Origin of the sequence: Shewanella algicola, from assembly GCF_014648035.1 — a bacterium.
GTDB lineage: Bacteria > Pseudomonadota > Gammaproteobacteria > Enterobacterales > Shewanellaceae > Shewanella > Shewanella algicola.
In genome coordinates, this window is record NZ_BMQI01000020.1 from 1 (window position 1) to 81,252 (window position 81,252).

Genomic DNA, 81,252 nt, shown 5'->3' on the forward strand with positions numbered 1-81,252 from the left:
GATACGTTATACTCTGTATCGAGTGAATACTCACTAATGTCTGTAGGCTAAACATTGGTGCTAATTGCTACAAATAAACAAGGATTCGACCCCCTGTTACCGCCGACTCTTTATAAACCAAAGTGGGCGATGTCCTAAGCTCTATTTCTAGACGAATGGGACACTGTTGATACGTTATACTCTGTATCGAGTGAATACTCATCAATGTCTGTAGGCTAAACATCAATGCTTTTATCTACTTAAAGATTGTTAAGTAAGTGGTGGAGCTACACGGGATCGAACCGTGGACCTCTTCACTGCCAGCGAAGCGCTCTCCCAGCTGAGCTATAACCCCTTTCTTACTTAATGCTTTTGGATATGCAACCAGAATTAACTGACGTCATGTCTCAACTGCGAGGCGCATTCTATGCAGCATACCCAAAAGTGTCAACTCGTTTTTTATGAATTTATTCTATCTGCTACAAATTCAATCGCTTTGGATATTCTTTGTGCAGATCTTTCTTTTCCGATTAAGAACAAGGTTAAATCTAATGCTGGAGACTGACCTGCGCCTGTAACCGCGACGCGTAAAGGCATACCCACTTTACCCATTCCCACATCAAGTTCGGTTGCCGTAGCTTCGATTACTTGGTGAATAGCTTCAACGCTCCAGTCATTCAGCTCAGCTAATTTTTGATTGAATAATGTTAATGGCTCTAATGCAACACCACGGAGATGTTTTTTAGCTTGGGCAGCATCGAACTCAGTAAAGTCTTCATAGAAATAACGACTCGAAGCAGCTAACTCTTTTAAGGTCTTAGCGCGCTCAGATAATGCGGTTACGATATCAGCAAGGGCAGGGCCATTACTGATATCAATGTTTTGATCATCCATATGCCATTGAAGATGAGATGCAACATAAGCTGGATCAAGTGATTTAATATAGTGTTGGTTCAACCAAACTAGCTTATCGGTATTAAATGCAGAAGCCGCTTTGTTAATATCATCTAATTTGAATAGTGTTTTTAACTCTTCCAGTGAAAACACTTCTTGATCGCCATGCGACCAACCTAAACGAACAAGATAGTTTAACAATGCTTCTGGTAAATAACCGTCATCACGGTATTGCATTACGCCAACAGCACCATGGCGTTTAGATAATTTGGCACCATCATCACCTAAAATCATCGATACATGTGCGTATTCAGGAATTGGTGCACCTAGTGCTTTAAGAATATTAATTTGGCGTGGTGTGTTGTTGATATGATCTTCACCACGAACAACACAAGTAATCCCCATATCCCAATCGTCAACGACAACGCAGAAGTTATAGGTTGGCACACCATCGGTACGTTTAATGATTAAATCGTCAAGCATATCATTTGAAATTTCGATACGGCCGCGAACATGGTCGTCAAATACCACGCTACCTTCGATAGGATTTTTGAAACGAATAACAAAGGGCTCGTCAGTATCGCGTGGCGCAAGGTTGCGACAGCAGCCATCATACTTTTGCTGTAAGCCCTGTGCAGCTTGTTCTTCACGCATGCTTTCAATTCGCTCACGTGAGCAATAACATTTATAAGCGGTACCGTTATTCAACATTTGATCAATGATTTCATTGTAACGATCGAAACGTTTAGTTTGGTAATACGGGCCTTCATCCCAGGTTAGTCCTAACCAGTTCATACCATCAAGAATGGCATCGCAGGCTTCTTGAGTTGAACGTTCAATGTCGGTGTCTTCAATGCGAAGCACAAACTCACCATTGTTAGCACGAGCGTGTAACCATGAATAAAGTGCAGTACGGGCACCACCTACATGAAGAAAACCAGTTGGACTTGGAGCAAAACGCGTCTTAGTAGTCATAATCGGACACTAACCTATTTATAAACGTCTAAATAAAGACAAACAAAAAAATGTGGCGCTATTCTAACAGCCAAACTCAGTAGTTGAAATGGTGTGCATTCAAACCTGAGACAGATTTTATTTTTTCTTTGCGGATAAACGTCAAAAATGACTTGTTGTAAGTATCATTGCTATTAAAACATTGTGATGCACAGTAAGGCGTAATAATGACAGTAAATATTGTGTAAACGATGAAAGCGAACTGGTATTTATTTTTGATTATGATTAGGTCAATCTGTTGATTAACAAAGCGTCAAAGCGAACAATTTTAGGCCGACTAGCATTTTTTTAATTAAAAAGCGTTGACAGGTTTTACTTGCCCCCTATAATACGGCCCCACACAGCATGAGGTCGCTTAGCTCAGCTGGGAGAGCACCTCCCTTACAAGGAGGGGGTCACTGGTTCGAGCCCAGTAGCGACCACCATATCTTCATTGATGAAGATATTCTTATGTTGATTACATCCCAGGTCGCTTAGCTCAGCTGGGAGAGCACCTCCCTTACAAGGAGGGGGTCACTGGTTCGAGCCCAGTAGCGACCACCATGTAATCTGATAAAATGATGTGTAGAGTCCCAGGTCGCTTAGCTCAGCTGGGAGAGCACCTCCCTTACAAGGAGGGGGTCACTGGTTCGAGCCCAGTAGCGACCACCATTTCTCTAAAAGAATGTGTTGGACTCATAGTAAAATATCCCAGGTCGCTTAGCTCAGCTGGGAGAGCACCTCCCTTACAAGGAGGGGGTCACTGGTTCGAGCCCAGTAGCGACCACCATATTTTACATGCTTTATAGATTGATATTCCCAGGTCGCTTAGCTCAGCTGGGAGAGCACCTCCCTTACAAGGAGGGGGTCACTGGTTCGAGCCCAGTAGCGACCACCATATCAATTTAATCTATCTGCGTTATATCCCAGGTCGCTTAGCTCAGCTGGGAGAGCACCTCCCTTACAAGGAGGGGGTCACTGGTTCGAGCCCAGTAGCGACCACCATATTACTCGTTTAACTTCTAATTTAATCTCCCTTAAACAGCTGCAATCTTATTTTGATCACTTAATCTTGTTTAGTTTGTTCTAATATTGCTTCTTGCAATCCCATTTTTTTAACTTTCTTGATGTTCGGCCATAAAAAAGCCACTCAAATTGAATGGCTTCTATTAAACTCTGTAAGTTACGACATTAATCCAGTCCTAAAAATCCACCAGTTTGATGTGACCATAGTTGTGAGTAAATGCCATTGGCTTTAATCAATTCTTGATGAGTGCCTTGTTCTACAACTTTGCCTTGATCTAATACAATTAAGCGGTCCATTGCCGCAATCGTCGAGAGTCGATGCGCAATGGCAATAACGGTTTTACCTTCCATTAGCTCGTACAACGACTCTTGAATTGCCGCTTCAACCTCAGAATCGAGCGCCGATGTGGCTTCATCGAGTAACAATATTGGCGCGTTTTTAAGTAACACTCTGGCAATTGCGATACGTTGACGCTGACCACCAGACAACTTAACACCGCGCTCACCTACTTGTGCATCTAAGCCTTTATTTCCAAAGGGATCGGTTAGCGTATCGATAAAATCAAATGCCTGCGCTTGAGTGATAGCAGCCATTAAGCGTTCTTCGCTAGCGTGAGGGTCGCCATACAAAATGTTTTCACGAATAGAGCGATGCAATAATGACGTGTCTTGAGTGACCATACCGATATTGGCGCGCAATGAGTCTTGGGTGACATCGGTTAGGGGTTGATCATCAATAAGAATTTGCCCTTGTTCAACATCATGAAAACGCATTAATAAATTAACTAATGTCGATTTTCCTGCGCCCGAACGGCCGACTAAACCGACTTTCTCTCCAGGCTTAATGTGCAAATCTAATTCATTAATAACGCCTTTTTTCTCACCGTAATGAAAACTCACTTGGTTAAAGTCTATTTTACCTTGATCAACCACAATGTCTTTGGCGTTTGGTTTATCTTCAATCGCAATCGGTTTTGATAAGGTATTCATTCCGTCGGTAACCGTACCAATGTTTTCAAACAGTGAGCTAATTTCCCACATTATCCATTGAGACATACCGTTTAAACGCAGTGCTAAACTCACGGCAATGGCAATGGCACCAACAGTAATCGCGTTATCCGCCCAAAGCCAAATTGATACAGCAGCAATAGTGAATGCCAATAGATAATTAATTATTTGCACTGCAACGTTAATGATTGTCACTAAACGCATTTGGCCGTAAACCGTGTTTAAAAATAAACTCATACTGTCGCGGGCATAATCTGCTTCTTGCTTAGTGTGAGAGAATAATTTCACGGTAGAAATATTGGTATAACTGTCAACAATTCGCCCTGTCATGCTCGAGCGGGCGTCAGCTTGTTGTGCTGAAATCGCTTTTAGTTTTGGCACTAATTTCCACTGGATTGCAATGTAGGCGATTAGCCACACCAGCATAGGTAACATTAAGCGTAAGTCGGCGCTGGCAATCATCACGAGCATTGAGGTGAAGTAAATTAAGATGTACATCAATACATCTAGTAGCTTCATGACCGTTTCACGCACTGCTAATGAGGTTTGCATTACTTTAGTGGCGACACGGCCGGCAAAGTCATCTTGATAAAAGCCAATACTTTGCTTAAGTAAGTAACGATGTGCTTGCCAGCGAATGGCCATGGGATAATTACCCAATAATGTTTGATGCACGATCGAGGCATGCAACCAAACAATAAACGGGATCACAACTAACACAATCACCGACATGCCAATAAGGGTAACGTGTTCGTCTTGCCATAAGGTTTGTGGATTTTTAGTGACTAACCAGTCGACTAGCTTACCCATAAAACCAAATAGTGACACCTCTAATATGGCCAGAATGGCCGTTAAAATTGACATTACAATTAAAGGTTTACCAAAGCCGCGAGTATAATGACGACAAAATGCATATAGGGTTTTAGGCGGCTGCGTCGGCTCTTCTGGCGGTAACGGTTGAGTTAAGGATTCAAAAAATTTAAACATCTAATGCTCTAACATCCATAGTGAGGTTTCTGCTGCTAGGATAACGTATATGCGTCAAATGTAATGCGTTAAATTGTTACCATTAATCTGCTGATGAGCTTATAACGATTCAGTTCCGTTATCCGCTAGTCGCAGCGCAGTCATTTCGGTAAAGTCAGTCGATACGTAAAAAAGCATTTTTTAGCGCAATATTGATCTTATGTTAAGTGTTAACCTGTAATGATACAGGCTCGAGGAGAGAAAATGGTTAACGAGCAATCATTAACAGATTGTCACCTTGCACCACAAGTGTGTCAGCAAGCTCGATTGAGCCGCGATGCTCGCTTTGATGGCCAATTTTTTACCGGCGTGATCACCACCGGTATTTATTGCCGTTCAATTTGCCCCGCGCCAGCGCCGCATGAAAAAAACGTCCGCTATTTTGACTCCGCGATTAAAGCCGCTAATGCAGGGTTGAGACCGTGTTTACGGTGTCGACCCGATAGTGCACCAAGCTCCAATGCTTGGCGCGGCACACAGACCACTCTTAACCGAGCATTAACGTTAATTGAGCAAGGGTACCTTTATGGTGATAACGCCATGCCAGTGACTGAACTTGCTGAAAAATTAGGTATAACGAGTCGTTATTTGAGTCAATTGTTTAATCAACAATTAGGAACGTCGCCAAAACGTTTTGCTCAGTATCAGCAATTGATGTTTGCCAAACAGTTACTGCATCAAACCTCTTTGTCGATGACCGACATTGCCATGGCTGCGGGGTTTAACAGTATTCGGCGTTTTAATGAAGTGTTTCAGCAACACTTACAGCTAACCCCCTCGGCTATCCGTAAGCTGAGTCGCTCCACCATTGCGACGCAAGTGACATGTGATAATCCATTAATGACCGTTAACCCTATTACGTTAACCTTGGCGTATCGGCCACCATTAAATTGGCCCAAAATGTTGCAGTTTTATGCTTTTCGTCAAGTGAAGCATATGGAGGTGATTAATGATAACGGCTATATGCGCAGTTTTTCATTTAATGGTATTAATGGTGTTTTTGCTGCTAAGCACCATCACAATAAACCTCAATTAGATGTGAGCATTTATTTTGTTAATGCTTTAGACATTAAGTACTTACACAAAGTTGTGTTGAAGGTTCGTGCTCTTTTCGATCTTGATGCGGATATGCAGGTCATCGAACAAGCTCTCACCCCAATAACGTCACTCGGTGCTAATATCGATGTCGGCCTTAGGATCCCCGGTACAGCTAATGTGTTTGAAGCAGTATGCCGAGCAGTATTAGGTCAACAAGTAAGCGTGCTACAAGCCACTAAATTACTCAACACCTTAGTACAACACTATGGTGAACCGCTTAGTTTGAATGGTAAAATCTGGCGACTTTTTCCGACACCTAAGGTGATTGCCCAAGCATCACTGGATGAATTAAAAATGCCTGGTGCACGTAAATTGGCCTTAAACGCGCTTGGCACGTATGTTTCTCAATACCCTGAGTCAACTCCGCAAGATTGGTTGTCGGTTAAAGGGATTGGCCCATGGACCGTTGCTTATGCACAAATGCGAGGGTTCAGCGAACCAGACGTGTTTTTAACCACAGATTTAGTGATAAAAAATAGGTTACATGCATTGCATCAATTGGCACAACGTCCGATTGAGTCAACCAAGTCGTATAGCCAAATTGCCAAACACATTAGCGAACAAGTTAGCCCTTGGGGCAGTTATTTAACGTTTCAGTTGTGGGATGAAAATCCCCTTACTTCAATACAAGAATAAAACTATGTCTATACCTCAAGTACAATCGTTTGTGTCTAGCCCTGTGGGTTTACTGTCACTTAAAGCTTCTGAATATGGCCTGACGCATTTGCAAGTTTCTGATTTGGATGAACTTAACCCTGTTGTTGTGATTGAGTCTTCAATTAAGCTCATGCCTGCTACAAATGATGCGTGTTTACAGGCCCAACAACACATCAATGACACCGTGGTGCAATTAACAGAGTATTTTGCCGGCATTAGGCAAACCTTTGATATACCGTTAGCGCCTAAAGGAACCGTGTTTCAGCAACAGGTGTGGCAAGCCTTGCGTGATCTACCGTTTGGCCAGCATTGTAGCTATAGCGATATCGCCAATACGATTGGTAGACCAAAAGCTGTGCGCGCGGTTGGGGCTGCAAATGGTGCCAATCCTATTGCGATTATCGTTCCATGTCATCGGGTGATTGGTAAAGGCGGTAAGCTTACGGGTTATGCTTATGGGTTAGGCATGAAACAATGGTTACTTAACTTAGAGACTGCACAATAAAGTTAGGTAATTTATCTGACTGATGCGCTAAAGTGCGGTAAAATGTCCGATTGTTACCCATTGTTGAGCGCATCTGATCCATGACACAAGCTTCATTAGCTACCACCTTTGCTGAATTTGGTCTGCACACTCCGTTGTTGGCTAGATTGGCCGAGCTTCAATATATACAGCCTACACCAGTACAAGCCCATACCATCCCAAGTATTTTATCTGGCCAAGATTTGTTGGCGGGTGCCAATACGGGCTCGGGTAAAACCGCGGCGTTTGCTTTACCAATATTGCAGCAACTAATGGATCGTAATCGAACCTCATCACCCAAAGGCAACCTTGTGAGCGCTTTAGTATTGGTGCCGACGCGTGAATTGGCCAAACAAGTTGCTGATAGCTTCAAATCTTATGCAGTTCATTTAAATGGTGATATCAAGGTTGTAGCAGCTTTTGGTGGCGTGTCTGTTAATACGCAAATGCTGGCTTTACGTGGCGGTGCTGATGTTGTTGTTGCAACGCCAGGGCGTTTACTCGATTTAATATCATCCAATGCCGTTAAATTGTCTGCTGTTTCAACACTGGTTCTCGATGAAGCAGACAGAATGCTTAGCTTAGGCTTTACTGAAGAACTCGCGCAGTTGATAGCCTTGTTACCGAAGAAAAAACAAACCTTATTGTTTTCTGCCACCTTCCCTGAAGAAGTGCGCCAACTCACTCAGACCTTACTCAATAACCCACTAGAAGTGCAGTTACAAAGCGCCGAGGCCAGCACGTTAGTACAACGAGTCATGACGGTTAATCGCGAGAAAAAAACTGCGTTATTAGCTCACTTACTACAACAGCACCAATGGCGTCAGGTCTTGATTTTTGTGAGTGCAAAAAATGGGTGTAATCATTTAGCGCAAAAATTAGCTAAACGCGGTATTAGTGCTGAGGTGTTTCATGGTGATAAAGCACAAGGTGCGCGAAGCCGGGTACTTGAAAGCTTTAAAGCGGGTGAAATACAGGTGCTGATTGCCACCGACATTGCCGCCCGTGGTTTAGACATTGAAAAACTGCCTGTAGTAATTAATTTTGACTTACCACGCAGTCCAGCAGATTATATGCACCGCATTGGCCGAAGTGGCCGTGCAGGTGAGGTAGGTTTAGCATTGACCTTGTTATCACATGATGAGTATCATCATTTCTCTGTTATTGAAAAAAAGAATAAAATTCGTCTTGAACGTGAACAAGTTAACGGATTTGAAGCCGATGACATTATGCCAGATAATGTCCTAGAACAGCCAAAGCCAGTCGCGAAACCTGAAGGCATGGGAAAAAAAAAGCGTAAGAAATTACCCCCTGTTAATGTAGATATTTGGGCTAAAAAACCAGAGTAGTAGGTATTATGAAACATATTTTTTGGTTAGTAGATGGACAAATCGCAGGGCGAAGTGGTCCAAATAAAGATGCATGGAATTTAGCGGAGTTAAAGCAAGCCGGTTTTGGTGCGATAGCCTCATTAAATAATGCAGAAGGTTGTGACACGGCAGCAATGACACAACTCGGTATTAAACATAAGGTGTTTAATTTACCCGATAACATCCCCCCTAAGCCGCAAGACCTCACCGTATGCGCCGAAGTTTTACCGCAAGTATTAGCCTTTATTCGTGAGTGTGAAAGCGCCAATGTTCCTGTCTTATTACACTGTCGTTCAGGCATAAACCGAACAGAAATGGTCATGGCTTACTATATGATGGAAAACGGTGCAGCTCCGGTTCATGCGGTTAGCCAGGTACGAAATGCCAGTGGTTTAGCATTTGATGCAGATGGCTGGGACCAATTTGTTTATGATGTACTTTACGAGTTACAGTCTGCTTCAAACTAAGCCTGTATCGAGACAAGTCGATCTATAAAGGGAAACATCAAGATAGATAAATCAATTTTATCTATCTTGATGTTTCCCTTTATTTTTGTGTGTTTTTATACTGAGTTGATACCCTCAATAGGCAATTGCTTATATTGTGATCTGCACAGGCTAAAGGCACGTTAAAGTTTGACGATAAATGCTATAGTGCAACAGACAAACGTGTGAACAAGGGGGTACGATGAGTCCAAAAATGAGCAAAGCGAATCAATCGCAAGGTTTATTGCTTTTTAAGTTGAATCACACTCAACAGTTTGCGCTTGGAACCCTAAAGATCCGTGAGTTAGTTCCGTTTACACCACTCACTAAAATTCCTCATTCTCATCCCGCTATTATGGGCGCGGCGACCATTCGCGGCATGACCATTCCTGTTATTGATATGGCAGCAGCTATCGGCTTTAAGCCAATAACTGAACAAGAACGTCAAGACTGTTACATTATCATTACTGACTGCCAACGTAGGGTGATTGGTTTTTTGGTGCGTGCAATCGATAAAATCATTGAGTGTAATTGGCGTAATATTGAGGCGCCTTCAGATAATTTGGGCAAAAATGCCTTTTTAACTGGTGTGACTCGATTTGATGATAATTTAGTGCAATTACTGGATGTGGAATTGTTGTTATCGAAAATATTTCCTGATGACCCAGTGACCAATCGTGCCATTTTGACTGATGTTCAACGTGAAAAACTCAAACCACTGCGAATATTATTGGTTGATGACTCGAAAGTGGCGCGCAAGCAATTGTCTGATGCATTAGACTCGATCAATATCGGTTATCAAGTCACTTCAGATGGCCGAGATGCCCTACAAATGATGCAAGATGCAGCAGAGCGAGGTGAGCCAATAGAACTACTCGTGAGCGACATTGAAATGCCTGGCTTAGATGGTTATGAGTTAGCATTTGAAGTGAAAAATAACCCTCAACTCGCCAATGCTTATATTATTTTGCACACCTCATTATCGAGCGAGATCAGCGTTAGCCAGGCTAAGCAAGTTGGAGCAAATGAAGCATTAACTAAGTTTGATGCCAAGGAGTTGATTGAAGCCATGTTACGCGGCGCTCAAACTAAGCCTCCTGTTTAATAAGCAGTAAAAACATCAATATTTTCTAAAGCATTGAGCTTGCAACATGTTTAACAACTTGATTGCATTTTATATAGAATTGATAAGTCTCTGTTCATTTAAACAACTGTGATTGATTTTTTTTACTCATTTGTTCACAGCACTAGACTTCTTATGTTCCATCCTGATATATAGCTACAAGGCTTTTTTGTACATCGCACTAAGTGATTGCCTTGGCGTTATGCAGTAACGTTACTCTGAAAACAGATTATTTACCTTATGTTGAGTTACATTGTTAACAAGGATGCCAACAACATAAGCGTTTCGAGTAATATTGGTTAATTTGTATCTCTTTTATATTATGACGATAGTTGTTTTATAACGTTTTACAGTTTTAACTACGGCATGACGTTAGAACATCACTAACGAATAAAAAGCCACTAATATAATAATCATAGGTTAAAAAATGAATCAAAAAACATCACTGCTAGCTCGAATCGCTAGTGGAAGCTTAGTGCTACAAATTATTGGCGGGATCATCTTGGGTGTGATTTTAGCCAGCGTTTCAACAACCGGTGCGCACAGTGTGGCATTTTTAGGCTCATTGTTTGTCGGCGCGCTAAAAGCCATTGCGCCTGTGTTGGTATTTGTATTGGTCGCATCATCGATTGCTAACCAAAAGAAAGACAGCCACACCAATATGCGTCCTATTATTGCTTTGTATCTTTTTGGTACATTTGCAGCGGCATTGACGGCAGTTATTTTCAGCTTTGCATTTCCAACAACCCTATTGTTGGCAACCGGCATTGAAGGTTCTAATCCGCCTCAAGGTATTACAGAAGTCCTTAATACATTACTGTTTAAAATTGTTGATAACCCAGTTAATGCATTACTCACAGGAAATTACATTGGTATTTTAGTATGGGGTGCAGGTTTAGGTATTACCATGCATCATGCTAGTGACAGCACTAAACAAATGTTGTCCGATTTAAGTGAGGCCGTTTCTAACATTGTACGTTTTGTGATCCGCTTAGCACCAATCGGTATTTTTGGTTTAGTTGCCGCAACCTTTGCAGAAACCGGTTTTGAAGCGCTTGCAGGTTATGCTCAACTACTTGCCGTCTTAGTGGGCGCAATGTTGTTTATTGCCTTAGTAGTGAACCCGGTTATTGTTTATGTGAAAATTAAACGTAACCCATATCCGCTAGTACTTAAATGCCTACGAGAAAGCGGCGTAACGGCATTTTTTACTCGCTCAAGTGCGGCTAATATTCCGGTAAACATGGCGTTGTGTGAAGAGCTTAAATTACACAAAGACACTTACTCTGTGTCTATCCCATTAGGCGCGACCATCAACATGGGCGGTGCAGCAATTACCATTACCATATTGACACTTGCAGCGGCTCATACTCTTAATATCCCCATCGATTTTATGACAGCACTGTTACTGAGTGTGGTTGCTTCTGTATCGGCTTGTGGTGCTTCGGGTGTCGCGGGTGGATCATTATTATTAATCCCGTTAGCCTGTAGTCTGTTTGGTATTTCTAACGATGTTGCAATGCAAGTTGTGGCTGTTGGCTTCATTATAGGTGTGATTCAAGACTCAGCTGAAACAGCATTAAACAGTTCAACTGACGTTATCTTTACCGCTGCAGCATGTGAAGCGGCTGAGGCAAAAGAGGCGGCTCAAGCAAGTTAAATTGTGCGTCGCACAAAAATGCCGGCCCATAGGCAATCTATGGTGTCGGCATTTTTGTTGTTGGCTTATATCCGCCAAGGTTAGAAAGGATGCTGACTAAAAAAAGTCATTTCTACTTGGGTATATGGGTGTGTAATGGTTAATGATTGCGCGTGTAAATTGAGTCGTTTGCTGGCATTAATTGTTGCTTTATCAGCATAAAACTCATCGCCTAAAATAGGGTGGCCAAGTGCAAGCATGTGCACTCTGAGTTGATGGGTGCGGCCTGTATGCGGTTTGAGCTCCATCAGCGTTGTGTTGGTACGTTGTTCAAGCACACGGAAATAAGTCAGTGCCGCTTTACCTGTCTCGCTGAGCATTTGAAAAGGCGGTGTGTCAGGGTTTGGCCCTAACGCAAAGTTCACTTTACCTTCTAATGCTTGCATATGCCCTTGCACCTCAGCGATATAGACTTTTTTAGCTTGGCGATTTTGAAACTGAGTTTTTAGATGCGACTCCGCTTTTTTGGTGCGAGCAAAAATCATGATGCCTGACGTATCACAATCTAAGCGATGAATTAAAATGGCTTCAGGATAACGTTGCTGTAAGCGAGTGATGGCGGTATCATGGGTGTCTGGTGAGCGTCCTGGATTTGATAACAATCCAGAAGGTTTATTAATCACAATAATATCACGGTCTTTATAGCGGATGTCCAACCAAGGAATTGACGGTGGTCGATAAGTAAAGATGTGCATGGTGAGATTGTCTCTTCAATAAACGCAGGTTTTGCTTGATGGGTTACGCGCGCATACTAACAAAATTTTTTCAGTAACGAAAATAAGATAACTGTAACTTGGTCAATCCGCTGGGATAGCAAGCGGAAACGACAATATACTGTTTGCTTGGTCGGCGATGATTACCTCTGCTTAACTTAAAGGCTGGCTAGCCACAGGCGCAATGACATGCCCCAACGGCTGGTGACTCCTGATGTCACAAAGCGGATTTGATTGTGGCTATCAATGATGTATATCGAAGGTAATGCGGTTGCCCCCCATTGTTGGCTTAAATTGTTGTCATCTGTGGATTGATTGATAACAGCAAATTGGTAATCATTATGCTGCATAAATGCGTTTATGTCGGTATTTGAACCAGAGGCTACGGCCACAGAAATAACGCGATAATCTTGAGTGTTAGCTACGCTATTGACCATAGGCGAGGTGACTTTGCATACCGGGCACCAAGTACCCCAAAAATACACCAAGGTGGCTTTGTTTGTGTCTGTTTGTTGCCGAACATTAAATAAAGACACTTCGCTCCCATCGACTAACTGGCTATTGATAGGAAACGCCAATCCCGTGTGCATGTCTCGCTGTAGATAGCTGGCAACGGCAAACAGTACTGCCGTGAATAGTAATACATCACGCAAAGTTATTAACCAAAAGCGAACAGACGTCAATTTTGTTGTAGCGGTTTTTATAACCCCAATGACCCTGATTGGCATACTAAGCGCTTACTTACTTTTGTTCATGTGGCAAGTATTGGTTGGGTGTTTTGCGGCTGTATATTTTACTGTAAGCCATTAGCTGTGGGTAAAATGTTCTAAAGGCAATTTCGATTTCAACATAAAGCTTATCGACATCGCGGATCGCATGGTCAAATAGTTCTGGTTTAGATAATCGGCGACTGACCCCTTGAATAGCTTGTTCTAAACCTTGTCGCGTTTGGTAACTGCTTAACCAATCTTGTTGAATGATTTTTGGGGCGATAGCCTGCAAGGTGGCAGGTAATTCTTCGGTAGTGTTAAGTTCTTGATAGGCTTTTTGGCAAAAAACATTGAGATCTTGATGATGATACTCTTCCCAATAAAACGCTAAATAATGGTCAAATACTAAATCAATGAGTACAGGCGCGACTCGGCGAGATGATTTGGGGAATTGTTTAAGCAAATCAATAATAATTTCATGACTATCAGTAATCTGATCGATTTGTCGATGCAACCAAATGCCTTGCTGAAGATGTTGAGGGTGATCTTCTATTTTGCCTTTGGCAAAATCACCACACAAATTAGCCACTAAATGAGTATCACTAATATCTGCTAAATGTAAGTGTGCTAAAAAGTTCATATTTTGTGCTTCTAATTTTATTATTTTACAGTATGATACTAGCCGTTTGTAACAAAGCGTTACAAGTTGACAAGCTGTTAGGTTCAATCATAACGCTTTATACACAAATGTCATGGAGTAATGTGTGTAGTGTCGATTGTATATGCTTATCTGTATGAAATTCTGAATAATAAATGCTTAACTTAGGGATCAAGGATGATGAAAAATTGGCTAAAAAAGATATTGGGTAGGCCAACCGCAACCAAAAGAAACAAAGTGCAAATAGACATGCGCTATGAAGTCCATTCGTTTAAATCTGACGACGCGTCAGCGCAAAATACGGTGAACGACGTCAATCACACCGACAGTTATAATCAAACTCCCATAGAAAAGCCGACAAAGTAATCAGTAAACTTGATCTTAACCTGCGCTCGCCATAGACTAGCGGCCGTTTTTATTGTTGAGATTTTACTATGCGCGTTGCAGACTTTTCGTTCGACCTTCCAGATGAGCTTATTGCTCGCTATCCGACTGCACAACGTAATGCGTCGCGTCTACTGACCCTTAATGGTGTAGATGGACAATTAGCCGATAAGCAGTTTACTGACTTACTCGAACTCATTAACCCAGGTGACTTGATGGTGTTTAATAACACTCGAGTGATCCCTGCGCGTTTATTTGGCCAAAAAGCCACCGGCGGTAAGCTTGAGATTTTGGTTGAGCGTATGCTTGATGATAAGCGTATTTTAGCCCACGTTCGCAGTTCAAAGTCACCTAAAGTGGATGCGTTAATCAATTTAGACGCCGGATTTCAAATGAAGATGCTAGCGCGTCATGATGCCTTATTCGAGCTTGAACTGTTGAGTGATAACACGATTTTAGAAGTGCTTGAGCAAGTCGGCCATATGCCACTGCCACCATACATTGACCGTCCGGACGAGGACACTGATAAAGAACGTTATCAAACTGTTTATAACCAGACACCAGGTGCTGTCGCTGCCCCAACGGCAGGATTGCACTTTGACGATGAAATGTTAACGGCCTTAAAAGATAAAGGCGTCAATGTTGCTTTTGTGACTTTACATGTAGGAGCGGGGACATTTCAGCCAGTACGTGTTGATAATGTACTTGAGCATAAAATGCACTCTGAATGGGCTGATGTTCCTCAAGATGTCGTTGACCTTATTGCGCAAACTAAAGCCAATGGAAACCGTGTTGTTGCTGTAGGTACAACGTCAGTTCGCTCACTAGAAAGTGCAGCTCGCGCCTGTGGCGATGCACCGTTAAGTGGTTTTAGCGGCGATACCGATATTTTCATCTACCCTGGTTACCAGTTTAAGATTGTTGATGCGATGGTCACTAATTTTCATTTACCGGAATCAACGTTAATCATGCTATTAAGTGCGTTTGCTGGCTATGATGAGGTCATGGCGGCATATCAACACGCGATTGCACAAAAATACCGCTTTTTTAGCTACGGCGATGCCATGTTTGTGACGAAAAAAGCCCCCTAATAGCTGAAATTGATTTACAATACCCGACAACAAACGCCCGCTAACAGTGGGCGTTTTGATGTTTTAATGTGTTCTTAACCTTGAAGCATTAAAATTCGCCCTCATTACTATATAAACTAAACAAGTCAGACTGTTTATCTGGCAAGGTGATTTATGAAATTTGAATTAGATACAACAGATGGTCGTGCACGTCGCGGACGTTTGATATTTGACCGTGGTACGGTAGAAACACCAGCATTTATGCCCGTGGGAACTTACGGTACCGTTAAAGGGATGACGCCTGAAGAAGTGCGTGCTACTGGTGCAGACATTTTATTGGGTAATACTTTCCATTTATGGTTACGCCCAGGTGAAGAAATCATGCGTAAGCATGGTGACTTACATGACTTTATGAACTGGCAACGTCCTATTTTGACTGATTCAGGTGGATTTCAGGTGTTTAGCTTAGGCGACATTCGTAAAATCACCGAAGAAGGCGTGCATTTTCGTTCACCCATCAATGGTGAGAAAATCTTTTTAGATCCAGAAAAGTCAATGCAGATCCAGGATTCACTGGGTTCTGATGTTGTGATGATTTTTGACGAATGTACACCATACCCAGCAACACATGACGAAGCACGTAAATCAATGCAGATGTCATTACGTTGGGCAAAACGTTCGCGTGATGAGTTTGATCGTTTAGAAAATCCAAACTCACTGTTTGGCATTATCCAGGGCGGTGTTTACGAAGACTTGCGCGATGAAAGTGTTAAAGGGTTAGTAGACATTGGCTTTGATGGTTATGCCGTTGGTGGTTTAGCTGTTGGCGAGCCTAAAGAAGATATGCACCGCATTTTAGAGCACGTTTGTCCGCAAATTCCTGCTGATAAACCGCGTTATTTAATGGGTGTGGGTAAACCAGAAGATTTAGTTGAAGGTGTGCGTCGTGGCGTTGATATGTTCGACTGTGTTATGCCAACCCGTAACGCTCGTAACGGCCATTTATTTACCAGCGAAGGGGTAATTAAAATCCGTAATGCGCGTCATCGTGATGACACTTCACCATTAGACGCTAAGTGTGATTGTTATACCTGTAAAAACTATTCACGCGCTTATTTATACCATTTAGATCGTTGTAATGAGATTCTAGGTGCGCGTTTAAACACCATTCACAACTTACGTTACTACCAAATGTTAATGGAAGGTTTGCGCGGCGCAATTCAGACAGGTACATTAGACGCCTTTGTGAAGGAGTTCTATACCAGTCTTGGTCGTGAAGTACCTGAGTTAGTCGATTAATTTTAGCAAATAAGAAGAGAGAACTATGTTAATTTCAAATGCTTATGCAAGCCCAATGGGTGGCGCTGCCGGTGGCGAAACCATGCAGTTAATTTTTATGCTTGTCATGTTCGGGTTAATTTTTTACTTCATGATTTTCCGTCCTCAATCAAAGCGTGTTAAAGAACACAAAAACTTGATGGCATCGATTTCAAAAGGTGATGAAGTATTAACCAGTGGTGGTATTTTAGGTAAAGTGACCAAAATCAGTGAAGAAAGTGATTACGTGTTACTTGCTATCAACGATAACAACCAAATTACTATTAAAAAGGACTACATCGCCGCGGTATTACCTAAAGGTTCTATCCAGTCGTTATAAGCCAAGAGGGCTATGGTGTGTTAAATAAATACCCAATGTGGAAAAACATCATGGTGGTGCTTATCATCGCCATTGGTGGTTTTTATGCCATACCGAACCTGTTTGGTGAAGACCATGCAGTGCAGATTGTGGCGACTCGTGGTGCTGAAGTAAATGCGTCAACTCAAGCCAATGTAGTGCAAATGTTAGAAGGCAAAGGTATTGCGATTAAGCGTGCTGAGCTTGAAAACGGACAATTGTTAGTTCGGGTACAAGATGCCGAACAACAATTATTGGCTAAAGAAGCCATTGCAGAACAACTTGGGCAAAAATTTACGGTAGCACTTAACCTTGCACCAGCAACCCCTGAATGGCTTGAAGCTGTTGGTGGGTCGCCAATGAAGTTAGGTCTAGATTTACGTGGTGGTGTTCACTTCTTGATGGAAGTGGACATGGGCGAAGCGATCCGCAAAATGGAAGAAGCCAAAGTGGCTGACTTTCGTAGCCAACTGCGTGAAGAAAAAATTCGTTACGCTGGTGTTCGCAAAACCCCTAAAGGTATAGCGATTAAGTTTCGTGATGCTGACACAGTTAGCCAAGCTGAAAACTACTTAAAAACGCGCAGTAATGACATGGTCTATACCGATGCAAGCACTGATAAAGAGTTTGTATTGCTAGCGACAATGAGTGATGTATACCTTAAGCAAATTAAGGAAGAAGCTTTACAGCAGAACATCACGACCATTCGTAACCGTGTTAACGAGTTAGGTGTTGCTGAGCCTGTAGTACAACGACAAGGCGCTGAGCGCATTATTGTTGAACTGCCAGGTGTGCAAGACACTGCACGAGCAAAAGAGATTCTAGGTGCAACAGCATCGATTGAGTTTCGTATGGTTGACGACAAAGCAGACGTCAGCGCCGCGGCCAGTGGCCGTGTACCCGCTGGTGCTGAAGTTTATCAACGCCGTGAAGGTGGTATTGCGGTATTGAAAAAAGAAGTGATGTTAACCGGTGACCATATCACTGGCGCGCAGCCTACTTTTGATGAATACAGCCGACCACAAGTAGCGATTAATCTTGACGCGAAAGGCGGCACGATTTTCTCGAACGTAACCAAAGACAATATTGGTAAACCAATGGCAACATTGTTTATCGAATATAAAGACAGCGGCCAACGTAATCCTGATGGCACCGTTAAAATGACCAAGATTGAAGAGGTTATTTCGGTTGCGACTATTCAAGCCCGTTTAGGCCGTAATTTTGTGATTACCGGTCTTGAACATAGCGAAGCACAAAGCCTAGCGTTATTACTCCGTGCTGGTGCGCTTATTGCGCCGGTAACGATTGTAGAAGAACGCACTATTGGTCCTAGCCTAGGTAAAGAGAACATTGAAAACGGTGTTCAAGCAATGGTATGGGGCATGGTTGTTGTGCTTGTTTTCATGATGATTTACTACCGTGCATTTGGCTTTATTGCCAACCTAGCATTGTTAGCAAACTTAATCATGGTTGTAGGCGTAATGTCGATGATCCCTGGCGCGGTGTTAACACTACCTGGTATTGCTGGCATGGTGTTAACTGTTGGTATGGCTGTTGACGGGAACGTACTTATTTTTGAACGTATTCGTGAAGAAATTTTAGGTGGTCGTAGCGTACAACAAGCGATTCATGAAGGTTATGGTAATGCGTTCTCAACCATTGCCGATGCTAACATCACTACCTTTATGACTGCGTTAATCCTGTTTGCTGTGGGTACCGGTGCGGTGAAAGGTTTTGCTGTTACCTTAATGATAGGTATCGCGACTTCGATGTTTACAGCCATTGTTGGCACACGCTCTATCGTGAATGCGATTTGGGGTGGTAAGCGCGTTAAGTCATTGTCTATCTAAGGGAGAAGTTGGATATGTTTCAGATATTTTCAGTAAAGAAGACCGTCAACTTCCTTCGTCATGCAATGCCTATCAGTATTATGTCGATGGTCTTGGTGATTGCCTCTTTTGTGTCGCTTGGCGTGCAAGGCATTAACTGGGGTCTAGACTTTACCGGTGGTACAGTAGTTGAAATGGAGTTTTCAGCTCCTGTCGACTTAAACGTACTTCGTGCAACTATGACATCGGACGAAGCTGAAGGTGCTGTTGTACAGAACTTTGGTTCTAGCCGCGATGTTTTAGTGCGTTTACCTGTAAGAAGCGAGCTGAAAAGTGACGCTCAAGTAGAGGCGGTATTAACCGCGGCTCAATCAATTGATGCTGGCGTAGTACAAAAACGTGTTGAGTTTGTTGGCCCACAAGTGGGTAAAGAATTAGCAGAGCAGGGCGGCCTAGCGGTTATTGTTGCCTTAATTTGTATTCTTATCTACGTTTCATTTCGTTTCGAATGGCGCTTGGCTGCAGGTTCTGTAGCGGCACTTGCTCACGATGTGATTGTGACTTTAGGGGTGTTCTCGGTATTACAGTTGGAGTTTGACTTAACTGTTTTAGCGGGTTTGTTAACGGTTGTCGGTTACTCACTTAACGATACCATCGTTGTGTATGACCGTATTCGTGAAAACTTCCTTAAAATGCGTAAAGGTACGCCTGAAGAAATTGTGAATACCTCAATTACTCAAACCATGAGCCGTACGGTGATTACTACCGGTACGACCTTGATTACCGTGATTGCGTTGTTCCTGAAAGGTGGCACCATGATCCATGGCTTTGCAACAGCATTGCTACTGGGTATTTTTGTGGGTACGTACTCATCTATTTATGTGGCGAGTTATTTAGCCATTAAATTGGGTATTAACCGTGAGCATATGCTACCTGTAGAGATTGAAAAAGAAGGCGCTGATCAACCTTCTATGATGCCTTAAAACCCATTGTAGATAGCCTTAATAATAAACCCCAGCATTGCTGGGGTTTATTATTTGGGTCATAGGCGTTTATTGAAATTATTGTTGCTGTTGGATGTGTCGCTCACACGCTTTAAGCACGGTTGAGTACCATGGCACATCGACATCAATAATTAATGCTTCCCAGCCATCTGTGCTGAGTATGTCAATTGATGTTATTGACAATATCTTGGTCGTCTTCGCTTTAGCGTTAACTCTAAACGTACCAATATCGGTATCAATACGACTGATACTAATACTTGATGCTGCTTGTTGCTTGCTCATCATTTAAAGAACCTGTTTTTTTATTAACCCGCTTTTATTTGTACGACAGGAGCAGGGGCTTTGTCTGCTTGAGGGGCATATACCCCAGTGCCCGTCATCGCGATATAGTTAATATTTTGGCTTATCATCTTACTGCCAACATCCTTTGATGTTTCTGGGCGGCTAATTAAATAACCTTGAATGCAATCAATACCCAGTTTTTTAACTAATTCAAATTGCGGTGCGGTTTCAACACCTTCAGCAACGATTTTAAGGTCGAGGGTTTTACCTAAGCCACTGATAGAGTTTAAAATCTTTTCATACTTGGGATTAATATTAGCTTGGTCGATAAACAGTTTATCAATTTTAATGACATCAACAGGCAAATTGGCTAAGGTTGATAAAGAACTAAAACCTGTCCCAAAATCGTCAATGGCAATCAGCACGCCTGATTCGCGCAGTTTTTCTAAGTCAGCAATCACTTTTTCTGAGGCTTCAATGAAACACGTTTCGGTGATTTCGAGTAACAATGCTTTAGGAGGTAATCCCACTTTGATGATAGTGTCCATCACCCAGTCATACAGTGGTATATGCGATAACTGTACTCCTGATATATTGACTGAGATCCGCACTTTGTTCATACCCGCGTTGTACCAAGCCGCCATTTGACGACAAGCTTCTAATAAAATCCAATTACCTAACTCTAAAATTAAGTTTGAATCTTCAGCAATAGGAATAAATTCGGCAGGAGGGATAGAACCTTCAATCGGATGATGCCAGCGAACGAGGCACTCAAAATAATCGATACTAAAATCGTTCACATTAACGATGGGTTGAAACGACAAACTAAAACTATTGCTTGTCATTGCCAAGCGCATTTCTTCGAGTAAGTAATGATAGCGGCGCATTTTATTGCCCATTTCAGGCGAATAAACACGATAAATACCGCGTCCGTCGGTTTTTGCACGGTACATCGCCACATCAGCCATTTGTAATAGTGTGTTAGGGTTTGCGGCGCTGTCGGGATAAACCGCAATACCGATACTGGCACCAATTTTAATTAATTTGTTGCCGAGAACAAAATCGCCTTCAATTTCTTGCAATACATTTTGTGCGACTTCGATGGCTAAATTATCATCATTGAGATTTTCAATAAAAATGGAAAATTCATCACCCCCAAGTCGCGACAAGTTTAACTCTAACCCTAACGAAGCGGCCAAGTGACTGAGTTTACGGTTGCGGACTACCGTTGTAAGGCGCTGGGCTACTTGAATCAATACTTCATCGCCAAAACTGTGGCCAAATGAATCATTCACTTGTTTAAAACCATCAAGGTCAATAAATAACAGAGCTTGTCTTTTCTTTAATGCTTGTGCTTGCTCTAACTGCGATTGTAAATGATGTAAATAGGCATGGCGGTCAATCAACCCAGTGAGTTTGTCTTGATGTTGGCTAATAAAGTTTTTATGTTGTTGGTCATTTATTTGTTTATTGAGCTCTATCAGAGCCAAGCTCAGTTTCGAAATGGTATTTTGCTGCTCAATATTAGGCGGTGTGGTATTAAAGGCTGCTAATAGCTTATTGGTTTCGTTGTTGACCACCTCAAGTGAAGCATCGAGGTTTTTCTTTTGTCTACGGGTAATATAAAAAGGCATGCCTATGGCAAAGCCGCCTAATAACAATAATGGCAAATTACTAAATAACATCACGTTGCTAAGGATGTGATTTAAGCTAACCGCATTTAATTGAAATCCAGCTTTTGATAACACGGCATAGGTGTTTTGCTCATCTTCAACGATATCGTAATGTAATAACCAATTAGCCCAGTGGTTGTCTAATTGCACCACATCTCGTTGATCGAGTTGTTGTAAATTAACGTTGCTGTTGTCGCGATTAAACGCATGTAGGCTCTGACTCAGTGTTAATATCACTAAAAGGTATAATCCGACTAATAAACCGCAAGCAACTAAGATGACTTTGGATATTCGCATTATGTAAGCTCTTCATTGTCAGTAGATTAGACGGAGGAGGAGAACTGTATCGCATGAACCTAGCAATAATAGGCCTCTGTTTTATTGTACAGTGTAGTGTAAATGTTGTTGTTAAACAATTCGCTATACATTTGTTTAACAGAAATTATTGTTTCTTAAATAACCATACTTGATTGATTTTAGAGTGAGTTTTGGATAGCCGTCCTGCGGCATCACCTTGCTCTTTTGCTGGTTAGTCGGGCAGATTCTAGCAATGTGTATCAACACTGAGTAAACTGGGTAAACAGTGGTGATACACCTTAATATCTGGCCAGTGTGTTTATGCTAAGTGTAATGTAATCAAATAATCTGCCTGGCCATTTTCTGATGAAGTAAATTCTCCGTGGCCAATATAGTCTAGCAAATTGTCTGTTCCTGAACCTTGTACAACCGTAAATTGACTTTGTGCGACACCTTGAGAAAATGTGCCATTATGCAATAACACAATGGTGCCCGCGATTTCAGGAGTGGTTATCGTTAAGTGTTCAATACCCGTAAATGCAGCTTTAGTGTCTTGTTGGTGCGACATAACATATCTAATGTCTGCTACACCAGAAACATCCCCCGAGTAGCTTTGGCTAATCTCTGCAATAGTTTGTTTGCTGCCATCATGATGTTCAGCATAGGCTGACTCATTCCACGCTGTAATTTGAAATACACCCTTTAAGACAATTTTACTCATTTAGGATCCTGTTATTTATCAATAATAGTTAACTAAGGTAATCATTATTTATGAATAATGTCCAATTTATAAACAGTGCTCGACAGATTTTGGTTGAGGCAGTAGGATGAAACAAATTTGCCAGCAAGAGCAATGCAGTAGGATAACCCATGCAACAACGAAAAGTATTACTAGCCGGTGGTAATTTGTTACAGGCTCACACATGGAAAGGGCTGCTGGAAACCAGCGGAATAGATGTTGATCTTAAAGGCGAAGCGCTGATTGGTGGCGTGGGTGGCCTGCCAATAGAAATGCAGACCGTTGAGCTGTGGGTTATGGACAGTCAGCTCGCTGCCGCTCAAGCCTTACTCGACTCTCTCGATATAGAACAACCTCAATGGCAATGCATGCAATGCCATGAAATGAATGAAGGCAGCTTTGAATTATGCTGGCATTGCAGCGCACAAAAAAGTGAAATGCATAACGCGTAATGTGTCGTAAAACTGAATAATATCTCGAGAATAATGCCTTTAAACACTTGTATAAGTTTATTATTTTCTTAAACTATTTGATAAACCTTTTTATCGGTTATGGCATATTTAGTTGCCACAACACCGTGGCGTTATCTTATTTAAGGACTCGTTATGCAAGCATCTCCAGCCTTTGCCAGTCTAGTTGAATCTGTCATCCCCCATATTAGGTTATTGACCATCGAAGAATATCAACAACAAGACCAATGGCAACTTATCGATGTACGTGAAGACAATGAGTGGCTCCAAGGCCATTTACCCAAAGCCAAGCATTTGAGCAGAGGCATTATTGAACGTGATATTGAGCAACGTTTCCCAGACAAAACTGTACCTATTTTACTTTATTGTGGCGCAGGCCAGCGTGCAGCATTAGCCGCGTATAATTTACAAGTTATGGGGTACACCCAGGTTGCATCTATGATCGGCGGTTATCGCGCTTGGATCCAACATCAATTTCCTATCGTGCAAGACTGAGAACTCAATGCAATATTTTCCGCTGTTTGTTGATACCCAGGGATTACGAGTTTTACTCGTAGGCGCTGGTGAGGTTGCTTCACGTAAGCTCGACTTATTAGCACGTACTGACGCTGTTATCCATGTCATTGCCCCAGACATTGCCGCCGATATTGATACTTATCACCAACAAGGGCGCATTCGCTTATCTCGTCGTCCGGTCACCCAAGATGATATTGCCGATATTGACATTGTCTATTTAGCCACCGCGAATGAGCAGCTGAATATGGACTTTGCTGATATCGCCAATGAGCGTGGTATTTGGGTTAATGTTGTTGATAATCCAGGGTATTGCCGATTTATCACCCCATCAATTGTGGACCGAGGCCGTTTAGTTGTGGCGATTAGCACTGCTGGTGCAGCGCCAGTGTTTGCCAGAACAATTCGCTCTCGATTAGAAACCATGTTACCGGCATCGTTAGCACCATTGTTTGACTTTGTGGCCAGTAAACGTGAAGAAGTTCAGCAAAGCTTAGCCGGCGTTAAAGATCGTCGACTATTTTGGGAACGTTTTTTTAACAGCAACCAAGATAGGTTCGATAACCTTACCGAGCAGCGCTATGCAGATGCTTTTAAAGATATGACACGCCAAGGTGAAATACTGTTACTGACTGAGCATACACCCGCAAATTTATTACCGATAGCAGCGATGCCATTACTGCAAAAGCTTGATGTCATTTTCAGTGATGAGCCACTTAATAGTGAGATTAACGAGCTTTTACGCCGAGATGCTAATCGAACTCAGATCCCTAAACTCAGTGATATCGCCAATCAATATGAACAAGGCGATCGCGTGTTAATAGTGGCTGCGCCAGATAAAATATCTCAACTCATTGCCTATTTTCCAATGGCAAAGCATTTACGTCCGGGCGCGTTATAGCTCATACCAATTCCACTAATTATCTGGTCATTCAGCGGGAGTTCTGTGTCTTCTAGGCAAGTAATAGGATTGTAGGCATAGTTGTTCTCGGCAACTGCTCCTGCGTTGCTCTACATTCTGCATCCATGCAGTCGTACGTCAAAAATTCTATTAAGCAGTATAGAAGGCACAGAAACCCGCCTTGCAGGAGGCGCTCAGACTGTCCATTTCTTTGTTGCATTGTCTTATAAGGGAATAACCATTATTTCAACAATGCGCCTAAAACTGGACAGTCTGAGTGACTCTGATTGGTCACATAATTAATGGAAGTGGTATCATATCCGCTCTAGCAACTAACACGCCGAGTGTACTTTGTAGTAGACTCGGTTTTTTATGTCTATCGAGATCCCCAATGGCCGCTAAAGCTACTGTATTTAAAGTTGCACTCCAAATTGCCGACATGGACCGCCACTATTACGCCGATCATGCGTTGACTCTGGCGCAACACCCTTCTGAAACAGATACCCGTATGATGGTACGTTTATTGGCTTTTGCATTGAATGCATCGGATACCTTGGCTTTTAGTAAAGGTTTGTGTGTTGATGATGAAGCTGAGCTGTGGGACAAAAGTTTAAGTGATGAAATTAACGTGTGGGTTGAGTTTGGCCAGGCGGATGAAAAATGGTTACGCAAAGCCAGTGGTCGCGCTAAGCAAGTTATTTTATATACTTATGGTGGGCGTAGTGTGCCAATTTGGTGGCAGCAAAATCAACAAGCATTAAGTCGGTATGATAACTTGTCGGTGGTTAACTTTCCTGAAGACGCCGTAAAGCAGCTTGCGGTATTTGTGACTCGTAATATGGCGCTTCAAGTCAGTATCAGTGAAGGACAGGTATGGTTATCTGACAATGAGAATAGTGTGTTAATAGAGCCAGAAAACTTAAAGTCAGTGTAGCTAATATCAAGTAGCTAATATCAATTTGAGAGTTTGCTGAATATAAAAGGTATACCCGCTAGCACATTGGCTACCATGTAAAAGTTAATTTAACCTTAATTTAGCAATTGTGAATAAACTTTAATCTTAAGGGTATTGTACTCATAAAATCACAGGCAGATAATCAAAGCATGTTTTAAACAAGATAATTAAAATAACACATTGATAATTATCTTATTTTTTTTCAATGCTTGTGTATTAAGGATGTTGTTGTGAAAAAACTTGCCCTTTATCCAGTAGAAAAAATCGATGAATTAACCTCTCCAGAAGCTCATGAAGATATCTCTTTGCTCTCTTCCGCCGTCAATATTTTTACCGATTTTAAAAAAGTCACCCCGTTGGTTATTGAATCAAACTCGTCCGCAGTAGAAGTGGAAAGTTTGATGCAAAAATCTCACGTGCGTCTCAAATTAGTGATTAATAATAAGCATGAGTTTATAGGGTTAATCAGCTTTGAGTCGTTACATAATCAAGAGATTCTAAAACGCGTTGCCGAAGGCCATCAACGTGAACAGCTTAAAGTCACAGACTTTATGATTGCAAAAGATCAGTTAAAAGCCATTGATTATGAAGATTTAACTTATGCCAGAATTGGTGATGTGATTGAAACGTTACAGTCAGCAGGCCAACAGCATTGCTTAGTGCTCGACAGAAAAAATCATGCGATTCGTGGGGTATTATCTGCCAACGATATTGCTCGTAGATTGAAGCTAGCGGTCGATGTGAGCACACCAAACTCATTTGCATCAATTTTTGAGGTGATCAGTAAAATTCAACAACCTGCGGTATTAAATACTGTTCAGCCACATTTTTAATATTCTCACTGAATGCTAAATATAAAAATAGCCACATTATGTGGCTATTTTTCATTCATCAATCATTGTTAACGGACGATTACTGGAAGCTTAAGCTCCAGGTATCAATATAACCAGTATCTCGGTTCGCATTATCAACCGCTTTGAGTGTCCACACGCCACTAGACTCTATACCCGTCATGTTTGCGCTGTAAGTTTGGCTAATATTGTCGGTTGAGCCTCCGGTATTGTTATGCAGCACCACTGTTTGACCACTTGGGCTGCTCAATTGGACTTTCAAATCACCGATATAGGTGTGAATGACCCCGAGTGACACCGACACTGTGCCTGAATCACCTGTACGAGAGACCGTGATTGGACTGGTGATCCCTGTGGTATTGTTATCTGGAATCGAGTAGTTATTAGTGTTGGTGTAGGTTGCTACGCCGCCAGTGCCTGTGCCACTTCCTGAGCCCGAAGCGGTATAGTTGGCCACTAAACTTACGCCACTAAATGCACTGTAACCTTGTACCATCACGTAATATGTACCAGATTGTGCAGTAGCGATTGGGCAAGATTCAGCGTTACCACTTTTCCATGGACGGCAATCGTAGCTGCTGGTCGTCGGAGATGCGCCATATTGAACATATAAGTCAGCATCACCCGTGCCGCCACTCATGGTAAAGCTTAAGTTTGTGGCGCCTGCTGGTACGTCTAATGAATAGTAAAGTTCATCATTTTTAGCACCGACGAGACCAGTCTTAGCAACTCCATTTTCAAGGGCGCTATCACCGCTGCCGCTTCCTGGATCGGTTGGGCCTGAACAAGACTCATCTAAGTAGGCTTTAGCCGCAGTTGCGTTCACCATACCAAAGCCTGTTTGATTATCACGTCCAGCCACATTTAAATCATCGGCTGTTGCATTAAGCGCAGCACGTACTTCTGCGGCACTACATTCTGGGTGATAACTCCACACCAATGTTGCTACACCCGACACGTGCGGTGTCGCCATTGACGTGCCGTTATAGTATTCATAATCTTGGTTGCCCAAGTTACTCACAGTGGCAGATTGGCCTATTCTAGCCTGGAGGGCTAAACCGGTTGCACGGTCTACCGACATTGATGGAATTGTGATTTCACTATTGGCATCGACTAAAAATGGGTTTTGTAACCCAGGTAAGGCGCTATTACTGTACACAATGACCCCGCTTGCACCAGCAGTATTACAGGCTTTAACGGCGTTAATTTCAGGGTAGCTTGAACCTTGGTTTCCGACACGTTCTACTAAACAGATTTTATTGCTCATGTTGCCACAATTAAAGCTTGTACCATTAACCGTACATTCAGCTAACGCTGCTGTAGCCGATGCATTGATAGGGTCGGCGGTATAACTGCTGCCAGACGGTGTTAAGCGGTTATGGGGTACAACGCCGCTGTTAAAATACGATTGCCCTGTAATGGTAATATCTGCAGTGCGGCCTTCGCCCACGGTCACTGTCGATAAAATGGCTTCACCAGGGCCTGAAATTTCAACTTGATCGGTATATTGCGAAAATGCGGCATGGTCACGGTTGCTGTCTACAGCCGCCACAGACATCACGCTGTCGTATGATGCCGGGTAACTATAACTGTTGTCGCCTGCATTACCGGCCGCAGCAATTAATAATACGCCGTTGTTATAATGGCTATTTAAGGCATTACGCTCGGTGGTCGTTGAGCCACTGCCGCCTAAGCTCATGGTGACGACATTCGCGTTGCCAGAGTTGACACAGGTATCGATAGCCGCAACCAGTGATGAAGAGTAACCCCAACCGGCTTCGTTAAACACTTTAACAACATGAATATTGGCATTTTGGTTTGGCATTACACCCACAACGCCTTCATTGTTAGCAATTGCTGCAATGGTGCCTGCTACGTGAGTACCATGGGCATTATTATTGCCCGGCTGATACCAATTACCTGTGCCAGAGTTGTTGGTTCCGGTGACATTGTTACCGCTTAAGTCGTTGTGACTGCGATCGTAGCCTGAATCAATGATACAAATGCTGCGATTACCTGTTTGACTGTCGCTAAGCACGGTTGCACCAACATAGGTTTGACCCCAAGGCGTCGTTTCAGCCATGAGTCGACGGGGTAAGTCTTCTTCAACGTATTCCACATCTTGACGAAGGCGCAGTGCTCTAATTGAGCGGTTATCTAGCTTAGTTGAATAACTATTGCTGCGGCCAATGCGCTTCATTTCGCGTGCTTGAACACTATTAAGTGCTCTAAAGTGGCTATACACTTCATTAGTGCGTGGTTGGTAATCCATGCTACTTGCATCGTTTACCTGGTTAACACTTTGGCTTGTCGCCAGATCATTGATGACCTGAGCGGCATTATCGTTTCTAAACTTAACGATATAACGTTTTGGTAGTGGAGACTGTTGCTCAACTTGTTGATTATTTGATGAAAGTGCAACAGAAGCCGGTGCGGCATTCACGTGGGTTGAAATCGCTAACGCGAGGGCTGTCATGCTAAGCATGGCAGTCGTTTTCTGATTGTTTTTCATTTTATCTTCCATGTTATCAGGGTTAATTTTTGTCTTTCTAATTATGTTTTAGCGCTAAACGCGATTTGTTTAGCAAAATAAAATGTAATCAAAAAATAACCACATGTAAATAAATTGTTAACATTTGTTGTTTTTGAACAAATGATACGACCTGCTGGTTTTGAATTTATATTATTAATTAATGAATTAGTATTCTTGTTTGGTTGGGCGTTTATTGTTCAAAAGTAGGGGGGTTTAAAGTGTTTTTTGATGAAAGCGCTTTATGATTGTAGAGAGGTTAAGCAGGGTTTATGCGGTTAAAAAATAATCGCTCTAGCTTTGGGTTTTGACGGATATAAATAAGGATTTTGATTAAATGGATGCTCAAGAAAAAGCGCTCTGAGCATCCATTTTAAATAAGTTGGTGTTTGTCGCAAAATTTAACGCGCTGACATAAGTGTGTTCAAACCACCTGCATCGTATGTATTGTTGTAACCTTGTTCAATTAGTGAAGCTTGAGCAAGGCTGCTACGACGACCGCTTCGACAATACAGCACCACTTCAGTATCTTTGTTGAGATTGAGCTTGGCTAATTGTGGAACGATAGTATCAAACGGAATATTAATTGCACCTTTAATATGACCCGCAGCGAACTCTTCAGGGGTACGTACATCAATTAGCGTCGCGTTAGCATTAATTTTTTGCCACGCAATATCAGGTTGCTGTTCTGTTGCCATTGATGGCATAGCGCACAACGATGACAATAATATTAAGCACGTTAATATGGGCTTTATTATGTTAATGGATTTATTTAACACCTTGAGTTCCTTTTTAATTGGGGCCCTGGCTTACTCTTATTTGCCTAAGGCTATTTCTGCTGCTGTTTTAAGGCCTAGTTTTTTCATCACTATAGCTGCAGGGCAGAAACCTGTAAATGCACTTTGGAATAGATTCGCGCCAACAAATACGGTTAGCCAGATAAAATGTTGACTCACGGTTGCCGTAAGCACTAAAGACAACAAAATCATAAAGCCAGCAAAGGCCATAACGCTTCTTTCTAATGACATATCGAGCTCCTTTGGGCTTGTGCCCAGTAAAATATCAATCATTGATTAATGTGTTTTAGCTGTCATCTTGGTCTTCATGACCGTGTAGTACAGCACTGGAATAACGATTAACGTTAAAATTGTTGAGATAAAAATCCCGAAAATTAAGCTGATGGCTAAGCCATTAAAAATGGGGTCATCAATAATAAACATTGCACCTATCATGGCTGCTAAAGCCGTTAACATGATGGGTTTAGCGCGAACAGCCCCTGAGTGAATGACGGCTTGTTCAAACGGCACGCCAGCAGCAGTTTGATGGTTTATAAAATCGACCAGTAATATCGAGTTTCGAACAATAATCCCGGCAAGTGCAATCATCCCAATCATCGAGGGCGCGGTAAATTGTGCTCCTAACAACGCATGCCCTGGCATAACACCAATGATTGTTAATGGAATAGGCGCCATAATGATTAAGGGCACGATGTAGGATTTAAATTGACCAACAACAAGAAGGTAAATGGCTATCATGCCAACGGCATAAGCGATGCCCATGTCTCTAAAGGTTTCGTAGGTGATCTTCCATTCGCCATCCCATAAAATGGCCACATCGGTTAACCCGTCTGGCTGATCGACAAAACGTTGAACGATAGGGTAGGCTAATTCACCTTGCTCGGTTTCATGGTTAATTTGGCTGACCATGTCGAACATGCCATATAATGGACTCCCGGTTGGGCCCGCCATATCCGCAACAACCATGATCATAGGTACCATGTTTTTATGCACTATTGGCGCATTGATGGTTTGTTGCTTCACTTGTACTAAGTCAGCCAGGGCAATTTGTGCCCCGGTTTGGTTTGGTAAACGTAATTGCAATACCTGTTGTAAATCGACCTTTGCCGCCTCTGCAACTTGTAAACGGATTGGTGTTGGGTATTTACGTTCTTCAAGGTGCAAATAACTGGCATCGTTGCCATTTACGGCACTATTGATGGCATTAATGATGCTGCGATAAGACACACCAAGTAAGCGGGCTTTATTGCGGTCAATATTGACTTGCCATTGCTGTTGTTGCGCAGGTAAAAAGATATCTACATCAACAACGTAATCAGTATTGTTAAAACGCTGTTGTAAATCGTTTGCGGCTTGTTCGCGCAGCGCTGTTGTTGGAGCATAGACTTCGGCAACAATCGGTGACCACACAGGTGGCCCAGGTGGTACCTCAACAATTTTAACGTTGGCTTGGTATTGTAAGGCAATACGTTGCAAAGGTTCACGCACCGATGATGCTATCGAGTGGCTGTCGCGATCACGGTGTTTTTTATCGACTAAGTTAACTTGAATGTCACCTAATTCTTGGCTGCTTCTTAAAAAGTAATGTCTTACCAGGCCATTAAAGTTCATTGGAGCATGGGTGCCCGCATAGAGCTGAATATGCTCAATTTCTTCAACGGTTGTAAGGTATTGACTTAAATCTTGCAGTACACGCTGTGTTTGCTCAACAGGTGTGCCTTCAGGCATGTCTACCATCACCTGAAACTCAGATTTATTATCAAATGGCAGCATTTTTAGCACTACCGCTTGAAAGACCGGTAAGGCTACGGCAAATGCAATGAGCAACATAATGCCAAGCGCTAAGCCTTTACGTGCTTTTGATGCATGTTCACCGATTAAAAATGGGCTCATTAATGTTGTAAAAAAGCGAGTTAGCGCTGTTTCTGGTTCGGTATGAGGTTCGCTATTACTGTGATGTTTATGCTCTTTGAGTAAATGGCCGCTTAACCATGGCGTCATAATAAAGGCAATTAACAGCGAAATTAGCATCCCCATGCTGGCATTAATGGGAATAGGGCTCATGTAAGGCCCCATTAGTCCGGATACAAATGCCATTGGCAACAACGCTGCAATAACCGTAAAGGTTGCTAAAATGGTGGGGCCGCCCACTTCATCAACTGCACCAGGGATAAGCTCAATCATGGGTTTATTGCTTAACGCCATATGTCGGTGGATATTTTCAACCACCACAATGGCATCGTCGACCAAAATACCTATCGAAAAGATCAGCGCAAACAATGAAATTCGGTTTAAGGTAAAGCCCCACGCCCATGAGGCAAATAAAGTAATTGCCAGTGTAATGATAATGGCGATACCCACTACCGCCGATTCACGTACTCCCATTGTAAACAGCACTAACAGCACCACGGCAGAGGTCGCAAAGATCAATTTGAAAATAAGGGTATTGGATTTGTCGCCGGCAGTTTGGCCATAGTTGCGTGAAATCGCGACGTTCACATTGTCTGGGATCAGCACATTGTTGGCCGCTGCAACTTTAGCTAACACGGCATCGGCGATATCAACTGCATTTTCGCCCGCTTGTTTGCCTATCGCAATGGTCACTGCAGGGTAACTACCTTGTTGATTAACATGCCAAACGCTTTGTTTAGGAATATCGCTTTGTAATTGAATATCGGCAATGTCAGATAAATACACCACACCAGCAGCGCCTGTGGTGGTGTCTGAGTTAACTTTGATTAATAGGTTTTTGACATCATCAAGATTACGTAAAAATTGCCCAGTTTGTAGTTTGATTTCTTGGTTGTATTGAGTCATTGACCCTAAGGCCGAGGTTTGATTGTTGTCTTGCAGTGCATCACTGATATCCGTAAATGTTACCGAATAACTGTTCATTTTGATTGGATCTAAACGCACGTTGAGCACTAACTCATGCCCACCTTGGCTATAAATCTCTCGAGTACCAGGAATACGCTTTAATTCAGTTTCGAGTACTGATGACACAGAGGTTAACTGTTCTGCAGTTATACTCGGGTCGCTTGACCACAAAGTCAGTCCGACAATCGGTACATCATCAATACCACGAGGTTTGATAAGTGGTTCGCCTATTCCGGCGGCGTAGTTAAATTTATCGCTATTTGAATACAGCTGGTTATAGAGATTAACCACCGCTTCATCACGTGGTACGCCTACGTCAAAGATAGCAATAATCAAGGCGCCGTCGGGTTGAGAAAAAGAATACAGGGTGTCGATGCCTTTAATTTCAGAAATAATTTGTTCTGCAGGTAAAGTGACTTGGTTTTCGACTTCTGTTGGTGTTGCGCCAGGGTAAGGAATAAACACGTCGGCAAAAGTCACATCAATTTGTGGCTCTTCTTCTTTTGGGGTAATGATCACCGCAAATATACCGAGTAGTATGCCTAATATGGCTAATAACGGTGTGATCGCACTATTTTGAAAGGCACTGGCTATACGGCCCGAAATCCCTAAACGAGTTGAGCGTTCTGCAGGAGACATAAGTTACTCCTTCGCTTTAGCGGCACGGCTACGTATTAAATACTGCGCGGCGTCTAGAATAACTTCATCACCTGGCATTAAGCCTGATAATACTTCTATTTGTTGTTTTTGTTTGTCGATAAAACCAAGGCGAACTTGATTAAGCACTATTTTGTCAGCACTTTTTCGGTATACAGAATTGAGGTCGCCTACTTGATGAAGCGCAGATAATGGGACAAATAAACTCGGCTTACTGGTTTGTTCAGCAATGACTTTTACCCATTGGCCAACCTGTAAATCAGTATTGTTGTGATAAGTAAAATTAACCCGAACAGTATGACTGTGGGTTTGTGGGTCGGCAAAATTAAACGGATTAATGTCTGTCGCTGAAATCATCTGGCCATTAGCTAGCAAAATGTTGACTTTATCTAGCTGTTGTAAGGTGACTAAATCTTGCTGGGGTATTTGAAATACTGCTCGAAGATGTTCATTATCGTAGCCAGAAAACAACGCCTGGCCATAAGAAATGGTTTCACCTTGCTCAACAAAGCGTTGGGTCATGCGGCCACTAAAGGGGGCGCTTACAATGGTATAGTTGAGGTTTTCTTTAGCTTTTATGAGTTGCGCTTTAGCAGCGCTAACCGCTTGCGTCGATGTTTTGGCTTCGGCTGTTGCTTCATCCATTGCCCCTTTTGAAATAGCCCCTTTGGGAAACAATTCTTTATAACGAATAAATTGCGCCTGAGCTTCATTATTAACCGCTTCTGCTCTGGCGAGTTCAGCCTCCGCCCCTGCAAGTTCAGCGCCTTGTTCTTTATTGGTGATTTCCAATAGCGCACTACCGTGAGGCACTAGGTCATTCACGTCGTGATTGATATTGATAATACGCCCAGAGGTTTGTGCTGACACGGTCGCGGCTTTTGTAGCCTCTACTTTTGCGTCAAATACCCGCGGTTGAGCATAGGTTGTATATGCCAGTGTGACAGTGTCAAATTGAGGTTCGGCAGCAAATAGCGGTACTGAGGTTACAGTACAAAATGCACAAAATAATGATAGAGAAGCGAATAAGCGAGACATAATAACAGCACCTATATAAAGTCTATAAGAAAATTCTAATGGACTTTGGTTTTTTACGCAATAGCGCTGTAGAAAAAATTTTATAAATTATAACTTTTAGGTATAAAAAAACCGCCCAGAGCAAGGCGGTTTTGTTAAAACAGGATAACGTTATAAGCAGACGTATTGTGTACGGCTTTTAACGCTATGAAGTTAAAGTTTAAAAGCTGTAGTTATACTGTAGTGAGTAATAAACGGCATTAGAGCGAGTTTGCGCTGAAATCTCACTGTCTAACCCGGTGACCATAGGTAAGATTGCGCTGTCTTCTAATACGGTTACATCTTCACCGCGGACAAATGCAATACCAAAATCTACGCTAGATTTGTTGGTTAAATCGTAAGTTGCACCCGCGGTATACCAAGTACGGTCTGAATCTGGAATGGATAACGAAGAGTGCTCATCTACAACGCCTTCATCACTGGCAATACCTGCTCGCAAAGTCCAATCTTCTGATAAGTTATAAGTCGCCCCTAAACTTAAGAACCAAGAGTCTTTCCAGTGGTATTCTTTTAAGTCAGCTTTTGCCACACCATTATCACCGTCAATGACTTCGATTCGGTCAAACTTACTCCAGTTGGTCCACTGCGCAGTGTAGTGCAGGGCAAAGGTATCGGTTAGCTGGTGGAAACCGGCAAACTGAGCAATATCAGCAATAGGGATATCAATTTCGTTGTATTCAGAATAAGCATAATTTACATCACCTTTAGCGGTTAATGTTGGACTTAAACGGTAGCTTAAGCCAAAACGATTATCTTGATCCATTTCATATACAACACCCGCAATACCACCTAGTGCCCAACCATCGGCTTCAACATCAACAATACTGCCTATTTGTGGGTTTTCGGTGGTACGGGTTAAGGTGCCGCTGCCATAAACAGCATCAATACCTAGACCTAAGCTCCATTGCTCGTTAATACGATACGACACACTGGTGTTTAAGTTCACGGTAATGACTTCGGTGTTACCCAATAAGTCTACCGGCGTTGGTAATGGAACGTCGTTGCCACCCACGGTTGGGGTCCTGTCGGCTAATGCCGTTAAATCTGTGCCTGTGCCATAATTGCTGAATGCGGCAACACCAAAGGCCCATTTATCATCGATTGGGTTAATATAATAAAAGTTGGGGATCACTTTTGATTCTGCGGCATCGTGCTCACTGCCATAATCAACATTCTGGCCACCATATGAGCCTGTGACTTCAGAAACTGACACATCGATGTCGGCATAAACCACACCTAAAGATAATGATGTTTCATCAAATAAAGCCATTGCTGCTGGGTTACGTGATAATACCGATGCATTGTCTGCAATCACAGCTTCGCCAGCCATTGCACGGCCAATACCAGTAGCTGATTGACTATTTAATTGAAAACCCGCTGCTGATGCTTGTGCACTGGCGAGTAATACCGCAGATGCTAATAAAGTCTTGTTGAACTTGTTCATTATATTTTCCCATTTATTATTTCCATGACGTACAAGTGTTAACTCGTATGACCACTCATGGCTTATAGTCTGGGGCATCTTAGGTAAGTGACCACCATGTAACAACTCCGACCAGATGTTAGTTGTTGTTAATATTACGTTAATTTAGCTTTGCGTGAATGATGTAGGTGTTTGAAAGCATTGTGGTATATGTGATTTGTTGTTAGTAATAGCTTAATGAACTCAATGAGTTAATGTTTATTAATATGTTGTTTTTAAACCATAGAGCACGAAAAAATCATCTAATGTGATATTAGGCCAAGCGCAGAGAATATAATGATAAAGCCGCACATAACCTTAAATAATTTAAGGTTATGTGACAGTTGTAAGCTGAAAGTTATGTTATCAGCTTAACAAGGCTTAAGGTTTTATGACTTTAATGATTGACTAAAATCATCAAAATCAGCCACTGTTTTAGGCGCTGGTGGTGATAGCTTACTCACAACCACACCCACAACCGTGGCAAGAATAAAGCCGGGTACGATTTCGTATAAATCAAAAATACCGCCACTTAATTGCTTCCACACCACGACCGTAATGGCACCGACAATGATGGTTAACACTGCACCATTTCGGCTAAATCCACGCCAAAACAATGACATTAATACCACCGGTCCAAATGCAGCTCCAAAGCCTGCCCATGCATAGCTTACTAAGCCAAGTACGCTACTATCTGGGTTGAGTGCCACGATGCCCGCGACTAAAGCGATAGCGATAACACCAAAACGTCCAACAAGCATTAATTCTTTATCAGTGGCTTTTGGACGCAACCATTTAAGGTAAAAATCTTCAGTGATGACACTAGAACAGACCAATAATTGTGAGTCAATAGTACTCATAATGGCGGAGAGAATTGCCGCAATCAATATTCCACCAATCCATGGGTTGAATGCCACGTGAGCTAAGTTGATAAATACGGTTTCTGAGTTTTCGAGCGGATTGGCGGCAAAATATAAGCTGCCGGCGATGCCAGTTGCTAATGCACCAATTAACGCTAACACCATCCAGCTCATGGCTATACGGCGTGACAAGACAAGATCTTTAGGGTTACCAATGGCCATAAAACGCGACAGAATATGCGGCTGACCAAAATAACCTAAGCCCCAAGCGAGCAGAGATATTAAACCTAAGGTTGTGGTGTTTTCATTAATAAATGACAGCATTGCAGGGTCTATTTGCTTAAAACCTGTTTGCGTGTCGGGTTGGCTGAAAATGGCCACGGGGACAATTAACAAGGCAACTAGCATTAAACAACCTTGAAAAAAGTCAGTCCAACTCACGGCAAAAAAGCCACCCACAAAGGTATAGGATACAATAATAAATGAACCAATAACTAAGGCTAGGGTGTAATCAAGGCCAAAGACTTTTTCAAATAATATGGCGCCACCGACCATGCCTGAAGATGCATAAAATGTGAAAAAGATTAAAATCGTGACGGCTGACACGAGTCTTAATAACCCATGGCTGTCGTTAAAACGGTTTTCAAAGAAGTCAGGTAGAGTTAGAGCGTTATCTGCCATTTGGGTATAAATACGTAAACGTTTAGCGACAAATAACCAGTTAAGCCACGCGCCAAAAATGAGACCAAAACCAATCCAAGCTTCACCTAACCCACTGAGGTAAACCGCACCTGGCAGACCTAATAATAGCCATCCCGACATATCAGATGCCCCCACGCTGAGTGCGGTAACGGCAGGGCCCATTTTTCTGCCACCAAGAATATAATCATCGACGGTATCTGTTTTGCGGTAAGCCCAGTAACCTATCCCCATCATTAAAACGAGATAGCCAACAAAGGTGATGATGATCGGTGTTTGAATTTCCATGTTGTGTCCTGTGAATTATTTTTATGTCACAATCCTAGCAGAACTTTGCGCTGGCTCACACTTTGATTTTTTCATGATCAAAAAAAATCCGCTATTCAACGAAATAGCGGATTTAAGTAGGTGACTGGTTTGACTAAATAAAAGTGTTTTCTACTTCTTTTTTAACAAAATCTAGATCAGAAGCGGGTTCGCCAACAAGGACCATGTAAGCATCAGCTGTTTGAAAACTCTTGCCTTTGTATTGGTTGTCAGCAAACGCTTCTTCCAATACAACGCGGCTTTCTGCAGGTACAATAAACAATGTCACTTTATTCCCTAACTCATCAGCCATCACCAAATGCAGTGACTTAACCCCTTGAAAGTCACAATAAGAAGTATAAAACACTCTTCCTGGTTGCTTGATGAATTTTGAATCACTTAAGCCTTTTATGCTCGCAAGCTTAAAATTGACATCATTAAAGCCAATATCTTGCTCCATCACCAATGCTTTGGTTTCATGGTGTACATGGGCTAATGAGTTTTCAGACAAATTAACCGGGGTAAAGCGCAGCAAGCTGAAACTAACCCCAACAACAAAGGCAACCGAGGCCGCCATGGCCATCATATAGCGCCCACGTTTTTTGGTCTGCTGGTGCAGATTTAATTGCTGTCGTAATAATAATTTATCTGCTAAATCTTCTGGCACATCAATATTTAATGCTTGAGTTAGCTTTTGGTCAAATGCTTTTAGGTCTTTGACAAATTTAGCATCGTCTTCATTTTCAGCAATGTGCGCTAAAAACTCGTCGAATTGATTATTGGGGTCGCCATATGCTTGACGACGAAATTGTAGATCATCCATTTGATTGACCTCTTACCTCTGGTGCTTCTAATGCTTCTTTTAATTGGTTTCTAGCTCTGAATAGGCGCGTCATGACAGTATTGCGGTTCAATTCGAGCATATCGGCAATTTCATCGCCACTAAATCCACCAATCAGTTGCAATAACAACGGTTCTCGGTATTCGATATCGAGCTTACCTATTTGGCGACGAAGCCAATATTGTTCTGTTTGATCTTCATTACTTGACGAAAAAACATCTTCAAGTAACTCTTGTTCAACATCACTGTAGTCAAATTGTTTGCGCTCAAAACGTCTGGCATTTTCCCGGCGTAAAATGGTAATCAGCCACGCTTTTGCGGCTTTATCATCTTTTAAAGAATCTAAAGAACGCCACGCTCGTAAGAACGTTTCTTGAGTGATGTCTTCAGCAACATGTTTATCTCCGCAAAGCCAAAAGGCATAACGGAATATGTCGGTGTGAAGTGCCCTGACAAGGCTATCGTATCGTCGTTGTTTTGTTACCATGTCAGATAAGACCGCGACATCAGACTTTTTCTTTCGTAGGGATCCGAACATTTATTAACTTTTTTTAGTTAAACATGCTCAATAGCTTAAAAAGCCCGAGTGGTAATAGCAAGATAAATCACCCCAGCGGTCAATCTGATCTGGGGCGATTGGGGTAAACCCTTTAAAGGTGAAGGGTTAAGGGTTTAATTCTGCGATGAGTGATTTTTTATGGGATTGCGGTTGCTCTTTGTAAGCCAGAATAGCATCCATGAGTGATTTTTTATCCATAGCCTGCGGTTTACGACTGTATTTATCGGCTTGCAGTTTATGAATAGCGCTAGCGAGCGGGACCGATAAACCGCTAATTTGACTGAGCGTCATAGGTTGGCCTAAACGTTCACTAAAGTAGGCTTGTACTGCGTTCATTGCCGCGCTGCTGTCATTTCTATCACATGCATGAATAATGGCATTTAAGCCCGTGGTGGCGGTTTTACGCGGTGCATTAGGCTTTGGTTGTGGATTGTATGAGTAACTTGCCGCTACTGAACGGCGCCATAGTACTAATGTGATTAGCCATAGTGTGGCAAATACTGCAGCGATAATAGGCCAATATTGCGGATTGCTAGTAGCGCTATAACTGTCGGCTGCTGGGATATCCGTTGTTGTTGCACTACTACCCACCACGTTAATGGTACGCTCCGGTAATGTGGCAAATTGTTGTTTTTTAATATAGGGGTTCCACCAGGGGACGCGGATTTCAGGTAAGGTGTAAGTGCCTGGTTTTGTAGGTACTATTGCCGTCGTTAAACTGTATTGCGACACCACTTGATTGTCACGCACAAAGGTTTGTCTCACCGGTTTTTCAGGATAAGCTTTTAACCCTTCTGCTAACGGCATTTCAATATCAGGCAGGCTTGTATCATCTGTATTTGAAGCAATAAGGCTGATGGTGCGGGTAATTGGGCTGCCAACTTCAAATTCGCTGACATCTTCTGGCCATGTCTCTTTTAACATTGCAATGTCACTGACTAGCCATTTACCTTGATAGCTCGGCGGTATTGAGTTGATTTGAATCACCTCACGCTCAGCTTCTGTTTGCATTGGGCGGCTTTCATTAAAACCAAACATGCCACCACGTCTTTGCGTTTCAATTAGAACGTCACCGGAGAAACTTGCCCCGTTGATGACTAACTCACCAGGTAAGTCGGCAATAATCCCGTAAGTACGTTCAATCACCCGAAAGCGGCGACCATCGAGTATTTCACTGCTGTCTTTGTCTTCACCAATTTGTTTGATTTGCGCGCCTTCAACGGCTGGCGAGCTTAATACGCCACGTTGGAGTTCTACTGCCAGATATAACTTAACTTTATAGGTAATAAGTTGGCCGACGTAAGCTTCAGATGCGTTGGTTTGCACTTTAATAAACACATTTTGTCGCTCATCTGCCTTAGTGCCTTGTGCAATAACATTTAAGTTAATAGGATTTGAGCTAACGCCTTTTATGTTAAAGGCTGGAATGGTCACCCTGCCCATACTTTTAGGCGACAGTAATACCTGCCAACGGGTTTCGCGTGTGGTGTCAAAGTTAACCATTTTGGTACTACGACCAACACTGGTTCGGCCAACGATAAAATCTTGTAATAACACAGAAGTATCAAGGGCGCCGGCATTAAGGTCGTCATCGGCAACAATATCGAGTACAAAGTATTCGCCTGCAACCACGGGGTTACGATCGACCGTTGCTTGTACTTGGCTAAGTGCAAAAGCCGGTGAGGCAATAATAAATAGCAATAGGCTACATAAAGTTCTGATTACCACTGTTCATTATCCTTAGTCGGTTGACTATTTTGACGACGTTTTTGATATTCAAGTTGCATTTTATTGCGGATGAGCACTTGCGGGTCTTCACTGACGGCACGTAATGCCCGCTGCATGTCTGCAGGTAAATCATCTTGATTGACTTGTGTTGCTGAAACCACCTCTGTAGGCTCGCCTTGAGGTTGCTCTTCTGGCGTTACTGGAGATTTACCCGCACTTATTTGTTGTTGCTGTTGATTAGCTTGCTCTTCTGCAGCTTCTGCCGCCGCTTGCATGCTTGCTTCATTACTTAATGGTTCATCGTTGTCATTGGGGGATTGCCCTGATTGAGATGATTGCTGTTCGGTATCAGCGTTCTCGTCAGTGTTTGATGCCGACTGCTGTTGATCTTGCTGTTCATCGTCTTGTTGAGAGCCTGATTGTTCTTGCTGTGCCTGCTCAGATCCGTTGTTGGGCGAACTATTTTGCTCACTGGTTTGATCTTGCCCCGATGATTGTTGTTTTTGCTGATCACTTTGGGGATTGTCTTGTGATTGTTGTCCGTTTTGCTGGTTATCTTGTGGCTCATTGCCTTGTTCTGATTGCGATTGATCAGAAGGTGATGAGTTATTGTCCTGATTAGACTGGTCAGCATTAGCGTTTGAATCGTTTGATTGCTCACTGTCGCCAGACTGATCTTGATTTTGCGAGGGTGACTGCTGCTGTTGCTCAAGAAGCTCTTTGGCTAGTTCAAGGTTTTGCTCGGCACCGGCAAAGGGGGATTGCAATTCAATGGCTTGCTGATAACGCTTAATCGCTTCTTGATAATCATTGAGCTGCATTAATGCATTACCTTGGTTGTACAAGCCGTTGGCGCTGTTATCTTGCTCAAAACCTTCAAGTGCTTGCTGATAGTTACCCGCTTTATAGTGTGCAGAGGCTTGCCATTGTGGGTCATTAAAGGTGTCAGCCGCATGAGTAAAGTCACCTTGTTCAAACGCAGATTGCGCTTGTTGGTCTTGAGTCTGCCATAAATCTTGCCAAAGAGAGGCGTGTGCAGGTTGGCTATTTACTGCGTTTAGGCTCATCAACGCGCCAAGGAGAAAGAGTGGATTTAGCACTAATGTCATTAAGCCCTGGCGAAAACTAATCAACATAGGTAACACCAACAATATGGCTAAGTAAGGGCCTAAATCTTGCCATGATTCACCCGCAAGTTCTGTTTCGGTGGCTTCGCCGTCGATGGCTAACCATTCGGTGAGCGTGTTTACATCACTGCCGTCAGTTTGAGCCGGAACCAATATGCCCTGATGTTGTTGAGCTAACTTTTGTAATAACGCGTAATCTGTCTTAGCGACCACGACTTCGTTGCTGTTGTCACGTAGCAATTGGCCATCACCTAAGCGAATAGGGGCACCTTGTTGGCTACCAAATGCCATAATCGATAAGCGATAGCGACTGTTTTTTAAGGTTTTAGTGGCCAGGTTAAATTGGCTGTCTGACACGCCGTCGGTCATTAAAATAATATCACCACCAACGTGTCCACCTTGAGCCAATAACTCTTCAGCCAGAGCGAGAGCAGAAGCCAGGTTAGACCCTTTGGTCGGCATAATTTCTGGTGACAGTGTAGGCAGCAAATTTAAAATTGTTGCGCTGTCACGTGTCAGTGGGCTAATGGTATAGGCATCACCTGCGTAGGCAATGAGGCCGGTTTCACCTTCTTTTAGCTCTGACAATAAGTCTGTGGCTCTAAACCGGGCGTATGACAAACGGTTAGGGCTTAAATCGGTGGCGTACATCGACAATGACATGTCCATGATAAGCACTCGGCCTTGTTCGGTGGCAAACACGGGTAAATTTTGCTTATTAACGGCAGGACCGGCTAAGGCTATCACCGCGATAATCCAACACACAATTAACAACCATTTAGGTTGGCTTTTGTTGTCTGAGCTTTGGTTGATCAATAACTGACTTAAATGCGGTGCAATGTATTGTTTCCATGCTGATTGCTGGCTGTGTCTACGCCAAAACAATAAGCTGACTAACGCGACAGGCAACAGGGCGAAAAGCCACTCTGGTCGAATAAAATGTAACATGATTAGTTAGCTCCTTTGGTGATGCTTTTAGGAGCAAACAGCGTCGGCCATTGTTGCTGTAATACAATAAGTAAACTGATAAGCAAAGACATTAACAAAGGCCAGTAAAATAATTCACTTTTAGGGCGATAACTTAGCTGGTCCCGACTGACGGGTTCAAGCTTATCGATTTGTTGATAAATGCTGTCTAATTCTTCAGTGTTGCGCGCTCTAAAGTAATAGCCATTAGTCATCTCTGCCAGTTTTTTCAATTGAGCTTCGTCTAAATCCATTGACGGATTAACGCGTTCTTTACCAAATATTGTGCGGCGTTCAAATACTTCAGCCCCAACACCTATGGTGTAAATGGTGATGTTACGTTTAGCAGCGATTTGCGCAGCCACTTCTGGTTCAATACTGCCGGCATTGTTTGAACCGTCAGTTAATAAAATTAATACACGGTTACTCTCGTCCACTTGATCGAAGCGTTTTACCGCCAGTGCAATTGCCTCGCCAATGGCGGTTTGTTTGCCCACGAGACCAATTTGTGCGTCCGCTAAAAACGTGGCTACAGAACGGCGGTCTTGGGTTAAAGGGGCCTGCAGATAGGCGTGGTCGGCAAACAAAATCAGCCCAAGCCTGTCGCCATTTCGGCGTTCAATAAAGTTGCTAAGTACATGTTGAATGAGAGTGAAACGATTGACTGTTTGCCCATTTATCACCATGTCTTCAATTTGCATACTGCCGGATAAGTCAACGGCCATCATTAAGTCGCGACCTTTAGAGGGCAGCTCAATAGGCTCACCTAACCATTGGGGTCTGGCTATGGCGATTAATAAAAAGGTCCACATTAACCAATAACGTTTTCGGCTTTGTTTGTTTTTACGGGTATGCATTACCGTCGTCGCTGTAGCTATACCCGGAATTTGTAAGTGTCCACCTACATCGCTGGTTTTGGTTTGTTTAATTAACAGCGGTAAAGGCAGTAATAACAATAACCATGGCCAATATAAAGCTAACATTAGGCCTCCTGCGCTTTGGTGGTGATTAATGTGTGGTCGCTAAAGGCTTGTGTGTTGGTTAACCAAGCCTTAGCTAGCAATAATAATTGCTGTTTATCTTGAATGCTTAATCCGCTGGCCTGGTGGCGCTTAACCAACAACTCACCCATTTGTTGTTGATATTTTTTGGGCAAGCGCGTATCTAACCAATCAAACCAAGGCTGACCATTTAATTTAGCCAGGTGTTGCCGCGGCAGGTAAGTCATTGCGGTGCGCTTAAGTAAACTATTTACGTTTGCAGCAAAATCATCATCATTGATGTCGTATTGATTTAGCATCGCAAGCGCCATTCTTCTTGGTGCATGCAGTTGATATTTTTTATACAGTTTAAAACTAAACCAAGCCAGTAAGGTGATTATTAGCGCAGCGATAATCCAATAACCCGGTGCAATGGGCATCGCACTGATGGGGTCGGGCAATTTGATGTCTTGTAGTTGTGCTAATGGTCCAGCATTAACATCGTTTGTGATTGGCGGCATTGGCGAATTTGAGGTTGTCATTTAACGTAAAATATCCAATTGGGCACTAAGTGGTTTTGCGGCATCAATTAATCTTGGCTGCACTTTAATTAAATTCATTAAGTTAATAAATTGCTGTTGTTGTGATTGCTGATTGGCTAACCATGCATCATAACTTTGGCGCGTTAACGTCAGTTGTTGTTGGCCATCTCGTACCGGTAGTGTGAATTGCTTCGGTAAGGTTAAGGTGCCTTGCTTAAGAGGGTCGGTGATCACAAAGGCGCCGATATCACAATGGCGTGACAACTCTGTAAGCGGGGCTAAACACTGTTGATTAATGTGTTGACCGTCACTAATAATCCAAATCAATGAACCTGGTTTAGCAATGCGTTGTAATCGCTGACAAGCTTTAAACATATGGTCAGGGGCTGACACAAGCTGATTAATTTTGCTTAACTGTTGTTGATGAACGTCAATTAACCCGGAGGTTAACTGTAAAATCCCTTGACGGCGGCTGCGAGGTTTAAGCTCTAAATGAGTAGACTCACTGGCGATGAGCGCGCCTAGGCGGTCGCCATGATTGATTGCATTCCAGCCTAGCGTGGTAGCTAAGTGGGCAATTTGTACTGATTGCAATAACAATTGCGAGCCAAAATAAGCGCTGTGGCTCAAGTCAATAAGTAGCAGAATAGGGCGTTCGCGCTCTTCGACAAACAATTTTGTGTGTGCCACTCCGGTACGCGCCGTTACTCGCCAGTCAATGGTACGTACGTCATCACCATTTTGGTAGTGACGCACCTCAGCAAACTCCATGCCGCGACCTTTAATTAGGCTACTACGATGACCCGATAAAGCCGCTTTTGCGCGAGATTGCCGGTCAGGTATCGCCCTCGACAAGCTTTGACACGCAATAAGTTCTTGTTCGGTTAAATTCACACCATCGCTGTAGAGTGGCAGTGACTGAGTATCGTGCATCATAGCGTTATCATACTTACTAATATCAACATGCAACTGCGCCTTTAAGGTACGGCAACTTGGCTAAGAATATGGTCTATAACCTGATCGGCGGTGACACCTTCTGCTTGTGCTTGATAGCTCAATAACAGTCGATGACGAAGCACATTAGGCGCAACAGCTTGGATATCTTCAGGTGACACAAAATCGCGTTCATATAACCATGCACGGGCACGCGCACAACGTTCTAATGAAATGGTTGCACGTGGGCTAACGCCATACTCTAACCATTTTGCAAGTTCGCTACTATAACGAACAGGCTGGCGAGTGGCCATAACGATTTCGACGATGTATTTTTCAAGTGGGTCGGCTAGGTAAATTTCTAACGCTTGATCACGAGCGGCAAATACATCTGCTTGGGCTACGGGGTCAATAGTTGGCAGTTGATGTGTTTGGGCTTCTTTTCGTGATTGGCGTAAAATTTCGCATTCAGTTTCTGCACTGGGGTAATCCAGATTTAAGTGCATTAAAAAACGGTCTAACTGCGCTTCGGGTAGCGGGTAAGTCCCTTCGTTTTCTAATGGGTTTTGTGTCGCCATCACTAAAAAAAGTTCAGGTAGTTGATAGCTGTTTTTACCCACAGTGACCTGGCCTTCTGCCATTGCTTCTAATAATGCAGATTGTACTTTAGCTGGGGCTCGGTTGATTTCGTCAGCCAAAATAAGGTTGTGGAAAATTGGCCCTGCTTCAAATTCAAATGTCCCGGTTTGCTGACGGTATATATCAGTTCCGGTTAAATCGGCAGGCAACAAATCTGGCGTAAATTGGATGCGATGAAACTCGCCTTCGACACCATCACAAAGTGCTTTTACAGCACGGGTTTTGGCTAAGCCTGGTGGGCCTTCAACTAATAAGTGTCCATTGGCGATAAGTGCAATTAATAGGTTTTCGGTTAATACGGGTTGACCTAATACAACAGTATCTAAATAGGCGCGCAGTGAGTGGAAACGACTTAACGGCATAGCTGTACTCAATTTATTTAGTTGGCATTGGGGTTATTGAAGCCTATGTTATGAATTCTATGGGTTTTTGGCTAGTAGGATTAACATATTTTAACTATTAATGAATCAGATAGTTGTAAACGCCTGTTTAAAACTATTCAATAAAAAGTTAGAATCAGATCACACTTTGATGGTCTGACCAGATAATCTGGCCAAAATAGAATACTTATCGGCTCTGCCTTGATGAGCTAACAATAATAGAAGGGTGACATATGAGTGATAGACAACAGGTAACGAATGCCCGGGGCGATCGTATTGCGATTGTGGCTGGTTTACGAACCCCATTTGCGAAACAAGCAACGGCTTTTCATGGCGTGAATGCGTTGGATATGGGCAAAATGGTGGTCAATGAGTTGCTGTCTCGCTCTGAAATCGATCCTAAATTAATTGAACAACTTGTATTTGGTAAAGTGGTACAAATGACAGCCGCACCTAATATCGCGCGTGAAATTGTGTTAGGAACTGGAATGGACGTCAATACAGATGCTTATTCTGTCACTCGAGCTTGTGCTACTAGCTTCCAGTCTACTGTTAATGTCGCTGAGTCAATTATGACCGGTAATATTGAAATCGGTTTAGCGGGTGGTTCAGATTCGTCTTCAGTATTACCCATTGGAGTCTCGAGAAAACTAGCTCATGCTTTAGTCGATTTAAATAAAGCCCGTACCTTTAAAGATAAATTTGCGATTGCACGACGTTTAGGTTTAAAAGATTTATTGCCTGTACCGCCAGCCGTTGCAGAATACTCGACGGGTTTGTCTATGGGACAAACTGCTGAGCAGATGGCGAAGACTTATCATATTAGCCGTGCAGATCAAGATGCATTGGCCCATCGCTCACATTCTTTGGCAACAGAAGCTTGGAATGCTGGTTTCTTTCACGATGAAGTAATGACAGCCCATATTCCACCTTACAAACAGTTTATCGAACGTGATAATAATATTCGTGAAAACTCGGTGCTTGAGTCTTATGCCAAATTACGTCCTGCCTTTGACCGTAAACACGGTACGGTAACCGCAGCCAACAGTACGCCGTTAACTGATGGTGCATCGGCGATTATTTTAATGAGCGAAAGCCGTGCTAAGGCATTAGGTTATCAACCTATTGGTTACATTAAGAGTTATGCCTTTACCGCCATTGATGTGTGGCAAGACATGTTGATGGGGCCTTCTTATGCGACTCCGTTAGCTCTTAAGCGCGCCGGTATGGAGTTAGAAGATTTAACTCTAATTGAAATGCATGAAGCATTTGCAGCGCAAACATTAGCGAACATGCAAATGTTTGGTTCGAAAAAGTTTGCTGAAGAAAAGCTGGGCCGTAGCCGCGCGATTGGTGAAATTGATATGAGCAAGTTTAACGTGCTAGGTGGTTCGTTAGCTTATGGTCACCCATTTGCGGCAACGGGGACGCGTTTAATTACCCAGGTATGTCGTGAACTTAAGCGTCGTGGCGGTGGTACAGGTTTGGCAACAGCATGCGCTGCTGGTGGTTTAGGCGCAGCAATGATTTTAGAGGTGGAGTAATGAGCATGGAAAAGACATTTAATTTAGCTCGTCGTGATGATGGTATTGCCATTTTAACTATGGACGTTCCTGGTGAAGCCATGAACACCTTAAAAGAACAATTTGGACCTGAAATCACTGAGATCCTTGCTGAAATCAAAGCTGACAGCAGCATTAAAGGTTTGGTGGTGACTTCTGGTAAGGCGGACTCGTTTGTTGCTGGCGCCGATATTACCATGTTGGCAGCATGCAAGAGCGAAGCAGATGCAAAAACGCTGTCTCAACAAGGACATGTGGTATTTTCTGAACTTGAAGACTTGTCTATCCCTGTTGTCGCGGCGATTAATGGTGCGTGCTTAGGTGGCGGGTTAGAGTTAGCATTGGCATGTCATTTACGAGTATGTAGTGACGATAAAAAAACCATGCTTGGTGTGCCAGAAGTACAACTAGGTTTATTGCCTGGTAGTGGTGGTACACAACGCCTGCCTCGCTTGGTTGGGATTGCTGCTGCACTGGATATGATGCTGACAGGTAAGCAAATTCGCCCTAAGCAAGCCTTAAAAATGGGCTTGGTAAATGATGTTGTACCCAATTCAATTTTAGTTGAAACCGCAGTAGAGTTAGCTAAAAAAGGCAAACAAGCGGCTAAGCCAGTAAAACAATCTAAAATTAATCAATTTTTAGAGTCTAGCTCATTTACCCGCGATATTATGTTTGACCAGGCTCGTAAGCAGGTCATGAAGAAAACCCAAGGTAATTACCCTGCACCAGCTAAGATTATTGACTGTGTTCGTCAAGGTATGAACAAAGGGATGATTAAAGGGCTTGAAGTTGAAGCTACTCACTTTGCTAACCTAGTGATGTCCAAAGAATCTGCTGCACTACGTAGCTTGTTTTTTGCTACCACAGAAATGAAAAAAGAAACTGGCGCTGAAGGGGCTTCACCACGCAAGGTGAAAAAAGTGATGGTATTAGGCGGCGGTTTAATGGGCGGCGGTATTGCCTCTGTTACAACAACCAAAGCGAAAATTCCTGCCCGCGTTAAAGATATTTCAGAGCAAGGCTTAAGCAACGCATTATCGTACGCTTATAAGTTGTTAGATAAAGGTGTTAAGCGTCGTCATATGACGCCAGCGGCACGTGACAATATTATGTCGCTAATGACGACAACCACTGAATACACCGGCATTAAAGATGCTGATATTGTCGTTGAAGCGGTATTTGAAGATTTAGCGCTTAAGCATCAAATGGTGAAAGATGTAGAGCGTGAATGCGGCGAAAACACCATTTTTGCTTCAAATACTTCATCGCTGCCTATTAGTCAAATTGCTGCAGCGGCCAGTCGTCCTGAAAATGTGATTGGTTTGCATTACTTCTCTCCGGTAGAAAAAATGCCGTTAGTGGAAGTCATTGCCCATAAAACCACGTCACCAGAAACCATTGCAACGACAGTAGCCTTTGCCCGCAAGCAAGGTAAAACACCGATTGTTGTTCAAGACGGTGCAGGTTTTTATGTAAACCGTATTTTAGCTTTGTACATGAACGAAGCTGCTCAGTTGTTATTAGAAGGTCAACGTATTGAGCATTTAGATCGTGCATTGGTTAAATTTGGTTTCCCTGTCGGTCCGATGACCTTGCTTGACGAAGTGGGCATAGACGTTGGCGCTAAGATTTCGCCTATTTTAGAGAAAGAGCTTGGTGAGCGATTTAGCGCTCCAGCCGCATTTGATAAGTTATTGGCTGATAATCGTAAAGGACGTAAAAATGGTAAAGGGTTCTATCAATATGGACCTAAAGCCAAAAAAGATAAATTAGTCGATGAGTCAGTTTACAAAGTGCTCGACATTTTAATTGCCTCAGATAAAGAAGCAAAAGATGTCGCAGAGCGCTGTACTGTCCAAATGTTAAACGAAGCGGTTCGTTGTCTTGAAGAGGACATTATTGCTTCTGCAAGAGATGGCGACATAGGGGCGATATTTGGTATTGGTTTCCCACCATTCTTAGGCGGGCCTTTCCGTTATATTGACACCCTGGGGGCTAAGAACTTAGTTGATACATTACATGGATATCAATCTTTATACGGTGAGCGTTTTGCGCCGTGTGATACCTTGGTGAAAATGGCCAGCGATGGTAGCCAGTTTTATAATAGCTAATTGGTGATTGTTGTTCATCAAAACCGCTCACTTTGAGCGGTTTTTTATTGTCTATGATTTTGACTATTTACCACACGACAATACTGTGCATAAAAAAGCGGCAAGTTGTTGCCGCTTTGTGGTTATCGTACGGCATTTATTTGCCTGAATTTTAATCGAACTAAACCTGCGTTTAAGGTATAGTACGCACTCTTTAGTTGTGTAGATCATATTTGCAGGCTAAATCAGAATTGAATGACACAGGGACTTTAGTGCTAAATAACTGAGCACATTATAGCTTTAGTATTACGACACAGTATGGATGAGCTTTCGGTACAGTTGGGGTAAGTAGTATGCAGTTAAGTTGGTTGGTGATTCTTGTGTTATCGAGTGCAAGTAGTTGTGTGGCATTTGCCTTTGCTGCTTATAAGCAAGGGTTAGCGGTTAAAAGGTGGGGGTGCCTAGCACTGATACTGGGGCCGCTTACTTATCCGTTGTTCAGTGCCCATAAGCACCTTGCTGACGTGAAGTTGGCTCGATATGGTGGTTACCGGATAAAGTGTTAGCAAGTTTAGTGACAATGAGTTTAGTGGTAATGAGTTTAGTAGAACAGACACAACAAAAAAGGAGCCTAGGCTCCTTTTTTGGTATTGAGAAGTTTATTTCCACCAAGCTTTAGCTTGAATAACTTCTAAATGGTTCAACCCTTCAGGCAGTTTCACCTTTTTTCGAGCGGGTTTAGCTAAACCTAGGGCGATTTTTAGAGAAGTAAACATCATATTCTCCTTAAGCAGTTTGAGTGTCTAGGACTTTAAGGCCAGGGATTTTAGCCGTTTGTGACTCAAGAACTCGTACACCAGGGATTCGTGCGGTTTGGGTGTCTAGGACTTTAACCCCAGGGACTCTAGCCGTTTGTGACTCCAGAACTCGTACACCAGGGATTCGTGCGGTTTGGGCGTCTAGGACTTTAACCCCAGGGACTCTGGCCGTTTGTGACTCGAGAACTCGTACACCAGGGACTTTAGCTGTTTGTGACTCCAGAACTCGTACACCAGGGATTCGTGCGGTTTGGGCGTCTAGGACTTTAACCCCAGGGACTCTGGCCGTTTGTGACTCGAGAACTCGTACACCAGGGATTCGTGCGGTTTGTGCGTCTAGGACTTTAACCCCAGAGACTCTAGCTGTTTGTGACTCCAGAACTCGTACACCAGGGATTCGTGCGGTTTGCGCGTCTAGGACTTTAACCCCAGGGACTCTGGCTGTTTCTGATGTTTGAGTGTTATTTATCACTCCGTTAGATAACGCCGATAACACTGCTAATGTAATTATTCCTTTAATCATTTTTCATTCTCTCTTATTTATTATTCAAGCTCAGGGTTAATATCAATATTATTTTGACTACTGAGCATGAATTAGCATTTAACATGCCAAAAGTAAGAGAGAATGATTTATTTTTTCATTAGCGTTTGCGCTAAAGGCTCATGTTTAAGTTTATCGGCTGCTAGCATGAGTTCAAAATCGGTTTCTTTAATTGGTTTGCTGTAAATATACCCTTGAATTTCTTCGCAATTTAGCGCTTTTAAGATGTTGAGTTGTGCTGTCTGCTCAACACCTTCGCCAACAACAGATAGCCCCATATTGTGAGCTATGGTGATAATGGAGTCGACCATTTTAAGGTCGCGATCCGATTTATCGATATCGTCAACAAAAGTCTTGTCAATTTTTAAACAATGAATTGGGAAGCGTTTTAAATACGATAATGACGAGTAACCAGTACCAAAATCGTCAAGTGCCAAGCTTACTCCCATTTTGGCGAGTTGCTGCATCACCTTAATGGCTTGTTCTGGGTTTTTGATTACAGTGCCTTCAGTGATTTCTAACTCTAAATGTTTCGCTGGCAGTTTTGTCAGTCGTAAAATTGACTCTATGCGCTGTTGTAAATCAACTAATGCAAATTGTTTTGACGATAAATTGACAGCCACTCGACCATCAAATAATCCTGACTCTAACCATTTTTGCGCTGCGAAACAGGCTTTGCGTAATACCACATCACCAATTTCGATGATCAGGCCGTTTTCTTCAGCTAATGGAATAAACTCATTAGGGCCAATTAACCCCAGTTTAGGGTGATTTAAGCGCACCAGCGCTTCCATACCGGCTAAACGCTCTCTTTTTACATCGACTTTAGGCTGGTAATACACCTCAAACAAATCGTCTTTTAAGGCTTCTCTTATGAGGTTTTCAATTTCAAGTTGGCGTAACGCATTTTGGTTTAATGACTCTGAATAGAATTGATAACGGCTACCACCCGCGGACTTCGCATGGTACATGGCAATGTCAGCTTTACGCAGTAACGCCTGTTCATTTTGTTCATCTTCGGGATACAGCACAATCCCAATACTGATCCCTAAGACCAGTGATTCATTATTGATATTAAATGCTGGTTTTAAACAATTGATGACTTTTGTTGCTATCGCTGCGCAATTACCAATGTCTGGAAACTGGTCAACAAGCAATGCAAATTCATCGCCGCCTAATCGGTATAAGCTGGCATGTTCAGGTATTGCGAGTTTGATCCGCTCTGCAACTCCAATCAATAAGTCATCGCCAATTTGATGGCCTAATGAATCATTAATCCGTTTGAAGTTATCTAGGTCGAGCACCATGAGGGTATGATGAATGTCTTTTTTTACCAGGTTACTTAAAGTGACTTGTAAGCTTGAGCGATTAGGTAAGCCTGTTAATAAATCATTGTTGGTCAGCTTTCTGAGCTCTTCTTCTTGTTGTTTACGGCGAGTAATATCCGAAAATATCCCAACATAATGACTTGTTTCGCCTTGTTCGTTGTAAATCGCATCAATGGTGAGTTCCATTAAGAAAAAATCATCCGTGCCTCTGCTGGCTTCTACTTCACCGCTCCAGCTACCTTGTTGTTTTAAAATCGTCCTAATTTGTTCTGAATAACTTTCAGGGTAACGACTAAAGCTGAGTGTTTCACTGAGATACTTTTCATGGGTTGATGCCGTGAGTTCACAGCAAGCTTCGTTGACTTCAACAAATTGGTATTTTTCGTTTAAAATGAACATGCCTTCAGAAATGTTCTCAATTGCGCGAGCAAACAAACGTAATTGTTCTTCAGCTTGTTTAATATTATTAATATCTTTGATCGTGCCGGTCATACGTAAAGGTTGATCTTTTTGATCTCGCTCAACAATTTTTGCCCGGTCTAAAATCCAGATCCATTGTTGGTTGCGTGCTTTAACGCGATAAGCAATTTCAAAGTGGTCAGTGATGGAGTTAAAATGATCATTAAGCGCTTTTGCTACACGTTCTCTATCTAAGGGGTGAATGTTGCTCTCTTCATCAGGGTTACCTGAACGGCGGCCGTCTTGAGGAAAATCTAATGATCCCCATATGTTAGAGCGATAAATTTTACCGCTTTCAATATCCCAGTCCCACATTTCATCGCCACTGCCCCACAAGGATAATTTTAACCGTTCTTCACTCAAGGCGATTTGTTTTTGTGTTTGCCGGCGTTTGTTTATAGCCCTGATCGTCAGCAATATAATAATGATTACAAACGTAGTATATATACCTAAGGCTAAATTAGATAACCACCATGGTGGTGTGATTATCACTTTAATACTTCTTACATCGGTTTTTTTCTTTGTAAATTTATGTTCAGCATATAACCTAAATGTATACTCACCAGCAGAAAGGTTCGTATAGGTAACTGTATTACTTCCATTTGTTGATAACCAGTCCTTCTCTAAATCTTCCAAATAATAGAAATATTCGAAGTCCGTGCTTTTTTCGCCTAAAACATTGAACTTAAATGAAAATGGATACTCTGAATACTTTAGTGATATTGACTTTGTGAGGTTTATTGGTCTTTCAAGTTTCTCACTTCCAGTTTTTACCGGTGTATTAAATAATAAAAATTCTTCAATGTTAATTTTTTTTGATTTTTCACTTTCAATATTCAACGTTAAAAGTTTTGGGTCTAATAATAATAAGCCTTCTGTACTTCCTAGTAATACTTTGTCATTAAGTTTTAGAGCTGATTGGGTATTGTAATCATTAAAAGAACCATCACTAGTGTTTAATGTATAGTTTTTGTTTTTCTCAGTGTCAATGATTATCACTTCTCTATTTGATGCTATAGTTATAGTGTTACCTATGTTGGTCATCGAGTAGATTATCTTTTTTCTTTTTAATATATTTGTTATCTTATTTTTTTCTAATAAATAAACAGAGTTCCTTGTTCCAAAATAAACTTTGTTATTGTTTTTGGTGATGCTAAATACAAAATCGTCATTGAATATTTTTTCTAGATTTGAGTTCTCATATTTTAATAAACCATTTTGAGATGCGATTAATAGTATTTTTCCATCTAAAAGTGTATCGTAAATTGGGTAACCGGTTCCAGTATCTATTTTAGATATTAAAGACCCATCAGGATCTAGTTTGTATACTACTCCGTCAAATGTAGATGCAAAAATCATTCTATCAAAAATATTAATGCTAAATATTATATCATTTAGTATCTTTTTCTCATTTTTTGTTATGTTATCTTTAATAATCAAGCCATCAGATGTGCCTATAAAAATTTTATCTTCAATCTTCGCTAGTGTCTTTGGGCCAGGTGTGAATTTATTGTTTTTTTCCGAAATAGATTTGGTATCAAAATTGTATGACTTTAATCTTTCCGTATTATCTGCAATTAGTAATTCATCGTCTAATTTAATCATAGACCAAATGTTTGACTCTGGTATGTTTAGTCTTCTTAGTTGGTTTATTCTTCTTGATATATCAAAAAAACCGTCTACAAAGTTAGATAAGTATATATGATTAAAGCTTCTTGATATTAGTGTGTTATTTAATCTTTCTTCGCTTATATTTAGCGAGCCAATTTTAGTTAAGTTTAATCTTCCATTATTATATGAGATGTTGAATAAGTTGTTTCTTATTATTCCTAATTCACTATTTTTTTCTTCTTCCTGTAAACTAAATGTTTTTATTATCACATCTGATATCAGCTCGGCTTTATTAGTTATTAAATAAACCCCACTTTTAGTTGCTGCTATTACTTCATTGTTCAGTAATGTTATGTCATTTGAGTCATTAATTAATTTTTTTTCTGTGTTTTGATTTATTTTGTAAACATCCCCGTCATAATTTCTTAAAAAAAACTGGTCAGATAATTTGATAATTTTTTTTACTTCATTATAGTTTTTTGATTCAGAATCTAACGTTGCTTTGTTTTCTAAATAATTGTAAGCAATAACTCTATTTTTTAATCCTATTAAAATTTCATCCCCATTTTTTGATAGAGACCATATCGCTTTCTCTCCAACAAGATCTGATATTTCATTTTTGAAAAAGGTTCCATTGCTAGGGTTGTATAATATTAACCCTTTATCAGTTCCTATAAGTAAATCACCATTATCAATATTTAGGAAATTTCGAATAAATGAGCTTGGTAATGACTTATTATCATCTCCAGCATAGAATTGTTTAAATTCATTACCGTCGAAACGATTTAGACCGTTGATGGTACCAACCCAAACGTAACCTTGCACATCTTCAGTTATAGCTGTGACAGTATCCTGAGATAAGCCGTTAGCAACGGTGTAATTAGTATGGTTGAGTAGAAAATCAAAGTTGGATTCTGTGTTTCCCATTTCTATGGCTATAGCAAAAGGGCTGATAAAAAAACAAACACAGATAAACAGTAAAATTTTAGGCATAATTGTTATACTTATTCTCGTTCGATGCCGCAAAGAAGTTGATGAATTGTCTACTTTTTCAGAAACCTGCGAGTTTGTCAAAAGCATGTTAACAAAAAAGAAGTGATTGATAGATTAATGTGCAAACATTCTAATAATTTCATTAAAGAGTTACTTTTTTATCAGCAACTTATGTAGTACTAAAGTTTTATATGGTATCGGGTTCCGTTTATGCTTTTTTTGACAGTGTTTTAGTGGCTGCATGATAAATAGTGATGCAACCACTCAATGGTTATCTTAGAACTGAAATTTGTTAGCTTGTTGCTTAAATGCTTTTAAATCGACGATCATGTTATCAGATCTCAAGCTTGCTTGGCTGTGATGTTGTTCACCACAACTGAATAATACTAAGCGGTCACAGTCTCGACTGCGCATGTGGGCCACCATAAATTTAATTAAGTCTGCTCGAGTTAACTTCATGACTTCTGCAACAACGGTTTCACGTTGGTTAAATTGATAATCTCGGTTTCCTAAGCTTACCCAGTAACGTTGGCTGCGCGTTTTTAAATTGGTGTCATTTTCCATTATTTGGCTAATCATGCCTTGCTTGGTACTTTCCCACTGCTCATTGGTGATTTGCATAACGGCATAGTTAAAGTCAGCGATAAACTCATCAATGGCTTCTAGGAGCTGCCTAGGTCCAGTTGTAGGGGATTGCACATAAAAGATAATCCCAGGGTGTCGATTTAGCGGTAAATAACCCGTGCCAACCATATAGCCGAGTTGTTGCTTAGTGCGTAACTCGTGAAAGAAGGTTGAAGACATTGTGTGGTTTAACAAGCTAAACAGTGCCATGCGTTCTGGTGTGGCCGCTCGTGATTGGTAATAAACAATGATGGCACTGTCTTGATGGGCAATGCTTTTTTCGCGCAGTAGTGAGCCTCTTTTATCTAAATTGACTAACTCTCTTGAGGATTCTGCGCTTGGCTTGGTTACCAGCGACAGTAAATGTTTTAAGCGTTTACCCAGTTGCTGGGTTTCTTGTTCTAACCAATCACCGTAGACAAGCCCTTCAAGATAAACCTTTTTGTAAAATGCACTTACGTGATTATGTAGATCACTTAGGGTGAGCTCTGCTAACTCTTCTGCCATTCTAGCGGGTTCAAAACTTCTCTTTTGCAGGGTGACCGTTAAGCTAGTAAATAATTGTGAAATAGGTTTTGCTTGAGCAACGTTATTCCAGCTGCGTAAAATTTGCTTTTTAATCATGTTAAAGCGTTGTTCGGTAAAGTTACGTTCGCGCGCTTTATTGATAATTAGTGTTAATAGTTTTTCTTGATTGCCAGTAAATCCTGTGAGGTGCAGGGTTATTCCCCCTTGATGCGGGTAAATGTTGTAATTTAGCCCAGCCACTTCAGCCTGGTAAGTTGGTTCTGTGAGGTAATCGATTAGCATTTCAACGTAAAGTCGGGTTAATGCGGCTTGTCTCGGAGTTGAGCTTGCTTGGTCTGAATCAAGTGACAAGTATAAGTGACCTTTTGGTACATTGAACTCATCATCCTTTTTGTGCCAAATACGGTAACCTTCGCCTTCAGCGACTATCTTGGGTACATCGGTGTTACTTTTGTCTGAGCGAGCTTGAGGATTAGCCACAATAAACGGGTTTTTTTCAGGCAGTTTAAGTGCATGTCGAGTGGTTATCGCAGACCATTTATCCAGTTGATGTGGCTGTAATGATGTGACCTGATAAGGCGTGTCATACCATGCTGCTTGTTTATCTACTTGTGATTCTTTAGCCACTGTCATTAAGCGCATATTGCTCACTGACATCATCGATAATAATTGCATGGTTTCATCTTCATGCATTTCATCCATTCGGTAATCACCATAAATAATATCTTCAATATCATAGTGATGCATGTTTATGCTGAGATGGCTGGCTAAGTCCAAGGTTTTAATTTGCTCCTGGTACCTAAATGCGGTATCTAATAGGCTAGCGCGTTCTTGATAACGCCAAGCGCTAACGCCTTGTTGTTTTATGAGCTCAATATATTCAAATACACAGGTGACTACTTCATCTAACTCAATATAACCTTTATCGGTTAACTGAATACTGATGGAATAATCTTTAAAGTTATAACCATTAACCCCACCGCCAGCAGACAAGTTATTCGCTAAACCTTGCAGTTTCAGATACGACAACAAACTCCCTGGACTCTCATTACCGAGTAAATGGCTGATAAACGTTAGCGGTTTGCGTTTATAAAATTGATCTATCTCGGGCAAAGCAAAACAAATGCTGACTCGTTTTTGATCTTTGAGCGGCACGATTTTAATATGCTTTTGTTGTTGTTCTTTGTTAAGTAAGGCTTCATTGGGATAGTGTTTACTGACATTTCGGTTTTCGATTGTCGAAAAATATTGCGTCACAATGGCTTCTAACTCTGCAATTGAACGCGGCGCGACAACACACAGTGTCATGATGTTTGCGCTGTAGTGTTGTCGATAAAATGCTAAAAGCTCATCACGAATAGCGGCCTGCTTACCTGCTAAAGTGGCTAAATTACCCACAGAGAATTTTGAGAAAGGGTGTTTAGGATTAACGGATTCTTTTTGCACCTGGTAAACCCGGCGAATGTCGTCTTTGAGTTTTAAGCTAAACTCTGACTCAATAGCGTGTCTTTCTCGGTCGACTAATTCTAAATCAAATTTAGGCGCGATAAAAAACTGGCTAAAGCGGTCTAAAGAGCCTTCTAACGCGTCGGCATTGATGCTGTAAAAAAAGTTAGTTTGTTCAGTGCCTGTCCATGCATTGTTGTTACCGCCATGCTGATTGATATAGGCATGGTACTCGCCTGAATCTGGGTATTTATCGGTACCTAAAAACAACATATGTTCAAGAAAATGTGCCATTCCAGGCCGCTCTGCGGGATCGTCAAAATGACCAACGCTGACCGCCATTGAGGCTGCAGCTTGGTTTGATTGCATATCTTCAACCAAAAGCACTCGTAATTGATTGCTTAATACTCGATATTGATATTGGCGATGATCATTTTGGCTTTTATAAACTGCTGGATAATCAGGCAAAAGAAGGCTCCAGAAAACATAACTTGTTATATATTGATCTTCTTATGAGTTTTTAGCAAATAGCGAAGGCATGTTTTATGCTTTTATCGACTAAAGTTTAGCTAATTATCGGCGATACTAGGGTTTGTTGTTGTGCTATTTAGCGCTACAATTGCCGAAGAACGATAATAAAAATATCCAGAGAGAAGTATGCAGTTATTTTTGATGCGACATGGCGAAGCCGGCTTTGATGCGCCGTCTGACCGAGAACGTAAACTAACCGAAACAGGCCGTATACACAGTGGATACATGGCTAACTGGTTAGGTAAACATGTAAATCAACTAGATTTAGTTATCGTGAGCCCATATTTACGTGCTCAGCAAACGTGGCAAGAAGTCAGTAAACACTTACCAGCATCTCGCAAATTAGTTGTACTTGATGATGTTACTCCATCTGGTGATGCCAAAAAGGCAGTAGATGTGGTACTTGCTTATGCTGAACAGTACAAAGCAGACAATGTACTGGTGATTGCACATATGCCTATTTTAGGCTTTATGGTCAGTGAATTAGTAGCTGGTATTGAGCCGCCATTATTTGCGACATCTGCAGTGGCACAAATTGACAAACATATGCATCAATGCAGTTTTGTTGCCATGACAGCTGCTCATCAAGTGATGGCCGCACGCTAGTTATAATAAGTGCAAGGTAAGTCTTTACTTACCTTGCAATCAGCAACAGCCTAATATTTAAATTACCTCTACTACGCTTAACGCCTATGTGGCTGCTCACCAATATCAATTAATACCAATAACGCTGCATCGCCGCCCCATTCTTTAGGTGCTTGATGAAACGCTTTTACCTTAGGGTGTTGCGCTAACCACAAAGGTAATTGCTGCTTTAAAATCCCCGTACCGAAACCGTGCATCACACAACAACAAATACTGCTTTGTTTAACGCAAGCTTGAATCAGTGCTGCCAGCTCAAGTTTGGCTTCAGATTGGCGTAGACCATGTAAATCAAGTAACAAATCGGGCGAATAGTCACCACGTCTTAAGCGTTTTAGCTCAAGCTTATCTGCGCTGTCATTTATCCAACGCATAGGCCCATCGACCGGCAACAGCGGCTGATAAGTGTCCGAAAAATAGCTGTCAACGTGGATTTGACGCTCTTTAAATTCGAATTGTTTTTTAGGTTTGACAGGCTGTTTAAAATGGTGGGTATCTTGCTTGAGAGGTTTGATACCGTCTATCAGTTGGCTAAACAGCAACGTGTCTGAGTCATTTTCGTCTTTCATGGCGGTATTGTATTGAATTCTAGGTCATCTTAATAGACATCAGTTACAATAGCGCAGAACAATTTTTTTAGGAGTGTGTTTTGGATAAGATCTTTGTAGATGAAGCGGTCACTGAGTTACGTACTATAGGTGATATGTTGCGCTGGGCTGTTAGCCGTTTTAATGATGCCAATATTTATTATGGTCACGGTACTGATAATGCTTGGGACGAAGCCATTGCATTGGTTTTTCATGCTTTACACTTACCCGAAGAAATCGGTCAGCAAGTTATTTTAAGTAACTTGACGAGCAGCGAAAAACATAAAATTGTTGAGTTAATCATTCGTCGAGTACGCGAACGTTTACCTGTACCGTATTTAACCAACAAAGCGCGTTTTGCCGGGCTTGAGTTTTATGTTGATGAGCGTGTGTTAGTACCACGTTCACCCATTGCTGAAATGATTAATAACCAGTTTAGTCCATGGTTATACAACAAGCCTGTGCACCGCATTATGGATTTGTGTACGGGTAGCGGTTGTATTGCCATTGCGTGTGCTCATGCATTTGAAGATGCAGAAGTGGATGCGCTTGATATTAGTGAAGATGCATTAGAAGTGGCCCAAATTAACATTGAGTCACTTGATGTGATGGAGCGTGTTTTCCCTATCCAGTCTGATTTATTCTCAGCAATTCCTAAAGGGCCGCATTACGATTTAATCGTTTCAAATCCGCCGTATGTGGATGCTGAAGATATTGGCGACATGCCAGATGAGTATCACCACGAGCCAGCCATTGGTTTAGCCTCGGGCCGCGATGGTTTAGATTTAACCAAGCGCATTTTAGCCAATGCTGCTGATTACTTGACTGAAAATGGGGTGTTAGTGATTGAAGTCGGTAATTCAATGGTACATCTAATTGAACAATTCCCTGATGTGCCATTCACTTGGGTAGATTTTGAATTTGGCGGTGACGGTGTGTTTGTATTAACCCGTGATCAGTTAGTTGAAAATGAATCACTTTTCTCTGTATACAAAGATGTTGAATAATACAGAGCAAGCAACAGGCAGTCGATTGAATCAAATATAGAGGTAGTTAACGCGCATGTCAGGAAACAGTATTGGTCAAAACTTTGTTGTGACAACCTTTGGTGAAAGCCATGGTGTCGCCTTGGGTTGTATTATTGATGGTTGCCCACCAGGGCTCGAATTAACCGTTGAAGATATGCAACATGATTTAGACAGAAGACGTCCAGGCACATCGCGTTACACCACCGCTAGACGTGAAGCCGATGAAGTGAAAATTTTATCGGGTGTGTTTGAAGGTAAAACGACAGGCACCTCGATTGGTCTATTGATTGAAAATACCGATCAACGCAGCCAAGATTATTCAGACATTAAAGACACTTTTCGCCCAGGTCATGCCGATTATACATATCAGCAAAAATATGGCATGCGCGATTACCGTGGTGGTGGTCGTTCATCTGCTCGTGAAACTGCGATGCGTGTTGCTGCGGGCGCAGTGGCTAAAAAATACCTTAAGCAAGTGCATGGTATTGAAATTCATGGCTACCTTGCTCAGCTAGGACCAATTACTGCTGAAACTGTTGATTTAACCCAAATCGAACAAAATGCATTCTTTTTCCCTGATGCGACTAAGTTAGAAGCATTAGATGAATACATGCGTGGTTTACGTAAATCGGGTGACTCGATTGGCGCTAAAATTACCGTGGCTGCCACCGGCGTACCAGTAGGTTTAGGTGAGCCAGTATTTGATCGACTCGATGCTGATATTGCTCATGCGCTTATGGGCATTAATGCCGTTAAAGGTGTTGAAATCGGTGATGGTTTTGGCGTGGTTACCCAAAAAGGCTCTGAAGGTCGCGACTTAATGTCACCAGAGGGTTTTGCCTCTAATCATGCTGGTGGTGTATTAGGTGGAATTTCATCAGGTCAGCCAGTTGTGGCTCATATAGCGTTAAAGCCAACATCAAGTATCAGTGTGCCGGGTCAAAGCATGACAGTGCAGGGTGATACGGTTGATATGATCACTAAAGGTCGACACGATCCTTGTGTGGGCATTCGTGCAGTACCAATTGCTGAAGCCATGTTAGCGATTGTATTAATGGATCATTTATTAAGACACCGCGCGCAAAATCAAGATGTTGTTCGTCATACGCCAGAGATTGGAATGTGTTAATGCCCTCAAGTCACCGCGCTGAACCAGATTTACGCTGGCTCGGCGCCTGCTATTTCTTTTTCTTTTCTATTCTCGGCATCATGGTCCCCTATTTAGGGGTCTTTTTTGATAGCCGAGGCTTCAATGCGCAAGAGATTGGATTTTTGCTGGCCATTTTAATGGCCACGCGCATTGTAGCGCCTAACATTTGGGCGGCAGTAGCAGACCGAACAGGGATGCGCGCCGAGCTGATTAAGCTTGGATCGTTCGCTGCCGCAATAACGTACATTAGCTTTTTCTTTGACGGCAGTTTTTTATACCTTGCTGTTAGTTTGGCCATTTACACCTTTTTTTGGAACTCAATTCTGGCGCAGTTAGAAGTGATTACCTTAGAAACCTTAGGTGACAAAGCTGAGCGTTATGGGGCCATTCGCAGCTGGGGCAGTGTCGGCTATATTGTGTTAGTGATAAGTGGCGGTTTTGCCATTGATTATTGGGGCCCTGAAGTGCTGCCTTATATGGGCATGATATTATTTCTTGGCTTATTTGCCTGTTCATTACCGTTACCGGCTAACCGCAGTGTAGTGGTTAATCGTGCAGACCGACCTAAATTAACATTCGACGCCTCGCTTATTTTGTTTATGTTATCGGCGATGTTGCTGCAGATGAGTGTCGGGCCTTTTTATGGTTTCTTCGTACTCTACTTAAAGCAGTTTGGTTATTCCGAAACCGTTGCTGGCATACTGGTTGCCCTTGGCGTATTTGCCGAAATCATCCTCTTCTTTTATTCATCTCGGTTGATCCGCCGGTATGGAATTCGCGTTTTGCTTGTGGTGAGTATGTTGCTGACGGCCGTTCGCTGGCTGTTGTTGGCTTTTGGCGTTGAGTCTCTTTTACTGTTGATCATCAGCCAAATCCTTCACGCATTTACCTTTGGCTTAGTGCACGCCGCGTCGATTCATTTTATTCATCGGCATTTTAATGTTAGTCATCGCAGTACAGGGCAGGCGTTGTATGCCAGCGTGAGTTTTGGTGTGGGCGGTGCGTTAGGTACCTGGATAAGCGGTATGATTTGGGGCGATGGCAGCCAAACGATGTGGGTGTGGGTCTTTGCCGCTAGCTGTGCGTTTTTATCTATGATTGCGGTAATGATGATCCCCAATATTAATGGTGAAGCCACCGCTAATACAGTACAAGATTAACATCTTAAAAGAGTCGCAAGGAGTTATTGTGAAACGTTTTCGCTTAGGGGTAATCATTAATCCGTTAGCAGGATTAGGTGGCAGTGTTGGATTAAAAGGCTCCGACGGCGTAGCTTTAGAAGCCATTGCTAAAGGCGCAATCCCTAAAGCTCAGCTTCGTATGGAGCAGGCCTTAGCGGTAATATTACCTTTTATTAATAACGTTGACATCATTACCGCTTCGGGCGACATGGGCGCAAATTTATGTCACCAAATGGGCTTTACTACCAATGAAGTCTATTACAGCGAAACGACCACCTCCTTGCAAGATACCCAAAATGCAGTCACGTGTTTACTCGAGCAACAGTTAGATTTATTGCTGTTTGCTGGCGGCGATGGCACCGCGCGCGATATTTATGCTGTTGTTGAAGATAAGTTGCCCGTATTAGGTGTACCTGCTGGCGTTAAGATCCACTCTGGTGTCTATGGTATTACGCCACATGCTTCTGGTCTGGTGGTGAGCATGTTACTGCAAGGTGAGCTTGTCAGTTTAATGTCGGCCGACGTGATGGACATAGATGAAGTTGCCTTTAGACAAGGCACGGTAAGAGCAAAACGATTTGGTGAAATGATAGTCCCAGCAGAGCCGCGATATATTCAAGCGGTGAAAATGGGCGGTAAAGAAGTGGATGAGTTAGTGTTAGCCGACATTGCCGCCGATATTATTGAATCAATGGACGATGAGTTATTCATTATGGGGTCGGGCAGTACCGTTGCCGCTGTGATGGAAGATTTAGGGATAGACAATACTTTACTCGGCGTTGATGTTATTCAAGACAAAACGTTAATTGCTCAAGATGTCAGTGCCAATCAATTACTCGAATTGACTGAGAATTTCTCCCTTGAGAAGGTTAAATTAGTGATCACTCTTATTGGTGGGCAGGGGCACATATTGGGGCGAGGTAATCAGCAATTGTCACCAGAGCTGATAAAACGCATCCCAAAAGACAATATTTTTATCCTAGCCACAAAAACTAAGCTTAAAGCACTTGAAGGTCGACCATTAATTGTGGATAGTGGCGACCCTGAATTAGACAAAGCACTCACAGGCTATTACAAAATAGTCACTGGCTTCCGCGATTACGTAATGTATCAAGTAGCCAACCCAGATTTAGTGGAGAACTAAACCATGTTAGAACAGTACGATGCAGCATTAGAATCTTGGATCGAAGAAAGCGTAAATAACAGTGACGATGATGCATTGTTTGCTTGTGGTTACTTACAAGGTCATATCGCTGTTGTGTTAGCTGAGTTAGAAGTCGAAGCTGAGCAAGATTTAGCCGCTCTCGATCAAAAACTACTAGGCTGCTTAGCATTAGCTGATGAAGAATTAAATGCAGACGATTACGCGTTAGTCGAAGCTGCCTGGCAACAATTGCGTCAACGTATCGTTGCGCAAGCAGCATAAATAGGAATAAAAATCGGCTTTATGGTCAATTCTTTATCACAAGTGACTATTGGTTTAGTCAACCCCAAAACCCCGGTTAACGTTGGCGGCATTATGCGCGCTGCAGGCTGTTATGGTGTCGACAGTGTCTGTTATACCGGCAAGCGTTACGAGCTAGCAGCTAAGTCTGGTGATGCGCAATATGATGTCGACACTAAAGATGCAGCTAAACGTATTCCGTTAGTGGGGGTTGAGTCATTACTTGAAAGCGTGCCTCAAGGTGCAACCATTGTATGTGTTGACTTGGTGGTTGGTGCGACCCCATTACCGTTATTTACTCATCCCAATAATGCATTTTATATCTTCGGCCCAGAAGATGGCACTATTCCGCAGCAATTAATTGATGCCGCGACCGATGTTGTTTATGTGCCGACGGTAGGTTGTATGAATTTAGCGGCATCAGTCAATGTACTACTTTATGATCGCCTTGCTAAAATGACCCAAGTTAAAGCGGATGATGAATTGATAAAACAAAGTCGTGATAATAATAACCGGACTAAAGTGAAGCATTGGTTGAAGTAAGTTCGCTCAATATCATATTTATTCGAAAATGCCGAATGAGAAATCATCCGGCATTTTTTATGCTTGTTAATTTTAATTATCAATACCATTTAGTGTAAATAAGTAATGACTCAGCGAGAGTTTAAAAGTGCTTAAACAAGGCGCATGACTGAATGGATAGTGATTCTCTTTCAAGTCATGCTGGTATCAAGCCTTAATAGATTGAATAAAAGCCTGAAAATAATGTAGTTTAAGCTACCCTTTATTATTTTGTGGAGCTACCTATGTCATTCCTCAGCCGATTATCCCAATGGCTACCGTTTGGACATGTGCCAGAAATGGATGCAAAAACCGTTTTTCAACATCTTGAAAATAACAATATTCAAATTGTCGATGTGCGCACTACGCTGGAGTGGGATAAATCACACATCAAAGGGGCGATTAACCTTCCTATTACTCACTTCTCTGCTGATTCTGTTGAAAAACTTCGGCTAAATGCTGACCAGAAAGTCATCGTTATTTGCCTCTCCGCCCATCGAAGCATTCCGGCCGTTAGAAAACTTAAGCAGTATGGTATTAAAGATGTGTACCAACTTAAAGGTGGAATGTTGAGCTGGTGGAAAGCGAAACTGCCGACATTATCAACTCAAGAAAAATAGAAAAGGTTCATCAATATGACGTTACTCTTTTTACATGGCTCGGGCTGTACCCATGTTGTTTGGCAGCACCAGCAACAGTTTTTTGAACATAGCATTGCTATTGATTACCCCGGTCACCCAGATGGGCAAACACTGACAACTGTAGATGCGTTAACTCAATGGCTGGTAGACTACATTGCGCAGCATCAGTTGGATGAAGTGGTATTAGTTGGGCATTCTCTTGGTAGCGCCGTAGCAATGCAACTCGCTATCTCAGCAAAGGCAAAGATACAATTAAAGGCGTTAGTGCTCATTGGCGCGGGAGCTCGGCTCAAAGTGATGCCTCAACTATTACAATCACTTTCAACATTGATCGAGTCAGCACAGCCTTTTCCAGAGTATTTACTGGCGGCAAATCAAAATATTGCCGAACCTCTACAATCACAAATCAACACTTCAATTATCAAAAATGGCGTTAGTGTTATGCTGACTGATTTCACCATGTGCGATAAATTTGACGTTATTGAACAACTGCCGCAAATTGATGTCCCCACGTTAATTATTGTGGGCGATGCTGATCAAATGACACCGATAAAATATGCCACATTTTTACAGCAGCATATCCCCAACGCGCAAATTGCCATTATAGAAGAGGGCAGTCACATGGTCTTTGCTGAACAACCCGATACGGTAAATCAATGTATTGAAACCTTCCTTAACACACTTGATTAAGCATGAGCTGACATATGTTGAGTTTATTCACGTAGTTGAATGGTATGCGCGGCGCTATTTTTTGAGTATAGGAAGTCGTTGTGGGATCAGGACTTGATAAAAAGAAAGAGCAATGACCTTCGCTTTGGCTTATAAAAAAGGGCTGTTTATAAAATACAGCGGTTTGTGAAAAGCTGGGCCCGACGAGCTACCAACTGCTTTGGTACTAGCCTGATGGTATTAGAGTTTTTATATTTGAATTAGATTGGATATGAAGATTTGAATTGGATATAAGAGTCAATATTTTTCAAAATGGTTGCGGGAGCAGGACTTGATAAAAAAGCTACGACCTTCGACTCTTGTTTATAAAAAGCTGAGGCCGACGAGCTATCAACTGCTTTGGTATTGGTCTGGTAATAATGGAGTTTTTATATTTAATTGGAGTTAAATATGGGGTTTTATTGTATGTGGGGGGGTAAATATAATGATTTTTCAAAATGGTTGCGGGAGCAGGACTTGAACCTACGACCTTCGGGTTATGAGCCCGACGAGCTACCAACTGCTCCATCCCGCGACTGATTTTGATTACGTTTATCTTTATTCTTGTCAAACAAAAAAGTGGTTGCGGGAGCAAGACTTGATAAAAAGCTGCGACCTTCGACTCTTGTTTATAAAAAACTGAGCCCGACTATCTATCAATTGTGCTATTCCGCGTCCGATAAACGCTATCAATTATTTTAATTCTATTGACTAAAGAATTGGTTGCGGGAGCAGGACTTGAACCTACGACCTTCGGGTTATGAGCCCGACGAGCTACCAACTGCTCCATCCCGCGTCCGATAAACGCTATCAATTGTTTTAATTCTATTGACCAAAGAATTGGTTGCGGGAGCAGGACTTGAACCTACGACCTTCGGGTTATGAGCCCGACGAGCTACCAACTGCTCCATCCCGCGTCCGATAAACGCTGTCAATTATTTTAATTCTATTGACCAAAGAATTGGTTGCGGGAGCAGGACTTGAACCTACGACCTTCGGGTTATGAGCCCGACGAGCTACCAACTGCTCCATCCCGCGTCCGATAAACGCTGCTTCGTTGAATCTAAGCTACATGCCTGTTGGCGTGTTTTCTTGTCTGCTTCAAAGCGGAGCGAACTATAGCGATCCTCCTTAAAGTTTGCAAGCAAAATCTAATTAAACCTATTTGTTTGCTGGTTAATTAATCGCTCTTTGGTCTAAATTGCAGGTATTGATTATTTAACTGGCAAATTGCGGAATTTATAGTCTCATTTCGATAAGTCGTTGGGGATATGTGTTTGAACAGGTATAATGCTGCACTGAATTTTGTGTAACGATGACTGACTAATACATGTTTAATCTTTTTGCTGCAGCCCCTAAGGGTTTTGAATATAGCCTAGCCTCTGAATTGAAAGATTTTGGCGCTACCGATGTTAAAGAAAGCGTTGCCGGTGTGTACTTTTCTGCACCGCTTGAACTGGCATATCGGATCACCCTGTGGACTCGCTTAGCGAGCCGTATCGTATTAGTTATTTATAAAGGAGCTTGTGAATCTGCCGAGCAACTTTATAACGCAGCGTATTGTATCGATTGGCCATCGCACTTTTCACATAAAAAAACCTTCAGTATAGATTTCCATGGTACAGGTGGTTTTATCAATAATACTCAATTCGGCGCGCTAAAAATCAAAGATGCGGTTGTTGACCGTTTTCGTGATGATGGTACCCCGCGTCCAGATGTTGAACGTGTAAATCCTGATTTTAAAATCGATGCGCATTTCCGTAATGGCCAATTAACCATTTCGATGAACTTTTCTGGGGCATCGTTACATCAGCGAGGTTATCGTTCAACAACAGGCGAAGCCCCGTTAAAAGAAAACCTCGCGGCCAATATGCTAGTGCGCAGTGGTTGGCAAGCCAATCAAACGACTATCCTCGACCCATTTTGTGGTAGCGGCACCGTATTAATTGAAGCCGCTTTAATGGCGGCCGATATTGCCCCAGGCTTAAAGCGTGAAAAATTTGGTTTTGAAAACTGGCAAAGTCACAACAAAACGATGTGGCAAACTATTTTTGACGAAGCCCAAGCTCGCGCAACATTAGGTAAAACACGCTGCAAGATTAAGTTTTACGGTTCTGATATTGAAGCGCACCTTGTTTCAATTGCAAAACGTAATGCCGAAAATGCAGGCGTAGCAGAATTTATTGAATTTACCGTTTCTGATGCTTTAGACGTTACGCCTCCAGTAAGTGAAGGCTTTTTAATTTCTAACCCGCCCTATGGTGAGCGTTTAGGTAATGTCACTGAACTGCTTCAACTTTATTACCAGCTTGGTGACAAGTTGAAAAAAGAGTTTGGTGGTTGGAAAATTGCCATGTTGTGCAGCGACATTGAACTATTATCGTCGCTAAAGCTTAAAGCTGACAAACAAATGAAAATGTTCAACGGTGCACTAGAGTGTGCTTTTAACATTTACACCTTACATGCTAAAAGTACTCGTCGTGAAGCCGTTGTGCTCCCTGACGGTGTTGATATTGCCGACATCGCTCCAGCATTTGCAAACCGCATTAAAAAGAATATAAAGCAACTTGAAAAATGGGCTAAAAAAGAACGTATCGACAGCTACCGTTTGTATGATGCCGACTTGCCAGAATATAACGTGGCCATCGATAAGTATGTCGATTACGTGGTCATTCAAGAATATTCAGCGCCAGCCACCATCCCAGAAGCCGTTACCAAGCGCCGCATCAGTGATGTGTTATTGGCATTGCCAAGTGCATTAGGTATTCATCCTGATCGCGTGACGCTAAAAACCCGCGAACGTCAAAAAGGCACAAGCCAGTATCAAAAATTAGATGAACGTAAAGTTGAGGTCATCACAGAAGAATACGGTGCTAAATTTAAGCTTAACTTAACCGGTTATTTAGATACTGGGCTGTTTTTAGATCACCGTGTAACGCGAAAGCTAGTGGGCGATAAATCTAAAGGTAAACGCGTACTTAATTTATTTGCTTATACTGGCTCCGCGTCTGTACATGCGGCAATTGGTGGCGCTAAAACAGTCACCACTATTGATATGTCAAACACCTATATTAACTGGGCGAAAGAAAACTTTGCGCTAAATGGTTTGTCTGGCGCTAAATACGACTTTATCCAGGCTGATTGTTTACAGTGGATAAAAGACAATAGTGATCAGCAATTTGATTTGATTTTTATTGATCCGCCTACGTTTTCTAATTCAAAACGTATGGAAGACAGCTGGGATGTACAGCGTGATCACGTCGAAATGTTAGGCGGATTAATTAAGCTGTTGTCTCCAACGGGCGAACTTATTTTTTCTAACAACAAACGTAAATTTAAAATGGACATTGAAGCGTTAAACCAAGCCGGCATTAGCGTGACGAATATTGACCACTTATGTTTACCACTTGATTATAAGCGCAACCCGCATATTCATAATGTGTGGTTACTGACCCATGCCAAGTAGTATTGTGCCTTATATTTTGTATCACACAGAGGGGTGCCATCTGTGTGAAATAGCCCAATCACTTATCGAACAAACTGATATTAAGTATCAACACGTCGACATCTGTGATGACGCAAGCTTAGCCGAGCGTTATGGCATTAGCATTCCTGTGTTAGTGCAAGATGACCGTGAATTATTTTGGCCTTTTGATGTCACACAATTACAAGAGTTTATAGGAGTTTAGATTGAGTCTGGTTCGGATAAATAATGGCTCATTAGCCTACGGTTACACTCCTTTGCTGCACAATGCAGATTTTACTATTGAGCCCGGCGAGCGCGTTTGTATTGTTGGTCGCAATGGTGCGGGTAAATCTAGCCTAATGAAAGTGTTATCAGGTGATGTATTACTCGATGATGGCGAATTTAACATTGCCAATGATGTCAACGTTAGCCGTTTACAACAAGATCCACCAAAAGCAGAAACAGGCTCGGTATATTCTTATATTGCTGCAGGTTTAAAAGAAATTGGTGAAGCATTAGAAAAATATCATCAGCTATCGCACGATGTGGCCGAAGCGAATCCCGACGACATGGAACGCATGCTTAATCAAATGCAGCGTATTCAGGAAGTGTTAGACCACAACAATGGTTGGCAATTAGATTCGCGCATCATCCAAAACTGCCAATTATTGGGGCTAGATCCTGACAAACCATTAAATGAATTATCAGGTGGCTGGCAGCGTAAAGTGGCTTTAGCCCGTGCGTTAGTGGTTGAGCCAGATTTATTACTGCTCGACGAACCAACCAACCACCTCGACATTGATACCATCGAATGGTTAGAGCAATTTTTATTAAACTTTAAAGGCGCCATCGTATTTGTCAGTCACGACCGTGGCTTTATTCAACGAATGGCAACCCGAATCGTCGACTTAGACCGTGGCGTTGTTACCTCATGGCCTGGTAGCTATCAAGCATATTTAGATGGCAAGCAAGAGTGGCTGCGTGTTGAAGCGGAGAAAAACGCCCATTTTGATAAAAAGCTCGCAGAAGAAGAAACCTGGATCCGCCAGGGTGTTAAAGCGCGTCGTACTCGTAACGAAGGCCGCGTTCGAGCCTTAAAGGCATTACGAGCTGAACGTGGAGAACGACTCAATCGTCAAGGCAATGCCAAAATGGCCGTGTCTGATACCGAGCGCTCAGGTAAGTTAGTGTTTGATGTTAAAAACGTTAATTACAACCTGCCAGACAAAGACCTAGTTAAAAACTTCAATACCACGGTTATGCGCGGTGATCGTATTGCATTAATTGGTCCTAATGGTTGTGGTAAGTCGACCTTAATTAAATTATTGATTGAAAAGCTACAACCGCAATCAGGTGAAATCAAAGTCGGTACCAAATTAGAAGTGGCTTACTTTGACCAATATCGCGAAGCACTTGACCCTGAAAAAACCGTTGAAGAAAACGTCGGTGAAGGCAAAAGCACCGTGACGATTAATGGTCAAGACCGCCATATTTTAAGTTACTTACAAGATTTCTTGTTTTCGCCTATGCGTGCCCGCACACCGGTTAAAGCGCTTTCTGGTGGCGAAAAGAACCGATTATTACTCGCAAGATTGTTATTACGCCCTGCAAACTTGATTATTCTCGACGAACCAACAAACGACCTTGATATTGAGACCTTAGAGTTGTTAGAGTCTCTGCTCACCGATTTCGAAGGTACTTTATTGATAGTCAGTCACGACAGAGCATTTATTGATAATACCGTCACCAGTAGCTGGTGGTTTGCAGGTAATGGTCATTGGTCTGAATACGTGGGTGGTTACCAGGATGCGATTTCTCAGGGCGCTAAATTTTATTCTGAGGAACCAGTTGCAACTAATGTTGTCCAATCGAAACCAGTAGTAGAAACAAAGCCTGTAAAAGCACCTGAAAAGGCAGCAAAAAAACTCTCTTATAAATTACAAAAAGAGTTAGAAGCACTTCCAAGCCAAATGGAAAAGCTTGAACAAGAGATAGAAACATTACAGCAAACGGTAAGTAGTGCAGATTTTTATAATCAACCTACCGATACGGTTAATAAAGCTCTGCAAACATTAGCAGAGAGTGAACAGAATTTAGAGCTGTGCTTCCAACGCTGGGAAGAACTAGAGTCAATGAAGTAAAGCATTAATAAAACAGGAATGGTTACATGAAGTTAAAGTTTGATAAAGCCTTATCATTAGTCGCAATTGGTGTATTAAGTGTTATTGGTTCGGCTCAAGCCGCGTCTGTGTATGAAATTGTAAACATTGAAGATTACGATTTAAATGGTACTTTAGATGGCACACGAAATGGCTATGCAATGGCCATCAACGACGAAGATGAGCTCGTTGGTATTTCTAAAGGTAAAAAGAAGCTTACTACAGACGATGTCGATGACTCAGTGATTGATGTCGAGGACGGTATTTCAGAAGCGGAAACCATCACTTATTCTGTTTATTCAGAAATTGAAGCCAACAACTTTACTTTTATTGCCAGTGATAACGCTTCAGTAGGCTCTTGGGTGCCAGAGTTCTTCAGTATGGCCAATACATTCGACCCTTCTAATGAAGATTATGATGACGACGATGAATTGATTGTAAACGATGTTGATACTTATTTTTACGGTATTAACAACAATGGTGTAAAAGTCGGAGCCTACACAGGTGAAGAACTCACACTAGACTACGAAGGTACAAGTACCACTCAAGAATATTTCTATTACCGTAAATTTGAGCTGCGCGGTATAGCGGTAAAAAATGACATTGAATATCCATTAATGCCATCATTTACTACTTATGAACGTGATCAAACTTCCGACGTTGATGCCGCCACGGTTGAAGTGGGCGGCTGGTCACTTGCTTCAAGAGTCAATAGTGATAACTTAGTGGTGGGTTATGGTAGTACCGAGCTTTCATCAGCCAGTGAAGATCGTATTGATAACTGTATTGAAGAAGCTGAAGATACCGATGTTGACAACCCAATCCCAACCGATATCTGTGTGCAAATTCTGCAATATCCAGACGCAGGTAATGGCACTCGTTATATCCAATATCAAACCCGTGGTTTTGTGTGGGATCTTGATAATTTAGATGAAGACGGCTTACCTGAAAGCACTGAATTAGAGCTTGGCTTAACCCCAGATGAAGATTCAACGCTTATTTTTACTTCTCAAGGTTTAGGAATTAACTCTAACGGTGATGTCGCTGGGCGTTCACACGTATACCGTAACGGTGATGAAGATGATTTATATTTTGATGCCGCATACTGGACCAGAGATGAAAATGGCGATTACGAATACAATTGGGTAGAAATGGAAGACGAAGTCTACTATTCAATTGCCTATGATATTAACGATTCAGGTATTTTAGTGGGTAGTTACACTAAATACATCGATGGTTATCTTCGTAGTAAGTTCTTTACCTTTGACACCAACAACCCTGAAGAAGGCATAACTACACCTAACGATTTCCAAACTTCGTTATCAGATTTAAGCAGTAAAGGTAAAGACATCAACAACCAAGGGCAGGTTGTAGGTTACATTGAATCGACATACGACAAAGATACTCCGCGTCCTAAAGTTGGCTTTTTATACGACATGAACACTGAAGAATTTGTTGATTTAAATGAACAATTAACATGTGAATCAAAAGGCTTTTTGCGTAATACCGATGGCGATTGGGAGCGTAATACTGTCAGCGTACAAGATGGCACCGGTGAGATTTTGACCTATGAAAGCGATATTTCAGTAGTTGAAGCGAACAGCATCAACGAAGATGGCACGATTGTGGGTACCGCGTTTATTCGTAAACCAGAGTATCAATACGACACCAGTGGTGATTTAATTGTTGGTGAAAATGGCTTAGCACTGTTTGAGTTAGACGGTAATGGCGACCCTGTGACGTCATATTTACCTCGTATGGTCGTGCTTAAACCAACAGGTGGCGAAGCTTGTTCATCTACAGATGCTGAAGATGATGGCGCATATGAACGTCAAGGCGCTGCGAGTTTTGGTTGGTTATTTGCTCTGCCATTTTTATGGTTACGTCGTCGAGTTAAAAAGTAACAGTTATTATCACTAAATCTTAAGCTGAAAGGCGTTGGTTTAGAGACTCAAAAAAAATCGAGGGTTTCCTCGATTTTTTTAATTTATTTCTCAATACCTTAATAAAAAGTCCATAAAACGATCATTTTTTTGATTGATCTTGGCTAAAAAAGCGTCTATTTCTATATGCAAGGCTTCAGCTCCAATTCGTCAAACAGAAGCCTGTAATGGAAGAGGACGCATGCATGAAAAGACAGAAAAGAGATCGTTTAGACAGAGCTTTTTCAAAAGGATTTCAGGCAGGAATAGGAGGGCGTTCAAAGGAGGTTTGCCCTCACGCTAATCTTGACTCACGGTCTCAATGGCTAGGTGGATGGCGCGAAGGAGTAGATGGCCGCCTTAGTGGATTGTTTAACAAATAACAGTCAATAAAAATGCCCTCAAGATGCTTATCCGAGGGCATTATTGTATTAGGAACTTATCCCTAATTTTTTAAACGTTTGGTTAGAATGTAGATGTATCGCTAAAAATACCCACTTTTAAATCGGTAGCTGAATAAATCTGACGACCATCAACCTCCATAGTGGCATCGGCAATACCTATTACTAATTTACGATGGATCTTACGTTTAATGTTCAGTTTGTAGGTCACCTTTTTAGCGTCAGGCAACACCTGGCCGGTAAACTTAACCTCACCTACACCAAGAGCACGACCTTTACCTTCAGCGCCTTCCCAGCCTAAATAAAAGCCGACTAACTGCCACATTGCATCTAAGCCTAAGCAACCTGGCATCACAGGATCTGTTTTAAAGTGGCAATCAAAAAACCATAAATCAGGAGTAATATCGAGTTCGGCAACAATTTCACCTTTACCAAATTCACCGCCATCTTCATTGATAGTAATAATGCGGTCAATCATCAACATATTATCGACAGGTAAACGCGGTCTATTAGGGCCTAAAAGATTTCCGTTTCCACAGGCGACAAGTTGTTCTTTAGTAAAACTGTTAGCTTTTTCCATTTAATCCTATACCACTCTAATTAACTATATAATGCCAACAAGATAGCGAACACGTGTAAGCTAAACAACTCCGATCACTAAATAATACGTAACTTAGCTAGCAATTTAGCAAAAAAGTTGAGCTCAACATCTTCATCATCTTGACCCGCGAGTTTATCTAATCGTTGTTGTACTAAACCATAAAGGGTTTCTGAGGCAAAATCGTTGTCTTCATTGGCAACTCCCGCTGGCATTTGCATTAAAATTTCAACGGCTTCGTCCATATGTTCAATGGCATGAACATGAAATAATCCCTTATTAACTGCTTCAATTACAGCGGGTTCTAAATTAAGTTGCAACACGTTTGCTTTAGGAATAATCACCCCTTGCTCACCCGTAAGACCTCGGCGTTGGCATAAGGTATAAAACCCTTCAATCTTTTCATTCACGCCGCCAATCGCTTGTACATTGCCAAACTGATCTAACGCACCTGTTACGGCTAAACTTTGTACAATAGGTTGTTCGGCAATGGCGGACATTAAACAGCAATACTCCGCTAATGACGCACTGTCACCATCAATTTCTTGGTATGACTGTTCAAACACAATGTTAGCATTGAGGTGTAGCGGAGCATCGCGGCCAAAAATACGATATAAACACGCCGATAAAATCATCATACCTTTAGTATGGATATTACCGCCCAACTCAGATTTACGTTCAATATCGGCCACTTCACCGTCACCATAGTGGACAGAAGTGGTAATGCGAGCCGGTTCACCATAGGTGTAATCACCCGTATCAATGACCGTTAGCCCATTAATTTGTCCTACCATAGTACCTTTGGTTGGCAGGTTTATGAAATTATCATCAAAACTCTGCGCTGAATAAACTTCAGAACTATTATGGCGAAACTTAAGCTTCTCCAGCGCTTTAGCAATAGATGCAGCATTTAACAATGACCTACCGGCATAAGCCTTGGCTTGAGCTAACAATTGCTTAATTTCAAGCATGTTTAAACTTAAGCGTTGTTGGTGTTCAACAAGTCGAGAACTATACCAAAATAAAGGTAATAAACTCGATGCTTCTAGCTCCACGCCTTCGTCTTTGGCTAATACATTGAGCCATTGAACGTAAGCCGACTCAGGGTGTTGAATTAAGTCAACTTCGTTACTCATCTCCGCAAGTAGCGGAAAGTGATATGTAAATTTACGGTCTTCTAATCGTAGTTGGCTGTAAGCCATTCCAGAACCAACCAAAATAATTTTACAATTAACCGGGATTGGAGCCAGCTCATTATTAATACGATAGTAACCGTCATGCAGGATTTGCATTAACAAATCCCACAGGTTTTCACGTTGCCAAATTGACTCTAAACATATAAAAACCAAATGGTTTGACGCTAACGCACCTGGCTTATAGAGACTGTTTTTATCCGTTTTTACCATTCGGCCTAATAAATCAGCCCGACGAATGGTGCCTTGTAAATAACACGACAATGATTCTTGCTTAGCAACAATACCGACATTTTGTGCAGGCAATGCAGCTTGCCATTTAAACTGGATCTCAGCGTCGTCAGACAACTTTTTCGTCGCGACTAAATAGTTATTAGACGGCGTATCAGCCTGAGACACTAATGCCTTGATAAATAAAGGTCTATCAACACCAGCGAAATCACCAAGAAACAAATGCTGCGAATCGATTTTGGTCATTAATTTAAATGCATCTACAGCGCGTTCTTGACCAAGCAGTAAATGACTTAAAAAATAAGTCGATGTTGCAGTTTCTGGTAAATGATATTGAGGGGCAAGTTTGGCACTAGGCAGTAACGTTGGATTCATATAGTGATAATTTGGCCATGACAACAAAAAATAATCATTCGATATTAGCATAAAGTGCAGCAAAAGCCTCAGCACATTTACGAGGGAGTATAATAAGGTATGCCCTGTATTTGTTGATGTTTGGACTAAAAAAGCCGCTTATTGGTGTACTACATGCACAAAATTAAAACAGGGCGATTAAATGGTATACATTTGGGCATATTTTTTAAATTTATTGTTTACAAGCAAACGAGTTACTTATATTATTCACGCCGTTCGGAGGGATGGCAGAGTGGTCGAATGCACCGGTCTTGAAAACCGGCAACGGTTTATCCCGTTCTAGGGTTCAAATCCCTATCCCTCCGCCACATTAAATACGAGAAAAGCCGTTGATTATCAACGGATTTTTTTGTTTCTGGCGTTTGAGTGGCTCTCCATAAGGATTGACTCAGACAATGTATCTTTATCGAGCACCCAACAACGTATACTTCACACGTATCTGTTTATCCAAATATTTACGCGACAAGGGCTTCCCCTTTGACGTAAAAGTCTCCTTACTGACTCGTGACAGAGCAGAAGCGGTCATCCGCAACATTGATGTTGCCGGAACACTCAAAAAAATCATCAAGTCTATTGACCATCAAACTCGTATTAATGACTTTATTCGTTACGTTGATGAAGTCATTAACAATCTTAGAGCGCAGTTTGATGCTGCGGATGCTGATATCACGTTCAACATCACGCCGAAACCTCATAGCATCCCAATCAGAGACACTAAGCTGTCTGAGCATCGTGAAACCACAGTTGTTGCGCAAGCAATGCCTGTACTGGGCTTAGATGAAGCATTAAGCGCATTTATTATTTCAAAACAAAAATCAGCCATCAGACCGCTCTCTATCAAGCAACTTGAACAACGCATACGCCATTTTATTGATACCGTATCATCAAAAGAAAAATCAAAAGATAAATCAAAATCCAAAACTAAAGCTGAAAGTAAGTGCGTTCACGATATAACCAGCGCAGATGCAATGACCTACCGCGATGAGTTACTAACGCAAGGCCGAAGCTACAAAAGCAATAAAGAGTACTTAGCCGCCATATTTCAGTTCTTTAAATGGTGTCAGTTAATGAACTACTCCAACCACAACCCATTCGAAAGCGTCACCGTCGGTCAAAAACCGAAAGCCAAAGCGAATCAAGGCCGCAACCGCTGGACTGCATCTGAATTAAAAAGATTAATACGCTCGACTGCGTTTAACGACTCAACCGACGATTTTAAGTGGGTCACACTCATGATGCTTTATGGCGGTTTAAGGCCATCTGAAGCGTGCCAGCTGTTATTAAGTGATATCAAGCAAGTAGATGGCGTTGACTGCATAAGCGTTGATGACAGCGGTGCAGGGCAACGAATAAAAAACATCAATGCTAAGCGCTATGTACCAATTCATAGTGCATTACTCGAACAAGGCTTTATGGCCTTTGTGACTCAACGCAAAACACAACAAATACAGCTGTTTGACTATAAACCCGTTGGAATTAACGAAGACTGGTCAAAAAACTACTGTAAACAACTCGCAAAGCTTCAAAATGAAATCGGCATGCAAGCGAATAAGCGTCCAACCGCCTACGGCTTTAGGCACACGTTTATCGATGAAATGAAGCAACTGGATATCAGTGAGCATATCGTTGCTCAAATCGTCGGTCACGCTAATCCCAACATCACTTTCAGTCGTTACGGCAAAGATGTAAACGTTGCTGCATTGCTGAAGGATATTGAGAGAATTGAATATCAAATTTGATGATCGGGTGTGGTTAATAAATAAACTTTAAACCTAAATTAACAATCTGTCTCGATTGGCAGTAACAGTGTCAGTTGAGGCACAAACACTGCCAAAGCTGTCATTATTTCGCTACAGCAGAGAGCGAAATATAATGGTATTGAAAATGGCTCGCAGTCAGTGAGTGCGAAGAAAAACTTATAAATCAAACAAGCGTTTCAAACATTGATTTTTTTATAAATTGTCTTAAATACTCTGCAACCCAGCACGAATCAGCTACAGGGTAGTGCGAAACAAACCTTTTCGCTCTCACTGAGAGCGAAATTAGTTTGTATAAAAGAGTGAGTAAGTAGTTTTAACTGGAGCTTTTTGTGAGATAGTTGCAGCATTTAGAGGGAGCCGCCGTGCTAAGATGCCTTGTAAACAATACGTAAGATTCGGGGGCTATATGCGTTATGCGAGTAAGAGATATAAAGCGAAAGTTTCCGAGCTTCACACAAAAGCGCGCTCTAATGATATGTCCATCGAATTATGGCTGGAATTAAAAATAAGATGCTCAGAATTAAAAGAGTCTAGGCGTTTAAGAGACAAGGAAGGTCAAATTATTATTTGGGAGCAGTTAAGTATCGATGACAATATGGTGACTTTTCCAATGCAAACACTTAAAGGAACACCTTTGGATGTCTTAAGCGTCTGCTTTAATGCAGAATCATTTATTCGTCTCCAGCAATCATATGGCGAGTGCCCTAAAGAAATCGCTGTTAAGGTCATCGGCTCACTTGAAAATTAGTTCCAATGCAGTTCTGCTAAATCTAACAAACTTTTGCCCCATTCGGTGTTACGCTCGTTGAGGCTCTGTCCAGTTTAACCAATTCGGTTGACCAAATTTTAGTAATGATACAAAGTACCTACACCATCGGAGGCGATTCAAGTTGTTTTAAAAAGGAAGTGTTAAATGCAGTGGATATCTGCTTATAGTCGTTTGTTCAGTATGTTGGATAAAACAGGTTCACCCGCTTACCATAGTGGCTCAGACTTCATAAAGGTAGTTCAGCAGTTTGACCGTGGCTTGCCGGGTTATTCGCTCTACATTGAAGAAAGAAACAGGCTAAAACAAAGTACAACTCGACGTGATTTTTACTGGGACATTCTCCAACATCTAGATGAGTCAACACGGTTCGAAGTGTTTCGTGCCTTTATAGATATTGTCGAGCCTCATTTTCCTACTGAAGCTCAAGACCTTCGAGCATATATGTTTGGTTACGGTAACCCTGTTCCTAAGGCTACTATTCCGAACCATCAATGGAGTTCTGATAAGCTCAACTCGACACTGTCTAAAATTGACAATGCAATAGATACAGCAAACTATAACAACGCAATGACCTTGGCATATACGTGTCTGGAGGGCTTGTATAAATCTTATGTTCAGAAGCATGTTCCAGCTAGCAGTAATGTCACTGATTTAATGCCATTGTCCAAATTAGTTCGAACTGACATTGATTCAAAGCTCTCAGCCGTAGGTAGTTATCCAGCTCAAATGCTGACAAGTATTTCTACACTTACCAGCGCAATTGCAAACTCTAGAAATAGCTTCAGTGACTCACACTTTGATCATGATGCAAATAAATGGCTAGCTATTTACAGTCGAGACTTAGTTAACTCTATTGGACGTTTGTTGTTACATTTTCTATGAGCCAAACAACTAACAAATAAGGTTCAAGAGGGATTCTCAATGTATATATTTTCAATATGCGTTGATTTTAGTGATTAAGGTGGTGTGCGGGAGCAACGTATTACGTTGCTCCCGCCGTTAGCAGGGCGTTAAATACCCAAGGAAGCTCGTGGATATTCTAAATAATCGAGAAATTGCAATTGCCCCCTGTGTCAGGATAGTTGTCGCCTCAGTTTTTCATAAAAATAAAACAGGGAGCGGTAAGTTTGTTATGAATGAAGCATTATCCAGAAGAGCATAAGCAAGCCGTCATTAGAAAGCTCCTTGAAAGTGGCTTATCATTAGGCCAATTCGCAAAGCTAGAAAGTATCAATTTATCTACTTTGTATTCATGGCGAGATAAGTATTTAAAAGTAGGTTCTAGTTTGGCAGAGAGT

67 protein-coding genes and 12 tRNA genes are annotated in these 81,252 nt (G+C 42.0%); 45 read left to right on the top strand and 34 right to left on the bottom strand.

The genetic code is table 11. The features are described 5' to 3' along the window. Positions 1-258 precede the first annotated feature (258 nt). Positions 259-334, bottom strand: a tRNA-Ala gene (locus IEY42_RS10195). 104 nt (positions 335-438) lie between these two features. Further along, positions 439-1,848, bottom strand: coding sequence for a glutamate--tRNA ligase (gene gltX / locus IEY42_RS10200; RefSeq protein ID WP_188925135.1), 1,410 nt, complete (start codon positions 1,846-1,848; stop codon positions 439-441). Positions 1,849-2,236: 388 nt separating this feature from the next. On the opposite strand from gltX, the gene IEY42_RS10205 reads away from it, so the two are divergent. The 6 genes from IEY42_RS10205 to IEY42_RS10230 all read left to right on the top strand — a co-directional run bounded on the left by IEY42_RS10205 (position 2,237) and on the right by IEY42_RS10230 (position 2,871). Then, a tRNA-Val gene (locus IEY42_RS10205) sits at positions 2,237-2,312 on the top strand. A gap of 42 nt (positions 2,313-2,354) precedes the next feature. Then, a tRNA-Val gene (locus tag IEY42_RS10210) sits at positions 2,355-2,430 on the top strand. Positions 2,431-2,462: 32 nt separating this feature from the next. Next, a tRNA-Val gene (locus IEY42_RS10215) sits at positions 2,463-2,538 on the top strand. A gap of 42 nt (positions 2,539-2,580) precedes the next feature. Next, positions 2,581-2,656, top strand: a tRNA-Val gene (locus tag IEY42_RS10220). Positions 2,657-2,688: 32 nt separating this feature from the next. Then, positions 2,689-2,764 (top strand) — tRNA-Val (locus tag IEY42_RS10225). A gap of 31 nt (positions 2,765-2,795) precedes the next feature. Beyond that, positions 2,796-2,871, top strand: a tRNA-Val gene (locus IEY42_RS10230). A 186-nt stretch (positions 2,872-3,057) separates the two neighbouring features. On the opposite strand, the gene IEY42_RS10235 is transcribed toward IEY42_RS10230, so the two are convergent. Continuing rightward, complete coding sequence (locus IEY42_RS10235) at positions 3,058-4,887, bottom strand: ABC transporter ATP-binding protein (protein WP_188925136.1); 1,830 nt, start codon at positions 4,885-4,887, stop codon at positions 3,058-3,060. A gap of 243 nt (positions 4,888-5,130) precedes the next feature. On the opposite strand from IEY42_RS10235, the gene IEY42_RS10240 reads away from it, so the two are divergent. The 6 genes from IEY42_RS10240 to sstT all read left to right on the top strand — a co-directional run bounded on the left by IEY42_RS10240 (position 5,131) and on the right by sstT (position 11,842). Then, positions 5,131-6,660, top strand: a complete 1,530-nt coding sequence (locus IEY42_RS10240) for a DNA-3-methyladenine glycosylase 2 family protein (RefSeq protein ID WP_188925137.1) — start codon at positions 5,131-5,133, stop codon at positions 6,658-6,660. A 4-nt stretch (positions 6,661-6,664) separates the two neighbouring features. Beyond that, entirely contained in the window at positions 6,665-7,186 is a 522-nt protein-coding gene (locus IEY42_RS10245; RefSeq protein WP_229780008.1) for a methylated-DNA--[protein]-cysteine S-methyltransferase, read from the top strand. Between the two features lie 80 nt (positions 7,187-7,266). After that, complete coding sequence (locus IEY42_RS10250; RefSeq protein ID WP_188925139.1) at positions 7,267-8,553, top strand: DEAD/DEAH box helicase; 1,287 nt, start codon at positions 7,267-7,269, stop codon at positions 8,551-8,553. 8 nt (positions 8,554-8,561) lie between these two features. Beyond that, positions 8,562-9,041 carry a protein-tyrosine phosphatase family protein gene (locus IEY42_RS10255; protein WP_188925140.1) on the top strand — a complete coding sequence of 160 codons (480 nt, stop codon included), beginning with the start codon at positions 8,562-8,564 and terminating at the stop codon, positions 9,039-9,041. A gap of 220 nt (positions 9,042-9,261) precedes the next feature. Further along, positions 9,262-10,164: a chemotaxis protein CheV gene (locus IEY42_RS10260; RefSeq protein ID WP_188925141.1), complete on the top strand. Its 903-nt coding sequence runs from the start codon at positions 9,262-9,264 to the stop codon at positions 10,162-10,164. A 445-nt stretch (positions 10,165-10,609) separates the two neighbouring features. After that, positions 10,610-11,842 carry a serine/threonine transporter SstT gene (gene sstT, locus IEY42_RS10265; protein WP_188925142.1) on the top strand — a complete coding sequence of 411 codons (1,233 nt, stop codon included), beginning with the start codon at positions 10,610-10,612 and terminating at the stop codon, positions 11,840-11,842. Positions 11,843-11,922: 80 nt separating this feature from the next. Here sstT and IEY42_RS10270 read toward each other — a convergent pair whose 3' ends face one another. The 3 genes from IEY42_RS10270 to IEY42_RS10280 form a co-directional block, all read right to left on the bottom strand. Beyond that, complete coding sequence (locus IEY42_RS10270; protein ID WP_188925143.1) at positions 11,923-12,576, bottom strand: RluA family pseudouridine synthase; 654 nt, start codon at positions 12,574-12,576, stop codon at positions 11,923-11,925. 176 nt (positions 12,577-12,752) lie between these two features. Continuing rightward, a complete protein-coding gene (locus IEY42_RS10275; RefSeq protein WP_229780009.1) occupies positions 12,753-13,247 on the bottom strand; it encodes a protein disulfide oxidoreductase in 495 nt (164 codons plus the stop codon). Between the two features lie 88 nt (positions 13,248-13,335). Continuing rightward, positions 13,336-13,944 (bottom strand): acyl carrier protein phosphodiesterase, encoded by a 609-nt coding sequence (locus IEY42_RS10280; RefSeq protein WP_188925145.1) that lies wholly within the window; start codon positions 13,942-13,944, stop codon positions 13,336-13,338. Positions 13,945-14,139: 195 nt separating this feature from the next. Here IEY42_RS10280 and IEY42_RS10285 point away from each other — a divergent pair, with 195 nt between their 5' ends. From IEY42_RS10285 to secF, 6 genes are all read left to right on the top strand, one after another. Beyond that, positions 14,140-14,328 carry a hypothetical protein gene (locus IEY42_RS10285; RefSeq protein WP_188925146.1) on the top strand — a complete coding sequence of 63 codons (189 nt, stop codon included), beginning with the start codon at positions 14,140-14,142 and terminating at the stop codon, positions 14,326-14,328. Between the two features lie 68 nt (positions 14,329-14,396). Beyond that, a complete protein-coding gene (gene queA, locus IEY42_RS10290; protein ID WP_188925147.1) occupies positions 14,397-15,437 on the top strand; it encodes a tRNA preQ1(34) S-adenosylmethionine ribosyltransferase-isomerase QueA in 1,041 nt (346 codons plus the stop codon). Positions 15,438-15,590: 153 nt separating this feature from the next. Then, positions 15,591-16,715 (top strand): tRNA guanosine(34) transglycosylase Tgt, encoded by a 1,125-nt coding sequence (gene tgt / locus IEY42_RS10295; protein WP_188925148.1) that lies wholly within the window; start codon positions 15,591-15,593, stop codon positions 16,713-16,715. Between the two features lie 25 nt (positions 16,716-16,740). Continuing rightward, on the top strand, positions 16,741-17,073 hold the full coding sequence (yajC, locus tag IEY42_RS10300; RefSeq protein WP_160055628.1) for a preprotein translocase subunit YajC: 333 nt from the start codon (positions 16,741-16,743) through the stop codon (positions 17,071-17,073). 17 nt (positions 17,074-17,090) lie between these two features. Further along, positions 17,091-18,941 (top strand): protein translocase subunit SecD, encoded by a 1,851-nt coding sequence (gene secD / locus IEY42_RS10305; RefSeq protein WP_188925149.1) that lies wholly within the window; start codon positions 17,091-17,093, stop codon positions 18,939-18,941. A 14-nt stretch (positions 18,942-18,955) separates the two neighbouring features. After that, entirely contained in the window at positions 18,956-19,903 is a 948-nt protein-coding gene (gene secF, locus IEY42_RS10310; RefSeq protein ID WP_188925150.1) for a protein translocase subunit SecF, read from the top strand. Positions 19,904-19,981: 78 nt separating this feature from the next. On the opposite strand, the gene IEY42_RS10315 is transcribed toward secF, so the two are convergent. The 3 genes from IEY42_RS10315 to IEY42_RS10325 form a co-directional block, all read right to left on the bottom strand. Beyond that, positions 19,982-20,209 (bottom strand): hypothetical protein, encoded by a 228-nt coding sequence (locus IEY42_RS10315; protein ID WP_188925151.1) that lies wholly within the window; start codon positions 20,207-20,209, stop codon positions 19,982-19,984. A gap of 20 nt (positions 20,210-20,229) precedes the next feature. Next, positions 20,230-22,176 (bottom strand): putative bifunctional diguanylate cyclase/phosphodiesterase, encoded by a 1,947-nt coding sequence (locus tag IEY42_RS10320; protein ID WP_188925152.1) that lies wholly within the window; start codon positions 22,174-22,176, stop codon positions 20,230-20,232. Positions 22,177-22,495: 319 nt separating this feature from the next. Further along, the gene (locus IEY42_RS10325) at positions 22,496-22,897 is read right to left on the bottom strand and encodes a DUF3224 domain-containing protein (RefSeq protein WP_188925153.1); all 402 of its coding nucleotides are present in this window, start codon (positions 22,895-22,897) and stop codon (positions 22,496-22,498) included. Between the two features lie 149 nt (positions 22,898-23,046). On the opposite strand from IEY42_RS10325, the gene IEY42_RS10330 reads away from it, so the two are divergent. The 5 genes from IEY42_RS10330 to IEY42_RS10350 all read left to right on the top strand — a co-directional run bounded on the left by IEY42_RS10330 (position 23,047) and on the right by IEY42_RS10350 (position 26,587). Next, positions 23,047-23,367: a putative signal transducing protein gene (locus IEY42_RS10330; RefSeq protein WP_188921266.1), complete on the top strand. Its 321-nt coding sequence runs from the start codon at positions 23,047-23,049 to the stop codon at positions 23,365-23,367. 153 nt (positions 23,368-23,520) lie between these two features. After that, positions 23,521-23,880, top strand: a complete 360-nt coding sequence (locus IEY42_RS10335; protein WP_188925154.1) for a rhodanese-like domain-containing protein — start codon at positions 23,521-23,523, stop codon at positions 23,878-23,880. Positions 23,881-23,887: 7 nt separating this feature from the next. Then, positions 23,888-24,799 carry a precorrin-2 dehydrogenase/sirohydrochlorin ferrochelatase family protein gene (locus tag IEY42_RS10340; protein ID WP_188925155.1) on the top strand — a complete coding sequence of 304 codons (912 nt, stop codon included), beginning with the start codon at positions 23,888-23,890 and terminating at the stop codon, positions 24,797-24,799. 391 nt (positions 24,800-25,190) lie between these two features. Further along, on the top strand, positions 25,191-25,733 hold the full coding sequence (locus tag IEY42_RS10345) for a YaeQ family protein (protein ID WP_188925156.1): 543 nt from the start codon (positions 25,191-25,193) through the stop codon (positions 25,731-25,733). A 251-nt stretch (positions 25,734-25,984) separates the two neighbouring features. Beyond that, complete coding sequence (locus tag IEY42_RS10350; protein ID WP_188925157.1) at positions 25,985-26,587, top strand: CBS domain-containing protein; 603 nt, start codon at positions 25,985-25,987, stop codon at positions 26,585-26,587. 79 nt (positions 26,588-26,666) lie between these two features. On the opposite strand, the gene IEY42_RS10355 is transcribed toward IEY42_RS10350, so the two are convergent. The 15 genes from IEY42_RS10355 to IEY42_RS10425 form a co-directional block, all read right to left on the bottom strand. Further along, complete coding sequence (locus IEY42_RS10355) at positions 26,667-29,117, bottom strand: S8 family serine peptidase (protein WP_188925158.1); 2,451 nt, start codon at positions 29,115-29,117, stop codon at positions 26,667-26,669. 419 nt (positions 29,118-29,536) lie between these two features. Further along, positions 29,537-29,914, bottom strand: coding sequence for a rhodanese-like domain-containing protein (locus tag IEY42_RS10360; RefSeq protein ID WP_229780010.1), 378 nt, complete (start codon positions 29,912-29,914; stop codon positions 29,537-29,539). Positions 29,915-29,950: 36 nt separating this feature from the next. Next, positions 29,951-30,163 carry a YgaP family membrane protein gene (locus IEY42_RS10365; RefSeq protein ID WP_188925159.1) on the bottom strand — a complete coding sequence of 71 codons (213 nt, stop codon included), beginning with the start codon at positions 30,161-30,163 and terminating at the stop codon, positions 29,951-29,953. A gap of 45 nt (positions 30,164-30,208) precedes the next feature. Further along, entirely contained in the window at positions 30,209-33,448 is a 3,240-nt protein-coding gene (locus tag IEY42_RS10370; protein ID WP_188925160.1) for an efflux RND transporter permease subunit, read from the bottom strand. 3 nt (positions 33,449-33,451) lie between these two features. Continuing rightward, positions 33,452-34,504 (bottom strand): efflux RND transporter periplasmic adaptor subunit, encoded by a 1,053-nt coding sequence (locus tag IEY42_RS10375; RefSeq protein ID WP_188925161.1) that lies wholly within the window; start codon positions 34,502-34,504, stop codon positions 33,452-33,454. A 199-nt stretch (positions 34,505-34,703) separates the two neighbouring features. Continuing rightward, positions 34,704-35,987, bottom strand: a complete 1,284-nt coding sequence (locus tag IEY42_RS10380) for an outer membrane protein transport protein (RefSeq protein ID WP_188925162.1) — start codon at positions 35,985-35,987, stop codon at positions 34,704-34,706. 407 nt (positions 35,988-36,394) lie between these two features. Continuing rightward, positions 36,395-37,852, bottom strand: a complete 1,458-nt coding sequence (gene putP / locus IEY42_RS10385) for a sodium/proline symporter PutP (RefSeq protein WP_188925163.1) — start codon at positions 37,850-37,852, stop codon at positions 36,395-36,397. Positions 37,853-37,985: 133 nt separating this feature from the next. Next, positions 37,986-38,693, bottom strand: coding sequence for a DUF3379 domain-containing protein (locus tag IEY42_RS10390; protein WP_188925164.1), 708 nt, complete (start codon positions 38,691-38,693; stop codon positions 37,986-37,988). Then, positions 38,686-39,249 carry a sigma-70 family RNA polymerase sigma factor gene (locus IEY42_RS10395; RefSeq protein ID WP_188925165.1) on the bottom strand — a complete coding sequence of 188 codons (564 nt, stop codon included), beginning with the start codon at positions 39,247-39,249 and terminating at the stop codon, positions 38,686-38,688. Before IEY42_RS10395 ends, IEY42_RS10390 begins: the two co-directional genes overlap by 8 nt. A 126-nt stretch (positions 39,250-39,375) precedes the next feature. Beyond that, positions 39,376-40,998: a BatD family protein gene (locus IEY42_RS10400; RefSeq protein ID WP_188925166.1), complete on the bottom strand. Its 1,623-nt coding sequence runs from the start codon at positions 40,996-40,998 to the stop codon at positions 39,376-39,378. Then, positions 40,992-43,073 (bottom strand): VWA domain-containing protein, encoded by a 2,082-nt coding sequence (locus IEY42_RS10405; protein ID WP_275974604.1) that lies wholly within the window; start codon positions 43,071-43,073, stop codon positions 40,992-40,994. The genes IEY42_RS10400 and IEY42_RS10405 overlap by 7 nt, the downstream gene beginning before the upstream one ends. A 2-nt stretch (positions 43,074-43,075) precedes the next feature. Further along, positions 43,076-44,074, bottom strand: coding sequence for a vWA domain-containing protein (locus IEY42_RS10410; RefSeq protein ID WP_188925167.1), 999 nt, complete (start codon positions 44,072-44,074; stop codon positions 43,076-43,078). Next, entirely contained in the window at positions 44,074-44,613 is a 540-nt protein-coding gene (locus tag IEY42_RS10415; protein ID WP_188925168.1) for a DUF4381 domain-containing protein, read from the bottom strand. Before IEY42_RS10415 ends, IEY42_RS10410 begins: the two co-directional genes overlap by 1 nt. Then, positions 44,614-45,549 carry a DUF58 domain-containing protein gene (locus IEY42_RS10420; protein ID WP_188925169.1) on the bottom strand — a complete coding sequence of 312 codons (936 nt, stop codon included), beginning with the start codon at positions 45,547-45,549 and terminating at the stop codon, positions 44,614-44,616. It abuts the gene before it with no gap. Between the two features lie 41 nt (positions 45,550-45,590). Further along, complete coding sequence (locus IEY42_RS10425; protein WP_188925170.1) at positions 45,591-46,547, bottom strand: AAA family ATPase; 957 nt, start codon at positions 46,545-46,547, stop codon at positions 45,591-45,593. Positions 46,548-46,798: 251 nt separating this feature from the next. Between IEY42_RS10425 and fadI the strand changes: the two genes are divergently transcribed. The 3 genes from fadI (at position 46,799) to IEY42_RS10440 (ending at position 50,786) form a co-directional block, all read left to right on the top strand. After that, complete coding sequence (gene fadI, locus IEY42_RS10430) at positions 46,799-48,109, top strand: acetyl-CoA C-acyltransferase FadI (protein ID WP_188925171.1); 1,311 nt, start codon at positions 46,799-46,801, stop codon at positions 48,107-48,109. A 5-nt stretch (positions 48,110-48,114) separates the two neighbouring features. Then, positions 48,115-50,241: a fatty acid oxidation complex subunit alpha FadJ gene (gene fadJ / locus IEY42_RS10435; protein WP_188925172.1), complete on the top strand. Its 2,127-nt coding sequence runs from the start codon at positions 48,115-48,117 to the stop codon at positions 50,239-50,241. Between the two features lie 332 nt (positions 50,242-50,573). Next, entirely contained in the window at positions 50,574-50,786 is a 213-nt protein-coding gene (locus IEY42_RS10440; RefSeq protein WP_229780011.1) for a hypothetical protein, read from the top strand. A gap of 220 nt (positions 50,787-51,006) precedes the next feature. Here the strand turns inward: IEY42_RS10440 and IEY42_RS10445 are convergent, their stop codons facing one another. The 3 genes from IEY42_RS10445 to IEY42_RS10455 form a co-directional block, all read right to left on the bottom strand. After that, a complete protein-coding gene (locus IEY42_RS10445) occupies positions 51,007-51,561 on the bottom strand; it encodes a hypothetical protein (protein ID WP_188925173.1) in 555 nt (184 codons plus the stop codon). Between the two features lie 107 nt (positions 51,562-51,668). Continuing rightward, positions 51,669-55,970: an EAL domain-containing protein gene (locus IEY42_RS10450; RefSeq protein ID WP_188925174.1), complete on the bottom strand. Its 4,302-nt coding sequence runs from the start codon at positions 55,968-55,970 to the stop codon at positions 51,669-51,671. A 276-nt stretch (positions 55,971-56,246) separates the two neighbouring features. Then, the gene (locus IEY42_RS10455) at positions 56,247-59,036 is read right to left on the bottom strand and encodes an insulinase family protein (RefSeq protein WP_188925175.1); all 2,790 of its coding nucleotides are present in this window, start codon (positions 59,034-59,036) and stop codon (positions 56,247-56,249) included. A 189-nt stretch (positions 59,037-59,225) separates the two neighbouring features. On the opposite strand from IEY42_RS10455, the gene sixA reads away from it, so the two are divergent. After that, positions 59,226-59,705, top strand: coding sequence for a phosphohistidine phosphatase SixA (gene sixA, locus IEY42_RS10460; RefSeq protein ID WP_188925176.1), 480 nt, complete (start codon positions 59,226-59,228; stop codon positions 59,703-59,705). 77 nt (positions 59,706-59,782) lie between these two features. On the opposite strand, the gene smrB is transcribed toward sixA, so the two are convergent. After that, a complete protein-coding gene (gene smrB / locus IEY42_RS10465) occupies positions 59,783-60,310 on the bottom strand; it encodes an endonuclease SmrB (protein ID WP_188925177.1) in 528 nt (175 codons plus the stop codon). Between the two features lie 80 nt (positions 60,311-60,390). Between smrB and prmB the strand changes: the two genes are divergently transcribed. The 8 genes from prmB to IEY42_RS10505 all read left to right on the top strand — a co-directional run bounded on the left by prmB (position 60,391) and on the right by IEY42_RS10505 (position 67,023). Continuing rightward, a complete protein-coding gene (prmB, locus tag IEY42_RS10470) occupies positions 60,391-61,335 on the top strand; it encodes a 50S ribosomal protein L3 N(5)-glutamine methyltransferase (RefSeq protein WP_188925178.1) in 945 nt (314 codons plus the stop codon). 55 nt (positions 61,336-61,390) lie between these two features. Continuing rightward, positions 61,391-62,485, top strand: a complete 1,095-nt coding sequence (gene aroC, locus IEY42_RS10475) for a chorismate synthase (RefSeq protein ID WP_188925179.1) — start codon at positions 61,391-61,393, stop codon at positions 62,483-62,485. Next, the gene (locus IEY42_RS10480) at positions 62,485-63,666 is read left to right on the top strand and encodes an MFS transporter (protein ID WP_188925180.1); all 1,182 of its coding nucleotides are present in this window, start codon (positions 62,485-62,487) and stop codon (positions 63,664-63,666) included. The genes aroC and IEY42_RS10480 overlap by 1 nt, the downstream gene beginning before the upstream one ends. Positions 63,667-63,694: 28 nt before the next feature. Beyond that, a complete protein-coding gene (locus tag IEY42_RS10485) occupies positions 63,695-64,831 on the top strand; it encodes an ATP-NAD kinase family protein (RefSeq protein ID WP_188925181.1) in 1,137 nt (378 codons plus the stop codon). A 3-nt stretch (positions 64,832-64,834) separates the two neighbouring features. After that, positions 64,835-65,113, top strand: coding sequence for a YfcL family protein (locus IEY42_RS10490; RefSeq protein ID WP_188922506.1), 279 nt, complete (start codon positions 64,835-64,837; stop codon positions 65,111-65,113). Between the two features lie 21 nt (positions 65,114-65,134). Next, positions 65,135-65,674 (top strand): RNA methyltransferase, encoded by a 540-nt coding sequence (locus tag IEY42_RS10495; protein WP_188925182.1) that lies wholly within the window; start codon positions 65,135-65,137, stop codon positions 65,672-65,674. Between the two features lie 263 nt (positions 65,675-65,937). Further along, positions 65,938-66,312, top strand: coding sequence for a rhodanese-like domain-containing protein (locus IEY42_RS10500; RefSeq protein WP_188925183.1), 375 nt, complete (start codon positions 65,938-65,940; stop codon positions 66,310-66,312). 15 nt (positions 66,313-66,327) lie between these two features. Next, positions 66,328-67,023, top strand: a complete 696-nt coding sequence (locus tag IEY42_RS10505; RefSeq protein ID WP_188925184.1) for an alpha/beta fold hydrolase — start codon at positions 66,328-66,330, stop codon at positions 67,021-67,023. A 477-nt stretch (positions 67,024-67,500) separates the two neighbouring features. Here IEY42_RS10505 and IEY42_RS10510 read toward each other — a convergent pair. The 4 genes from IEY42_RS10510 to IEY42_RS10525 form a co-directional block, all read right to left on the bottom strand. Further along, positions 67,501-67,576: transfer RNA gene (locus tag IEY42_RS10510), tRNA-Met, on the bottom strand. A 185-nt stretch (positions 67,577-67,761) separates the two neighbouring features. Continuing rightward, a tRNA-Met gene (locus tag IEY42_RS10515) sits at positions 67,762-67,837 on the bottom strand. A 45-nt stretch (positions 67,838-67,882) separates the two neighbouring features. After that, positions 67,883-67,958, bottom strand: a tRNA-Met gene (locus IEY42_RS10520). 45 nt (positions 67,959-68,003) lie between these two features. Next, positions 68,004-68,079, bottom strand: a tRNA-Met gene (locus IEY42_RS10525). Between the two features lie 292 nt (positions 68,080-68,371). Between IEY42_RS10525 and rlmKL the strand changes: the two genes are divergently transcribed. From rlmKL to rmf, 5 genes are all read left to right on the top strand, one after another. Beyond that, positions 68,372-70,507: a bifunctional 23S rRNA (guanine(2069)-N(7))-methyltransferase RlmK/23S rRNA (guanine(2445)-N(2))-methyltransferase RlmL gene (gene rlmKL / locus IEY42_RS10530; protein ID WP_188925185.1), complete on the top strand. Its 2,136-nt coding sequence runs from the start codon at positions 68,372-68,374 to the stop codon at positions 70,505-70,507. Beyond that, positions 70,497-70,730 (top strand): glutaredoxin family protein, encoded by a 234-nt coding sequence (locus tag IEY42_RS10535; RefSeq protein ID WP_188925186.1) that lies wholly within the window; start codon positions 70,497-70,499, stop codon positions 70,728-70,730. Before rlmKL ends, IEY42_RS10535 begins: the two co-directional genes overlap by 11 nt. 1 nt (position 70,731) lies before the next feature. After that, the gene (locus tag IEY42_RS10540) at positions 70,732-72,648 is read left to right on the top strand and encodes an ABC transporter ATP-binding protein (RefSeq protein WP_188925187.1); all 1,917 of its coding nucleotides are present in this window, start codon (positions 70,732-70,734) and stop codon (positions 72,646-72,648) included. A gap of 26 nt (positions 72,649-72,674) precedes the next feature. Continuing rightward, positions 72,675-74,570, top strand: coding sequence for a DUF3466 family protein (locus IEY42_RS10545; protein ID WP_188925188.1), 1,896 nt, complete (start codon positions 72,675-72,677; stop codon positions 74,568-74,570). A 224-nt stretch (positions 74,571-74,794) separates the two neighbouring features. Further along, positions 74,795-74,971 carry a ribosome modulation factor gene (gene rmf, locus IEY42_RS10550; RefSeq protein ID WP_160053401.1) on the top strand — a complete coding sequence of 59 codons (177 nt, stop codon included), beginning with the start codon at positions 74,795-74,797 and terminating at the stop codon, positions 74,969-74,971. Between the two features lie 82 nt (positions 74,972-75,053). Here rmf and fabA read toward each other — a convergent pair whose 3' ends face one another. Beyond that, on the bottom strand, positions 75,054-75,569 hold the full coding sequence (gene fabA, locus IEY42_RS10555) for a bifunctional 3-hydroxydecanoyl-ACP dehydratase/trans-2-decenoyl-ACP isomerase (protein WP_188925189.1): 516 nt from the start codon (positions 75,567-75,569) through the stop codon (positions 75,054-75,056). Between the two features lie 77 nt (positions 75,570-75,646). Continuing rightward, complete coding sequence (locus IEY42_RS10560; RefSeq protein WP_188925190.1) at positions 75,647-77,386, bottom strand: S16 family serine protease; 1,740 nt, start codon at positions 77,384-77,386, stop codon at positions 75,647-75,649. 257 nt (positions 77,387-77,643) lie between these two features. On the opposite strand from IEY42_RS10560, the gene IEY42_RS10565 reads away from it, so the two are divergent. From IEY42_RS10565 to IEY42_RS22710, 5 genes are all read left to right on the top strand, one after another. Further along, positions 77,644-77,733: transfer RNA gene (locus tag IEY42_RS10565), tRNA-Ser, on the top strand. 87 nt (positions 77,734-77,820) lie between these two features. Next, positions 77,821-79,164: a tyrosine-type recombinase/integrase gene (locus tag IEY42_RS10570; RefSeq protein WP_188925191.1), complete on the top strand. Its 1,344-nt coding sequence runs from the start codon at positions 77,821-77,823 to the stop codon at positions 79,162-79,164. A gap of 427 nt (positions 79,165-79,591) precedes the next feature. Continuing rightward, positions 79,592-79,933, top strand: a complete 342-nt coding sequence (locus tag IEY42_RS10575) for a hypothetical protein (protein ID WP_188925192.1) — start codon at positions 79,592-79,594, stop codon at positions 79,931-79,933. Positions 79,934-80,098: 165 nt separating this feature from the next. After that, a complete protein-coding gene (locus IEY42_RS10580; protein ID WP_188925193.1) occupies positions 80,099-80,836 on the top strand; it encodes a hypothetical protein in 738 nt (245 codons plus the stop codon). A gap of 254 nt (positions 80,837-81,090) precedes the next feature. Continuing rightward, a partial coding sequence (locus tag IEY42_RS22710; RefSeq protein WP_188925194.1) for a transposase occupies positions 81,091-81,252 on the top strand: 162 nt, incomplete at its 3' end.

Excerpts from the sequence above, each read along its gene's own strand:
- IEY42_RS10315 (WP_188925151.1), bottom strand. The coding sequence starts at position 20,209 with ATGATGAGCAAGCAACAAGCAGCATCAAGTATTAGTATCAGTCGTATT.
- IEY42_RS10255 (WP_188925140.1), top strand. The coding sequence starts at position 8,562 with ATGAAACATATTTTTTGGTTAGTAGATGGACAAATCGCAGGGCGAAGT.
- smrB (WP_188925177.1), bottom strand. The coding sequence starts at position 60,310 with ATGAAAGACGAAAATGACTCAGACACGTTGCTGTTTAGCCAACTGATA.
- IEY42_RS10280 (WP_188925145.1), bottom strand. The coding sequence starts at position 13,944 with ATGAACTTTTTAGCACACTTACATTTAGCAGATATTAGTGATACTCAT.
- putP (WP_188925163.1), bottom strand. The coding sequence starts at position 37,852 with ATGGAAATTCAAACACCGATCATCATCACCTTTGTTGGCTATCTCGTT.
- queA (WP_188925147.1), top strand. The coding sequence starts at position 14,397 with ATGCGCGTTGCAGACTTTTCGTTCGACCTTCCAGATGAGCTTATTGCT.
- IEY42_RS10480 (WP_188925180.1), top strand. The coding sequence starts at position 62,485 with ATGCCCTCAAGTCACCGCGCTGAACCAGATTTACGCTGGCTCGGCGCC.
- IEY42_RS10390 (WP_188925164.1), bottom strand. The coding sequence starts at position 38,693 with ATGGATGATCTACAATTTCGTCGTCAAGCATATGGCGACCCCAATAAT.
- IEY42_RS10380 (WP_188925162.1), bottom strand. The coding sequence starts at position 35,987 with ATGAACAAGTTCAACAAGACTTTATTAGCATCTGCGGTATTACTCGCC.
- gltX (WP_188925135.1), bottom strand. The coding sequence starts at position 1,848 with ATGACTACTAAGACGCGTTTTGCTCCAAGTCCAACTGGTTTTCTTCAT.
- IEY42_RS10375 (WP_188925161.1), bottom strand. The coding sequence starts at position 34,504 with ATGTCTCGCTTATTCGCTTCTCTATCATTATTTTGTGCATTTTGTACT.
- fadJ (WP_188925172.1), top strand. The coding sequence starts at position 48,115 with ATGGAAAAGACATTTAATTTAGCTCGTCGTGATGATGGTATTGCCATT.
- IEY42_RS10490 (WP_188922506.1), top strand. The coding sequence starts at position 64,835 with ATGTTAGAACAGTACGATGCAGCATTAGAATCTTGGATCGAAGAAAGC.
- tgt (WP_188925148.1), top strand. The coding sequence starts at position 15,591 with ATGAAATTTGAATTAGATACAACAGATGGTCGTGCACGTCGCGGACGT.
- IEY42_RS10405 (WP_275974604.1), bottom strand. The coding sequence starts at position 43,073 with ATGTTACATTTTATTCGACCAGAGTGGCTTTTCGCCCTGTTGCCTGTC.
- IEY42_RS10270 (WP_188925143.1), bottom strand. The coding sequence starts at position 12,576 with ATGCACATCTTTACTTATCGACCACCGTCAATTCCTTGGTTGGACATC.
- rlmKL (WP_188925185.1), top strand. The coding sequence starts at position 68,372 with ATGTTTAATCTTTTTGCTGCAGCCCCTAAGGGTTTTGAATATAGCCTA.
- fabA (WP_188925189.1), bottom strand. The coding sequence starts at position 75,569 with ATGGAAAAAGCTAACAGTTTTACTAAAGAACAACTTGTCGCCTGTGGA.
- IEY42_RS10335 (WP_188925154.1), top strand. The coding sequence starts at position 23,521 with ATGCAAGCATCTCCAGCCTTTGCCAGTCTAGTTGAATCTGTCATCCCC.
- IEY42_RS10355 (WP_188925158.1), bottom strand. The coding sequence starts at position 29,117 with ATGAAAAACAATCAGAAAACGACTGCCATGCTTAGCATGACAGCCCTC.
- IEY42_RS10495 (WP_188925182.1), top strand. The coding sequence starts at position 65,135 with ATGGTCAATTCTTTATCACAAGTGACTATTGGTTTAGTCAACCCCAAA.
- sstT (WP_188925142.1), top strand. The coding sequence starts at position 10,610 with ATGAATCAAAAAACATCACTGCTAGCTCGAATCGCTAGTGGAAGCTTA.
- IEY42_RS10320 (WP_188925152.1), bottom strand. The coding sequence starts at position 22,176 with ATGCGAATATCCAAAGTCATCTTAGTTGCTTGCGGTTTATTAGTCGGA.
- IEY42_RS10240 (WP_188925137.1), top strand. The coding sequence starts at position 5,131 with ATGGTTAACGAGCAATCATTAACAGATTGTCACCTTGCACCACAAGTG.
- IEY42_RS10500 (WP_188925183.1), top strand. The coding sequence starts at position 65,938 with ATGTCATTCCTCAGCCGATTATCCCAATGGCTACCGTTTGGACATGTG.
- IEY42_RS10325 (WP_188925153.1), bottom strand. The coding sequence starts at position 22,897 with ATGAGTAAAATTGTCTTAAAGGGTGTATTTCAAATTACAGCGTGGAAT.
- fadI (WP_188925171.1), top strand. The coding sequence starts at position 46,799 with ATGAGTGATAGACAACAGGTAACGAATGCCCGGGGCGATCGTATTGCG.
- sixA (WP_188925176.1), top strand. The coding sequence starts at position 59,226 with ATGCAGTTATTTTTGATGCGACATGGCGAAGCCGGCTTTGATGCGCCG.
- IEY42_RS10425 (WP_188925170.1), bottom strand. The coding sequence starts at position 46,547 with ATGCCGTTAAGTCGTTTCCACTCACTGCGCGCCTATTTAGATACTGTT.
- IEY42_RS10410 (WP_188925167.1), bottom strand. The coding sequence starts at position 44,074 with ATGTTAGCTTTATATTGGCCATGGTTATTGTTATTACTGCCTTTACCG.
- IEY42_RS10575 (WP_188925192.1), top strand. The coding sequence starts at position 79,592 with ATGCGTTATGCGAGTAAGAGATATAAAGCGAAAGTTTCCGAGCTTCAC.
- IEY42_RS10545 (WP_188925188.1), top strand. The coding sequence starts at position 72,675 with ATGAAGTTAAAGTTTGATAAAGCCTTATCATTAGTCGCAATTGGTGTA.
- IEY42_RS10420 (WP_188925169.1), bottom strand. The coding sequence starts at position 45,549 with ATGATGCACGATACTCAGTCACTGCCACTCTACAGCGATGGTGTGAAT.
- aroC (WP_188925179.1), top strand. The coding sequence starts at position 61,391 with ATGTCAGGAAACAGTATTGGTCAAAACTTTGTTGTGACAACCTTTGGT.
- IEY42_RS10250 (WP_188925139.1), top strand. The coding sequence starts at position 7,267 with ATGACACAAGCTTCATTAGCTACCACCTTTGCTGAATTTGGTCTGCAC.
- IEY42_RS10505 (WP_188925184.1), top strand. The coding sequence starts at position 66,328 with ATGACGTTACTCTTTTTACATGGCTCGGGCTGTACCCATGTTGTTTGG.
- IEY42_RS10330 (WP_188921266.1), top strand. The coding sequence starts at position 23,047 with ATGCAACAACGAAAAGTATTACTAGCCGGTGGTAATTTGTTACAGGCT.
- IEY42_RS10345 (WP_188925156.1), top strand. The coding sequence starts at position 25,191 with ATGGCCGCTAAAGCTACTGTATTTAAAGTTGCACTCCAAATTGCCGAC.
- yajC (WP_160055628.1), top strand. The coding sequence starts at position 16,741 with ATGTTAATTTCAAATGCTTATGCAAGCCCAATGGGTGGCGCTGCCGGT.
- IEY42_RS10245 (WP_229780008.1), top strand. The coding sequence starts at position 6,665 with ATGTCTATACCTCAAGTACAATCGTTTGTGTCTAGCCCTGTGGGTTTA.
- IEY42_RS10415 (WP_188925168.1), bottom strand. The coding sequence starts at position 44,613 with ATGACAACCTCAAATTCGCCAATGCCGCCAATCACAAACGATGTTAAT.
- IEY42_RS10570 (WP_188925191.1), top strand. The coding sequence starts at position 77,821 with ATGTATCTTTATCGAGCACCCAACAACGTATACTTCACACGTATCTGT.
- rmf (WP_160053401.1), top strand. The coding sequence starts at position 74,795 with ATGAAAAGACAGAAAAGAGATCGTTTAGACAGAGCTTTTTCAAAAGGA.
- IEY42_RS10285 (WP_188925146.1), top strand. The coding sequence starts at position 14,140 with ATGATGAAAAATTGGCTAAAAAAGATATTGGGTAGGCCAACCGCAACC.
- IEY42_RS10440 (WP_229780011.1), top strand. The coding sequence starts at position 50,574 with ATGCAGTTAAGTTGGTTGGTGATTCTTGTGTTATCGAGTGCAAGTAGT.
- IEY42_RS10235 (WP_188925136.1), bottom strand. The coding sequence starts at position 4,887 with ATGTTTAAATTTTTTGAATCCTTAACTCAACCGTTACCGCCAGAAGAG.
- IEY42_RS10535 (WP_188925186.1), top strand. The coding sequence starts at position 70,497 with ATGCCAAGTAGTATTGTGCCTTATATTTTGTATCACACAGAGGGGTGC.
- IEY42_RS10450 (WP_188925174.1), bottom strand. The coding sequence starts at position 55,970 with ATGCCTAAAATTTTACTGTTTATCTGTGTTTGTTTTTTTATCAGCCCT.
- IEY42_RS10580 (WP_188925193.1), top strand. The coding sequence starts at position 80,099 with ATGCAGTGGATATCTGCTTATAGTCGTTTGTTCAGTATGTTGGATAAA.
- IEY42_RS10395 (WP_188925165.1), bottom strand. The coding sequence starts at position 39,249 with ATGTTCGGATCCCTACGAAAGAAAAAGTCTGATGTCGCGGTCTTATCT.
- IEY42_RS10370 (WP_188925160.1), bottom strand. The coding sequence starts at position 33,448 with ATGTCTCCTGCAGAACGCTCAACTCGTTTAGGGATTTCGGGCCGTATA.
- IEY42_RS10260 (WP_188925141.1), top strand. The coding sequence starts at position 9,262 with ATGAGTCCAAAAATGAGCAAAGCGAATCAATCGCAAGGTTTATTGCTT.
- IEY42_RS10340 (WP_188925155.1), top strand. The coding sequence starts at position 23,888 with ATGCAATATTTTCCGCTGTTTGTTGATACCCAGGGATTACGAGTTTTA.
- IEY42_RS10445 (WP_188925173.1), bottom strand. The coding sequence starts at position 51,561 with ATGATTAAAGGAATAATTACATTAGCAGTGTTATCGGCGTTATCTAAC.
- IEY42_RS10560 (WP_188925190.1), bottom strand. The coding sequence starts at position 77,386 with ATGAATCCAACGTTACTGCCTAGTGCCAAACTTGCCCCTCAATATCAT.
- secF (WP_188925150.1), top strand. The coding sequence starts at position 18,956 with ATGTTTCAGATATTTTCAGTAAAGAAGACCGTCAACTTCCTTCGTCAT.
- IEY42_RS10365 (WP_188925159.1), bottom strand. The coding sequence starts at position 30,163 with ATGTCATTAGAAAGAAGCGTTATGGCCTTTGCTGGCTTTATGATTTTG.